The organism is Acidovorax sp. A1169, from assembly GCF_030704685.1.
GTDB lineage: Bacteria > Pseudomonadota > Gammaproteobacteria > Burkholderiales > Burkholderiaceae_C > Acidovorax.
The window spans coordinates 1-111,640 of the sequence record NZ_JAUZDX010000018.1; the positions used below are offsets into that span (position 1 = coordinate 1).

A 111,640-nucleotide genomic window follows, 5' to 3' on the forward strand; every position below is an offset into this window, starting at 1 on the left:
GCACAGGCACAAAGCTCGCGCAGCACACCATCCGGCACGAAAAAATGGCCGCGATCAGCGGCCACTCTTCAGAACCCAAAACCCATCATCACTTAGGCAGCAGAACCTTGTCCACCACATGAATCACCCCATTGGACTGGTACACATCCGCAATCGTCACATTCGCCATACCACCCTTTTCATCGGTCAGCGAAATGGTCTTGCCACTGGCCTTGGCCGTGAGCGTGCCCCCCGCCACCGTCTTGATGCTGGCCATGCCCTTGCCATCGGCAATCATCTTCGACAAGGCCGCCGCATCCCACTTTCCGGCCACCACGTGGTAGGTCAGCACGGTGGTCAAAGTGGCCTTGTTCTCGGGCTTGAGCAGCGTGTCTACCGTGCCGGCAGGCAGGGCTGCAAACGCGGCGTTGGTGGGTGCGAACACGGTGAACGGGCCTGGGCCCTTCAGGGTATCGACCAGGCCGGCGGCCTTGACTGCAGCCACCAGCGTGGTGTGGTCCTTGGAGTTCACGGCGTTGTCGATGATGTCCTTGCTGGCCAGCATGGGGGCGCCGCCCACCATCACATCGGCAGCCAGGGAGGGGATGGCTGCGGCAGCCAGGGCTGCGGCGATACCGATGGACGCGAGGCGGGCATTGAAACGGATGGTCATGAAAATCTCCTGAAGTCGATTGATGAACTGACTGACTGTCTTTGACCGCATGAGAAATGCCACGCGGCTATCAATCAATACGGCGCCCGCAACACATCGGATTCAACCGCAGAAAAAATGGCCAAAAAAAATCGCCCCCAGCGCTGGCCGGGGGCGATTGATCTGTAGGGTCCGGGCTGTGCCGAACCCTGCCATGCGCGGCTAGATGGTGCGGCCGAAGGGCCCGTCCGATCCCACTTGCACCAGGTTCTTGTCCGTCGCCAGCGGCTTGGGGTTCTTCTTGGCGGGCTTGGCTGGCACTTCCTCGGCCACGCAGTCGGCGTAGTAGCGCACGTGGCCGCTCTCGTCCTCGACCTCCACCAGGCCGTGGATGTCGGTCTCGAAGCCCGGGCACAGCTTGGCGAATTCGCGGGCGAACTTGAGGTAGTCCACGATCTTCTTGTTGAACACTTCGCCGGGGATCAACAGCGGAATGCCCGGTGGGTATGGCGTGACCAGGCCCACGGTGATGCGGCCTTCGAGCTGGTCGATCTCCACGCGCTCGGTTTTGCGGTGCGCGATGTGCGCGTAGGCATCCGAAGGCTTCATGGCGGGCGTGAGGTCCGACAAATACATCTCGGTGGTCAGGCGCGCGATGTCGTACTTGGCGTACATCTCGTGCACATGCTGGCACAGGTCCTGCAGGCCCATGCGCTCGTAGCGTTTGTGCTGCTGGCAGAACTCGGGAAGGATGCGCCACATGGGCTGGTTCTTCTCGTAGTCGTCCTTGAACTGCTGCAGCGCGGTGAGCAGCGTGTTCCAGCGGCCCTTGGTGATGCCGATGGTGAACATCACGAAGAAGCTGTACAGGCCGGTCTTCTCGACCACCACGCCGTGCTCGGCCAGGTACTTGGTGACGATGGACGCGGGGATGCCAGTCTTGTCGAACTTGCCGTCCAGGTTCAGGCCCGGCGTGACGATGGTCGACTTGATCGGGTCCAGCATGTTGAAGCCGTCGGCCAGCTGGCCAAAGCCGTGCCACTTGGCGCCGGCCTTCTTGCTCTTGCTGTCGCTGCGGATGATCCAGTCCTCGGCACGGCCCATGCCCTCTTCCACGAGCTTGTCGGGGCCCCAGACCTTGAACCACCAGTCCTTCTTGCCGAAGTCGTTTTCGATCTGGCGCATGGCGCGGCGGAAGTCAAGAGCCTCCAGGATGCTTTCCTCCACCAGCGCGGTGCCGCCGGGCGGCTCCATCATGGCGGCGGCCACATCGCAGCTGGCGATGATGCTGTACTGCGGGCTGGTGCTGGTGTGCATCAGGTAGGCCTCGTTGAAGAGGTGGCGGTCCAGCTTGGTGGTCTGCGAGTCCTGCACCAGCACGTGGCTGGCCTGGCTGATGCCGGCCAGCAGCTTGTGGATGGACTGCGTTGCGTAGGTCACCGAGTGCTTGGGGCGCATGCGCTTCTTGCCCATGGCGTGGTAGGTGCCATAGAACGGGTGGAAGGCCGCGTGCGGCAGCCAGGCCTCGTCGAAGTGCAGGTTGTCCACATAGCCATCAAGCATGCCCTTGATGGTCTCGGTGTTGTAGAGCACGCCGTCGTAGGTGGACTGCGTGAGCGTGAGCACGCGCGGCTTGACCTTGGCAGCGTCCACGCCCTTGAGCAAGGGGTTGGCCTTGATCTTGGCCTGGATGGCCGCCGGCTCGAACTCGCTTTGCGGAATGGGCCCGATGATGCCGAAGTGGTTGCGCGTGGGCTTCATGAACACCGGGATGGCCCCGGTCATGATGATGCTGTGCAGGATGGACTTGTGGCAGTTGCGGTCCACCACCACCACGTCGCCCGGGGCCACCGTGTGGTGCCACACCATCTTGTTGGAGGTGCTGGTGCCGTTGGTCACGAAGAAGCAGTGGTCGGCATTGAAGATGCGCGCGGCATTGCGCTCGCTCTCGCCGATGGCGCCGTTGTGGTCCAGCAGCTGGCCGAGCTCTTCCACCGCATTGCACACGTCGGCGCGCAGCATGTTCTCGCCATAGAACTGGTGGTACATCTGGCCCACCGGGCTTTTCAGGAAGGCCACGCCGCCCGAATGGCCGGGGCAGTGCCAGCTGTACGAGCCGTCTTCGGCGTAGTCGAGCAGCGCCTTGAAGAACGGCGGCTGCACGCCCTCCAGGTAGCTCTTGGCCTCGCGGATGATGTGGCGCGCCACGAATTCGGGGGTGTCCTCGAACATGTGGATGAAGCCGTGCAGCTCGCGCAGGATGTCGTTGGGCAGGTGGCGGCTGGTCTTGGTCTCGCCGTGCACGTAGATCGGCACTTCGGTGTTCTTGCGGCGAACTTCACCGATGAAGCTGCGCAGGCTCAGCACGATGGGGTCGAGCCCCTCGCCCACCGTGAACTCCTCATCGTCGATGGAGAGGATGAACGCACTGGCGCGGCTTTGCTGCTGCGCGAACTGCGACAGGTCGCCATAGCTGGTGACCCCCACCACCTCGAAGCCCTCGGCCTCGATGGCTTGCGCCAAGGCGCGAATGCCCAGACCCGAGGTGTTCTCGGAACGATAGTCCTCATCGATGATGATGATGGGAAAACGAAACTTCATGCGCAGCCTCCGTGAAACCGTGCCCTGCCGGCCAAAAAACGAAATAGGCGCGAAGTGTAAGGAATAACGAAGTCAGGCCTTTGACCTGGGGTTCTTTTGACCCAGAATGTGGTGGATTAAGAACAGACACACAGGCTGTTCAGAATCCGAAGAACTCACAACACAGGAGGAGGTACACATGGACGAATCCACCATCTGGTGGCTGTTGGCAGGGGGTGTGGTGGTGGCAGAGCTCATCACCGGGACCTTCTATCTGCTGATGCTGGTCATAGGGCTGGTCGCGGGCGCCATCGCCGCCCACATGGGCCTGGGCATGCCGCTGCAGATCGTGGCTGCCGCCGTGGTCGGCATCGGTGCCGTTCTGGCCTTGCACCAAAGCAAGCGCCGGCGCCCGGGCGATCCATCCGCAAGGGCCGACCGCAGCGTGAACCTGGACGTGGGCGAAACCTTGATGATCGAGAGCTGGAACCTCGATGGCACCAGTTTCGTGAAATACCGCGGCGCTACCTGGACCGCCATCCACCGCCCCGGCGTTACCCCTTCTACCGGCATGCACCGCGTTTCGGAACTGGTGGGGAACCGCCTGCTCGTGGACCCCCTCTGAGCACCGCCGCGCGTGGCCCCGTCTCACATGCCCAGCCGTGGCGCCACCTGCCCTTGTGGACCCAACCTTAGATTTGCTGAACCAACAAAGGCTTCTTCATGAACAACAATACCGTCATCGCCATAGTCATCTTCGTGATCTTCGTGGTCTTCGTGATCCGCTCGGTCAAGGTCGTGCCCCAGCAGAACGCCTGGGTCAAGGAACGCCTGGGCAAGTACGCAGGCACGCTCACACCCGGCCTGAACTTTCTGATCCCCTTCGTGGAAAAGGTGGCCTACAAGCACAGCCTCAAGGAAATCCCGCTCGACGTGCCCAGCCAGGTCTGTATCACGCGCGACAACACGCAGCTGCAGGTGGACGGCATACTGTACTTCCAGGTGACCGACCCGATGCGTGCCAGCTACGGCTCGTCCAACTACATCATGGCCGTGACGCAACTGGCCCAGACCTCGCTGCGCTCGGTGATCGGCAAGCTCGAATTGGACAAGACCTTCGAAGAGCGCGACATCATCAACGCCCAGGTGGTCCAGGCCATCGACGAGGCGGCCCTGAACTGGGGCGTGAAGGTGCTGCGCTATGAGATCAAGGACCTGACGCCTCCGGCCGAAATCCTGCGCTCCATGCAGGCCCAGATCACTGCCGAGCGCGAAAAGCGCGCGCTGATCGCCGCCTCCGAAGGCCGGCGCCAGGAGCAGATCAACATCGCCACCGGCGAGCGCGAGGCCTTCATCGCCCGTTCCGAGGGCGAGAAACAGGCCCAGATCAACAACGCCCAGGGGGAGGCCGCAGCCATCATGGCCGTGGCCGAAGCCACGGCCCAGGCCATCGAGCGCGTGGCTGCGGCCATCCGCCAGCCCGGCGGCGAGCAGGCCGTGCAGCTCAAGGTCGCCGAAAAGGCCGTCGAGGCCTACGGCAAGGTGGCCGCCGACGCCACCACCACCCTCATCGTGCCCAGCAACATGACCGAGGTCTCAGCCCTGATCGGCTCGGCGATGAAGATGGTGCAGACTACGCAAAGAACCCTGTGACACCACGCTCCGCATGACGGAGCGGGCAGGCAGCGGAGCGTTTTTTTGCTCCGCTCTGCCGCAACTTCGAAAAGCAGCCAAAACCTGTGGCTATAATCGAGGGCTTCGGAGAGGTGGATGAGCGGTTTAAGTCGCACGCCTGGAAAGCGTGTGTGGGCTAATCCCCACCGCGGGTTCGAATCCCGCCCTCTCCGCCAAAGATACAACCCCAAGTGGCTCACGCTGCTTGGGGTTTTTTCTTGGCTGTGCGGCCCAGGTCAAATCTGCTGCGCCTCGCAACCCTGCAAAAGGACTGCGGCCGAAATCCACTGCCCTTCCTGCGGCGTCCAGTCGCTCGGCGTCAGCGTATTAGCTCCGAACACCACGGGTAGCGCTACAGGCGCCGGGCAACCCAGCGACCAACTCAAAGAGGTTCTGTAGACGGGGGCGCCCATCACCTCTGCGGTACCTACCGGACCGATGGGGCCAATGTAGAGATAGGACTCCGGGGCCTGCTGCGCCGAAGGCGAAGGGGAGATCAATACCCCACCCCGTTCATCCAGCTGCTCCAGAAAATGCTGCTTGTCCCGATCACTGCCCATGGCATCGAGGATCTGTTGAAAAGGTCGCACATGCAGCATGAATCCGCCCAGGCCGACAGCCATACGGCCCCCCTCCCTGTAACCATCTCGGTTCGCACCGAACAACACATCCATGAAGGTGAACAACTCGCCCTGCCCCACCGCCTGGATGAACCCGTCGACAGGGTCTGGAGAAGGCAGGATCGAATCGATCTCGCACTCCACGAGCGCACCGTCTCAAATGAAAGGGTAGATGGATTGCAAGGTGAGGTGATCGCCATCCGAACGCAGCCACAGCGCAACAGAAAAAAGGTCCAGGTCCAAGGTCATCAGCGCCGCCTCGACCGAGCCATCCATCGAGCGGTGGTGGCTGCGCACACCCGTGACGTCGAACTCCTTGAGGCGCTCCATGGCATGAAAAGCCAAGGCCCTGTCATCACTCAAACTCCTCCAGAGATCTCCCAACATGCCAACACATCCCTTCTAGTTGTACTGGTACGCTGAAGACGTGCCATCAGCCGCACAAATGCCACCCAGACGCACCGAACGCATCCGCCTGCGGCGGGGGATCGGCGTGAACTGCCTGCGACGGTACGATACCCTACCTTGCAACGGAATTCGCACCGCGCGCCCACGCATCCGGGGACACCACGCTTGAAGCCATCGACCACCAAGCACCAGGCCTTGTCCCTCCCCAGGGCGACAAAGGAGCCGCACCGCGGTCCCAGATTGCTCCAGACCAGGCGCAAGGTCTTGACCACTGCGCACAGCGCGAGACGATGCCCATTGCCAGGGAGCATTCCATCCCATGAGCCTGCGCCGCGCCATCGCCCTGATCGTGCTGCTGCTCGACGCCTGGTTTTTCGGGCTTAGCACGCTGAGCATCCTGCTGCTTGCCTTGGCACCGCTGGACCTCGTACAGGAGAGTCGGATGCGCCATGGATGCGGGCGCGCTTCTGTTCCAGGGTGGCGGCGGTGGCGCGGTGCGCTGTACCGCATCGCCTCGCCCGCCATGTACCGCACGCTGGGCCTGTGCCTGCCGGTGCACCTGCCCACCACCAACGCCAAGCGCCCGATCTGCCGGCTGATCGGCGAGGTGATCTGCGAGCTGAGCACAAATGGGCAATGGCAAGGGACGCGCCTGCCCCCAGGCCCGAAAGCCTGAACTTCGCCCCCGGATCGAGAAGTAGTTAACACACCAGCGCGGCCGAAGGCTTGTTGCCCGGGCCCTTCAGACCTAACCTTGGCGCACCTGGAATAGATCCAAAGCCAAGCCGGCACTCCAGGAGTCAAGTGCGTGAGCTGCGGCAGGCACCCAAGCATCCCCAGCCCTTCCTGCCCTTCCAACTGGAGTAGTCCGATGAAGCATTTCTGCCTCTTGGCCATCACCGCGGCGATCGCGGCCCACAGCCCGCTCGCAAGCGCGCAGGCAATCCTCAACCTGAACGATGGCGCGTTGCGCATCCCCAGCCTGACGGTGGGAGCCGATGTCTATACCAACGTGGTGCTGCGCTACGGCGCAGACGGGCGGTTCGGCCTGGAAGCAGCCACGCCCCCTGCCGGCAACCCGGGTGGTGGTGGTGGCGGCGCAGCACAGACCCTCCAACTGGCCTATGCGCCCCAGCCGAACACCCAGTACTGGTACAACGCTCAGGGCCGGGTCGTCGCCACCTGCTCCAACCTGCCCCAGGCGGCCATCACCCTCAAGATCCCGGCCGGTGCCACGGCCCAGGCCAAGGTGCCGCTGGTGATCAGCCTGGCGGGCTGGGCTCCCAATGGCAATCCGCCGGCGCCCGTGCCGCAGGACCCGGCCGGGCTGGACCAGTTCAGTGCTGCCCGCATGGCGGCCGCCACCTTCGAGTACCGCGGGTGCGACAACTGGAGCAGCCCGCTGATTGCCCGCACCAACGTGAACGAGACCTTCGACATCGCCAGTTCTGACTTCGGGCTGGGCCTGGCGGCGATCAAGGCCGCCGTCGCCGAGCGCAACCTGCCCATCGACACCAGTCGCATCGTCGTGGCCGGCACCTCGTTCTCGAGCAACCTGATCTTCTCGGTGGCCACCAAGCACCGGCTGCAAGGCGCCATCGCGCTCGCCGGGGGCTGCGACTACAACTGCAACGCCACCGGCACCACCTACGAGCAGCCCAATGATTTCCGGGTCAACGGTGCCGCCATCCGGGTCGCAGCGGTCTCGGGCAGCGCCGACCAGCTGTTCCCGCCTGTCGGTCTGGGCAGCTCAGGCTATGGTGCCTCCGGCGCCAGGGCCCGCATCCTGACGGCCATCCCCGACGGGGCCAGGAAGCCCGCTGCGTTCTACACCTACGTCGCACAGGGCGCAGGCCATGAGGTCAATGAGGCGATGTGGGCCAAGGCGCGCACGTTTGCGCAGTGCATGACCAGTGTGCGCCCGGCGGGTGACTGCGCGGCGGACAACCGCTGAGTCGGGGCGCCAGGCCTCAGTGCTGCAGCGCGCTGCGGCGCTCGTGCTTGGCCTGGTGCATGGCCTCGTCCGCGTGGCGGATGGCCGCATCGGCCGTGTTCTGCCCGGGGTCGGAGCAGACCACGCCCACACTGGCCCCCGGATACTCCAGCGTTCGCTGGCCAGCCAGCGGAATGCGGCACACCGTCGCCTGCTGCAGGCGCTGGCGCAGGCTGTGGATGGCCTCGCCGGCGTCCTGCTCGCGCTGCGGGCCCGGGCCGACGAACACGAACTCATCCCCGCCGAACCGGCTCAGAAAGTCGCTTTCGCGCATGGCAGCGCGCAATTGGCTGGCAATGGCGCACAGCAAGGCGTCGCCCGCCTCGTGGCCGTGTGTATCGTTGACCTGCTTGAAGCCGTCGAGGTCGAGAAAAGCCACCATCACCATGCTGCCTGAGCGCCGTGAGCGCGCCTGCAGCCGTTCCAGCTCTTCGAACAAGGCGCGGCGGTTGGGCACGCCGGTGAGGGGGTCCAGCAAGGCCATGGTGGACAGCAATTCGTTCTTGCGCTGCAGCTCCTCCAGCAGTTGCTCGCGCTCGACCTGCTGGGCAATGAGGCCGGCGAACAGCTGCAGGATTTTCTCGGTCTCGGGAGTGAGCTCGGTGCGCTCGGCACTGGCTGCGCACAGCGTGCCATAGACCGCGCCGTCGGACAGCCGCACCGGCATGCTCACATAGGTCTGGATGCCCAGGGCGGCCGCAGCCTCCGAGTCGCCCCAGCAGCCCTGCACGTCGGCCGTGAACATGCGGCCCTCCTTCAGGGCCCGGTAGCACAGGGTGTCGCCCCAGGGCACCGTCAGGCCCTCGGGTATCTCCATCTTGCGGGTGTTGCGCGAGTACAGAACGTGCTGCAGCGCGCGCTGGAAATCGATGGTGGTCAGGTAGGTGGATTCCAGCTGCGTGACCTTCTCCAGCATCTCCAGCAACGGCCGGGTCAGCTCTTCAAGTGTCTTGGCCTGGACGACGGAGTCGGAGAGTCGGGCGAGAAGCGGGTCCATGGCAGCAGCAACTATGGGGTACACGGTTGGCATGTCAGTCCACCTGCGGACGCAGAACATGCTGGCAATGTACGCCAATTGTGGCAGTTAATTTATTGCCACACGAAGAAATGTGGGTTAGAGCCGCGTTTTGCTATTGGACTGCAGCTGCAGCCTCTACGCAGGCCTGCATCTGCCCGATGGGCATGCGGGTCTCGCGCAAGCGCAGCGGGAATCCGATCCATTCCATGTCCGAGGCCACATAGCGGCGCTGGAGTGCACTCTAAGTCAAGGGGTTTGAAGCGCACCTATCATCGCCCTACTTGCCGCTGCACCAGCGGGCAACAAACCCCCCAAGGAATCCCATGAAAAGCCATATGGCCCCCGTTGATCTGGCCAAGGCCTACCGCCTTCTGAACCACGGCCCCACGGTGCTGGTGTCGGCACGCCACGCCGAGGTGGACAACGTGATGTCCGCCGCCTGGGCCTGCGCGCTCGACTTTGCGCCACCCAAACTCACGGTGGTGATCGACAAGGCCACGCGCACACGCGGGCTGGTCGAGGCCAGCGGCAGCTTCGTCATCCAGGTGCCCACCGCCGCGCAGATGCAGCTCACGCACGACGTGGGCAACACCACCCTGCACCAGGACAAGGACAAGCTGCGCCACCACGGCGTGGAGTTGTTCGGCATCGAGGGGCACGACCTGCCCTTCGTCGCGGGTTGCTCGGCCTGGCTGGCCTGCCGGCTCATCCCCGAGCCGCACAACCAGCAGGCCTACGACCTCTTCATCGGCGAGGTGGTGGGCGCCTGGGCCGACAGGCGCGTGTTTGCCAACGGCCACTGGCACTTCGAGACCGCTGGGCCCGAGTGGCGCAGCCTGCACTATGTGGCCGGCGGGCAGTTCTATGCGATCGGTGAGTCGCTGGTGGCAAAGACGGCCAGCAAGGCCTGAGAGGCTGAGAGTCTTTCGTCCACGCCCGCCTTGCACGCCAAAACACACCGGCTCGTCGAAAGCAAATGCTCGCCATAGCCCGAGCTATGGCTGTGCTTTGCGCCTAGCTTGGCAGCGATTTCGGCAGATTTCCTTCTTCAACGAACTTCCAACTCAGGACACTAGATCCGAGGCGTTTTGACGCGCCCCTCGGACACGGCCAAAAAACTCCCAGCCTCTGAAATCGGCGCTCCATGGCACACATCACTTCTGCTGCAACAGCGCACCGGCCACAGCGCCGCCAGGCACCCGCACCTGCGGCAGGCAATCGGGGTACTCGCGCTGGATGAAGGTCACCAGTGCCTCGCGCACGCGGCAGCGCAGGTCGAACGCCAGGCCCGAGGAGCGGGCCGAGACCAGCACGCGGATCTGGATGGTGCGGTCCGTCGCCTCGGTCAGCTGCAGCACGCTCACGCGCCGGTCCCACTCGGGCGCGGTGTCGAGCACGCGCTTCAATTCCTCACGCAGGGGGTCGAGCGGCAGAGCATAGTCGGCGTGGAGGAACACCGTGCCCAGGATCTCGGAGCTGGTGCGCGTCCAGTTCTGGAACGGGTGCTCGATGAACCACTGCAGCGGGATGATCAGGCGCCTTTCGTCCCAGATCTTGAGCACCACGTAGGTGCCGGTGATCTCTTCCACGCGGCCCCATTCGCCTTCGATGATGAGCACGTCGTCGATGCGAAACGGCTGGGCCAGCGCAATCTGCAGGCCCGCGATCATGTTGCTGAACACCGGCCGCGCGGCGATACCCGCGACGATGCCCACCACGCCGGCCGATGCCAGCAGGCTCGCACCCACCTGGCGCGCACCGGGAAAGGTCATGAGCATCATTGCCAGGCCGGCCATCACCACCGCCGTCATGGCGGTGCGCGAGAGGACGCGCGCCTGGGTGGCGATGCGGCGCGCCGTGAGGTTGTCCTCCACATCGGCCGGGTGCTTGGCGATCACCCCGTCGGCCAGCCCGCCGATGGCCGCGATCAGCAGCCAGCAGGTGCCGGCGATGACGGCCAGCCCGTTGAAGTGCCGCACCGTGGCGATGTGGCGCAGGTCATCGCTGGCCACCTGCCACACCAGCTGCAGCGCGATCAGCGGCAGCAGCAATCGCACCACCGGCACGCAGGAATCGAACACCGCGCGCAGCACGGGCACATGGCCCGTGGCCCGCCGAAGCACCACGGTGGCGATGCGGTGCACGATGCCCGCCAGTACGATGGCAGCCACGGCCACCACGCCGGTGTGGGTCCAGGAGGTGGGGTCGAACCAGCCCATCACACTCATGCGGATGCGGCGGGGTGTATACCCCGCGTCAGCAAGGCATGGCGCCTGGGCTTTCGGGTATCGGGCATGGGCGGCTCCGCAAACAGTAGAGCCGCCATTGTCGAAAATTGCTGCACAGCAGCATGTCAGCCAATGCCGACAATGCTCCATCGAGCCGGATGTGGTTGGCCTTGATCAGCTGCACCGTGGCCTGTGCCTCGCGGCCTACTACCGCAGCAGCATGTTCTCGCTGCGCCCGGCAACAACGCACTGTCTGCGGCTCCCCGCCCAGTTCTCCGACTGGATGCAAATCGTATGACACCGCCTACTGGGTGATGCGCGCTATCGCCGCATGCAGCATCTGCGGCGTGCAGGGCTTGGGCAGGACCTCGAAGCCCAGGTGGTGGATGTGGTCGAGCTGCTCGGCGTAGCCGGTCATCAAAAGCAGCTTCTGCGCAGGCCATGTGCCACGGATGTGCGTGGCAAGGGCCACGCCGTCGATCTCGCCGGGCATCACCACGTCCGACAGCACCAGATCGGGCCGTTCGCCCTGCTCCAGCAGCGCACGGGCCTTGGCTGCGCGGTCCACCCGCGTCACGCGGCAGCCCAGCGATTCGAGGATGGGCACCAGGGAGGCGGCCACCTCGTCGTTGTCTTCCACCACCAGCAGGGTCTTGCCCAGCGGGGCCAGCGACGGAGCAGGGCCCGCATCCTCGCTTGCCGCCTGCGGCACCGTGCTCGGGAAGTACAGGCGAATGCGGGTGCCGACCCCCTCCTCGCTGGCAATATCGGCCCGCCCGCCCATGCGCTGGCACATGCCATACACCTGGCTGAGCCCCAGGCCTGTGCCCTCGCCCACGGGCTTGGTGGTGAAGAAGGGCTCGAACACCTTGCTGAGCAGCTCCGGCGGGATGCCGCTGCCCGTGTCGACCACCTCGATGAGGACCATGGCGGGGGTACCAGGGCCGGCCTCACTCTCGGTGGCATCGCGCGCGCTGATCAGCAGGCTGCCCCCCTGGGGCATGGCATCCCGCGCGTTGATGGAGAGGTTGAGCAGCGCCAGCTCCAGCTCCGCCAGGTCCAGCACCACCGGGGCGGTGGCGGGGTCCACCTGCACATCCAGCTGGACCTGGCTGCCCAACACGGGGGTGATCAGGTCCTTGATCGGAGGCAGCTTGTCCTGTAGCACCACATGCTCGGCCACCAGAGGCTGGCGGCGCGAGAAGGCCAGCAGCTGGCGCGTGAGGTTGGTGGCCGACTTGACGGCCCGGGCGATGGAGTCGAGCTGGCGCGTACCCGCGTCGGGTACCGTGCGCTTGAGCAGGTGCAGGTTGTTGCTGATGACCATCAGCGCGTTGTTGAAATCATGCGCCACGCCGCCCGTGAGCCGGCCCAGGGCTTCGAGCTTTTGCGCCTGCAGCAAGGCCTCTTCGGCACGGCGGCGGGTGACGATCTCCTTTTCCAGGCTTTCCATGGTCGAGAGCGCGGTGCGGGCATTGCGCAGTGCCATGCGGGCCGCAATGAACAGCGCGGCCACGGGCAGCGCGCCCAGGGCGAACAAGGCGCCCAGTTGGCGCAGCACCTGGTCGCGCAGCGCGGTCAGGTTCATGCCCGTGCCCACAAACAGGGGGTAGCTGCCCACCTTGCGGTAGGCGATGATCCGGTCCTGCCGGTCCACCGACGAAATGCCGCGCATCTGGGCAGCCACTTCGCCCCTGAGCAGGCGTTCCATCACCGGGCTGCTGGGTGCCAGCCGGTCGGGTGCATTGGCGACAAGGGGCCAGCGCGTGTAGATGGCGCCGTCCTCGCGGAACAGGTTCACCGCCAGGCCTGGCTCGTCAGCCACCAGGTCGCTGTAGAAGTCCTGGAAATACCCGGCGAGCAGGCTGACGTTGACGACACCCCCGAACTGGCCATTGTGATCCTCGTAGCCGATGCTGATGTCGACGATCTTCTCCTGCGTGGTCCGGGTGACCATCGGGGCAGAGACATAGCGCTGGCCCGGCGGCTGCAGGCGGTGGAACTGGAAGTAGTCGCGGTCAGACACCTCGAACACCGGTACCTGCGCAAACCGGCTGCTGGCGATGGGCTTGCCCTCAGCATCGATGATCCAGATGGACTGGATCTGCGGCTGGTCCTTGACCCGGGCGAGCAAGGCCGCATGCAGGTCGGTGGCATGGATGCGCAGCTCCTGCGGGCTCCTGCCGCTGACCATGGCCAGGACCCGGTCCTGCAACGCCTCGGACGCGGCCATGACCTTGGAGGCATGCTCATGCGCCACCCTGAGCGAGCGGCTCACGCGCAGCTCGGCCTCCTCGCGCGCATCCACGTAGCCCACGGCCCCGAACACCAGGTAGATGAACAGGGGCACGGCCACGCTCAGCAGGACCAGCAGCCGAAGCCACTTCACCGAGGCCCGGGCTCTGGACTGGTTGTCTTCACGCGCCACCGGTGGTTCCCATGTCGTTGTTGCCAGGATTGGCTGCCAGTTATTGTTCGGGGCCAGGCACGCGCAAGCCGGCGGCCACCTCAAAGTATCAACGAATTTGCGCAGAATTGCCTGCCTTGGCGCGCAGGTGCCGCCAACTTGCGGGGGCGTGGCAGGAGCGTGGCACGCACGCGACACTGCCCGCCCATGCTCAACCCACGCCGAGGGCCTGGGCCAGATAGGGCGCCGTGCGGCTGCCCTTTGCCGCCGCCACGGTGGCAGGGCTGCCCTGCGCCACGATGCGGCCGCCCTCCTCGCCCGCGCCGGGCCCGATGTCGATCACCCAGTCGCAGGCCGCCACCACGCGCATCTCGTGCTCGACCACCACCACCGTGTTGCCTGCGGCCACCAGGCCATCGAGCTGGGCGAGCAGGCGGTCGACGTCGGCCGGGTGCAGGCCGGTGGTGGGCTCGTCCAATACGTAGAGTGTGCCGCCGCGCTGAGTGGGCCGCTGCAGCTCGGTGGCCAGCTTGATGCGCTGGGCTTCACCGCCGCTCAGCTCGGTTGCGGGCTGGCCCAGGCGCAGTTAACCGAGGCCGATATCGCGCAGCACCGCCAGGGGGCGCAGCACCTGGGGTTCGCCGGCAAAGGCGTCGCAGGCGGCATCCACCGTGAGGCCCAGCACGTCGGCAATCGACAGGCCGTTCCACTCTATCTCCAGCGTGGCCGCGTTGTAGCGCGCGCCGTGGCAGGTGGGGCATGGCGCGTACACGCTGGGCATGAAGAGCAGCTCCACGCTCACGAAGCCCTCACCCTCGCAGGTGGCGCAGCGGCCCTTGGCCACGTTGAATGAAAAGCGCCCCGCGTCGTAGCGCCGCTTGCGCGCGGCCGGCGTGGCGGCAAAGAGCTTGCGCACCCCTTCGAACAAGCCCGTGTAGGTGGCCAGGTTGGAGCGCGGCGTGCGGCCGATGGGTTTCTGGTCCACCTGCACCAGGCGCCGGATGTGCTCGCTACCGGCCGCGATGCGCCCGGCCACCGGGGTGGCCAGCAGCGCGGCGTCGCCCGCCGGGGCCTCGCCATCGTCGGGCATCGCGCCGGCCGTGTCCTCCTCGTCGGCCAGCACCGGGCGGCCCAGGTGCGCCGACACCAGCTCCAGCAGGGCCTGGCTCACCAGGCTGGACTTGCCCGAGCCCGAGACACCGGTCACCGCTGTCATGCACGCCAGGGGAAAGGCGGCATCGAGTCCGTGGAGGTTGTTGCGCGTGATGCCTTCGAGCCGCAGCCAGCCCTGGGCCTGGCGCGGAGTGCGCTGCACCACGGCACGGGCTGCATCGCCGAACAGGTAATGCCGCGTCTGCGACCGTTTCACCTGGGCCAGGCCGGCCGGCGGGCCGCTGTAGAGCACCTCGCCGCCATGCTCGCCCGCAGCCGGCCCTACGTCCACCAGCCAGTCGGCGCGGCGCATGGTGGCCACGTCGTGCTCCACCACGAAGATCGAGTTGCCCGCGGCCTTCAGGCCCTGCAGCGCCGACAGCAGCGCCTCGCCATCGGCGGGGTGCAGGCCGGCCGAGGGCTCGTCGAGCACATAGACCACGCCGAACAGCTGCGACGAGAGCTGCGAGGCCAGGCGCAGGCGCTGCAGCTCGCCCGGCGAGAGCGTGGGCGTGCTGCGGTCAAGCGACAGGTAGCCCAGGCCCAGGTCGATCAGGGCCAGCACGCGCTTGCGCAGGTCGCTGGCCAGGCGCTGGGCGGCAATCACCTTTTCTTCGGACAGCCAGTGCGTGCGGTGCACATCGGGCGCGGCGGCGTGGGCCGCAGGGCGCTTGCTCCGGGTGCGGCCTGCGGGCGCATCGGGCGTGGGGTCGCCCTCCCCCAGCCGCCCTTCGGCCGCAGGCCGCAGCAATTCGGCCAGCGCGGTGAGCGGCAGTTGCGACAGGCTGCCGATGTCGCGCCCGGCAAAGGTGACCGACAGCGCCTCGCTCTTGAGCCGCTTGCCCTGGCACACCGGGCACAGCGTGCCCACCATGTACTGGGCCACGCGCTTTTTCATGAGCGCGCTCTGGCTGTGGGCAAAGGTGTGCAGCACATGGCGGCGCGCGCCGGTGAAGGTGCCCATGTAGCTCGGGGTGAGCTTGCGTTTCATCGCATCTTTCACCTCGTCGATGCTGAAACCCGCGTACACCGGCACGGTGGGCTGCTCATCGGTGAAGAGAATCCAGTCGCGCAGCTTCTTGGGCAGCTTGCGCCAGGGCACGTCCACGTCGTGGCCCAGGGTGGTGAGGATGTCGCGCAGGTTCTGCCCCTGCCAGGCCAGGGGCCAGGCGGCCACCGCGCGCTCGCGGATGGTCAGCGAATCGTCGGGCACCATCGATTGCTCCGTCACTTCGTACACCCGGCCCTGGCCATGGCAGTGCGGGCAGGCGCCCTGCGGGGTGTTGGGCGAAAAATCCTCGGCGTAGAGCATGGCCTGCCCATCGGGGTAGCGGCCGGCGCGCGAATACAGCATGCGCAGCGGGCTCGATATCGCCGTGACGCTGCCCACCGACGAGCGCGTGCTGGGCGTGCCGCGCTGCTGCTGCAAGGCCACGGCGGGTGGCAGGCCGTCGATGCTGTCCACCTGCGGCACGCCGGCCTGCACGATGAGGCGCCGCGCATAGGGCGCCACCGATTCCAGGTAGCGCCGCTGGGCCTCGGCGAACAATGTGCCGAAGGCCAGGGACGACTTGCCCGAGCCCGAAACGCCGGTGAACACCACCAGCGCGTCGCGCGGTATGTCCACGTCCACATCTTTCAGGTTGTGCTCGCGGGCGCCGCGCACGCGGACCATGCCGTGCGACGGGGATGTAGAAGCTGGATCAGGGTAGGCAGGAGGCATCGGGGCGAAGGCGCGAGGTCGGGAAATCGGGAAATCGGGGTATCGGGGCAACCATCCTAACGGGGACCGCCCTGCCCTCTTGCGGTGCTGCCCGTTCAGCATCTGCGCCCTGCCCCCTTCGTCCCGAAGTTCATGGCTCAGCGCACGGCGGCACCTTTGAGTTCCTTCAACAACAGCACCACCTGGTTGGAAGCATGGCGGCAACTGCTGCCCAGCACCCTGAGGGCCTGCTGCCGGTCACCTGCCTGGAACAAGGTGACCACCGCAGCTGCCTGCTGATGAAAGTATTGGTGCCTTGCCACCAGCATGGCAAAAACCGTGTGCTGCCCGTAACGCGCGTGCCCGGTTCCAAACAGCCAGCGGCCCAGGTCACACCGATGGTCCTGGCAGATCAGCTCCGGGCGCATGACCTCGGACGTGCGGCAGTGGACCATGTCCTCCAGCCGGGCGCGCCAGCGCTCGTGGATGGCGATGTATGCGTCGATGTCCATCTCCAGAGCGAAGTGGTCGGCAACCTCGTCGTCCAGGACGAGTTCGCTGGCGTTGTCATCCGGGTCCCATGCTGCTTCAGGGTTGGATCGGACTCGCTCACGGACCCTGAGCAACCGAGTGAAAAATCCCATCTTCATTCCTCTTTTTTCCGCCAAAGAGCGGCCATCCCCATACGTTGTCAATGCGTGCCTGCCGGATCAGCCCCAGATCGGCGGCGACGCATGGATGGTGAATGAAGCGGCTATCGAAATCCATAACCCAAATGATCTAGTTCCGCTGTCCCTCGCAAGGCAAACTGGATTCAGCCCCCCACCTCCCCGTGCAGATCAAGTGCGTTGTCCGTCGCGGCGCCGCGGGCCGTGTTGTCGAAGATGCACCAAACGCTGCCCGCCTCACGCGCTGCTGTCTGCAGCCGCTGCGCGAGGACTTTGATCAGTGCGGCGTCGTAGGCCGAGTAATACACGCGGGGCGAGCCGTGCAGACGGCAATAGACCAGCCCGGGCCAGCCACCGGGCGCCCGCCCGTGCTCGTGCAGCACCGGGTCGGCCAGCACACGCGCGGCCCTCCAGTGGGCCAGCAGAGCATCTCCCTCGGGCGTGAACCAGCTGGCATGGCGCGGCTCGACAGCGATGCCGCCCTCGGCATGCAGGCGCCGCAGGCTGCCAAAGAAACCGTCGGCCACCGCCATGTCGCACGACAGGCTGGGCGGCAGTTGGACCAGCAGGCAGCCCAGGCGGGCACCCAGGCCCTGCACCTGGTGCACAAAGGCCTGGAGCAAGGGCTCGGTGTCCTTCAGCCGCGCCGTGTGGGTGATGCTGCGCGGCAGCTTGGCGCAAAAGCGGAAGGCCGGTGGCGTGGCCGCCGCCCAGCCTTCGTACGTGGAGCGCTGGTGCGGCCGGTAGAACGACGAGTTGATCTCGACGGCTGGCAGGTGCTGCGCATAGCGCGCGAGGTGCGTGCCGGTGGGGTCTGCCTTGGCAAAGCGGTGCTGGCTGGCACGCGGCAATCCCCAGCCGGCAGTGCCGATCAGCAGGGGCGCAGCGCCATGGCGGCCAAGGCAAGCCTGGGCGCCTTCGATCATCCCTGCGGTCGTCAGCATGGGGCCACGGACGCGCGGGGCCTTTGCGTGTGGGCGCGGCCGGATGCGTAGGGGCGCCATGCATGCAAGGGTTGGGCCAGGCGGTCCGCCAGCACCTTCAGCACGGCCGGGTTCCAGGGCATCCCGCAATGGCTGCCCTCGATTTCGATGGATTCTGAGCGCCCGCCGCGCTTCATGTCCCTGCACGCCTGCCAGGCGACGACGCCATCGCTCCTGCTGTAGATCGACGTGGTGGGCACCGGCGGGGCCGTGTGCAGCCTGTCCAGCAACGCCGGGTCGTCGGGTGGCATGCTGCCGTTGAGCAGCCGGTACACCAGACCGACGTTGGTGTGTTTGGCGGCGCCCGCAACCGGCGTGCCGATGGTGATCACCTGACGCACGCGCGGGCGCAGCCGCTTGGCCACTTCGCGTGCGTAGATGCCGCCCAGGCTCCAGCCGACCAGGCTGATCGGAGCGGCATGGTCTGCGGTCCGCGCCTGCACGTCCTGCGCCAGGGTGTCGAGCCAGGCATCGACCTCGCCCTTGGGGCCGGTATTTAGCCCCTGCCCCCAATCGAAGCAGCGATAGCCCAGGCGCTCGCAGAAGGATTGCAGCGGACGCATGACGGTCGCGTTGGTGGCCAGGCCGGGGAACACCACGACGGCATGTTGATCGCCCTTGGGCATGGAGGCTTCCCTCATCACCGTATGGCCCGCAAACTCCAATGCGGCGCGCACGGGCTCCAGCGCAAGCAGGGCGCAGGAAGGACGGCGAATGAACGAGGAAGACGGTGACATGGCGGCTCCGATGGGTCTGGCCCCCATGGTGGGGCCATCTGCCACCGTGCGATGAACCATTTCGCCCCCACCTGGGGTCGGAGCAGTCTTACGCTTGCAGGAGGTGACCAACGCTCCCGGCTACGTCTCAAGCAAGGATGGCGATGGACTTTGTCCACCGAAGTCTCGCGCTTGCCGGTACACTGGGCGATTACCCCACCAGGCGCCCCCTATGGCTTCGCATGTCGAGAACGATCCGGTCCGCGAGTACGAGACCGTGCTGAACACCGAAGGTCCCGCAGGCCTGCAGTTTCTCAACGCCAGGGTTCCCCACCGGTACTCCGCAGTCTATCGGCTCGACAAGGGCGTGCTGCACAACCTGTACGTGTTCGACAAACAGGCCGAGGTGGTGCCCGAGTTTCTTGAGGCCGTGCCGCTGCAGGACAGTTTTTGCCAGTTCGTGCTGCGCGAAGGCCTGTTCAGAACCGTGGGAACGGCGCAGGATTCGCGCCTGGACGGCCACAAGTACCAGGGCGCCATCGGCTCCTACCATGGCCTGCCCATCACGGACAACTTTGGCGAGCTCTTTGGCACCATCTGCCACTTCGACACCGAACCCCTGTCCATGGCCGACCAGGAATTCGACCTGTTCAGGCAGGCCGCGAAGATACTGCCCAGGTACCTCCACAAGGCCCCCGTCCGGCTGGACTGATCAGGCGCAGGTCACCCCTGCACCTGCGACCTTCCACTCATGAACGGTTGAGGAACATCCTGGTGGCCAGCAGGCCCACTGGCGTCCAGTGCAGGGCCGGCGACATGGCCTGAACCAGCAAGTCGCGCTTTTCGGCCGTGCCGAGCGTGGGGTAGCGCTGCTCGAAAATTTCCAGGTCCGTGTCCAGCCCCGCCGCAGCGGGCTCGGACCGCCCACCCTTGGCGGCCTTGAGCCGCTCGGCCACGCGAAAGCTCATCTGCCGCTTGCCCGTACCGGGCGTGGCGCCTGTCTCGAAGGGTGCCCCGTCGCCACTGGCCGGGCCGCGGATCCAGTCGTGGATCACCTGCAGTTCGTAGGGCGAGAAAACGCCGAACATCTCTGCACGCTCACCTTGCAGCAGGTGCCAGAAGCGGCTGTCGGTCACCGGTTGGTTGCGCTTGATCCAGCCGGCTTGCTCCAGTGCGGCCAGAAACTGCGGCAGGTCGTCGGCACTGGAGAGCCAGTCGTTCACACTGCGACCCGCCACCTTGCAGAAGTCGGAGTGCGCGCCATGTCCCGACGGCGCCTTGCGCGCCAGGATGGCGACCACCTCGCTGTCGATGTCGAAACCGCTGATCACGTCCAGTGTGCTGACGCCCACGTTGCCCAGCTTGGCGCCGGCACGCACCCGGCGCCAGTAGTCCCCACCATCGTCGATGCGCGGCGCGGCCTCCAGCGCCGCCACACAGGCGCGCTTGGCATGCCCGGTGTCGGCATTGTCGACCGTGACGTGCAGAGTGAAGTAGTAGGGGTCGATGCCCAATTCGTTGAGCTCGAAGGAGGTGATGAGCAGGTGCAGGGGCAACTGCTCATATCCCAGGTTGAAGCCCACAATCTCGGGCAAAAACTCCTGTGCATTCCAGCCCAGCGCCACCTGCACCAGCCCTTGCTGGTACAGCGCGTCGGGCAGGTCGTCGACCGGGTCGAGCCCGTAGTTGGCCAGCAGAGCGCGGTAGAGCTTCACATGGTTCTTGTCGGCCAGGCCATCCCCCAGTTCTTCCACATAGGTGGTGACCAAGTCGGACAGGCGGGAGTTGTCGGCATGTGCGCACAGACCATACAGCCAGAAGCCATCGACCAGCTTGGTGGGCGCCACATTGCGCAGAAAGTACAGGGCATGCGCGCGGTTCGTGAAATAGCGGCGCGGCGCGCCGGCCTTGCGCTCGTCCAGATAGACCTGGTACTGGCGGTGCACCTTCTGGATATTGGCCTCCATCCAGGCCGTCAGGTCGGCGGGGTTCTCAGGGAGATCGTCCGCGTGCGCAGCCACGTCCTGCAGGGTGCGGCGCAGAAAATCGGCTGCTGCTTCACGCTCCGGCAGCGTCGGAATGTGGTTGGCCAGACGGTCATAGAGAGGCGCATGGAGCGCAGCCGGGGCGGATGCCATGGGGGCGAGAGGGGCGATGGTCGGTTCGGAACGGAGGCGTTCCTGCAGATGGAGGTACATGGCGTGTTATGGGTAGGTATGCCCACAAGGGTGGGCCATCCCCGCCTCCGCCACCATCGGGCCAGCGCTCCGATCCGCGTGGGCGGCCTCCTACGGCCGGCCTCTGGTGCCTACAAATAGCCCCACCGGTGCAGGTTGCCAAGGGCCTCGTGCGACACCCGCACACCGATGTCTTCGCGGTAGCGCAGGTTGGGCACGTAGACCTTGCGCGCCAACGCCAGCGCGCTGGCGCGGGCCGCCTCCACGGTGGGCGCGCAGCCGGTGGCCACGCCCACATAGCCGCTGGTGCCACTGGTGATGAGCGCGCCCTGGCGCAGCTCCACCTCGGCAAAGGCGATGGCCGCGCGTTCTGCCATCGACAGGCCCTCGTCCAGGATCACGGGAATGCCCTTGGAGATTTCCTCGTATCCCTGGGTGTAGGGGAACGGCGGCACCGTCAATACGATGCCCACCGCAAAATCCGGCACCGTCTCGAAATGGGTGGCCGACCGGTGCAGCATCTTCTGGAAGATGGTTTCCCACGGCTCCCGGTGCAGGCGCTCGCAGATGGCGTAGCCGGGGTAGCCGAAGCGGCTGGTGAACTCCAGCGGCCACAGCCCGTCAGCATTGGCCATCAGGTTCACGTTGACGTAGCCGCAGTAGCCGCCATCGCGCAGCACGCCTGCCAGGGGCTTGAGCACCTGGTCTCGCAGCCTGCCGCTGCCGGCGTAGCGGACCACTGTGCCCATCTCGCCCGTGAGCTCACCAAGCTCTCCGGGGAAGAAGCGCTTGTGCTCGAAGTCGATGCACGCGGTTTCCAGGAAATCCATGCCGTTGAAATACCCGCCGACACCGATCTCGATGCCATCGATGTACTCCATGAGCACGAAGTCCGGGGACGGTAAAGGTGCCTCGTGCGCGCTGTAGAAATGGAGCAGCGCGGCCAGGTCGCTGCTGTCGCCCTTCTGCGCGATGTAGTTGCGCGTGCGCGGGCTGTTGGCGCCGTTGAACTTGAGCACATAGCGCTGCCTTCGCGAGGCGATGAAGTCCGAGGCCTCACGGTAGCTGGTGAACGAGTGGCTGGCCGCGGTGCAGAGGCCCGCCTCGCGCAGCACGGCCTGGCCATACTCGCGCTCGGCCTCCAGCCGGTCGCCCAGGGCGCTGCCGCCGATGACCTGAAAGCCGTCCCTGCGCAACGCATCCTGCTGAGCGCCCTGGTCCGCCGTCTCGAAGAGGATCAGGCCCTCGGGCCCTGCCTCCCTGATCCAGCCCAGCTCCCTTTGCCAATCATGGGTGCGCGTGAGCATGCCGGCAAACACACCGTGGCTGGCCGGGTCGCGCACGAACACCCGCACCTGGTGGCCGCGTGCCTGCATGCCGCCGTACATGGCAGCCAGGTCGTTGCTGCCACCGATGCCCAGGATCCTCACGCCGCCGGCCTTTGCACCACGAGCCCGATGGCGGCGATGCGGTCCACCCTTGCGTACTCCGGCCGGTCGAGTTCTTCGCCAAAGACATCGGGGTCGATCTCGCGGCGCGTGAACGCGCAGCCCGTGCGCGCCGCAATGCTGGCGGCCCATTCGGAAAACGGGTCTACCCCCTGTACCACGGCGCTGCCGGTGTAGAGGATCAGGCGGCCGCCAGGCCTGAGGTGGGCGATGGATTGCTCCAGGATGCGCTGCGACAGCCCTTCGCCGTAGTCGCCGCCGCCATGCCGGTACGTGCGCCGCTCTGCGTCGACCAGGTACGGAGGGTTGGAGACGATCAGATCGAAGTCGCCCGCGACTCCCTGGTACAGGTCGGACTGCACGAAAGTGCAGGACGCCATCTGCGCAAGGCGGGCATTGGCCTGGGCCAGCGCCAAGGCCTTGGGATTGATGTCTGCCAGCACCAGTTCATGGACGCTGTCCCCTGCGGCACGCGCCGCCGCGATCCCGCCCGGGCCGCCGCCGCAGCCCATGTCCAGCACGCGGCTCGCCGACCCGAGGGGGTTTGCGGCCAGCTCCGAGTCGATCAGGGCGGCGAAGCGGTAGGTATCAGGGCCAAAGAAGACCGCGTCTTCCGCTGCGGTGGGAAAGCCAGAATGGGCATAAATGTCATCGCCCAGGCTGCTGTAACGCACCGCGCTTGTGTACAGGCCATGCTCCAGCACGGTGATGAGTTGCGCGGAATGCAGTTCCTTCAACAGCGGCGGTGACAGCAGCGTGCCATGGAACGGCAGGTTCCAGCCAAAGGCATCCCGCAGGTCGCGCGCGGGCAGGTCACCCCGGTTGCGAAACACCCGCTGGTGCGTCAATGGCGTCACCGTGGTGAATGCGTAGCCTTCGCTCTGGAGGTAGTTGCCCAATTCGACCAGCGCGGCGATGCATTGTTCGTCCATGGCGTGGTCAGCCTCCCCGGTACGGGTACAGACCCGCGCCGATGAAGGACACGGCCTGGGCGGCACTCGGCAATGGCTGGAACATGGGGACCTCCAGAAACAGAGAGAGCATCTGCATGGAACGGCACCCATCGGCGCCGTACGTTCACCGGGAGCAGGCCGCACTCACTGAATCAGATTGTTCTTGAGCGCGTAGTAGGTCAGGTCGCTGTTCGAGTCGAGGTGCAGCTTTTCCATCAGGCGGGTGCGGTAGGTGCTCACCGTCTTCACGCTCAGCGACAGGTCTTCGGCAATGTCGCCGACGTTGGCGCCCTGGGCGAGCTTAAGGAACACCTGGAACTCGCGCTCCGACAGGTGTTCGTGGGCAGGCCGCTCGCCTGGGCGGTTGAGCTGCTGGGCCAGCAGCTCCGCCACGGTGGGCGTGAGGTAGCGCTTGCCCAGCGCGATGACGCGGATCGCCTCGACGATGTCGGCGGGCTTGCAATCCTTGTTGAGGTAGCCGCTGGCCCCCTGGCGGATGAGGTTGATGGCGTAGTGCTCCTCGGGGTAGCCGCTGAGGATGAGGATGCCCATGTCCGGCGCCTTGGCGCGCAGCATGGACATGGCATCGAGCCCGCTCTGCCCGGGCATGGCCAGGTCCATCACCAGCACGTCGATGTCATGCTCGCGGATGAGGTCGATGGCCTCGCGCCCGTTGGAGGCTTCGCCCTCCACCCGCAGATCCACATGGTCGGCCAGGAACTGGCGCAGGCCTGCACGAACAATTTTGTGGTCATCCACGATGCCGATCTTGATCATTGCGTCTTCTTCTTTGGTTAATGAAAAACTGGTGTAAGTACCGTCAATTCCTGGCCGCATCCTTGGGCGCATACGCCAGCAGGCGCATCGCCCCCGACAGGGACACGGCCGCCGCCGCATAGCCGTCCCAGGGGGCATTGCCCTGGCGCAGGCGCTCGCCCACGGTGCGTACCGTCCAGTGCGCGCCGCTAGTGAGCTGGCCCAGTTCGGACCAGGCCACCGGCACCGAGATGCCCATGCCCTCGCGCGAGCGCGCAGACCAGGCGCTCACCGTGGTGGCCCCGCGCCCGTTGCGCAGGTAGTCCACGAAAATCTTGCCCACCCGGTTGCGCGGGCCGCTCTTGGCGACAAAGCGCGGCGGGATGGTCTCGGCCAGGTGCTGCACCACGGCTTGCGAGAAGCCCTTGACCGCGTCCCAGCCCTGCAGCCGCTTGAGCGGCACGACCACGTGCAGGCCCTTGCCGCCGCTGGTCTTGAGAAAGGCCGGCAGGTGCAGCTCCTGCAGCATCACCTGCACCAGTTGGGCGGCCTCCAGCACGTTGTCCCACGGCACGCCCTCGCCCGGGTCGAGGTCGAAGGTCATGCGGTCGGGCCGCTCGATGCGGTCCTTGCGTGCGTTCCAGGTGTGGAACTCCAGCACGTTCATCTGTGCGGCCGACAGCAGGCCCTCGGGCCGGGCCACTTCGAGCAGCGGCGCATGGCCTTCGTCGAGCGCGGGGTCGAGCAGCGTGACGCCGTCCATGGCCCCCTTGTCCAGGTGCTTCTGGAAGAACAGCTCGCCGCCCACGCCATCGGGCGCGCGCACCAGCGAGACGGGACGGCCCTTGAGGTGTTCCATCATCAGCGGGGCCACGGTGGCGTAGTAGCGCACCAGTTCGATCTTGGTGATGCCGGTGGAAGGATCGATCACGCGGTCGGGGTGCGAGATGCGCAGCGAGTCGGGCAGTGCCTCGGATGCCTTGGCCACACCAGCCTTGCGGGCCGGTTTCTTCTTTTTGTCGATGGCTTCCATGGCCTGCGGCTTCTCCTGCACGATGGCCTTGGCCGGCTTGTCCGCGCGCAGGCCGTGGAATACGGAGTGCCGGATGCGCCCTTCCTTGGTCCATTCGGCAAACGACACCTCGGCAATCAGGCGCGGCTTGACCCAGTGGGCCTTTCTGCCGACGGCGGTGCCCTCGGGGAACGGGCTCTTGGCGGTGCTCAGCGTGGTGAGCCTGGTGTGCAGCTCTTGCAGCGCGCGCTCGGTGAAACCCGTGCCCACATTGCCCGCGTAGCGCAGCGCGCCATCGTCGCCATGCACGCCGAGCAGCAGCGAGCCGATGCCGGTGCGCGAGCCCTGCGGGTCGGTGTAGCCGCAGACCACGAACTCCTGGCGGTGGCTGCACTTGAGCTTGATCCAGTCGGCATTGCGCCGCGAGGCATAGGCCGCCGACTTGCGCTTGCCGATCACGCCCTCGAAGCCCAGGTGGCAGGCCGAGGACACGAGGTCGGAAGGTTTGGCCTCGAAGCTTTCGCTGAAGCGCACGCGGTCGTTGGCCCCCTGCGCCACCAGGGCGCGCAGCATCTCGCGGCGCTCCACCACGGGCAGGCCACGCAGGTCGTGCCCATCGGCATAGGGTAGATCAAATGCGTAGTACACCAGGTCCTTGGCCACGCTGGCGTCAAAGGCGTTCTGCAGGGCCTGGAAGTCGGGCGTGCCATGGGCGTCCAGGGCCACCACCTCGCCATCGAGCCAGCCCGACTGCATCGGCAGCTCGCCGATGGCCTTGACCAGTTGGGGCATGCGGTGCGTCCAGTCGTTGCCGTTGCGCGTGAACAGGCGCACCGAGCGCTTGTGCACCCGGGCCAGCAGGCGGTAGCCGTCGAACTTGAGCTCCCAAAGCCAGTCCGTGGTGTCGGTCGGCGGCTTGTCCACCAGCGTGGCCAGCTGCGGTGCCAGGGTGTCGGGCAGCGGCACCTTGGCCAGTTTGGCGGCTTTGGCCTGCACCACGGCGGCGGCAATGCCTGCGGGCCGGGGCGGCGCCACGGGCGCCAGCGAGACCACGCTGTCGGGCATTTCCTCCACCACGCTGAACCCGGCAGCCGGCCGTTCGAAATCGTCGTGCTCCTTGATCAGCAGCCACGGGGGCTGCCGTTCATCGCTTTTGCCACCCTTGCCGTGCATGCGCACCAGCGTCCAATGGCCCTTGAGCTTGTGGCCATGCAGTTCGAACTTGAGCTTGCCCTTGCGGTAGCCCTCGGCGGCATCGCCCACGGGCACCCAGTAGCCCCTATCCCAGACGATGACCTTGCCGGCGCCGTACTGCTTGGGGGGTATCTGGCCCTCGAACGTGTTGTACGAGATGGGGTGGTCTTCCACCTGCACGGCCATGCGCTTGTCGGCCGGGTCCAGGCTCGGGCCCTTGGGCACGGCCCAGCTCTTCATGCTGCCGCCCAGCTCCAGGCGCAGGTCGTAGTGCAGGCGGCTGGCCCAGTGCTTCTGGATCACGTACTGCAGCGCCTCCCCACCCGGCGCCCCGCCCTCGGCCGGCTCGGGCGTGATGGCAAAGTTGCGCTTTTGCTTGTACAGGGCGAGGGAGTCGGCCATGGGGTGGGCTTTCGCCATCTCTTTCGCCATACCTCAGGCCGCCCGGCGCGCCGGGGTCTTCTTGGCGGGAGCCTTCTTCGCCGGGGCCTTGGCGGCGGTGGCCTTTTTTGCAGGCAGCTTCTTCGCCGCAGACTTCTTCGCCGCGGGCAAGGGCGTGATCGATGCGGGCTTGCCCTTGGCTTTGGGCTGTACCGCAGCTGTCTTGCCGCCCTTGCCCTCCAGGCTGCGCTTGAGCAGCGCGGTCAGATCCAGCACGTCGGCGCCGGCGGGGGCGCTTTCCTTGCCACTGTCGACCTTGACCACGGCAGCGGTTTCGCCCGAAGCCACCTTGGTCTCCACGAGCTTGTGGATCTCCTGCGCGAAGGAGTTGCGAAAGCTGTCGGCATCCCAGGCCTGCGTCATATCCTCGATAAGTTGCAGCGCCATGTCCATTTCGGCCGGCTTGATGCCGGCGGCCTTGGCATCGAGCGGAGGCAGGTTCAGCTGCTCGAACGAACGGATCTCGCCACCCCAGCGCAGCAGGTTCAGCACCAGCGCGCGCCCACAGGGGATCAGCACCGCCAGGTGCTGCTTGGACTGGATGACCACCTTGGCCACGCCCACCTTGTTGCTTTGGCGCAGGGCCTCGCGCAGCAGCGCATAGACCTTCTCGCCGCGCTTGAGCGGGGCCGTGTAGTAGGGCCGCTCCAGGTAGACGAAGGGGATCTCGTCGGCATCGAGAAAGGTCTCGATTTCGATGGTCTGCGTGATCTTGGGGTAGGCGGCCGCGATCTCTTCGGGCGTGAGCACCACGTAGTGCCCGTCCTCGTACTCGATGCCCTTGACGATGTCGGCCGTGGCGATCTCCTTGCCCGTGACCTTGTTCACGCGCTTGTAGCCCACGGGCTCCATGGAGCGCTTGTCCAGCCAGTCGAAGTCGATGCCCGAGCTTACCGTGGCCGAGTACAGCCCCACGGGAATGTGCACCAGGCCAAAGCTGATGGCCCCCTTCCACATGGTGCGGGTGGAAGTGGGTGCCTTGCCTGCGTCCTCTTTGTCCTGGGCCATCGCAATGCCCCTCAGCGGGCGTGGCTCAGGTACTCGCGCACCTTGTCGGCCGAGTTTCCGACGGCCGCCACGGCCTCGCGCAGCTGCGCCTCGGTAACGCCCAGGCTGTTGGTCCAGTCGCGCACTTCGTAGTGCTCGGCGAGGCTGATGAAATGGCGGTCTTGGGCGGTCTTGCTGTGGTCGTCGCTCATGGCGTGGTTCCTTCTCAGAGGGTGCTCTGGAAAGTAACACCCGCCTCGGGACGGCCTTGTAGGACAGCAGCCGATCCACCCCCCGGCGAAATGCCCGGCCTGGGCGTCAGGGGGTCTGCAGGCGTATGTTCAGGTGCGGCCCGGCCGTCAGGTCGAAGACATCGGCCCGGGCCAGATCGGGGCAGTGGTGGAACTGCGCTTCGACAAAGTCTGCCGTGAGCTGGCTGGCAACGGCTTCGAGCAAGGCCTGGGCAGTGGGCAGCCCGCCGTCCGCGACTCCGTTGCCCTCCAGCATATAGCTGTAGCGGCCCTGCCGGTGCGTGACGAGCGCCAACGCGATCAGGTGGCCTTCGGTATCGCCCGCATAGACACGGCCTCCGGGGAAAAAGAGGGTGTAGCAGCGCACTTTCTGCAGCTGGTCCTGACCGGGCGGGTGGGCGATGGTGACCTCCGATGAGATGGGCGGATGGCAAATCAGCGCTGGCTGCCACGGCAGCTGGCCTGGCAAATTCTGCGGCCTGAACCGCATGTGCGCAAGGGTCAGGGCCCGCCGCGCAGCGCAATCCGGCCGCGTCCTACAGAGCCATGCCTGCGGATTTCCTACGATGTTTACGTCCCGTCACGTTCGCCGTGGCCTGTGCCTGCAGGGAAATTGCAGGTCCAGTGCCGGAGGGTTTCCACTCCAGCCCACTCCATCCATCTACTCCTTGATCGCGCACCGATGGCAGCTACCAGACAAAAGAAGAATGCTCCTGCTGAAACGTCCGCAGGCATTGCGAAGTCGCCCACCGGCATTGCCGGTCTCGATGAGATCACCGAGGGCGGACTGCCCGCCGGCCGCCCTACCCTGGTGTGCGGCGCAGCGGGCTGTGGCAAGACCATGCTGGCGGCGGAATTCCTCGTCAAGGGCGCCACGGAGTATGCAGAGCCTGGCGTCTTCATGATGTTCGAGGAGTCCACCGAGGAGCTGGTCGAGAACATGCGCTCGCTGGGGTTTGACCTCGACCAGTTGCAGCAGCAAAAGAAGCTGGCCCTGGACTTCGTGCGCGTGGAGCGCAGCGAGATCGAGGAAACCGGCGAGTACGACCTGGAGGGCCTGTTCATCCGCCTGGGCTACGCCATCGATTCGATCGGCGCCAAGCGCGTGGTGCTGGACACCGTGGAGGCATTGTTTGCGGGCGTGCCCAACCACGCCATCCTGCGCGCCGAGTTGCGCCGCCTGTTCCGCTGGCTCAAGGACAAGGGCGTCACCGCCATCATCACCGCCGAGCGCGGCGAAAGCGCCTTCACCCGCTATGGGCTGGAGGAGTACGTGGCCGACTGCGTGATATTGCTGGACCACCGCATCGAAGACCAGGTCTCCACCCGGCGCCTGCGCGTGGTGAAGTACCGCGGCTCGGCCCATGGCACCAACGAGTACCCGTTTTTGATCGGCAGGCACGGCATCTCGGTGCTGCCCATCACCTCGCTGGCGCTCAACCACCAAGCCTCGCGCGAGCGCATGTCCACCGGCATCGGCGGGCTCGATGAAATGCTAGGTGGCCAGGGGATCTACCGTGGCAGCAGCCTGCTGGTGTCGGGCGCGCCCGGCACGGGCAAGAGCAGCATGGCCGCCAGCTTCGTCGATGCGGCCTGCGCGCGCGGGGAGAGGGCTATCCTCTTCACCTACGAAGAGTCCGAGAGCCAGCTGCTGCGCAACATGGAGTCCATCGGCCTGCACCTGCGCCGCTGGGTGGACAAGGGCCTACTCAAGATCGAATCCACCCGCCCCACCCTGCAGGGGCTGGAGCAGCACCTGGCCCATGTGTACGACCTGGTGCGCGACTTCCATCCGCAAGTGGTGGCGGTGGACCCCATCAGCAACCTGACCTCGCAGAAAGATGATTCGGGCCTCAAGCTCACGCTGATGCGGCTCATCGACTTCCTCAAGACCGAGGGCACGACGGCGCTGCTCACCAGCCTCACGGTCGATGCGGCGCCATTCCCGGTGGCCACGTCGGAAGTAGGCGTGTCTTCTCTCATGGACAGCTGGCTGTTGCTGGCCAACGTGGCCGTCAACGGCGAGCGCACGCGCACGCTGCAGGTGCTCAAGTCGCGCGGCATGCCGCACTCCAACCAGGTGCGCGAATTCGTCTTCTCCGACACGGGCGTGGACCTGGTGGACGTGTACCTCTATGGCGACCAGGTGCTCACCGGCACCGCTCGCATAGCGCACGAGGCGCAGGTGCTGGCCGCCAACGACCTGCGCGGGCGCGACCACGAGCGCCGCCTGCGCGACCTGGCCAACCGCCGCAAGGCGCTGGATGCGCAGATCGCAGCGCTGAATGCGCAGGCGCTGGAGCGGGCCGGAGAGGTGGAGTTCGCTATCGAGCGCGAGACCATGGAGGCCCTGGGCGCGCAGGAGCGCGCCCGCAGCATTGCGGTCAAGCGCGCCACCGGCGGCAAGGCAGCGTCCCAACCCGCATCGCCCAAAGGATGATCGATATGGCAACCCCTTCCACCCTGCGCGAAAGGCCCATCGCCGAGCCGCTCAAACCCGAGTGGCAGCTCAAGCTCTACGTGGCTGGCTCCACCCCCCGCTCCAATGCCGCGCTGGAAAACCTCAAGCGCCTGTGCGAGACGCACCTGGCCGGGCGCTACAGCATTGAAGTCGTGGACCTGCTGCTCAACCCGCAACTGGCGGCGGGCGACCAGATCCTGGCCGTACCCACCCTGGTGCGCAAGTTCCCCGAGCCGATCCGCAAGATCATCGGCGACCTGTCGAACGAGGAACGTGTACTCGTCGGGCTCGATGTGAAGCCCCTCGTTTGAACCCCATGGCACCTACCGAAACCCGCCATGCCCAGCACGAACAGCCCGCCGAGGTTTCGCAGCCCAACGACTACCGGCTCTACGTGAGCATGGCCTCGCCGATCTCGCTGCGTGCCATTGCCAATGCGCGCCGCATCCTGCAGGAAGCGTATCCCGGCACGCACCTGCTCACGGTGCTGAACATCGCCGAGCATGTGGATCTGGCGCGTGCCGACCAGATCATCGTCTCGCCCACCTTGCTGCGCCTGGCGCCGCTGCCGCAGCGCCGCTTCATCGGCGACCTGTCGGACCTGAACCGCTTGCGCAGGGCCTTCGGCATACTGCCGGCGCAGGGGGCCGCATGACAGCGGACGGATTCGACCCCACCCCGAGCCTGGCAGGAGAAACCGCCCTTGCCGCCGAGAACGCCTCGCTCAGGCTGCGGCTGCAGGAGCTGGAAGAAACGCTGCATGCCATCCACACCGGCGATGTGGATGCCCTTGTCGTCAACAACGCCATCTATACGCTGGAGAGCGCGCATGCGGCCACCGACCAGCTGCGCCAGGACGTGCTGGGCCAGATGGAGGATGCCGTCTTCGCCTTCGACCAGGATGGGCTGGTGATGTACATCAACGCCGCCGCAGAACGGCTCTATGGCGTGCGGTCCTCCGATGTGCTGGGGCAGCCCCGGCAGTTCATCTTCACCGAGATGCCTGGCATGGGCGAACCGGATGTGCCATCTGCCGCCCCTGGCGCGCTGGCGACCCTCGGCACCCTGCACCGCCTGAACGATGGCCGGTTGATCGATGTCGAGGCCGTGGTCTCGCCCCTGCTCGGCCCGCTGGGCCGGCCCCTGGGTTCGCTGGCCGTGGTGCGCGACATCACCCAGCGCCGGCGCGCGGAGCACTGGCGCAACCTGCTGGCGCGCCTGCCGGAGCGGCTGCGCGAGGTGGGCGACCTGCCGGGCATGGCGCAGGAAGCTGCACGCCTTCTGGGCGAGACACTGCGCCTGGCGCGCGTGTGCTACGGCACCATCGACGACACTGGAGAACTGTGCACCATCGACCAGGACTGGTGCATTCACGGCCTGGCCACGCTGGCTGGCACCTGGCGCATGCACGACCTGGGCTCCTGCGCCGATGGTCTTTGGCACGGAGAACCCCTGGTGGTTGCCGACACCGGGGCCGACCCAGACCGCTACCCAGAGGGCACGCTTGACACGCAGGGCGTGCGCGCCCTGCTGAGCGTGCCGCTGATCGAGCAGGGCAAGCTCGTGGCCATCCTGTTCCTGCACCATGCGGACGCGCGCCACTGGACAGCCGATGAAATCGACTTCGTGCGCGAGTTTGCCGAGCGCATCCGCTCTGTTTCGGAGCGGGTGCGCAGCGCCAATGCCCTGGCGCTCAGCGAGGCGCGGCTGCGCGATGTGAATGAAAACCTGGAAGCCACCGTGGCAGCACGCACGGGCGAGTTGATGGCGGTGGAAGAAGCGCTGCGCCAGTCGCAGAAGATGGAGGCCGTGGGCCAGCTCACTGGCGGTATCGCGCACGATTTCAACAATCTGCTGGGCGCCGTGAGCGCCAGCCTGCAGGTGCTCAAGGTGCGCATGCGCCAGGGCAAGCTCGACCAGGCCGAGCGCTATATCGGCATGGGCCAGGACTCGGTCAAGCGCGCTGCGGCATTGACCCAGCGCCTGCTGGCCTTTGCCCGGCGCCAGACCCTGGACCCCAGGGCCACCGACCTCAACCGCCTGGTGGCCGGGCTCGAAGAGCTGGTGCGCCGCACCGTGGGGCCGGACGTGCAGGTCGAGTGCACGGCCGCCGAGGGCCTGTGGACCACCCGGGTGGACCCTTCGCAACTGGAAAACTCGCTGCTCAACCTGTGCATCAACGCGCGCGACGCCATGCTGCCCGGCGGCGGACACCTGGCCATAGCCACCGCCAACATCGCAGCCACGGACAGCGTGCTGCGCAGCCTGGGCCTGCCTGCGGCAGACTACGTGTGCCTCTCGGTCACCGACACCGGCTCGGGCATGCCGGCCGAGCTGATCGAGCAGATCTTCGACCCCTTCTTCACCACCAAGCCCACCGGCCAGGGCACGGGCCTGGGCCTGTCGATGGTGTATGGCTTCGTGCGCCAGTCGGGCGGCCACGTGCGCGTGCAGTCCGAAGTCGGCGTGGGCACCACCATGCGCCTGTACCTGCCGCGCCATGATGGCCAGGTGCTGGAAGACGCGGCCGATGGCCCTGCCGACACCGTGCAGCAGGGCGAGGGCGAGACCATTCTGGTGGTGGAGGACGAAAGCACCATCCGCACGCTGACCGTGGAGGTGCTCAAGGACGCCGGCTACGTGGTGGTCGAGGCCCACGACGGCCCGAGCGCCCTGCGCACCCTGCAAGCCATGCGCCGCGTGGACCTGCTGATCACCGACGTGGGCCTGCCCGGCGGCCTCAACGGCCGCCAGGTGGCGGATGCGGCTCGCCAGGACCGGCCTGAATTGAAAGTGCTGTTCATCACCGGCTTTGCCCAGAACGCTGCCGTGGGCAATGGCCTGCTCGATGCCGGCATGGAGGTCATGACCAAGCCCTTCGAGCTTACGGTCCTGGCCAGGAAGGTGCGCGACATGATGGACGGGCAGACCGACCGCACGCGGCCCGCCATGTCTCAGTGAACCCGATGATCCGGCGCCGTCTGCAGCGGGGCGATGGCACTCAGCTCGGTTTCTGATCGTCTCCGTCTTCGGTCTTGAGCAGGCCGCGGATGTTCATGGCCGCCAGGCAGACCTGCAGCGCGATCAACGCGATGGCGTGGGAGTACAGGCCCCAGGCCACCCACAGCACATTGCTGGCCAGGAACACCCAGAACCCGGTGTTGCGGCGCGAGGGCGCGTTCGACCCCACCAGCCAGGCCGCCAGCACCGATGCCGCAAATGCGGGCCACTGCGCCCAGTCCAGCCAATCGTTCATGGGGTGGTCACCTTGTGCCGGTTAGAGAATGGCGGGCAGCACGGCCAGTGCGCCGCCCAGCTGCAGCAGCGTGGCGCCAAAGCCTTCCGGTGCACGGAACTGCTTGCGCGCGCTGGTCGTCACGCGGGTGGTTGCCGTCCAGGCGATGGACAGGCCACGTTCCTGCAGCCGATGGACCAGAGCAACGTCCTCACCGGTGACCAGGGGCTCAAAGCCACCCACCTCCCTGTAGGCCTGAGCCGTGACACCGAGGTTGGCTCCGTGGATGTGGCGGTGGCCATCACAGTCCCGGTACAGCGCATCGAACTGCTCGCGCACCCCGTCGCCATGTGCTCCCCAGTCGCGCACCTGCACCGTGCCGCACACTGCATCGGCCTGGTGGCACAGCTGCTGTGCAATCCAATTAGGCGCAACCTCGCTGTCGGCATCCGTAAAGGCCAGCCAGCGCGCGCCGGCGGCCAGTGCCAGCTGGGCGCCGATGGCGCGGGCCGCGCCTACATTGCGTGCCTGGCAGACCACGGTGCGCACACCCAGCCCGGCTGCGATGTCCTGCGTTGCGTCGCTGCAATCGTCCAGCACCACGATCAGGAGCACGCGCTCGCCGCCAGATCGGGGCACGACGAGGCTGCGGTGAGTGATTGAAGGCAGGCCGCGATGTGGTCTTCTTCGTTGTGCGCGGGGACGATGACGGCAATCATGTCCGGCCTCTGGCTCGCGAAATCCGGAGCAACATGACGGCGGCACCGCAGATCATTCAGAGGAATCGGGCGAGCCGGCAGTTGCCAGCGTTGTGTCTGGCGCCGCGTGTGCCTGGACCTGTGCACCCTTGCTTCGCCAAAAACCAGGATCCATGCTGTTGGCCAGCACCATTGCCAGCACCACCAGGGCGGTCGCCACTTCCGCATACAGCAGGCCACGGCTTTCCCATGGAGACACGGGTTGTGGGAACTCGCCGGCAGGGCCGTGGACAGTGCGAGCAGGCGGAGTTTGGGTGGTCACGGAATGCTCCTGGTAGTAGGTAGCCAAAAGTAATCGTTGGCAGGCTTGGGGCTTGTCGGACAGCATCCCAAAGCAGTGTCGTGCCACCGCAAATCTCCCAGTGGAGTGTTCCCGAAACTGCCGGCGAAGGAACCGGGCATTCGTCCCACAGCACAGCCCGCCAGGTGCCGACCAGGCCCTGCTCGCATACCCACCAGAGTAGGAAGATCTCCAAATAAGGCCTCCTGCATGTCCGTCCCCAATGTCCGCCAGATCGTTCCCAACCCGGTTGTCACGGTTTCCGCGCTCTCCCAGGCCTTGCCGGCGCTAGCGGCGTTGCCGGTTGCGGCCCAGTTGCGGCAACTGGTGGGCATGGGCCTGGCCCGGTTACCGCAGCCGGGCAAGGGCAACACTTTGCAGCGCTGGCAGGCGCTCAGCCGTGTAGCGCAGCACAGCCTTTCGCTGGCCAAGCTTTACGAGGGGCATACGGATGCGCTGGCCATCCAGCATGAACTGGGTCACGCCCCCATTCAGACGAACGCTACATGGGCCGTCTGGGCCGCCGAAGGGGCGGGGCAGATGGTACGGATCAGCCCCTCAGGCAACGGCCGGCAGGTCACGCTGTCCGGCACCAAGGCCTGGTGCTCCGGAGCGCAGGGCGTGAGCCACGCCCTGCTCACCGCCTGGCTCGAAGGGCAGGACCAGAGCCAGCTGGTGGCGGTGGATCTGTCACACCCCAGCATTCACATGAACACCGACGCCTGGCAGGCTGTGGGAATGGCCGACACCCTGAGCGCGGAAGTCGCTTTCGATGGCACGCCCGCCACCCTGGTGGGAGACCCTGGCGACTACCTGCAACGGCCCGGTTTCTGGCACGGGGGCGCGGGCATCGCTGCCTGTTGGCATGGCGGCACGCTGGCCGTGGCCGAGGCGCTGTACCAAGGCATGCGGGCGGCCTCACCCGAGCACTCGGCGTTTGCGTCCCGCTGCGCAGCATTCGGCAAGGTGGACAGGGTGCTCGCGGGCCTTGCGGCCCTGTTGCGCGAGAGCGCCGACTGGATCGATGCACATCCGCATGCAGACGCCATGGCCGTGGCCCTGCGTCTGCGCCAAGCCGCCGAGGCAGGCGCCCATTGCGTGCTGGAGGAAACCGGGCGCGCGCTGGGCGCCACGCCCTACTGCCGCGACGCCGCCTTTGCCCGCGCGGCGGCAGACCTGCCGGTCTTCATTCGGCAGAGTCATGGCGCGCGCGACGACGCGGCCCTGGCAAACGCCGTGCTGGCGCAGGAGCACTACCCATGGGCACTGTGAGCCCTGCCGCCACGGTGGATGGGCTGGACCCGGCCACCCGCTTCATCAGCGCTCCGCGCGCTGCCTCGCGGTTCTGGGAGTCCTGGCTACGGGAACAAGGTATTCCGCGCGTGCCCGCCAGGCGGTTGGTGGGCCAACACCAGCGCCTTGTGGTGGTAGCGCCGCACCCCGACGACGAGATTCTGGCCTGCGGCGCCCTGCTCTGTGCCCACCTGGCGCAGGGCGGCACCTGCCTGCTGGTGGCGGTCACCGACGGCGAGGCCGGCACGGCAGGGACTCCCGGACACGATGCGGTGGCCCTGGCCAGTCAGCGCAGGCAGGAAAGCGCAGCCGGGCTACAGCGCCTGGGAGTGCCCACCGAGCCAGCCGTCGTGCGGCTCGGTCTGCCTGATGGGGTTTTGCAAGATCGTGCTGAAGAAGTGCGAGCCCAGGTGGCGGCCCTGGTCCGGCCCGGGGATGTGGTGCTCACCACCTGGCGCCGCGACGGGCACCCGGACCACGAAGCCTGTGGCCACGCCTGCGCTGCGGTATGCGACGCCAGCGCGGTCACCCTGCTCGAAGCGCCCGTATGGATGTGGCACTGGGCCGAGCCCTGGGACACTCAGGTGGATTGGACCCGGCTCACGGGTGTGGGTGTGGACAACGACACCGTAGCCCGCAAACTCCATGCACTGGCCGCGCACCGCTCTCAGCTCACGTCCCGCTCCCCTACCCTGCCTCCGGTGCTGGATTCCGCCCTCATCGAGCGCGCCGGTTGGGACACCGAATACTTCTTCACACCATGACTGGACCCGCACCGCAAAACCTGTTCGATCCCCTGTTCGCCCGGGGACCCGATCCCTGGCATTTCGAGAGCAGTTGGTACGAGGCGCGCAAGCGCGACATGCTGATGGCCAGCCTGCCACGCCCGCGCTATGCATCGGCGTTTGAGCCTGGCTGTGCGAGCGGCTTTATCTCGGAGCACCTGGCGCAGCGTTGCGACCGGCTGCTGGCCTGGGACGGGGCACAACGTGCGGTCGACTATGCGGCCCAAAGACTTCGGCCCTATGCGCACGCTCAGGCAGCGCACGGCTGGGTACCGGACCATTGGCCTGAGGGCCACTTCGACCTTATCGTGCTCAGCGAACTGCTGTACTACCTGAAGGAAGACGGCATCGAGCGCCTGGCGCAACGCTGCCGCACCACTCTGCTCGCTACTGGGTCAGAAGCCACCGTAGTCGCTTGCCATTGGCTCCAGCCGTTCAAGGACTTTCCGCTGGGCGGGGCCCGCGTGCACGAAATCTTGCACCAGCACTTGCAGATTCCGCGCGTGGCGCAGTGGCGTGACGCAGACTTTGGCCTGGAAATATGGACCAGCAACCCGCTGAGCGTGGCCCAGCGCGAAGGGCGCAGGGCCTGAGAAGCATTCAGGCCAGCGCCTGGAGCAACAGGTGCGGCTGCAATGGCTTTCCCATGTGCTGGTCGAAACCTGCAGCAAGTGCGCGGTCACGGTCCTGTGGGCGTGCAAAGGCCGTGAGCGCAATGGCGCGCAGGCGCGGATGGCCCGCGGCAGCCTCCATCTCCCGGACCTTGGCGATCAGGTCATGGCCGTCGCGCCCGGGCAGACCAATGTCGCTCACGAACAGGTCGGGCCAGGCCTTGTCGAACTGGGCGATGGCAGTCTCGTAGCTGTCTGCGACGCGCACGATCGCGCCTTCGTCGGACAGCACGATGCTCAGCATTTCGCTGGTGTCGGCGTTGTCGTCCACCACCAGGATGTCCTTGCCCTGGAGCAGGCGGACTTCCTTGGTGTGGGGAAACGCTTGCTCACCTTCGCTGGATGCGCTTGGCTCCTCATAGGCCACCATCAGGCGGGCCGTCATGGAGGTGCCTTTGCCAGCCCCTTCGCTGAACGCCGAAATGCTGCCCTGGTGCAGTTCCACCAGGTGCTTCACGATGGAAAGGCCCAGACCCAGTCCGCCATGCGCCCGGTTGCCGGGGGTACCGCTTTGCGTGAAGCGCTCGAACAGGAAGGGCAGAAATCCATCGGGAATGCCCACTCCATGGTCCTTGACGACCAGCGTCAGCACATCACCATCGCGCAGCAGCCGCAGGTCGACCGTGCCTCCCGTCTCGGAGAACTTGATCGCGTTGGTCACCAGGTTCCACACGATCTGCTGGAACCGCGTCACATCCAGCCAAGCAGGCTCGTCGGTGTCGTCAGCCTGCACCGACAGCACGATGTTCTTGGCCTGGGCCAGATCGCGCAGCGCATCCAGCGAAACGCGGGTCAGCTCCATCGGGTGGGCCCACTCGCGGTGCAGGCGCAGCTTGCCCGATGCAATGCGCGAGACATCCAGAATGTCGGAAATGATGCGCCCCTGCGCCTTGGCGCCGCGCTCTATGGAATCGATGCCGCGCTTGAGCATATCGGCACTGCAGTTGGGGCGCTTGAGCATGTGCACCCACCCGGTGATCAGCGTGAGGGGGGTGCGCAGTTCGTGCGACAGCACGGCCACGAAATCATCCTTGGTGCGGCTGTGCCGCTCTGCCAGCACGCGCGCGGCCTGTTCGCGCTCCAGGAGTGCCTCGCGACGGCGTTCGAAATCGATCCGTTCGGACAGGTCGGATGCAATGCCGATGCGCACTCCGGGCTCCACGTGGCTGGACATGCTCCAGTCCAGCAGCATCTGCTGCCCATCGCCCCGCACCATCGGAAACTCGCCCTTCCAGGCGATGTCTTCGGAGCTCTCCAGGCGGGCTTTCACGAAGTCCTTCCATGACTCGGGCACCAGCTCGGCCACCGCCATGCCGATCAACTCACCCTGCGGCCTCTGGATCAGCGCTTCGGCGGCAGGGTTCACATCTGCAAAGCACCCCGCAGAGTCGATCAGCATCATGGCCACAGGCGCCTGCCCATAGATGGCGCGGAACCGGCTTTCGCTGCGCCGCAGCTCTTCTTCGGCGGTGCGCGCCCGTATCAAGGCCTGCAAGGTGGCCACCATCAGGGGCGGCTCGGCCGGGTGCACCATGTACGCGTCGGCCCCCGCATTCAGGCCGGCCACCTTGTGCTCGCTCTTCACATAGGTGGCGGACAGATGGATGATGGGGGTCAGCGCCGTGCGCATGTCCGCACGCAGGACCCGGCAGACGTCGAAGCCGTCCATGTCCGGCAGGTTCACGTCCAGAACCACTGCCGATATGTTCTGCTTGGCCGCTTCAATGGCTGCGCCCCCCGTGGCAACCTCATGGGTTTGAAAACCCGCGGCACGGATGACACGCGCAGTGGAGTAGCGCGTGACGGGGTTGTCATCCACCACCAGAACGGTGTGCAGGCTCCGGTCAAGTGTCGGCAAAATCATTCCAGAATGGGGCATGGCTCACACAGAGGCAGTGGCTTCGGCCGGCAGCAGCTGTGCGGGCACGATGACCGAAAAGACGGAGCCTTCGCCCACCACACTTGTCACCTCGATGGATCCGCCCAGCAAAGAGGCTAGTTGCTTGGAAAGTGCCAGGCCCAGCCCCGTGCCGCGCAGCCGCTTTTGTATGGGGGCATCCACCTGGGTGAAGTCATTGAAAAGGGCTGGAATATGCTCCTGCGCGATGCCGATGCCGGTGTCGGAGACGGAAAAGCGGACCATGTCGCCCGCTTCGCGGACCGCTGAGACCCGCACTTCACCATGCGCCGTGAACTTGAGGGCGTTGGAGATGAAATTGCGCAGGATCTGCGACAGCTTGCGGTCATCGGTGTACAGCCTTGGCAGGCCTTCTGCCTCCTCGAAAACGAGGCTGAGTTCATCGTTGTCCAAAATTGGCTTGAACATGCCCCGCAACGCGGTGAACAGGTCCATCATCTCGAACCACTCGGGGGAGATGTCCACCCGGCCAGCTTCGATCTTGGCCAGGTCCAGCAGGTCATCCACCATGTTGGAAAACTCCTGGCAGGTCATCTGGATGAACTCCACCTGGCGCTCCTGCTCCGGGGTGAGCGGGCCATCCACGTGATCAAGCAACAGCCGGGCAATGCTGAGCGTCGCCCCGATGGGCGTGCGGAACTCATGGCTCATGTACGAAAGAAAGCGGCTCTTGAGCTGCGTGGCATGCTTGAGTTGCTCGGCCTGCTCATCGAGCTCGGCGTAGAGCGCCACCACCCCTCGGTTGGTCTCCTCCAGTTCGGCGCGCAGCGCCTGAACTTCGGCGCGGCATTGCTCCAGCTCGGCCTGGGTCGCTTCGCTCACGGTCATTCTCCCTGTTTCACCACCACCACGGTGGCATCGTCCCGGCCCCGCGTGTGCTGCCAAAGCAAGGCGGCCGCAATCAATGCGGGATCGCGCTGCAGCAGCGGCACCAGACTATCCGCTTTCCACCTCGATGCAATGCCATCGCTGTGCACCACCGTCACGGCGTGTGCGGGTACTTCAATGCTGGCCACGTCGGGCCTGCGGACCTGCACACCCACGGTGCCATGCTGCGTCATCAAGGACCTGTCCGACACCCCTGAAATGACCCGCCCCATGACATTGCCAGCGCCGGCATATTGCAGGCCTGATGCGTTGTCCATCTGCAGGACGAGGAGCGCTGCCCCTCGCGTGGTCTGCAACCCGGCATGCGCATCGTTTAACAGGGCCTGAAGGGAGGCAAAAGGGTTGCTCTCAAAGACGTCCAGCGCAGCGTTGGCCGCCACCGCGGCATGCGGTCCATGGCCCAGGCCATCAGCGACCACCAGAGATACCTTGCCGCCGTCGAAGGCAACGGCCCAGGCATCGCCGCAGACCGTTTCACCAGGGGCGGCCAAGCTCACCGCACCCAGCCTGGGCGGTGCCAATGGCCGCTGCGCAGCGGGCCGAACGCGCGCCAGGCACAAGGTGCCCTCGCCGCTCGAATGGATGCTGAAATCGTTGGCCAGGCGGCGTATCGCCCCCAGGCCGGTGCCCGGGGACCCGGAGCCGGTGGAGACCCCGTCCTGGATGGCGCGCTGCACGTCGGCGATGCCAGGGCCCCGGTCCAGTGCAATGACTTCCACCTCCAGCGCTGCGTTCTTGATGGCGATCCACAACTCGCCCTGCACGGCATGGCGCAGCAGGTTGGTGCCCAGTTCGGTCACGACCAGCGACAGGCGCCCCGCGTCCACCTCGGACCAATCCCAGTCCTGCACCGCACGGGCGCAATAGCGCCGCGCCTCGCCCACACAGGTCGCGTCCGTGATACGGAACGGACGGTGGATCCAGCTACGGATCACTTCCATTTGGTGATGCTCACACGCGTTCCACGTCCCGGGGCGGAGTCGATCTCGAAATCACTGACCAGCCGTTTGCTGCCGGGCAGGCCCAGGCCCATGCCTGAACCGGAGGTCCAGCCGTCGGTCATGGCCAGCTTCAAATCCGCGATGCCGGGGCCCTGGTCTTCAAAATGCAGGACCAGGCCCATGCGCGGGGCGTTTTCCAGCACCTCCCAGCGCATGCGCCCTCCTCCTCCGTGGATGAGGGTGTTGCGCGAAAGCTCACTGGCCGCAGTGATCATCTTGGTCTGCTCGACCAGCGACAGTTTCAGGAGCTGGCACAGCGCGCGCACTGTCTGGCGACTGGCCACGACGTGCTGCTCGGACTCCAGCGGAAGGGTGCCAACGCGCTCAACCGACAAGGCCGCTCTCCTCGCGAGCCCGGCGCAGCACGTCCAGCCCCCGCTCCACATTCAGCGCGGTTCTCACGCCGTCCAGCGACAGGCCCAACTCAACCAGGGTGATGGCCACCGCTGGCTGCATGCCTACGACCACAGTGGTGGCCGACAGGATGCGTGCAATGCCGGAAATGCTGGCCAGCATGCGGCCCACGAAGGAGTCCACGATCTCCAGCGCCGAGATGTCGATCATCACGCCGCTGGCGCCGGTCTTGGCAATGCGTTCGGCCAGGTCGTCCTGCAGGGCCAGCGCAGTCTGGTCGAGCATGTCCACCTGGATCGTGACCAGCAGGGTGGAGCCCATGCGCAAGATTGGTATGCGTTCCATAGGTATTGCTGCCTGCTCAGGCTTGGCGCGTCACGCGCCAACCGGTGCGCTGCAATGCCAGCGACAGGGCGTCGGCCAGGCTGGCCTTGGTGGTGATGCCCTGCAGGTCGATGCCCAGGTGCACGATGGTCTGCGCGATCTGGGGCCGGATGCCGCTGATGATGCAGTCTGCCCCCATCAGGCGAATGGCCGTCACGGTCTTGAGCAGATGCTGGGCCACCAAGGTGTCCACGGTCGGCACGCCGGTGATGTCGATGATCGCCAGCTCGGAGCCGGTCTCCACGATCTTCTGCAGCAAGGTCTCCATGACGATCTGGGTGCGGTTGCTGTCCAGGGTACCGATCATGGGCACAGCCAGAACACCCTCCCACAGCTTGACGACGGGGGTGGACAGCTCCAGCAGCTCTTCCTGCTGGCGGTTGATGATCTCCTCGCGGGCATGCTGGAACGTGGTGGCCGTGAACTGCGCCATGCTGTCCACCAGCTTGGTCAGGCCCCAGAACACAGACATCAGTTGCGCACTGTCGCCCCCCGCCGCCCGCGTCTGCAGCGCGCTGAGCAAGGGCTTCTTGAGCGCCAGAACGAACACGCTGGTGTCACCCGCAGTCTGCCCTTGCGCCGCACGCGAGCGTGACAGGGCAGAAAGCACCTGCTGCAGCGGCGACCAGCGGGGGTCGCGGAAGGATTCGGCGTCGGCCCCCGCCTGCAACGACGCGCCAAATGCAGCGACGACCTCCGTGGCGTCTGCCGTGGCGGACTTCGCCAGATCGGGGTTGCTGGTGCGGGCCTCGGCGATCCAGTCCTGTATCAGTACCGCACTGTGGGCGGCTTGCAGTGCGTCAAGGATGTACGTAGTCAGGTTATTCATGAAATCTCATCGGTTGGATCCGTGTGCGCGAGGCCTGGATGCCCCCTGCGTCTGCGTTGCGGGTAATAAATTGTAGAACGAGGGTACAGCCTAAAACAGCGTCAGCACGCGGCCCGCGTTGGCATTGCGGCCCTGTCCTACGACAACTGGCAGCGATAGCATCCTGAGCGCGTCGAAACTCACTCCTCGGAATCCGGGCGGGCGCCCAGCATCTGCCTGAGCTTGCGCGCCAGGTCTTCGCGTGCGTAGGGTTTGCTCAGCAGGGCTACCCCCGCATCGAGCCGCCCGCCATGGACGATGGAGTTCTCGGTGTAGCCCGAGGTGAACAGCACCTCGATGTTTGGCTGCACCAGCCGCGCCTTGCGCGCGAGATCGGGGCTGCGCAGCGGGCCGGGCATGACCACGTCGGTGAACAGCAGGTCGATCTGCACGCCGCTCTCCACCACCGCCAGGGCGCTTTGCGCATCGGGCGCCTTGAGGACCTTGTAGCCCATGTCGGTGAGCAGCTCGACCACGGTTTCGCGTACCTGGGCGTCGTCTTCCACCACAAGGATGGTTTCGCTGCCGCCTTCGGCCTCCACCAGCGGCAGGGGGCCGCTCGAGAGTTCTGCCTCTACCGACCGGGGCAGATAGAGCTTGACGGTGGTGCCGTGGCCCACCTCGCTGTAGATCTTGATGTGGCCACCGCTTTGCTTGACGAAGCCGTACACCATCGACAGGCCCAGCCCGGTGCCATGGCCTTCTGGTTTGGTGGTGAAGAAGGGCTCGAACACCTTCTTCACGATGTCCTCGCTCATGCCGCAACCGGTGTCGGACACGGCGATCATCACGTACTGGCCTGCCGTGACTTCGCCATGGGTCAGCGCATAGATGTCGTCCAGGCTGGCGTTGCCGGCCTCGATGGTCAGGCGGCCATGGCCCTGCATGGCGTCGCGGGCGTTGATGGCCAGGTTGAGCAGCGTGTTCTCCAGAAAGCTGCTGTCGGCCAGGGTGTTCCACAGGCCGCCGGCCACCACAGTCTCCAGCTCGATCGCCTCGCCCAAGGCGCGGCGCAGCATGTCGTTGAGGTCGCGCAGCAGGCGTCCCACGTTGAGCACCACGGGCGAAAGCGGCTGCTTGCGCGCGAAGGCCAGCAGGTGCGATGCCAGCTTGGCGCCGCGCGCCACGCCGTCGAGCGCGCCGTTGATGCGGCGCAGCGCCGCCTCGTCCTTGGCCAGGGTCTTGCGCAGCAGGTGCAGGTTGCCCGAGATGATCTGCAGCACATTGTTGAAGTCGTGGGCCACGCCCCCGGTGAGCTGCCCCACGCTTTCCATCTTCTGCGACTGGTGCAGCGCGGCCTCGGTGCGGCGCAGCGCCTCCTCGGCAGCGCGGTCGTCGGTCACGTCACGGCCCACGGCGTGGATCACGCCGGCCTCCGGCACGGCGGTCCACATGAGCACGCGGTAACTGCCATCCTTGCAGCGGTAGCGGTTGTCGAAGCGAAAGGTGGTCACCCCGCGCGCCAGGCCGCTCATCTCGTCGAGGGTGGCAGTCTGGTCGTCGGGGTGCACCAGGTCCATGAAGCTGCGGCCCAGCAGTTCGCTGGTCTGCCAACCCAGCAGGCGGGTCCACGCGGGGTTCACCGATAGCACCGTGGCCTCGAAGTCGGACACCAGCATCACGTCGGTGGACAGGCGCCACATGCGGTCGCGCTCGGCCGTGCGCTCGGCCACTGTACGCTCCAGATTTTCGTTGAGGTGGGCCAGCGCCAGGGCGGCAGCCCTTTGTTCCTCGATGTCGGTGTTGGTGCCCACCCAGCGCACCACACTGCCGGCGTCGTTGCGCAGCGGCACGGCGCGCGCCAGATGCCAGCGGTAGGTCCCATCGGCGCGGCGCAGTCGAAATTCCGTTTCGTAGCCCACGCCGCTGGCCAGTGCCTGGGCCCACTTCTCACCGGCCTGGGGCAGGTCGTCAGGATGCACGATGCTGGCCCAGCCGGCGCCCAGCAGTGCGGCAGGCGACAGCCCGCTGTACTCGGGCACCTTGTCGTTGAGCCAGTCGAGCAGGCCGTCCGGTCCGGCCGCCCACACCTGGTTGGGCATGGCCTGCGCAAACACCTGGAACTGCGCCTCGCGGCGACTGGCCTCTTCCTCGGCCAGAACCCGCGGCGTCGCGTCGGAGCCCTGCACGAAGATGCCAGCCACCCGGCCCTGCGCGTCGCGCAGCGGGTGGTACAACACATCGATATAGCGCCTTTCGTAAGCGCCGTCGGGTTGGCGCTGCAGCGTGGCGGGCAGCGCCGTGCCGAAGAACGGCTCACCCTTGCCGTACACCTGGTCGAGCAGTTCGAAGAAGCCCTGCCCCGCAACCTCCGGCAGGGCCTGGCGCACCGGCTTACCCAGCACCTCGCGGTGGCCCACCAGTTGCATGTATGCAGGGTTGGCCAGCTCGAACACATGGTCCGGCCCATGCAGCAGGGCCATGAAGCCCGGCGCCTGCTCGAACATGCTGCCCAGGCGCTCGCGCTCGCCCTGCACGCGCTTTTCGGCCTTGACCTTGGCAGTCGTCTCGGTAAGGATGGCCATCACCCCTACCGGCTGCCCTTGCCCATCGGGGATGGGCGAATAGTCCAGGTCCAGGTACACCTCTTCAGGCACGCCGTTGCGGTGCAGCACCAGGAACCGGTCGCGAAAGCTCAGTGTGCCGCCCGCCAGGCATTCGGTGATCACCCGGTCGTTGAAGGGCTCGGCCTCGGGCCAGGCCTGGCGTGCGGGCATGCCCAGTATCTCGGGATGGCGTGCGCCGGCGATGGCGGCATAGCCATCGTTGTAGAGCAGGATGCCTTCGTGCCCCCACATCATCGCCATGGGCACGGGCGATTGCAGCATCAGGTCCACCGCCACGCGGACGATGGGCGGCCAGGCATCCTGGGGCCCCAGTGCCGTGGCAGACCAGTCGCATCGGGCAAAGGCCTGGCGTACCGGGGTGATGGGCTCAACAGGCGTGGAAAGAGGTGGGGCGCTGTACATACACAGTGGGTTGCAAGGGGCCAAAAACGCATGCAGGTGCACGGTGCCGAGATCAAGTTCCAGGCGACATCCTGGCGATACCGCAGAGAGACTGCTGCGGGATTCTCACATGGTTCAGGCCTGGGCCACCCTGTTTCGGCCCGCCTCCTTGGCCGAATACAGTGCCGCATCGGCCCGGGCATACAGGCTGCTGGCAGTTTCCCCGTCCTGCAGGGTGACGGCCCCGATGCTGATGGTCACGCCGCCGTGCGCCCCGGGTGGAGCCTGGGCAACCGCCAGACGCACGCGCTCTGCCACCTCGAGAGCGCCCTGTGCGCCCGTGTTCGGCAGCAGTACGGCGAACTCTTCTCCTCCCACACGGGCAACGATATCGATGACCCGGGCACCCGCGCTCAGTACCTGGCCGATCATCTGCAGCACCTGGTCACCGGCATCGTGGCCCAGGCGGTCGTTGATGCGCTTGAAGTGGTCCACGTCCAGCATCAGCAGGCTCAGCGGCGAATGGTGGCGCTCGACGATGGCCAGCTCCAGCGCCAGGCTGTGGTCGAAGGCGCGCCGGTTGCGCAGGCCGGTGAGCGAGTCCGTCGTGGCAAGTTCGGCCAGGGCTCGGTTCAGTTCGTCCACCCGCTGCAATTGCTCCAGCAGCCGCCGGTTGAGCGCGTCCGATTCGCGCACCGCCTTGCGCAGCTGGATTTCACGCATTGCCGAATGGGCCAGCTCGACCAGGACCTCGACGTCGGTCTCTGTCCATTGCCTGGGCTCAAAGTCCACCGCGCAGAAACTGCCCAGCACCTGCCCCTGGGCAGTCACCAGAGGAATGCCTGCATAGGCACGCACCCCCAGAGATTTAACGGTAGGAACGTCGCAGAACACCGCCATTTGCGTGACATCCGCGAGCACCAACGGCCCGTCAGACACCATGGCGTAGTGGCAAAACGAACGCCCCTCCAACTGGCGCGCGGTGTTCAGCGGCTCGCCCAGGCCAAAGGCGCTTTTGTAGAAGTCCCGGCTGGAGTCCAGCAGCGAAACTAAGGTCACGGGCGCCCCCGTGAGCTTGGCTGCCAGGCGGGTCAGCCGGTCAAAGCTCTCTTCGGGCGGGGTGTCCAACAGGCCGGTGTCCCGGACCGCCGCAACACGGCCTGGATCCATCAGCGCCGCCAGGATGCTGGCTTCGCCTGCGGGAACGGGAGACGGTGTTTCCATGGGATGCAGCAACTTGTAACTGTGCCGGGACGTTACACGATCACCCGAAGCGGCGCCCGCTGGGCCGCAAAGCCCCTGAACACCCTCGAAGTCACTCGGTCATCCTTCCCCGGCGCGCAATGGCGAGCGGACTCGCGGGGTATTCGACCCACGCCCAACGGCGCAGCCCAGGGCTGACACACTCGACACCTCGGAGGCAAACATGTTGATACAACTGATCTACGCGAGCCGCACCTCGCGCGTTCTGGGGCCTGCAGATGTCAAGGACATCCTGGCCGCATCGCAGCGCAACAACACCCGTGCCGGCATCACAGGCGCGCTGTGCCTGAACAACGGCATCTTTCTGCAATTGCTCGAAGGCGACCGCGCGGCGGTGAACGCGCTGTACCACCGCCTGCTCAAGGATGGCCGCCACCGCGACACGGCGATCCTGGACCTGAGCGAAATCCCGTACCGCCGCTTCGCGGGCTGGTCCATGGGGCTGATTGCATCGCTTGAAACCAACCGGCAGTTGTTCCTCAAATACTCGGGCACTGCGGATTTCGACCCTTACACCATGGGCGCGTCGAGCCTGCGCAGCTTCTTTGAAGAGATCCTGCAGAACGTGCGCTGGCTGGAGTAGCTGGGGTGCGGCACGGCAGGACGACGGACTGACTGAGCGGCATGGCGGGTTCATTCGCACCTTCTCAGCCCTGCGCCCAAGAAAGGCTTGCGCCAGGCCGCGTTGCCCGAGGCTGAGCGATCTTTTCAAGAACAAGGCCGCCGGCTCGAAACGGATTTGTCCTCGCGCGCGCTGGCCTCGGTGCGCAATACCTGCTAGCCTGCCCAGTGCGCACTTGGACATCCAAGCCCCTGCAATCTACTGTGCACCAGGCTCACAAAGGGAATGAGCCACTCGCCAAGCTTTTACTAGCAAGTAAATAGCTTATACCAATCGGTCATTTTGTGACCGCATGGTAATATGATGTCGAAATGTAAATTCATGCGCCACGGACATGCAGTCCCAATGCTGGTTTTTCCATTGGCTTTCACCGTCCAACCCCCTTCACAGGAAGACTTCAATGCATACATGGAAAATCAGCCACAGGCTGATGGCAGGCTTCGGTCTGGTCATCTTGGCCTTGCTGGGAATGTCGATTTACAGCGTGATCATCGCGCGAGGAATTGACAGCGCACTGACCGCCAACGCCACCCAAAACGCGGCCATCCAACGCGTGGCCATCAACTTTCGGGGCTCGGCCCATGACCGATCCATTGCCGTGCGCGACGTGGTGCTGGCCCCCAGCGAGGAAGCGCGAAAAAAGGAGATCGAGTCCATCGCCCGGCTGGCAGATTTCTATGCAAAGTCGGCCGGCCAGCTGGATGCGGTACTCAAAGCTGCCAGCCAGGTTCCACCCGAAGTTGGGCCCATGGTGCAGGCACTCAAGGACATAGAGGCACGCACCGTGGCCACCACTGTCAAAGTCGTGGCTTTGATGCAGGGTGGTGACCGCGCCGGTGCAGAGGCCTTGCTCTGGGCTGAAGCGAAGCCGCAGTACGAACAGTGGCTGGCAGCCGCCAACAAGCTGATCGACTACGAGGAAGCCCGCATCATCAAGAACAGCAACACAGCCAACCAGGATGCTAGCCAGTTCACCGGCGTGATGCTGTCCATCACCTTGCTGGCCGTGCTGATCAGCGTGGCAGCCACGGTGATGGTCTCGCGCAGCATCGGCCGCGAGTTGGGGGCAGAGCCTGGCGAAGTGCGGGCAATCGTGCAATCCATTGAACAGGGCAACCTCACGGTACCTGTGCACGTCATCCCTGGAGATACCACCAGCGTGATGGTGGCGGTAAGGGACATGCAGCAGCGTTTCCATGAACTGGTGTCGGCAGTGCGCGACAACATTCAGGAACTGCGCGTCACCAGCGACAACATCAGCAGCGGCAACCAGAACCTGGGCAACCGGACCGAACAAGCCGCCAGCAGCCTGGAACAAACCGCTGCCAGCATGGAAGAACTCACCGCCACCGTGCGCCAGAGTGCCGACTCGGCTCGCCAAGCCAACCAGTTGGCCACGATGGCAGCCGGCACCGCCACCAAGGGCGGCGAGGTCATGCAGCAGGTGGTCAGCACCATGCAGGACATCCACCAGAGCAGCAAGAAGATCGCCGACATCATTGGGGTGATCGATGGCATCGCGTTCCAGACCAACATTCTGGCACTCAATGCGGCGGTCGAAGCCGCTCGGGCAGGCGAACAGGGGCGCGGCTTCGCCGTGGTGGCATCTGAAGTACGCAGTCTGGCCCAGCGCAGTGCCGCTGCAGCCAAGGAGATCAAGTCATTGATCCAGAGCAGCGTCGAGAAGGTGGATTCAGGCACCCAACTGGTGACCAACGCAGGCGTGACGATGGATGAGATTGTCCAGGGCGTTCAGCGCGTCAACGGCATCATTGGAGAGATCAGCACCGCGGCCGGAGAGCAAAGCGATGGCATTTCCCAGGTGAACGTGGCGGTTACGCAGTTGGACCAGATGACACAGCAAAACGGTGCTCTGGTAGGCGAGAGCACCACGGCCGCAGAGAATCTGCGTGAGCAAGCCCGGCGTCTGGCCGAGCTCGTGGCGGTGTTCCAGGTCGCTGGCGGTGACGCCGCAGGCAACTCGGGCGCCTACGGCCCACAAAGCGCACCCAGTACCAGGCAGTCAGCGTACCGACCCCGTCTTGGGAGGTGACGTGAAGGAGGCTTGGGACGGGAAAAATCTCCCCGCCCAAGCCTTCATGGAAATAAAGAATATAAATTTGCAATTTAATAAAAAATGGCAATATAATCTGTGCTGTTGCAGTGAATGCTCTTGACGAAAGCTCACACCGCAACGCTCGCCGGATGGCTCCCCGCCCTCGGCTTGCGCCTTTTGCGACCTCTGTCGCCCGTGTTGGTCTGTAGAGCTACAGCCAACCGCGTTTGTTGATGCTCACGCAGGCTTAAGGGCCTGTGATCCTGACTGAATCAGATTTCAAAAACCGCCATTTCCATGGGCAAGTTCGTCGTATCGCCCGCGACACACCAGACCGACTGCGGCAACTTCCGCGCCTCATTTTCGGTCCATCGATCCCAGGGCAACGGCAGCTACTGCCGCGTGTTCCGCTTCGACAAAGCCTTTGCCTCGCGCGAAGCCGCCCGGCTCTATGCCGTCACCCAGGGCTGGCTGCAAACGTGCATGCCGCACCCTCCCACGTGCTGATGCTCTGCTGACCGCAGACGCCATCCACCCCCTCCCGTTGCGGCCGGCTTCCGGCCAGCACACCCCTCTCCCCAACGGTGCGTCACTCGTTGCGCGCCTTCACTCCGAAAGGCTCTTCTCATGAGCAGCAAAATCTATGTGGGCAACCTGCCCTACTCCGTGACCGACTCGACCCTGGAAAGCAATTTCTCCGAGTTCGGCGCCGTCACCTCGGCCAAGGTCATGATGGACCGTGAAACCGGCCGCTCCAAGGGCTTCGGCTTTGTGGAAATGGCATCTGCCGAAGTCGCCCAGGCAGCCATCACCGGTCTGCACGGCATGTCCGTCGACGGTCGCTCCATCGTCGTGAACCTGGCGCGCCCTCGCGAAGAGCGCAGCGGTGGCTCCGGTGGCTACAGCGCCGGTGGCTACACCTCGGGCAACCGCCAGGAAACCGGCTACGGCACGGGCGGCTACGGCGGCGGCCGCTACTGATCCAGTAGCTCTCTGCGAGAAACCGGCTCTTTCGAGCCGGTTTTTTTTCGTCCCGACTTTCGTCGATGGACCTCCAGACAGTGCCCGGGGCAGCAACAAAAATCCCCTCTTGAAACCTCTAGAGGAGGCTCTATTTCTGCAATCGAACCGGCGGGGGCGGTCTCCGACCGGTGTCATTCAACCCAACGGAGGACACACCATGTATGTATCGTTGTTGAGTCAACCGGCCAGCCTGTTCGGTCAATTCGAGCGGCTTCGCCGCGAACTGGATGATGTTTTCGGTGCACCGGGGCTGCCCAGCAGCATCCGCTCGGTCAACGCGGGCACGCTGCCGGCGATCAATGTGGGGCGCACCCCCACCAGCGTGGAGGTGTATGCCTTTGCGCCGGGGCTGGACGCCTCGAAGATCGACGTGAGCCTGGACCGGGGCGTGCTGCGCATTACCGGCGAGCGCGCTTCCGGCATCCCCGCGGCCGACCCCAAGGTGCAGGTGTATGCCAGCGAGCGCAGCGTGGGCTCGTTCACGCGCACGGTGTCCTTGCCGGACGACGTGGACCCGGCCCAGGTGAATGCCAGCTACCGCGACGGGGTGCTGCAGGTCAGCATTGCGCGGCGTGAGTCGGCCCAGCCCAAGCGCATCACCGTGCAATGACCCGCATCGTATCCCCAGGAGAACCATCATGAGCGCACAGAAACAAGTGGCCACCACCTCTTCGCCTGCATCCACTTCGGCGGCGGCCGACCGGGAACCTCAGCGCGCACTGCTGCCTGCCGTGGACGTGTTTGAGGACAGCGGCGGCATCACGCTGCTGGCCGACATGCCCGGCGTGCCCAAGGAGCAGCTGGAGCTGAAGGTCGATGGCGAATCGCTGCTGATCGAAGGCAGCGTTCGACCCCACGCAGCCGACGGCCTGGAGGCCATCTACGCCGAGCTGCGGGTGCCGCGCTACCGCCGCAGCTTCACGCTCAGCCGCGAGCTGGACACGGCCCGCATCGAGGCCAGCCTGAAGGACGGCGTGCTGTGCCTGCGCGTCCCCAAGCAGGCCCATGCGCAGCCGCGCAGGATCGCCGTGACGGCAGGTTGAGGGCGCGGCCGACGCAGCTTGCAATGACAGTCATGTTCAGAAAGGAGGAAACGTGAACCCCGTGGCAGAACAACCCGGACAAGGGGCTCGACAGGCCGGCAGTTCGCTGTGGCCAGCATGGAGCAAACTCGCCAACCGGGCCGCAAGCGCCCTTGCGCGCCTGTGGCCCGCGCTTGCCCCAACCGGCCGGCGCGGGCCGCTCAGCGGAGTGCCGCGCCTGAGGGGATGGGCCTTCACGACGGCGCACATCTTCGATGGCCCCAGCAAGGTGGTCGTGCGCGTCGAAGCCCCCGGCATGCGCCGTGAGGACTTGCGCATCAAGCTCCATGGCCATGTGCTCACCGTGTGGGGCGAAAAGCGCATCCACCAGGCCGGCGCGGTGGGCCGCTGGCACATCACGCGGTATGCCTGTGGCCCTTTGCGCCGCGACCTGTCGCTTGCGGCGGCGGTGGATGCCTGCAACAGCAAGGCCAGCTACCGCGACGGGGTGCTGCGCATTGAGCTGCCCAAGTCCGACGCGGTACGGGGCGGCACCATCGCATTGCACCTGGCCTGACAGCCTGCGCTGCCCTCGCAGCACGACGATCCGCCCGGCTTCGTCCGGGCGATTTTCATGGCACCGCCGCTCAATGGCGTGGTGCAGGCTTGCGCTTTTCAGTGCAGCTGGCGCCCGTCTCCCTGGGCGCCGGCTCGCTCGGGCGAGCGCAAGCCCGCTTCAAGGAGTGAGGACGTGCGCTGCACCCGCCGCAGTGCCTCGCGCGCGAGGAGATAGGCGTCGGTCTGCAGCTGCGACAGGTAGCGCATCGATGAACCGCTGCGCCGGCCCGCACCACGGGTGGCACGGCCTGCTCCCGAAGAGGGAGATGGGGAATGCGAATTCATGGTCAAACTCCTTTCTTGGCAGGCTCCTGGTGCTCGTGGCAGGGGTGGCGCGAAGCCGGAGAAATGATAGGAAATCGCCGCCGAAATTTCAAGACCGGGCGCCGAACAGGGAGGCGTCCACCTGGGCGATGGAGCGGAAGGCCGGCCGGGCGAAAAGATAGCCCTGCATCAGGTGGATGCCCGCATCGCGCAGAAAATCGCGCTCCGCGGGCGTCTCGATGCCCTCGGCAACCACCTGGATGTCCATGTCCTTGCACAGGGACACCAGGCTGCGCACGATGGCCTGGCGCGCACGGTTGGCGTCCACGTTGCGGATCAGGTCCATGTCGATCTTGATGATGTCGGGCTGGAAGTCGGACAGCAGCTTCATCCCCGCATACCCGGCCCCGAAGTCATCGATGGCTGTCTTGAACCCGCAGCGCTTGTACTCGCGCAAGATGGATGCGAACCAGGGCCCGTCCTGCACGCGCTCGCCCTCCGTCACCTCGAAGATGATCTGGTCGAGCGGAAAGTGGTGGATGCGGGCTGCTTCCAGCGTCGTGCGGATGCACACCTCGGGCTTGTAGATGGCGTTGGGCAAAAAGTTGATGGAGACCGGCTCGCGTATGCCCAGCTCGCTCGCCCCCTTGATGGCCTTGACACGGCAGGCCTGGTCGAAGCGGTAGCGGTTGCCGTCGTTGACCTGGGACAGCACGGTCATGGCGCCCTCGCCCGCAGGCCCGCGCACCAGGGCCTCGTGCGCGAACACCGCGCGACGCTGCAGATCCACGATGGGCTGGTAGGCATAGTCGAACTGAAACCCCAGCTTCTCCCCTTTGCCGCAGTCCTCGCAATCCTGCCGCGTGCCTTCCAGCGGGATGAAATCGATGGGAAAGCCAGGGTTCACGTGGGGTAGGGGCAGCGCTTGCATGGCTACAGTTTAAGGGCCATGAAAAGATGGTGCCACACCGGGTTTTTGCCATGGGACACGCAAGCCGGCAGTACGGCTTGTGGCCAGCACGTTGATCCTGGCGCTGCAGCAAGCGGCGCGCCGCAGTCTGCGTGCGATTGCTGGTGTTCCTACGCCCGCTGCGAGGCTGCGCCTACATGGTCCCCGCGCCCGCCGCCCAATGATCAAGGCCCCCACTATCTACGGAGCCCACGATGCCCGCTACCACCCCAACCCGCCGCGAGAAAGATGCCTGCGACCTGCTCGACGCCGACCACAAGGCCGTCAAAAAGATGTTCAAGGAGTTCGAGGAGCTCATGGAATCGAAGGCCCGCGCTGCCAAGCAAAAGCGCCTGGACCTGGCCATGCAGATTTGCAAGGAACTGACCGTGCACGCCCAGATCGAGGAAGAGATTTTTTACCCCGCCGTGCGCGCCGCCATCAAGGAAACCGACCTGCTGGCCGAAGCCGAGGTGGAGCACCAGACCGCCAAGGACCTGATCGCGCAGATCAAGGCCGCCACCGAGGTGGACGAGCAGTTCGACGCCAAGGTCATCGTGCTGGGCGAGTACATCGACCACCACGTGAAGGAGGAGCGCAACGAGATGTTCCCCAAGGCCCGCGCGGCCAAAAAGCTCGATCTGGTGTCCATGCGCGATGCGCTTAAGGCCCGAAAGGCCGAGCTGATGGAAGCTGAGCTCGCGCCCGCGTGAGCGCAGTCTGAGGGCCTTCGGGCCCCTTGATCGGGGCGTCGCGCCCCGCCTCGCGCCACCTGCCTCGGCTGCTCAGCTACCCCTTTACCAGAGTCCGTGGATGCGCCTGATACTGACCTACCCGGAAGATGCCAAAAGCCAGGAAATGGCCGATGCCGCAGTCGCTGCTGCGCGCACGGTGTGCGACGAGGCCCAAGAACATCCGTACATGGCGTGGCGCGACCACTCCATGGTGAACTCCGGGCTGCTTATCCCAGGATGGGCTTTCTCAGACACGGAGATCCGCGCGGCGCAGGTCTGGGCCGATGCGCTGGATGCCGCGCAGGAGTACCTGACCGTGCCCGAGTACTGCAGCGTGGAAATCGAAGTCGAATTCGAGCCTGGAGATGCCGTGCCCGGTGACCTGCCCGGTCCCGACCGCCGGTTGCTGCGCGAGTGCTGGTACTGGCGCATGCGCGCCATTGCAGCAAAACGGACGTAAGCGCTGTTGTCTGCAGCCGGGCCACTGCAGACCGAAGCCCGATTCCCCCATCCATTTGCGCACACCATGATCACCGCTTTGTACGTTGGCGGCCCTCTCGACGGGCAGACCCGGCAGTTGCCCGACTGCCCAGTATCCGCACCCAAGGCACTGCGCCAGGCGGCGCAGGCGCCTACCGGTTGATGGGCCGGTACGTCGAGGGGCGGATCGTGATCTTTTTCCTGCACACGCAGTGGCCGCTCTCTCGGGAAGACACCCTGCGGCAATGGACCTTGCGGTTTCGCCAGCATTTCGTCCCGCTGGTATTTCCCCCACCTACCGAGTGACCGGCCAAGGCCACAAGCGGCGCGCGCCACAATACCGATGGCCGTGGCGCACGCGCTGCTTTCTGCCACCGATCCATTTCACGACGGCAGCGCGCGCCGCAAACAGCCCCCCGACCGCGGCGACCAGGGCGATGCGCGTGGCCAGCGGCAGGTCCTCACCATCGCCGCCCCGCCGAGCAGCGCCCCCGGCCGGGTCGCCAGGCCACCCCACAGGCTGGGGTGGCACTTCAGGCACGGGATCCTCGCTCTTCACCGGGGTTTCGGGTGCCTGGGTCTTGGGCGCATCGCGGTGCGAGCCGTATTCGGTGGCATACACCTTGGTGAACTCGGCGCCCAGCAAGAAGATCTGCGCCGCGTAGTACACCCAGATCAGGATGATGGCGATGGAGCCGGCCGCAGCATAGGTGGAGCTGATGCCGGCCTTGCCCACGTACAGCCCGATCAGCACCTTGCCCAGCTCGAATAGCGCCGCCGTCACGGCGGCTCCCACCCACACATCGCTCCAGGCGATGCGGGTGGAGGGCATGAGCTTGAAGATCATGGCAAACAGCAGGGTCTCCACCACCACCGAGAGCGCCATGTTGAGCACCTGCAGCACGATCTCCCAGCCCGGCAGCAGCGCCGAGAACCAGGTGCCCAGCGCCGCCACCGCCGCACTCACGGCCAGCGATGCCATGAGCAGGAAGGCCAGCCCCAGTATCAGCCCGAAGGAGAGAAAGCGCGCCCGCAGCAGGCCCCACAGGCCGCTGGGCTTGGCCTTCTCGGGCACATGCCAGATGCGGTCGAGCGCGCTCTGGATCTCGGCGAACACCGTGGTCGCGCCAATGACCAGGAAGACGATGCTGATGCCGCTGGCGACCAGGCCCTCGGCCGGCTCCCGGGCGCTGCTGACCAGGCCCTGGATGGCAGCCGCGCCATCGCTGCCCACCAAGCCCGATATCTGGCCCTGCAGCGCGCCGCGCACGGCCTCCTCGCCAAACACGTAGCCCGCGATGGCGATCACGATGACCAGCAGCGGCGCAATCGAAAAAGCCGTGTAGTAGGAGATGGCGGCCCCCATGCTGGGGGCGTAGTCGTCCACCCAGGCCATGGCGGTCTTTTTGCAGATGTCGAACAGGGTGGAGAGTTTCATGGCGGGCAGGGGCAGTGTCTGGGCCATTTGTACCTGCGGACAAGCCCCCTGCGTGTAGGCCATGGCGCCTGGCGCAACGCCAGAGCCTGTTCGGCGTGCGGGTAGCGGAGAACCTGCACGCGATCTCACGTGTGTCGTGCAGCAGCCTTGTATGCAGCGCGCGCGAAAAGCTTGTGCTCCTACAGACGCCACCGGAGCGCCGGCATAAATTGGACCCTTTGCCCTCAAGGAGAACCCGCATGACAACCGTATCCGACGTGATGACCCGTGGCGTGCGCAGCCTGGCGCCTACCGACAGCGTGGTGCTGGCGGCCCAGGCCATGGAAGAGCTCAACGTGGGGGCCATCCCCGTATGCGAAGGTGATCGGCTGGTGGGCATGGTGACCGACCGCGACATCGTGTTGCGCTCGGTGGCGCAGGACCGCAATGCCGGGACCACGCAGCTCAAGGACGTGATGAGCAGCGACGTGGAATCGACCAGCGAGGGGGAATCGATCGATGCCGCGCTGCAGCAGATGTCGCGCGCACAGATCCGCCGCCTGCCGGTGCTGGACGGCGACCAGCGCCTGGTGGGCATTCTTTCGCTGGGCGACGTGGCGGTGAAGGAACGCGGTGAGGCCCTGGACGTGGCCGCTTCCCTGTCCGACATTTCAGCACCGGCCCAGCCGGACCGCTCGGGACAATCCGAGGCCAGTGGCCCTGCGGGCGGAGGCGCGGCCGTTCGCTGAACGCGCTGCCCGAACCGCATCGAAGGCGCCGTTTAATCCACCTGCCGCACCCCGCGGCACGCCGGGAAGGTGGAGCAGCCCCAGAATGAGTTCCCCGCGTTGTTGCCGGTGCGCGCGATGCGGCGAACCATTCCGCAGCCGCACTTGGGGCAGCCTGGCTGGGCGCTCGCAGAGGCATCGGCCGGGGCGACTGCGGCGGCCTGCCCCGATGGCACGGACGGGGGTGCCGGCGGTTCGTGGTGCACCCCGCCATGGGCGGCAATGACCGCCGCCACCGCCGACCGGGATTGCTGCGCCTGCTGGAGCATGGCCAGCAGGCGCGGCCCGTCCACCAGTTGCAGGTTGCGCCCCTGGGTGAAGAGCCTCGCGTCGTTGGTGAAGCGCCCCGATGTCACCACGAAGCCGCCCGTGGCCCCCCGCGCGGCCATCACGCCGTAGAGTTCGCGCACCGTCTCCACGCCCACCTTGAAGGCCTTCCAGTGCTTGCACTGCACGAAGAACTTCTCTCCGCCCCGGGTCAGCACCAGGTCCACCCCGCCGTCGGGCCCACCACCGCCCGTCTCGGTCACCTGAAAGCCCTGCAGCCGGTAGGCCTCGCCCACCAGCATCTCGAACTCGGCCCAGGACATGCCGTCGATGGTGCTGGCCGCGGGGGCCTGCGCCACCTCGTCCACCAGGGCCCGGCGCTGCCGGCGCCGCCAGCCAGACAGGGCCGCGCCCGCCAGGCAGACCATGGGCACCACGTACTGGCCCACCATGGCCAGCCCGCCGAGCAGCGCACCCTGTACCATCGCGCCGATCTGGCCGGGCTTGACCGGCGCCGGCTGGCTGAACGACGCGGCCAGCGGACTGAGCACCAGGTAGAACACCACCGCCAGCCCCAGGCCGGCCCACCAGGGCAGCAGGGCAACGAGGTCCATCATGTCCTCCAGGGGGCTGGTTTTCTTGTGCCGTGCTGCCATGGTGGTTCCCTCCCGGTTGTTGGGTGTTGCTCGCATTATTCGAAACAGGGGGTGCTTGGCTAGTTTTGAATTGCACGGCGCTGGCGGCAGGTCCTGTGCCACTATTTCTCTTGACGCCCCGAGCGCGCCCCCAGACCATCGCGCACTTGCAGCACGCCCACCGAACGCACCCGGTGACCGCCCGCAGCGGCTGCACCACCGGGAGCGCAACCCACATGCCTGGCCAACAGCGCGCGGGTGAACCCGCGCCGCCGCTCGCTGGCCTACGGGCTAGGAGGCTGTCGGACTTGGAGCGCCGATAGCGAAAATCGGCCTCAGCGAGGACAGTTTTTGCCGGATTTGCAGCCCCATAGCATGGTGCAGGCGCAGATGGTGCTCGACGTGCAGCCGCTGGGCGACGGCCGGGTGGAGGCGGTGATCCCGTTTGACAGCTACACCGTGGACGGCCGGGGCACGCAAAGCCGGCACGCCCCGGCGTGCGCGGGCAGTTGCGGTTCGTGATATCGGCCTGGAACACACAGGTGCGTGGCAATAAACATGGCGGCGTTTTGAGCCGCCCGTGGTAGAAGTTCAGGCAGATCACTACCTCTTCCCGGAACCGCCCGGTTCTGTCAGCGCTGTCTTACAGCGCGGAGCATGACGAGCGGTTTTTTTGGGGGACGTGGCATGCGTCTCCGGGGGCAGAGACCTGGCAACCCGACCTGGAGGCTCACATGAAGTGCCCCCCTACCCTGCTGACCGAGAAGGCTCGGCTGCAGGCCCTGGCAGACCATGGCCTCGAAGGCGAGCAGGCGCTGCCCAGCCTGGACCCGGTGGTGCGCATCGCGGCACGCATGTTCGGCATGCCCGTGTCGGCCGTGAACATGATCGGCAGCGACCATGTGTTCTTCGCCGCCAACGTGGGCGCAGGGACCATGGACATGGGCCGCGACGTGTCCTTCTGCGCCCACGCCATCACCCAAAACGGGGTGATGGTGGTGCCCGATACCCTGCAGGACGAGCGCTTTCACGACAACCCCCTGGTCACCGGGCCGTCCAACGTGCGCTTTTACGCCGGCGTGCCCCTGCTCTCGCCCGAGGGCCATGCCATGGGCGCGCTGTGCGTGCTCGATGACCGCCCCCACGACGACTTCAGCGCAGAAGACCAGGAGCGCCTGCGCGAGCTGGCGCGCATGGCCTCCGACCGGCTGGAGCTGCACCGCATCGAGACCTCGTCCGAGCGCACGCGGCCCTCGTTCGACGAGTACGCAGGCAACTCCACCACGCCGGTGGTCTGGTTCGACGAGCAGCGGCGCGTCGTGGCCATCAACACCGCCGCCGCAGCGCTGCACGGCTACCACCCGGCCGAATGCGTGGGCCAGCCGCTGGACCTGCTGCTGGCCGAGCAGGAGCATGCCACCTTGCGCGAGGGGATTGCGCGCGCGGTAGCGGCGGCCTCGATGCAGGACCTGCAGATCCCCACCGAAGTGTGCGGGCGGCGCAAGGACTGCACGCATTTCCTCTTGGGGATTGCGCTGTTCATCTGGCGCCACAACGGGCGCCTGCGCTTCGAGGCGGTGCTCAAGGACCTGACGGCCCAGCGGCGCGAAGAGGATGAGCTGCGCCGCCAGGCCAGCAGCGACCCACTGACCGGGCTGGCCAACCGCACCTGCTTCTACCGCCGCGTGCAGGAGGCCCTGCTCAGCCCTTCGCCGGATGTTACTGCCGCCGTGCTGATGCTGGACCTTGACGGTTTCAGGGACGTGAACGACACGCTGGGCCACGCCGTGGGCGACGGCATCCTGCAGGATGTGGCGCGGCGCCTGGCACGGCTGGCGGGCCATGCGCTGTTCGAGGCCCACCTGAGCCGCGGGGCCATCGCCGCGCGGCTGGGGGGCGACGAATTCGCCCTGCTGCTGCCCGGCGTGGGCGATGCCGGTGCCGCCAACCAGTTCGCCCAGCGCGCCATCAGCGCCATCCACCAACCCATTGCCATCGCAGGGCACGAGGTGCGCGTGGGTGCCAGTTGCGGTGTCTCCGTCGCGCCCCTGCAGGCCCACGAGGCACTGGAACTGGTCGGCAACGCCGACCTGGCCCTGTCGCAGGCCAAGACCGAGGGGCGCGGGCGCAGCTTCGTCTTCGTGCCTGCCCTGCGCATGGCGGCGGTGGCCCGGCGCCTGTACGGCATGGAGCTCGACCGCGCGGTGGACAAGGGCGAGCTGGTGCTGTTCTACCAGCCCCAGGTGCACCTGGAAGATGGCTCGCTCTCGGGCGCCGAGGCACTGATACGCTGGCAGCACCCACAGCGCGGCCTGCTGGCGCCCTCTGCCTTTCTGCCCGCGCTGGAGGGCGGCCCCCTGGCCGCCAGCGTGGGCTCGTGGATCCTGGACGAGGCCTGCGCGCAGGCGGCCTACTGGCGGCGCAACGGCGCCCCTGCCCTGCGCATGGGCGTGAACCTGTTCGGCGTGCAGTTCCGCGTGGGCGACCTGGCCACCGAGGTCATGGACACCCTGGCGCGCCACGGCCTGCCACCCGATGCGCTGGAGCTGGAGATCACCGAGAACATCGTGCTCGACCACGACGACGTGGTGCCCGGCATGCTGCGCCGCCTGCGCGACCAGGGCGTGGGCATCGCCTTCGACGACTTCGGCACCGGCTATGCATCGCTGAGCCTGCTCACCAGCTACCCACTCACGCGCATCAAGATCGACCGCGCCTTCGTGCAGGGCATGCTGGAGTCGCGGCGCGAGGCCTCGGTGGTGCGCGCCATCTTGGACATGGCGCGCAGTTTCGACCTCAAGACCATTGCCGAAGGCGTGGAGACCGAGGCGCAGCGCGAGCGCCTGCGCAGCGAGCACTGCGGCGAGGCCCAGGGCTATCTCTTCGCCCGGCCCATGTCGGTGCAGCAGTTCGGCGAAGCGTATGGGCTGGGGGCCATGCGCAAGGCAACGGCTTGAAGTGCCCCCCCTGAGTCGCTTCGCGCCTCGGTGCGTCCGCCAGAGGCGGCCGCTGTTCGAGGGAACTATTTGGCTCGAAGGCAACTTCGTGCGGCTGCTGTCTCAGTGAGACTGCCGCAGGCGCTTTGATACATCGCGTCGCACCAGCTCGCGTCGCCGACCGGCTGCACAGACAGCACTCGCAACCAGGAGATTTTCATGATGAGCGCCAGCCCATACACAGGACCCAAAGAGGTTCACTACATGAATCGCCCCGGGGCGATTCAGTCCGGCAGATGCCGGGAGGCCAGGGTCATCCAACGTGGATTGGCCGCTACAGCAGCACGATGTCGTACTGCTCCTGCCCCATCGCGCTTTCGGACTGCAGCGAAATCGGCTTGCCGATGAAGTCCGACAGGCCCGCCAGATGCTGGCTTTCCTCGTCGAGGAACAGCTCCACAACGCGCGCCGAGGCGACCACGCGGAACTCGCGCGGGTTGAACTGGCGTGCCTCGCGCAGTATCTCGCGCAGGATGTCGTAGCACACGCTGCGCGCGGTCTTCACGCTGCCCTTGCCCTGGCAGGCCTCGCAGGGCTCGCACAGCATGTGGGCCAGGGATTCGCGGGTGCGCTTGCGCGTCATCTCCACCAGGCCCAGCTGCGAGAAACCGCCGGCCATGGTCTTCACGCGGTCGCGCCCGAGCTGCTTCTTGAACTCGGAGAGCACAGCCTCCTGGTGGCCGCCCTGCACCATGTCGATGAAGTCCACGATGATGATGCCGCCCAGGTTGCGCAGGCGCAGCTGGCGGGCGATGGCCTGGGCGGCCTCCAGGTTGGTCTTGAAGATGGTGTCGTCGAAGTTGCGCGCACCCACATAGCCGCCGGTGTTCACGTCGATGGTGGTGAGCGCCTCGGTCTGGTCGACGATGAGGTAGCCGCCCGATTTGAGATCCACGCGCCGGCCCAGGGCCTTGGCCACCTCTTCGTCGATGGAGTACAGGTCGAAGATGGGGCGCTCGCCCTTGTAGTGCTGCAGCTTGGGCGCGGCGGCCGGCATGAACTCCTGCCCGAAGGCGCGCAGGCGCTGGTACTGCTCGAGCGAGTCGAGGCGGATGGTCTGCGTGTGGTCGCCCACCAGGTCGCGCAGCACGCGCTGCAGCAGGTCGAGGTCCTGGTGCAGCAGCGACATGGGCGGTAGCCGCAGCGATGCGTCCTTGATGCGCGCCCAGGTCTTGCGCAGGTAGGCGATGTCCTCGGCCAACTCGGCGTCGGTCGAATCCTCGCCATTGGTGCGCAGGATGAAGCCGCCGCCACCACCCGTGGCTTTGTCGCCCACCATGGCCTGCAGGCGGGCACGCAAGGCATCGCGCTCGGCCGAGGGGATCTTCTGCGACACGCCGACATGGTCGTCCTGCGGCAAAAAGACCAGCAGGCGCCCGGCAATGCTGATCTGCGTGGACAGGCGCGCGCCCTTGGTTCCAATGGGGTCCTTGATGACCTGCACCATGAGCGACTGCCCCTCGAACACCTGCTTTTCGATGGGCACCTGCGGCTCGCCCTTGCGCGCGAACGCTGGCGGCTCGCCATCAGGCTGGCGCTGCCAGACGTCGGCCACGTGCAGAAAGGCGGCGCGCTCCAGGCCGATGTCGATGAAGGCCGACTGCATGCCCGGCAGCACGCGCGAGACCTTGCCCAGGTAGACGTTGCCCACCAGGCCGCGCTCCAGCGTGCGCTCGATGTGCAGCTCCTGCACCGCGCCGTGCTCCACGATGGCCACGCGGGTCTCCTGCGGCGACCAGTTGATGAGGATGTCTTGTTGCATGGTCGGTCAGTGGTTCTTGTTCTTCAAACGGGGAACCCGGCTGCACGCAGCAGCTGCGCCGTCTCGTACATGGGCAGGCCCATGATGCCCGAATAGCTGCCGCTCAGTTGGGGAATGAAGGCCGCCGCGCGGCCCTGCACGCCATAGGCACCGGCCTTGCCCAGGGGTTCGCCGGTGTTCACGTAGTCATCGACCTGCTGCGGCGTGAGCGCCGCGAAGGTGACGCGCGAGACCGACAGCGCCGCCACGCGCCGCGTGCCCATCTGCAGCGCCACGGCCGTGAGCACGCGGTGCGTGCGCCCCGCCAGCTCTGTCAGCATGCGCCCGGCATGCGCGGCATCGTCGGGCTTGCCGTAGATGGCGCGGCCCAGGGCCACCGTGGTGTCGGAGCACAGGATGGGCGCCTCGGGCAGGCCCCGGCGCGCGCGGCGCGCCATGGCCGCATCGAGCTTGAGGCCGGTGACGCGCTGCACGTAGGCCGTAGGCACCTCGCCAGGGTGAACTTCCTCGATGGCCTCGGCATCCTCGCCCATGTCGCCGTCCACATTGGGCACCAGCAGTTCATGGCGCACGCCCAGCTGGTCAAGCAATTGGCGGCGGCGGGGGCTTTGGGAGGCGAGGTAGATGAAGTCCGGCATGGTGGATGAAGGATAACCAAGAACGCGCAGTAGAACCGCGAATTCCTATCATTCCTTGCTACGCAATCGGTAGCAAATCACGCCCGGGACATCATTCCCGGTGGTAGGGGTGGCCCGCATTCACGGACCAGGCACGGTACAGCTGCTCGATGAGCAACACGCGCACCATGGCGTGCGGCAGCGTCAGGTCGGACAGGCGGATGCGCTCGTGCGCGGCCTGGCGAAAGCCCGGGTCGAGCCCGTCGGGCCCGCCGATGACCAGGGCCACGTCGTCCCCGCCCAGCTGCCAGCCCTTGAGCCGCTCGGCCAGGGCCTTGGTGGTGAGGTTGGTGCCGCGCTCGTCGAGCGCGACCACGCGGGTGCCCCGGGGAATGGCGGCCTCGATGCGCTCACGCTCGGCGGCGTACAGCGTTTCGATGGTCTTGGAGCCGCGCGGCTCGGTCTTCACCGCCTTGAGCTCGACCTTGATCTCGAACGGGAAGCGCTTGGCATAGTCCTCGTAGGCGGTCTGCGCCCAGTCGGGCACACGCTGGCCCACGGCCACGATCAGCAGTTTCATGGCAATTCAGGCGCCAGGAGATTGTTGCGGGAGCCGGGCCGAAGCCCTGCTCCATCGCCTCACTTGCGGCCGGGCGCCCTCTTGGCTGGGGCCTTGGCCGCCGGCCGTGCACCACCGCGCGAAGCGGGCTTGGCAGCCTCGGCATTGGCCTTGCTGCGCGGCACCGATGGCTTGACCACGATGGTCTTGATCGGTGCCTTGGTGGCGGCGGGCTTCTTGGCTGCAGGACTGGTCTTCGCTGCGGTCTTGCCTGGTGCGGCCTTGGCGGCAGCGCCGGACTTCGCGGGGGCGCGGCTCGGTGCCTTGGCGGGCGCCTTGGCTGCTGGCTTGGCCGCAGCCGGTGCGGGCCTGGCTGCCGACTTGGCGGCGGGGCGCGCTGCCGACTTGGCAGGTGCTGCAGACTTCTTGGCCGCAGGGCGTGCCGAAGTACCGCTCTTGGCGGCCGACTTGGCATCCGACTTCGCGGCCTTCTGGGCCGACTTCTTCTCGGCCAGTTCGGTGGCTGCCGACGATGCCGGCTTGGCCGCGCCGAGCTTCAGGCGCACAGGTATTTCGCCCCAGAGCTCTTCCAGGCGGTAGTACTGGCGGATGGCGGGCTGCATGATGTGCGCCACGGCGGCGCCGCAGTCCACGATGATCCATTCGCCGTTGTCTTCGCCTTCGATGCGCGGCTTGGAAAAGCCGGCTTCCTTCACCGCGTCGCGCACGCTGGCGGCCAGCGCCTTGGTCTGGCGGTTGGAGGTACCCGATGCCACGATGACCCGTTCAAACAGCGGCGAGAGATGCTCGGTGTTGAAGACCTGGATGTCTTGCGCCTTGACGTCTTCCAGGCCATCGACGATGGCGCGCTGGAGTTTGGTGACGTCTTTCTTGGCGGCGGTTTCCGATTTGGTGGATGTGGTCATCAGGCGGTGATTTATGAGGAATGGAATCAATATAGCGCGCAACGGGGCGTGCAGCCAGTGGGCTGGGCCTTGGGTGTTGCGCGGCGGCGCTCAGGCGAGAAAGGGCGTTGGAGCCCTTCGCTGCTGGCGCCGAAAGCGCGTGCAGCTATTGAAATTATAGCTTTTTGCAGACAACGGTCGTTTCAGGGCGTATCCACAAGCCAATCGCGCCGCACCAGGAAGCGCTCGGCCAGCGCCGCTTCGGCCGAATCGGCGCCCTCCTGGCGCTGGTACGACCACGACACCAGCGGCGGCATGGACAGCAGGATGGACTCGGTGCGCCCACCCGATTGCAGGCCGAAATGCGTGCCCCGGTCCCACACCAGGTTGAACTCCACATAGCGGCCACGGCGGTAGAGCTGGAACGCGCGCTCGCGCTCGCCATGGGGCATGCCCTGGCGCTTTTCGACGATGGGCAAATAGGCGGACAGAAAGGCATCGCCCACCGATTGCGTCATGGCCAGGCTCTGGTCGAACCCCAGCTCCGAGAAATCGTCGAAGAACACCCCGCCCACGCCGCGCTGCTCGTTGCGGTGCTTGAGGAAGAAGTATTCGTCGCACCACTGCTTGAAGCGCGGGTACTTGTCGTCGCCAAAGGGCTGCAGCGCATCGCGGCAGGTGCGGTGAAAGTGCACCGCATCGTCCTCGAAGCCGTAGTACGGCGTGAGGTCCATGCCCCCGCCGAACCAGCAGGTGGGCGCCTGCCCGGGGTGGCCTGCGGCGATCATGCGCACGTTCATGTGCACCGTGGGCACATAGGGGTTGCGCGGATGGAACACCAGCGACACGCCCATGGCCTCGAACGGCGCACCCGCCAGCTCGGGCCGGTGCTGCGTGGCCGATGGCGGCAAGAGCGGCCCGCGCACATGCGAAAAGCCGCAGCCTGCGCGCTCGAACACGCGCCCGCCTTCGAGGATGCGCGTCACGCCATCGCCCTGCAGCGCCTCACCGGGCGCCTTGCGCCAGGCATCGGCCAGAAAGCGGGCCCCGCCCTCGCCTTCCACGGCCTCCAGGGCGTCTGTGATGCGCAGCTGCAGCCCCCGCAGGTAGCTGCGCACGCGCTCCACCGTGGCGGCGGTGTTCAGGGAGTCAACCGACATCAGCCTTTGAGGGCGCGAAAGCCGATGTCACGGCGGTATTGCGCGCCGTCGAAGTGGATGTTGCGCGCCACGTCGTAGGCGCGCTGCTGCGCCTGCTTGACGCTGTCGGCCAGCACCGTCACGCACAGCACGCGGCCGCCCGTGACGCTGACCACGCCGTCCTTCAAGTCCGTGCCCGCATGAAAGGCCACGGCGTCGTCCGCATCGGCCGGCAGGCCGGTGATGGTGTCGCCCTTGCGCGGGTTCTCGGGGTAGCCGTGGGCGGCCATCACCACGCCCAGCGCGGTGCGGCGGTCCCACTGCAGCTCGATCTGGTCGAGCTTGCCGTCCACGCCGGCACCCAGCACGTCGGCCAGGTCGCTTTTCAGGCGCATCAAAATGGGCTGGGTCTCGGGGTCGCCCATGCGGCAGTTGAATTCGAGCGTCTTGGGCTGGCCCTTGGCGTCGATCATCAGCCCGGCATAGAGGAAACCGGTGTAGGGGATGCCATCCTTTTCCATGCCACGGATGGTGGGCAGGATGATCTCGCGCATGGCGCGGGCATGCACGTCGGCCGTGACCACGGGCGCGGGCGAATACGCGCCCATGCCGCCGGTGTTGGGGCCTTCGTCGCCGTCCTTGAGGCGCTTGTGGTCCTGGCTGGTGGCCAGGGCCAGCACGTTCTTGCCATCGCACAGCACGATGAAGGAGGCTTCTTCGCCTTCGAGGAAGGCTTCGATCACCACGCGGGCGCCCCCCTCGTTGTGGGTCACGCCGTACTTGTTGTCCACCAGCATGAAATCGACAGCATCGTGCGCCTCTTTCAGCGTCATGGCCACGACCACGCCCTTGCCGGCCGCCAGGCCGTCGGCCTTGATGACGATGGGCGCGCCCAGGCGGTCCACGAAGGCATGGGCCGCCACCGGGTCGGTGAAGGTGTCGTAGTCCGCCGTGGGGATGCCATGGCGGCGCATGAAGGCCTTGGAGAAGGCCTTGGAGCTTTCGAGCTGTGCGGCCGCCTGCGTGGGGCCGAACACGCGCAGACCATGCGCGCGGAATTCGTCGACCACGCCAGCGGCCAGAGGCGCCTCGGGGCCCACCACGCTAAGGCTGATCTTCTCGGCCTGAGCCCAGATGCGCAGCTCGCGCACGTCGGTGATTGCCACGTTCTCCAGCTTGGAGTTCAGGGCCGTGCCGCCGTTGCCTGGCGCCACGAACACCTTGGTGACCTTGGGAGATTGGCTGAGCTTCCAGGCCATTGCGTGTTCACGGCCGCCGCCACCAATTACAAGAACCTTCATACCAGCCTATTAGAACCTGTCTGCAACCGGCCAAACGGCTGTTACAGGGACAGTGTTGTGAATTCAATCGTGGCAGCGTTTCAGAGCGCAGCGTTGTGGTAGATCTCCTGGGCATCGTCCAGGTCTTCCAGGACATCGAGCAATTTTTGCATCCGCACGGCGTCTTCGCCCTCCAGCTCGATGGTGTTTTCAGCGCGCATGGTGACCTCGGACACCTCGGGCGTCAGGCCTGCGGCCTCCAGGGCGTTCTTCACGGCCTCAAAGTCGGCCGGCGCGGTCAGCACCTCGATGGCGCCGTCCCCATCGGTCAGCACGTCCTCGGCGCCGGCGTCGAGCGCCACTTCCATGACCTTGTCCTCGTCGGTGCCCGGCGCAAAGATCAGCTGGCCGCAGTGCTTGAACTGGAACACCACCGAACCCTCGGTGCCCATGCTGCCACCGTGCTTGCTGAAGGCATGGCGCACCTCGGCCACCGTGCGCACGCGGTTGTCGGTCATGGTGTCGATCATGATGGCCACGCCACCGATGCCATAGCCTTCGTAGCGGATTTCCTCGTAGGTCAGGCCCTCGGCGTTGCCGGTGGCCTTGTCGATGTTGTATTTGATGCGGTCGGCCGGCATGTTGGCCGCCTTGGCCTTGTCCACCGCCAGGCGCAGGCGGGGGTTGGCAGACAGGTCCCCGCCGCCCGAACGGGCCGCCACGGTGATTTCGCGAATGATGCGGGTCCAGATCTTGCCGCGTTTTTCATCCTGCCGCCCCTTGCGGTGCTGGATATTCGCCCATTTGCTGTGTCCTGCCACGGGAAGTCCTTTTGTATTGATTTAATCTACTGAGCGCGATTTTACTTTTTGCCCGACCCGCATCCCCGAGGAAACCCCAAATGGCTGACCCACTTCTGATTGCCAAGCACGACACCACCGAATGCCATCTGCTACCGGGCCTGGCCAACCGCCACGGGCTCATCACGGGTGCCACAGGCACCGGCAAGACGGTGACACTGCAGACTCTGGCCGAGAATTTCTCGCGCATCGGGGTGCCGGTGTTCATGGCCGACGTCAAGGGCGACCTCACCGGGGCCAGCCAGCCCGGCAAGATCGGCGAGAAGCTGTCCGCCACGCTCAAGGAGCGTGGGCTGGACCTGCCCGCCCCCCTGGCTTGCCCCACCACGCTCTGGGACGTGTTCGGCGAGCAGGGCCACCCGGTGCGCGCCACGGTGTCGGACATGGGGCCGCTGCTGCTGGGGCGCATGCTCAACCTCAATGAGACGCAATTGGGCGTGCTCAACCTCGTGTTCAAGATAGCCGACGACAACGGCATGCTGCTGCTGGACCTCAAGGACCTGCGCGCCATGCTGCAGTATGTGGGCGACAACGGCAAGGAATTCACGACCGAGTACGGCAACGTGAGTGCGGCCAGTGTGGGCGCCATCCAGCGCGGGCTGCTGCAGATCGAGCAGCAGGGCGGCACGCAGTTCTTCGGCGAGCCCATGCTCAACATCCAGGACTTCATGCAGACCGTCGATGGCCAGGGCGTGGTCAACATCCTGGCGGCCGACAAGCTCATGAATTCGCCGCGCCTGTACGCCACCTTCCTCTTGTGGATGCTGTCCGAGCTGTTCGAGCAGTTGCCCGAGATCGGCGACCCCGAGCAGCCCAAGCTGGTGTTCTTCTTCGACGAGGCCCACCTCTTGTTCAACGAGGCGCCCAAGGTGCTGGTCGAGCGCATCGAGCTGGTGGTGCGCCTGGTGCGCTCCAAAGGCGTGGGCGTGTACTTCGTGACGCAGAACCCGCTCGATATCCCCGACACGGTGCTGGCCCAACTGGGCAACCGCGTGCAGCATGCGCTGCGCGCCTTCACGCCGCGCGACCAGAAGGCCGTGAAGGCCACGGCCACCACCATGCGGCAAAAGCCGGGCCTGGATATCGAAACCGCCATCACCGAACTGGCCGTGGGCGAGGCGCTGATCAGTTTTCTCGACGCCAAGGGCCGCCCCAGCGTGACCGAGCGCGTCTTTGTGCTGCCGCCGGGCAGCCAGCTGGGCCCCATCACGCCGCAGCAGCGCCAGGCGCTGATGGCCAGCTCGCTCGTGGCCGGCGTGTACGAAAAGGTGGTGGACCGCGAATCGGCCTATGAAAAGCTCAAGGGCCGCACTGCAGACGCTACGGCACAGGCGACGCCCGCAGGCAAGGGCTCGGTGGCGGCGCCTGCAGAAGAAGGCGGAGGCCTGCTGGGCGGCCTGAACGATGTGCTGTTCGGCTCCACCGGCCCGCGCGGCGGCAAGCGCGACGGCCTGGCGCAGACCATGGCCAAGTCGGCGGTGCGCACCATGGGCACCTCGCTGGGCAAAGAAATCCTGCGTGGCGTGCTTGGCAGCGTCTTCGGTGGAAGGAAAAGGTAACCCCCTGAGTCGCTTCGCGCCTTCCCCCTTGAAGGGGGACGCCCCCAGCGCAAGCGCTGGATACGCCGCCTTCGCGGCGGGGCGGCCCTTGCGCGGGGGCACTGGCCTAGGTCACGCCAGTTTCAATCGGGTGAAACCTGGCAACGGATCGATAAAAGCCATCCCATAGTCTCGAAAAAGAGGTAAAACCCCGGAAAACAGACACATAACAAAGGGGGAAACCGATGGGCAAGATCGACAGGCTGCTGGTGCGCTACGGCGGCAACGTGGTGCAACTGGCCATTGCCATCTGGGCACTGGCTTTCGTGGCCGCCTTCGCGGGGCTGCTGCGGCCCAACTGGCGCTGGGCCATCTACCTCGTTTGCACCGTGGCGGTCACCGCCATCGTCGTGCAGTGGACGCGCACGGTGCGTGAGCGCTATATCCGCGAGGCGCGCCTGCCCGCCTACTTGAAGCGCAAGCTGCGCGAGACCTACCCGCACCTCAGCCAGAAGGACTGCGAACTCGTGGAGCGCGGGCTGCGCCAGTTCTTCATGGCCTGCATGCGCAGCCGCAAGCAGTTCGTGGCCATGCCGTCCAAGGCGGTGGATGCGCTCTGGCACGACTTCATCCTGCACACGCAGGCCTACAAGACCTGGTGCCACAACGCGCTGGGCTTCTTTTTGCACCACACCCCTGCCGAGGCGCTGGGCGCGAAGGCCAGGAACAACGACGGCCTGCGCCGCGCCTGGTTCTGGGCCTGCAAGGAGGAGGCCATCAACCCCAAGGCCCCCAGCCGGCTGCCGCTGCTGTTTGCACTGGACTCCAAGATGGCGATTGCCGGCGGCTTCACCTACGTGCCCGACTGCAGCGACATCCTGCGCAAGAGCGGTGCTGGCGGCGATGGCAGCGGCACCTACTGCGGCACCAGCTTTTCCGACGGCAGCCACAGCGGCAGCTCGGACGATTTTGGTGGGGCCGACCATTCCAGCAGCAGCAGCGACAGTTCCAGCGACGGCGGGGGTGGTTGCGGCGGCGGGGGCGGTGATTGAGGGCGTGCGGGTTCTGACCCGGAACTGACGGCACCCGGGATGCCAATATCCGTTGCGGACCACGGCAATAACCACACCCCTACAATGGACAGCTTGTCAACTTCAAGGGAGCCCTTTGCTCCCTGTCTATGGAAATCGCAATACTGTTCGCCCTCATCCTTTTGAATGGGCTGTTCGCCATGTCAGAGATCGCTCTGGTCACGGCTCGCAAGGCCCGGCTGCAAAAGATGATTGATGAGGGCGATAGCGGCGCAGCCGCCGCCGTGAAACTGGGCGAAGACCCCACCCGCTTCCTCTCCACCATCCAGATCGGCATCACGTCGATCGGCGTGCTCAACGGTATCGTGGGCGAGGCCGCTCTGGCGGCCCCCCTGGCCGCCTGGCTGGCGTCACTGGGTGTACCCCCTCCCTACGGCGGCTACGCCGCCACCGGCCTGGTGGTGGTGCTGATCACCTACTTCTCCATCGTCGTGGGCGAACTGGTGCCCAAGCGCATCGGCCAGTCCCACCCCGAAACCTTTGCGCGCCTGGTCTCGCGGCCCATCAACTTCCTGGCACTGGCGACCAAGCCTTTCGTCATCCTGCTGTCCACCTCCACGCGCACGCTGCTGCGCCTGCTCGGAGTGAAGGAAACCAGCGGCAGCCCGGTGACCGAGGAAGAGATCCACGCCATGCTGGTCGAGGGCACGACGGCCGGCGTGATCGAATCGCACGAGCACACCATGGTGCGCAACGTGTTCCGCCTGGACGACCGCCAGATCGGCTCGCTCATGGTGCCGCGCGGCGACGTGGTCTGCCTGGATCTGGACCTGTCCTTCGAAGAAAACCTGCAGCGCATCGAGGAGTCGGACCACGCCCGCTTCCCCGTGGTGCGCGGCGGCATGGACAATATCCGCGGCGTGCTCAATGCGCGCCAGTGGCTCTCGCGCACCATCCGCGACAAGGCACACGGCCTGACCGACCAGCCGCTGCAGACGGCGCTGTACGTGCCCGAGACCATCACCGGCATGGAGCTCCTGGACAATTTCCGCCTGTCGGACGTGCACATGGCCTTCGTGATCGACGAGTACGGCGAGGTGCAGGGCATCGTCACGCTGCAGGACCTGATCGAGGCCATCACCGGCGAGTTCCAGCCGCGCGACCCCGAGACCTCGTGGGCGCTGCAGCGCGAGGACGGCAGCTGGCTGCTGGACGGCCACATCCCCGTGCCCGAGCTCAAGGACCGGCTCAACCTGGACGCCGTGCCCGAAGAAGAGCGCGGCCGCTACCACACCCTGAGCGGCATGATCATGCTGCTGACCGGCCGCCTGCCCAAGGTGACCGACACCGTGGAATGGGAAGGCTGGAAGCTCGAAGTGGTGGACATGGACGGCAAGACCATCGACAAGATCCTGGCCAGCCGCCTGCCCATGCCCGAACTGGCCAACGCCACGGAAACCACGGACGGCTGAGCCCCCCGCACTGCCCCGTCTGCCACGGGGCGGGCTCGGGCAAAACCCGCGCAGAGTCACCCACGCGACGATGGCGGCGCGGGCGTGCGGCCTACAGTGTTCGCCCATGAACACTGCCGCTTCCACCCTCACCTGCTTTTCCCTGACCACCACCGGCCATGTGGCCCACCTGGTGATGAACCGGCCAGAGGCCATGAACACCATGCACCCGACGTTCTGGCGTGAGCTGGACGCGGTGCTGGTGCACCTGCACCAGGCCGGCGAGGCACGCGCGCTGGTCATCAGCAGCACCGGCCGGCACTTCAGCGCGGGCATGGCGCTGGAGACCTTCGACGGCGCCATCACCATGGACGATCAGAGCCCCGAAGGCCGCGCCGCCATCTTCGACCTGCTGACCGACATGCAGCACACCTTCACCCGGCTCGAAAACCTGCGCATCCCGGTGATCATGGCCATCCACGGCGGCTGCATCGGCGGCGCGGTGGACATGGTGACGGCGGCCTGCATCCGCTATGCCACGGCCGATGCCTTCTTCTGCATCCAGGAGATCAACATCGGCATGGTGGCCGACGTGGGCACCCTGCAGCGCCTGCCCAAGCTGGTGCCCATGGGCGTGGTCAAGGAACTGGCCTACACCGGCCGGCGCATGCCCGCACAGAAGGCACTGGGCTACGGCCTGGTCAACGAGGTCTTCGATACGCAGGAAGCCATGCTGGCGGCCGCGCTGCAGTGTGCGCAGGAGATCGCCAGCAAGCCGCCCGTGGCCATCTGGGGCACCAAGCAGGCCGTAAACTATGCGCGCGACCACTCGGTGGAAGACAGCCTGCGCCAGATGGGCTGGCTGCAGGGCGCCATCTGGAGCAACCGGAATGTGCAGGAATCGGTCGCGGCCATGAAGCAAAAGCGCGCGGGCGACTTCCCTGCCCTCACCCCGCTGCAGCGGTTTTCAGAGCTGGGGTAGGGCCTGCCTCAGCTGCGCTCGCTGCGCGCCATGTGGTGCTCCAGCCGGCGCAGCAAGGTGGTCAGCGCCAGCGTCATGCACCAGTAGGCCAGCGAGATGGCCAGGTAGGGCTCCCAGTAGCGCGCATAGGCGCCTGCCACCGTGCGCGCGGCGTAGGCCATCTCGGCCAGGCCGATGGCCGAGACCAGCGAGGTGTCCTTGAGCAGCGCGATCATGTTGTTGCCCAGCGGCGGCAGCATGCGCCTGAAAGCCTGGGGCAGCACCACGTAGCGCAGCACCTGCAGGGGGGTCAGCCCCAGCGAGCGCCCCGCGTCCGACTGGCCACGCGCGATGGACTGGATGCCAGCGCGGAACACCTCCGAGATGTAGGCCGCCGAGTTCAGCGTGAGCGCAGCGATGCCCGAGATCAGGGCGCCATGCTCCTGCTTGAGCGTGCGCGCCAGATCGCCGTCCACCAGCAGGCCCGACACCGGGTGGATGAACAGCGGCATCACCGCGAAGTGCATGAGCAGAATCTGCACGAACAGCGGCGTGCCGCGGAAAAAGCTCACGTACACCGTGGACGGCCAGCGCAGCAGAAAGCGGCACACCCAGCTCCACGGCGCATGGCGCGCCTGCGCCAGCCGCGCCAGGGCCAGCACCAGGCCCCAGCTGCCACCCAGCAGCACGCAGACCACCGTCATGCACAGGGTCATCCACGCGCCCTTGATGAACAGCTCGCGGTATTCCACCAGGATGTCTGGCCGGAACCAGCCAAACCACAATTCGGGTTGCTCCATGCTTCTCTCCTTCTACCCAGGGCGCGCAGCGCGGCAACCCTTCGTCAGAAAACAAAAAAGCGGCCGCATGGCGGCCGCTGCAAGTGACTCAAGCCAAAACCGGGGCTCAGCGTGCCTTGAAATCCTTGGCGAACCACTTCTTGTAGATCTCGCCGTAGCTGCCATCGGCGCGCACGGCGGCCAGACCGGCGTTGAGCTTGTCCTGCAAGGCCTTGTCGCCCTTCTTGACGACGATGCCGAAACCTTCTTCCGGGAAGGACGGGTCTTCCACCGTCTTGAGCGCTGGATTCTGGCTCACGCGGTAGGCGATCACGCCGTTGTCGCCGATGGCCGCATCCACGCCGCCGCCAGCCAGTTCGGAGATGATGAGCGGCGTGCTCTCGAAGCGGCGGATGTTGGCGTTGGTCTTGCCGAACTCGCGCGAGGCCACGTCGTCGGCGGTGGAAGCGTTCACCACCGCGATCTTCTTGCCCGCCAGGTCCTTGAGCGAGGCCACGGTGCTGCCCTTGGCTACGGCGATGAGCTGGTGGGCTGCGAAGTACGGGGCCGAGAAGTCGTAGCTCTGGCGGCGCTTGTCGTTGATGGTCACGCCCGAGATCACCAGGTCCACGTCGCCATTGTTGAGCGCCGCGAAGATGCCGCTCCATGGCGTGTTCACGACCTTGATCTTGAGGTTCTGGTGCTTGGCGATGGCATTGATGATGTCAATGTCGAAGCCCACGATCTGCTTGTCCTTGTTCTCGAACGCAAACGGCGCATAGGTCGCGCTGGAGGCCACGGTGAGTTCGCGGGCCTGGGCCTGGGCGACCAGGGACACACCGAAAGAGGCGGCCAGGCCGAGGCCCAGGGTGGCAATGCGACGGGAAATGGACATGGTGGGCTCTTGGGGAAAGTCGGGGAAACGGGCAGTATATCCATGCCTCCTGCGAAGACTCGTCAATATTCATAGCGTTCCGCGCCCTGTTTTCGGGCCTTGCACGGCCCCTGCGGCCAAAAGCCGGGCGGTTTTATGATGGGTGGAATAGTTGAGCCCATTCATCCCCGAAAGATTCCACTATGAGCAACGCCAGCCTCCCCCCGCCCACCTACGCGGATGTTGTTTCTGCCGCACAGCGGCTCGCTGGCGTGGCCCATCGCACGCACGTGCTGCGCTCCAACATGGCTGACGCGCTGCTGGGCACCCAGGCGTTCTTCAAGTGCGAGAACCAGCAGCGCACGGGTTCGTTCAAGTTCCGCGGGGCCTACAACACCCTCTCGCGGTTCAGCGACGAACAGCGCGAGCGCGGCGTGTTGGCCTTCTCTGCCGGCAACCACGCGCAGGCCATCGCGCTGTCGGCCCGGCTGCTGGACATGCCCGCCCTGATCGTGATGCCCGAGGACGCTCCCGCCACCAAGATGGCGGCCACGCGCGAGTATGGCGCCCAGGTCGTCACCTACGACCGCTACACCGAGGACCGCGAGGCCATCAGCCAGAGACTGGCCGAGGAGCGCGGCATGACGCTGGTGCCGCCCTTCGATCACCCGCACGTGATCGCCGGCGAGGGCACGGCCGCCAAGGAATTCCTGGAAGAAGTTCCCGACCTCGACTACCTCTTCGTCTGCGTGGGCGGCGGCGGCCTGCTCGCCGGCAGCCTGCTGGCCGCCGAAGCCCTGGCGCCGAACTGCCGCGTGGTGGGCGTGGAGCCCGAGGCCGGCAACGACGGCCAGCAATCGCTGCGCAGCGGACAGCTGGTCCAGATCCCCACGCCACACACGATTGCCGATGGCGCACAGGCCCGCTCGCTCGGGCAGATCCCCTTTCCCATCATCCAGCGCCTGGCGGAAGACATCGTCACCGCCACCGACGAGCAACTGGTCGAGGCCATGCGCTTCTTTGCCGAGCGCATGAAGCTGGTGGTGGAGCCCACGGGTGCCCTGGCCTTCGCGGGTGCCCGGCACGGCAGCGTGGACGTGCATGGCGCGCGCGTGGGCATCCTCATCAGCGGGGGGAATGTGGACATGGCGCGCTATGCGCGCTTTCTGGCAGACTAGGCGCGACCCAAAAACAATCGAGCACTACGCCATGAGCACCAACGTCACCGTCATCAAGCACCCCCTCGTCCAGCACAAGCTCACGCTGATGCGCAAGAAGGACGCCAGCACCAACAGCTTTCGCCGCCTGCTGGGCGAGCTGAGCACGCTCATGGCCTACGAGGTCACGCGCGACATGCCGCTGCAGGACATCGAGATCGAGACCCCGCTGGAAACCATGACCGGCCAGGTGATCGACGGCAAGAAGCTGGTGCTGGTCTCCATCCTGCGCGCGGGCAACGGCTTTCTCGATGGCATGCTCAATGTGGTGCCCGGCGCCCGCGTGGGCCACATCGGTCTGTACCGCGACCCGGCCACCCTGCAGCCGGTGGAGTATTACTTCAAGATGCCGTCCGAGATGGACGAGCGCGACATCATCGTGGTCGACCCCATGCTGGCCACCGGCAACTCGGCCGCCGCCTGCGTCGACCGGCTCAAGAAGCTCAACCCGCGCTCCATCAAGTTCGTGTGCCTGCTGGCCGCCCCCGAAGGCGTGGCCACGCTGCAGAAGGCGCACCCCGACGTGCCGATCTTCACCGCCGCCATCGACCGCGAGCTCAACGACCACGGCTATATCCTGCCGGGCCTGGGCGATGCCGGCGACCGAATCTTTGGCACCAAATAAGCGCGCGCCAGACCGAACAGCCGCCGCAGGGACCAAGTCCTTGGGCGGCTTTTTTACGCCCCAAGCCGGTGCGAATTTTTACCAACTGGTGGCTTTCTTCTGGCAGACTCCATGCCAGCGCCTGCCATCCATTGGCGCAATAATTGCTTGAGACAACGCCAGATCCGATCGCCCGTCCTCCATCCGAAGAAGGAATCACCCCATGACCTCACGCCGCATCTTCACCGGCCACCTGCTCTCCACCTCCCTGGCACTGTCGGCCATGATCGGGCTGGCGCCCGGTGCCGCCATGGCACAGGCCAAGACCAAGGTGGCGGCGATCTACACGGTGCCCTATGAGCAGCAGTGGGTGAGCCGCATCCACAAGGCGCTCAAGGCAGCCGAGGCACGCGGCGAGATCGAGTACAAGTCCAGCGAGAACGTGACCAACGCCGACTACGAGCGCGTGATGCGCGAGTACGCCACCGGCGGCAACCAGCTTATCGTGGGCGAGGCCTTCGCGGTGGAAGCCGCCGCCCGCAAGGTGGCCAAGGACTTCCCCAAGACTTCCTTCCTGCTCGGCTCCTCGGGCAAGCCGCAGGCGCCCAACTTCAGCGTGTTCGACAACTACATCCAGGAGCCGGCCTACCTGTCGGGTATGGTGGCTGGCGGCATGACCAAGAGCAACAAGATCGGCATGGTCGGCGGCTTCCCCATCCCCGAGGTGAACCGCCTGATGCACGCCTTCATGGCCGGCGCCAAGGAAGTCAATCCCAAGGTGGAGTTCACCATCAGCTTCATCAACAGCTGGTTCGACCCACCAAAGGCCAAGGAAGCCACCTTCGCCATGATCGACAAGGGCGCCGACGTGCTCTACGCCGAACGCTTCGGCGTGAGCGATGCGGCCAAGGAAAAGGGCAAGCTGGCCATCGGCAACGTGATCAACACGCAGGACAAGTACCCCGACACGGTGGTCGCCTCCGCCCTGTGGCACATGGAGCCCAGCATCGACCGCGCGCTCAAGCTGGTCAAGGAAGGCAAGTTCACGCCCGAGGACTACGGCCCGTACTCGATGATGAAGCACAAGGGCTCGGAACTCGCGCCCCTGGGCACCTTCGAGAAGAAGGTGCCGGCCGACATCGTGGCCAAGGTCAAGGCCAAGGAGGCCGACATCCTGGCCGGCAAGTTCACCGTGAAGGTGGACGACAGCCAGCCCAAGTCCACGGCCAAGTAAGCAAGGCAAGTTGTTGGCGCGCGACTCAAGAATCCTGGGCACGCTTTTCATTGCACTGGGCGCCATTGGCATAGTCGTTGGCGCCTGGGCTTTGTTGAGCGGAACCCCGTTCATGCAACAGGGATCGGGCTGCAAAGCCATCTGTGGCCTCACCATGCTTACGGTTCAATTCCTGGGACTGCCAGCTGGCGCCTTGGTGGGCGGGGTGCTGTGGCTTGCAGTGGGCGTTGCGTTCTCGCTGGGTGGGTACCGCGTCCTGCACATGCGCTGACCGACTCGCAGCGCGCGCTTGGAACAACTCAGGCGCTTCAAACGTGCAGAAGATGCTCTCAATGCGCTTATTCTTGTCTTGCTGAACAGGATACATCGCCATGCAAGTACGACACCGCTCACATGCCTCTCTCAGGACATTGGCCCACCAATGCTCGCGCTTTCTGGGCGCGATGGCGATTGCCGCAGTCCTGACGGGCTGCGCGGCCGTCCCGCCGGACAAGGCGGTCCGAATCGACGCCACACCGCGCATCGCCGTCATCTCAGCCTTTGCCCCCGAGCTCACCGTGCTGCTGCCCCAGGTGCAGCAGCCCGTCAGGCACAGCGTGAACGGCGTGGAGTTCACCACCGGCACGCTGCAGGGCAAGCCCGTGGTGGTGTTCCTCTCGGGCATCAGCATGACCAATGCGGCCATGAACACGCAACTGGTGCTGGACCGCTTCAACGTGAGCCACATCGTTTTCTCCGGCATTGCCGGCGGGGTGAACCCGGGCCTGCACATCGGCGACGTGACCGTGCCTGCGCGCTGGGGCCAGTACATGGAGTGGCTCATGGCGCGCGAAGACCAGCCCGGCAAGTACACGGCCCCGGGCTGGATGCGGGCCGAGCTGACCCTGCCCGCCTTCGGCATGATGCATCCGCGCCCGGTGGAGGTGCGTTCGGCTGCCAATCCGAAACTCACGCAGAAATTCTGGTTCGAGGCCGACCCACGCATGCTGGCCGTGGCCCATGGCCTGGCCGCCGTGCCCCTCGCCCACTGCCACGCCAGCCACTGCCTGAAGGAGCGCCCGCGCATGGTGGTGGGCGGCAATGGCGTGTCGGGCCAGGCCTTCGTGGACAACAAGGCCTTCCGCGAATATGCGTTCAAGACCTTCGAGGCGAATGTGCTCGACATGGAGACCGCCGCCACCGCCATGGTGGCGCACAGCAACGGCGTGCCCTACATCGCCTTTCGCTCGCTGAGCGACCTGGCGGGCGGCGGCGATGGCGCCAACGAGATGGACACCTTCATGCACCTGGCGGCGGCCAACTCGGCCAAGGTGCTGCAGGCCTTCCTGGCCGCCTGGAAGTAGCCCGATCCATGTCCGTGGAGACTGCAGAAACGGTTCTTCGCCTCACCGGCATCACCAAGCGCTTTGGCAAGCTGGTGGCCAATGACGGCATCGGCCTCACACTGGCGCGTGGCGAGGTGCTGGCCCTGCTGGGCGAAAACGGTGCGGGCAAGTCCACGCTGATGTCCATCCTGTTCGGCCACTATGTGGCCGACGAGGGCCACATCGAGGTCTTCGGCCAGCCCCTGCCCCCGGGCCAGCCACGCGCCGCGCTGGCGGCCGGCATTGGCATGGTGCACCAGCACTTCACGCTGGCCGACAACCTCACCGTGCTGGACAACGTGCTGCTGGGCAGCGAGCCGCTGTGGAAACCCTTCTCGCGCCGCAGCGCCGCACGCGAGAAGCTGCTGGCCGTGTCCGCCCGCTTCGGACTGCCGGTACAACCCGAGGCCCGCGTGGGCAGCCTCTCTGTGGGCGAGCGCCAGCGGGTGGAGATCCTCAAGGCGCTGTACCGCGGCGCACGCATCCTCATCCTGGACGAACCCACGGCCGTGCTCACCCCGCAGGAGAGCGAAGCGCTGTTCCACACCCTGTCGCAGATGGTGTCCCAGGGCCTGTCCATCATCTTCATCAGCCACAAGCTCGCTGAGGTGCTGCGCGTATCGCACCGCGTGGCCGTGCTGCGCCAGGGCAGGCTGGTGGCCGAGGCGCCCGCGCAGGGCACCACGCAAGGGCAACTCGCGCAGTGGATGGTGGGCCATGCCATCGAGGCCAGCGCACGCAGGCCCGCCAAAAGCGTGGGCGCGCCGGTATGCTCACTGGCTGATGTATCCACCGCCCCCACCGGGCGCGACCGGCTGCAGGGCGTGTCGCTCACCCTGAATGCGGGCGAGATCGTCGCCATTGCCGGTGTCTCGGGCAATGGCCAGGTGGCACTGGCCGATGTGCTGTGCGGCATGCGCGCCGCCACGGCCGGCCAGGTCACGCTGCTGGGCGCGCCGCTGCAGGCCCGGCCGGCCTGGGTGGTGAACCAGGGTGTGGCCCGAATCCCCGAGGACCGGCATGCCGTGGGCGTGGTGGGCGACCTGCCGGTGTGGGAGAACGCCGTGTCCGAGCGCCTGCGCAGCCACTGGTTCGCCCACCCCTGGTTCCGGGCCTTCTGGGTCAAGCGCTTTGCTGCGCGCCAGCACGCCCAGCGCGTGGCCGAGACCTTCGACGTGCGCGGCGGTGGGCCCGATACCCCGGCCCGCGCGCTCTCGGGCGGCAACATGCAAAAGCTCATCCTGGGCCGCGCCCTGCTGCCGCCCTACGACGCAAGCCAGAGCGCGCCGGCCCCGCGCCTCATCGTGGCGCACCAGCCCACCTGGGGCCTCGATATCGGCGCCGTCACCTTCGTGCAGCAGCAGCTCATCAACGCGCGCGACGGGGGTGCGGCCGTGCTGCTGATCTCGGACGACCTCGATGAAGTACTGGCCCTGGGCGACCGCGTGGCGGTAATGCACGAGGGGCATCTAAGCGAAGCGAAGCCTGCCGATGCCTGGACGCGCGAGGCCATCGGGCTGGCCATGGCCGGCTCTGCCCCCTGACCCTTTCCATCTGCCCATGAGACTCGAAAAACGCAACCACATCTCCCCCGCCGCGTACGTGGCCGCGCCGGTGGGTGCCGTGGTCTTCACCCTGCTCATCAGCGGCCTGCTGGTGCTGTGGGCCGGTGCGCCCGTGGGCCAGACCTATGCGTTGCTAGTCAAAGGCGCGTTCGGCTCGGTCTTTGCGCTGACCGAAACGCTCACACGTGCCACGCCGCTGATCCTGACCGGGCTGGCCGCCGCCGTGGCCTTCCGCGCGCGGCTGTTCAACATCGGGGCCGAGGGGCAGCTCTACGCGGGTGCGCTGGCCGCCGTGGCCGTGGGTGGCCTGCATGGCGGCACGGGGCTGGAGTGGTCGCCTTGGCTGCTGTTCCCCCTCATGATGCTGGCGGCGGCCCTGGCCGGGGCGCTGCTGTTGCTGGGCCCGGCGCTGATGAAATCGCGGCTGGGGGTGGACGAAGTGGTGACCACGCTGCTGCTCAATTTCATCGCCCTGCTGCTGGTCTCTGCCCTGCTCGACGGGCCCATGAAGGACCCGCTCTCCATGGGCTGGCCGCAGAGCGTGGCGCTGCAGGGCGATATGGAACTGTCGAAGCTGGTGGCGCAGACGCGCCTGCACACGGGGCTGCTGTGGGCCATCGGGCTTGCACTCATCCTCTGGGCCATTTTACGGCGCACCGTGCCGGGCTTCGACATCCGCGCAGCAGGCGCCAATGCGCGCGCTGCCGCGTTTGCGGGCGTGCCCATCACCCGCACCGTGGTGCTGGTCGCCCTGCTCTCGGGCGGCCTGGCGGGGCTGGCCGGTGCCATCGAGGTGGCGGGCCGCACGGGCTATGTCACGCTCGACATGTCGCCGGGCTACGGCTACAGCGGCATCGTCATCGCCATGCTGGCCGGGTTGCACCCTTTGGGCGTGATCGCGGCGGGCACCTTCGTAGCCGGCGTGCTCGTGGGCGCCGACAGCATGAGCCGCGCGGTGGGCGTGCCCACCTACATCGCCGACGTGATCGTGGCCACCTCGCTGATCGCGGTGCTGGTGGCGACATTGCTCACGCAATACCGAGTGCGCTGGAAATGACCGAGTTGCTCGACATCCTGGCCAACCCGGCCTTCTGGATCGCCACCCTGCGTGTGGCCACGCCGCTCATCCTGGGCACGCTCGGGGTGCTGCTGTGCGAGCGCGCCGGCGTGCTCAACCTGGGCATCGAAGGCATCATGGTCGCGGGCGCCTTCACGGGCTGGCTCGTGGTGTATGCCGGCTACAGCCTGTGGACCGGGGTGCTGGTGGCGGCGCTCACGGGCGCGGTATTCGGACTCTTGCATGCCTGGCTCACCGTGGGGCTGGCGCTGTCGCAGCATGTCTCGGGCCTGGGCATCACGCTGCTGGCGACGGCGCTCAGCTACTACGGCTACCGCGTGAGCTTCCCCAAGGTGAACACACCGCCCACCATCGAGCCGTTTGCGCCCATGGAATGGCTGGGTGTGCCCATTCTCTCGGCGCAGACGCCGCTCACGCTGCTGGCGCTGGCCCTGGTGCCGCTGCTGGCCTGGGTGCTCATGCGCACGCCGCTGGGCCTGGCCGTGCGCATGGTGGGCGAGAACCCACAGGCCGCCGAAGGCCAGGGCCTGTCGGTGGCAGCCACGCGCACGGGCGCCATCGTGGCGGGCTCGGCGCTGATGGGGGTCGCAGGCTCGTTCCTCACGCTGTCGGCGTTCAACGCCTTTTTCTTCAACATGGTCAACGGGCGCGGCTGGATCTGCGTGGCACTGGTGGTGTTCGCCTCGTGGCGGCCGGGCAAGGCGCTGCTGGGCGCCCTGCTGTTCGCCTTTTTCGATGCGCTGCAGCTGCGCCTGCAGCAGGCGGGCGATGCCTGGCTGCCCTACCAGGTCTACCTGATGCTGCCTTACCTGCTGTCCATCCTGGCGCTGGTGCTGGTGGCGCGCAAGGCGGCCTACCCGCAGGCGCTGATGAAGCCCTACCGCAAGGGCGAGCGGTGACCGGGGCCCGATGGCTGGCCACGCTGGCACTGGTCTGCAGCGCGCCCGCCCATGCCCTGGGCATGGATGTGCCCTACGAGCGCTTTGCCACCGCCGATGCGGTGGACTGGGTGCAGGTCTGCGGCCAATGGCCCACGCGCAAGAACCAGGGCGTCTACCGCATCGTGCATGGCACGCAGCACGCGCAGTCCTTCCTGTACCTGCAGTGGATGCAGCGAGACGACAACGGCACCTTGCAGGCAGTGCACACCCAGAGCATTCCCGAGCTCAACAACGACCATGCGGAGATCACCCTGACCCGCATCGCCTGCCGCAGCACGCGCACCGGCATCCGCATCACCGCGCAGGCCCGCTCGGGGCATGAAGACAGGCTGCGCAGCATCACCATCGAGGCCGGCCACCGGCCTGGCGTATACCGCTACACGCCCACCCCCAGGCGGTGATGTGATCGAGCACGCCCCACTGGCCCTGCCCTGCGCCGTTCTGGCCCGCTGGCAGCACACCGGCACTGACGACAGCCCCACCACGGTGCTGCCCGATGGCTGCAGCGACCTCATCCTGCACATCGATGCCAAGGGCGCATGCGGCTGGCATATCTCCCCGTTGGGCAGTACGGCCCTGCAGGTGCCCGGCCATGCGGGCGAGCTGTGGCTGGGCTACCGCCTGCAGCCGGGTGTGAGCATCCGGCACACCGCGGTGCTGTCCGCCGCGCAGGCCCTGTGGCAGCAGGCGCAGGCGCGTGCACGCGCCAGCGCTGCATACCCGTGCATCGATGCGACGCTGGAAACTGCGGTCCTGGAGGCCATCGACACCCATGTGCACCTGGACTTGCGTGCCCAGGAGGCCCTGCACACGCTGGCCCATGCCCCATCCGTGGGCCACGCCGCCAAGGCGCTCGGCGTATCGGAACGCAGCCTGGAGCGCATGGCCCTGCAGGCCACGGGCCAGCCGCCGCGCTTTTGGCGGGCGCTGGCCCGCGTTCGCCGCGCGGCCCAGACACTGGGCACCCATGCGCCCTTGGTCGCCATTGCAGCAGACCATGGCTATGCCGACCAGGCCCATTTCAGCCGCGAATGCCTGCGCTGGCTGGGCGCCACACCCATGCGGCTGCGCCAGTCCCCGGCGCTGCTGGCCACGGTAGCGCAGGCGGGCTATGGGTAATCAATCCGCAGGCGGCGGCCCCATGAGCGTACACAGTTCCACCAGCGCATCGTTGATGTCGGCCACATAGGCCACCGTCTGGCCCCAGGGCATCTGCTCGGGCGCCTGTACCAGGCGGGCTCCGGCGGCCACGGCACGCTCCACTGCAGCAGCCACGTCCGCTGTGGTGAATGCGATCTCGAAGCTCGGTGCGCTGGCCGATGCGCGCTGCGGGTTCTTGCCCAGCTCGGTCATCAGGCGCAGCGATGAGAAGGCCAGCGCTGTGGCACCCGTGTCCAGCTCGCCATAGTCGCCGGCCTCGTGCACGAAGCGGCGCTTGAGGCCAAAGGCGGCCTCGTAGAAGGCAATGGTGCGGGGCACGTCTTCGACGTAGAGAATGGTGTAGCCAAATTGCATGGAAGAATTCCTTCAAGAAGAACGGTCTTGGGACAAGCTTAGGGGCGCCCAGGCCCCCGGTCTTGAACAAACCCGACAAATCCGCACCAGCACATGGGCCCTGCCGCCAACGGCAACCTGAAGCACCCTCTACACTGGCACATACCGCCCCCACTCACCATCACCCGCCCATGCTCGACCTGCTCATCCTCAACGCCACCCTGCCGGACGGCCGCAGCAACATGTCCGTGGCCGTGCAGGACGGGCGCATCACCGAAGTGACCGAAGGCCTGCAGGCACCGGCACACGAGACGGTGGACGCCGGCGGCCTGCTGCTGAGCCCGCCCTTCGTGGACGCGCATTTCCACATGGATTCGACACTCAGCTACGGCCAGCCGCGCGTGAACCAGAGCGGCACCCTGCTCGAAGGCATTGCGCTGTGGGGCGAACTCAAGCCGCAGCTCACGCACGAAGCCATCGTGCAGCGCGCGCTGCAGTACTGCGACTGGGCCGTGGCCCAGGGGCTGCTGGCCATCCGCTCGCATGTGGACACCAGCGACGCTAGCCTGCTGCCGGTGCGTGCGCTGCTCGACGTGAAGCAGCGCGTGGCGCCCTACCTCAATCTGCAGCTGGTGGCCTTTCCGCAGGACGGCGTGCTGCGCTCGCCGGGCGGGCTCGACAACCTCAAACGCGCGCTGGACCTCGGCGTGGACGTGGTGGGCGGCATCCCCCACTTCGAGCGCACCATGGCCCAGGGGGCCGAGAGCGTGAGGATTCTGTGCGAACTGGCCGCCAGCCTGGGCAAGCGCGTCGACATGCACTGCGACGAGTCGGACGACCCGCTTTCGCGCCATGTGGAGACCCTGGCGCACGAGACCCACCGCCTGGGCCTGCACGGCCGCGCGGCGGGCTCGCACCTCACGTCGATGCACAGCATGGACAACTACTACGTGAGCAAGCTCATCCCGCTGATGGCCGAGGCGCAGCTGGGCGTGGTGGCCAACCCGCTGATCAACATCACGCTGCAGGGCCGCCACGACACCTACCCCAAGCGCCGCGGCATGACGCGCGTGCCCGAGCTGATGGCCGCTGGCCTCACCGTGGCCTTTGGGCACGACTGCGTGATGGACCCCTGGTACGGCGGCGGCAGCGCCGACATGCTCGAAGCCGCCCACATGGGCCTGCACGTGGCCCAGATGACCAGCCAGGCGGCGATGCGCCAGTGCTTCGAGGCGGTGACCACCAATCCCGCAAAACTGCTGGGCCTGGAAAGCTATGGAATTGCAGCAGGCTGCCATGCCGACTTCGTGCTGCTGCATGCGCGCAACCCGGTCGAGGCTATCCGCCTGCGGTCCGCCCGCCTGGCGGTGTACCGGCGCGGCAAGAAGATCGCGAGCAGCCCCGCACCCGTCGCTGCGCTGGACCTGCCCGGCAGGCCGAGCAGCGTGGGGTTTCTGGCGGATTGATCAGTGCGCTGGGCCTGCCAGGCTGAGCGTGACCACCCCGGCCACCACCAGAGCGAGCCCGGCGAGCCGCATGCCCGAGAGCGGCTCACCAAACAGCGCAACCCCCAGCAGCGCCGTCAACGCCAGTCCGCTGCCTGCCCACACCGCATAGGTGGTGCCCATGCCGATGTGCTTCATGGCCAGTGACATCCACCACACCGCCAGCACGTAGCAGACCCCAGCAGCCACCGAAGGCGCCACGCGGGACAAGCCATCCGATTGCCTGAGCGCCACGGTACCAGCCACTTCAGAGGTGACACTGGCCGCCAGCAACAGCCAGGCCAGGGGTTTTGCTTCCAACAGATACGCCAACGCCATATGCACTCCATATGCCCGCCAGCCGCTTGTACCGAGCGGAGCGAACAGACAGACGACAGGAAAGCGGTACCCGAAAGGAATCGGCAATGAGTCTACACGGCTTCGCGCAGGTGCCTGTTACAGGGGGCCGTGGCCGGTCCCCCGCAGTGCCACGGATGCTCAGAGAGCGGGCACGGCATTCGCTGCCGCCACCGCCCTCTCGGGCGCCTGCACCACCTCCACCCGGTTGCGCCCGCGCTTCTTGGCCAGGTACATGGCCTCATCGGCACGTTGCAGTGCCGCATCAGGCGTGTCACCTGAAGTGCACAGGGTGACTCCGATGCTCACCGTCAGTGCAATCGGCCCCCGGGCTGTGGGCATCGGCTGTGCGGCGACCATGGCGCACAGGCGCTCGGCCACGGTGCGGGCACCCTCGTAGCCGGCGTTGGGCAGCACGATGGCGAACTCTTCTCCCCCCAGGCGGCCCAGCACGTCTTCACGGCGCAGGCAGCGGTTGGCCAGCAGCACAAAGTGGCGCAGCACCTCGTCGCCGCACTGGTGGCCCCAGGTGTCGTTGACCTTCTTGAAGTGGTCCAGGTCGATCACCAGCACGGGCAGCCCACCCCCGCCGGTGCGCTGGGCATTGCTCATGGCCTTGTCCAGCAGGGTCAGAAAGGCGCGGCGGTTGAACACATTGGTCAACGGGTCCACCTCGGCCAGGTGCCGCAGTTCGCTGGTGATGAATTCATTGGCCAGCATCAGCGTGCCAAAGGCCAGCAGCACCAGCGCCACCAAAGACTCCAGCACCACGAATTGCGAGATCTGTGCTACCAGCGCTGCATTCAACGGCTCCTCAGCAGGGCCTGCGCCCAAAGTGAACAGCAAGGGCCGCAGCAGCAGGAACAGGCCATGCGCTCCCGCCGTCACGGCAAACATGTAGCGTGCGGGCACCTGCCCCATTACCCCCTGAGCCAGCGTGCGCGCCGTCAGCAGGAAGAACACCCCTGCACCCAGCCCCGCAAAGACGAAGCGCATGCCCAGGTGGGGCCGCACCAGCGTGAAATAAACCGAGAGCAGCACCAGCGCCCCGATGGCCACCGCCGCGTAGGCATGCGACACGGGGCGACGCCCCATGTACACACGGGCCCCTAACAGGCAAAGGTAGGCTGCCAGCGAGACCGCTCCCTGCGAAAACACCACCGACACTACCTCGGGCAGCTGCCCGCGCGCCAAGAGGCTCGTGCTGAACACGAAGGCACACAGAAAGGACAGCATCCACAGCTTCAGGCCCGGAATATTCCTGTTGAAATGCCACATCGCAAACAGCACGGCGGTGACCAGTGCAGACAGGATGGCAGCGAGGATGACGAGTGTGGGGCTGTGCACTGAGGGTTGGAAGCTAGCGGATGGCGGGCGCGCGCGTGGGGCGAGGAACAATCAGTGCTGAAATGGCGATGGGCTCCAATGTTACTCTTGCGACATGACCGGTGGCTGACTGAGTTGCTGCGGGTTTTGCTGAAAACAAACACATGTGCCCGACCGCTTCCAGGGAAATGGCTGCGCACCACGGCCCCCCGCACGGGCTGCCAAGCACCTGCAACCATGATCACATCCCAGTACGTCAGCCGCATCACCCTGCGCCGCGACAAGGTCGAATCGTTCGAGCAGTACCCGTTTTCGCTGCCCGTCTTGCGCCACCTTGAGCAGATCGACCTGCACCCGCGCGTCAGTTTCTTCGTGGGTGAAAACGGCTCGGGCAAATCGACGCTGCTCGAAGCCATCGCGGTCTCCCTGGGGTTCAACGCCGAGGGCGGGTCGAAGAACTTCAGCTTCGGCACAAGGCGCTCGCATTCCGAACTGCATGAGTACCTGCGCATCGCCAAAGGTCTGCGCCCTCCGCGAGATGGCTACTTCCTGAGGGCAGAGAGCTTCTTCAACGTGGCGACCGAGATCGAGAAGCTGGACGAAGACCCCTTCGGCGGCCCACCGATCATTGGCGCGTATGGCAACCGCTCATTGCACGAGCAGTCCCACGGTGAATCTTTTCTGGCGCTGATGATGGAACGTTTCCGGGGCCAGGGCCTGTACATCCTGGACGAACCCGAGGCCGCGCTGTCGCCCCAGCGCCAACTAGCCACCCTGGTGCGCATGCGCGACCTGGTGGAGGAGAAATCCCAGTTCATCATCGCCACGCACTCGCCCATCCTCATGGCTTACCCGGACGCCACGATTTTCCACTGCGGCAAGGACGGGATTGAGGAGATCGCCTACCAGGACACCGAGCACTACCGGGTGACCCGCGATTTCCTCATGGACCCGCAGCGCATGCTGGACCAACTGTTCGCCCAGTAGTGCACACCCACAAGGAGACACCCGCCATGTCCACCGATATCGCAGGCGCCCTGCAGAAACTCACGCCCTTCGTGGGCACCTGGCACACCACCGGCACCGTGGTCGCGACCTCGGCGGCCTACAGGGCCACGGACATCTACGAATGGCTGCCGAGCGGGCACTTCCTGGTGCACCGCTGGGATGCACAGATGCCCGATGGCAGGTCGCAAGGCATCGAGATCATTGGCCCCGATGCGCCGGACGGCGCGGATGGCTCGGACGACGCGGCAAGGGGGCACTACACCATGCAGTCGTTCGACAGCACAGGCAAGGCGGACACCATGCGCGCCATCGTGGACGGCAAGCAGGTGGCCTTCGACGGCAACGGAGTCCGCTTTCGCGGCGCATTCAACGGCAACGGAACTGAAATGGCCGGGACATGGTCGCTGCGCGCAGAAGGCAGCAGTCAGGACTGGGAACCGTGGATGACGGTGGTGCTCCGGCGCAGCAATTGATCCGGCCACATCGGACGTGCACCAGTCGCTGACAACCGGTCAGCCCGCCACCACGTTGCACTCCCGGCGCAGCAGCGCCAGGGCATCGTGCATCTGGTAGTCCATGTCGCTCAGCAGCGTGGCCTGCGACTCCTGCACGAAGCTGTTCCACAGGTCCACATAGTCGGCCTGGCGTGCGCCAGGCGCATTGGCGCGGATGAAATCCGCGGCCAGCGCGGGCTGCCAGCCGCTCTTGCGCAGCTTGCGCACCAGGCTGGCGGCGGTCTTTTCGGTCAGCACGGTCTTTTTGGGCGTGCCGGTGGCCAGACACAGGAACAGAGTGAGCAGGCTGGGCTCGTCCTCGTTGCCCTGCACCGTCTTCGCCCAGGTCTTGCTGGCGGGCTGGGGCGCATCGCCCTCCTCGTCCAGGTCGGCCAGGTTGCGGTGGTAGTCGTCCACCTCGGCCAGCGGGTCGTCGAGCAGAAAATAGCGCGCGCGGAAACCGCTGGTGGGCCGCAGCAGGTTGCGCAGCGGGGTGGCAGCGTCGAGCAGCTTGGGCAGGTCGGCCAGCACGGCAGCGCGCTGCGCCTCCACCACGTCCTTCAGGTCCACAGGCAGGCCCGGCGGCAGCGACAGCCTGACCTGGTCGGCCGTGGTCTTCTTCTTGCGGTGGGCGGTGGCGATCTTCTCGAACACCACGGCGTTGGGCCAGTCACCCACCTTGGGGGCCAGGGCCTGCAGCAGCAAGCCGGCGCGGACCACGGCCTCGGCGTCGGCGCCCGACTCTTCGAGCGCATCGTCGTCCAGGTCGTACTGCTCGGCCATCCACCGGGCGGCGCTGATGGCCGCTGCGATCTGGCTGCGGCGCACCAGCTCGGCGCGGTAATCGGCATGGCTGCGCAGGGACCACACGGCCAGCAGCGGCGTTTCGGCATCGGCACAGCCGCCCATGCCGAAGTTGCTGCTCTCGGGCATGGCGATCAGGCGCTTGAGCATGTCCGAGCCGCCCTTGGAGCGCGACAGGAAGGAGTTGTCGCGCAGCGACACCGCCGCCTTCTGCAGGTCGCCCTCCGTGGTGTCCAGCAGGTACAGGCTGATCATGTTGACCATGCGGTCACGGGCCTTTTCCAGCTCCGGGCGCAGGAACTCGCTGCCGAAGTAGCGTGCGATCTGCACCATGCCCTTGGGGGCGTCGGTGTTCATCGCAGCCAACTTCGCCGCGTCGATGATGCCGTGCGCCACGCCGTGGGCCAGGGCCTTTTCAAAGAACGGGCGCGCGTCGTGCAGTTGCAGCGCGTTGGCCGCCGGCGCAGAAGACATTTCGTGCTCGGACATGAAGAAAGTCAGATAGCCGACTCTTCGTCGGATGCGCGCGCAGCAGGCGTCGCCTTGCCGCGGTCGGTCTCGCTGGTCTCGAACTTGCCGTCGTCCTCTTCGGCCGCCTCGTCGCCCTCCTCCAGGCCCAGGTCGAAGGCACGGGCCTTGGCGCGCAGCACCAGCAGGGTTTCGATGAACAGGTCGCGGCACTCATAGCGCAGCAGCCAGGCCATCTGCATCCAGTCGCGGTCGGCCACTTCGTCCTGGTCAATGCGCGGCTGCACATAGCCCGAGGCCAGCAGTTCGTCGTCGGTCAGCGTGGGGCCGTAGTCTTCCACCGCGTCGAAAGTGCCGGTGCGGGCAAAGGCCTCGATGCGGCTCCACTTTTCGGCAAAGTAGTTGGCCAGGGCTTCGCTGCCGCCCTCCAGGTCGCCAATGGCGGTGAGAAAGGCCACGGGGTCGGCATCGTCGCGAAACACCACGGCATTGACCATGTTGCGCAGGTGCGTGTGGGTGAGGTCCTTGTACTGCTTTTCGAGCACCATGGCGCGCGCAAACTGCTCGGGCGTGACCAGCAGGTTGACCACCGAGGCCTTGGAGTCGTCGTACTCGCGCATCACGGCCAGGATGTCCTTGGGCGCGAGCTGGTCGAGCACCACCATCAGGGCGTTGTCGCCATCGGTGTCGGCCAGCTCGGCCAGCGCCGACTCGGCGCCCACGATGTCGCCGGCCGCGATGAGGCTGGTGGTCTTGGTGATCAGGGCCAGGTGGCTATTGCTCATGGCGGTTTTCCTTTAATTTATCCGTTGCGCCATGCGGTACCCGCAGGCCTTTGAAACTGGAGCTCCAAAGGCCAGGGCCGCCGCGCAAGGGCCGCCCCGCCGCGCTGGCGGCGTCCCCCTTTGGGGGGAAGGCGCGAGGCGACTCAGGGGGGGGCTTCATGCTTTTCGGTCAAAGCCTACGTCGGACAGCCAGTTGTCGCTGGCCTCGTCGCGCGAGCGGGCGTTGTGCGGGTCGGCGGCGTCGTCAGCGCTCAGGTTGTCGTAATCGTCGTCGTGCTCGGCGGCGTCTTCGCCATCGCCCTCTTCCTCGGCGTCGGCATGCTGGGCCGCAGGCGCCAGGCGCGAATGCACGTGCAGGTACTCCAGGCCCGCCGCCACGGCCATGAAGCGCTCGCCACCGGGCTCGGCCAATACCGTCTTCGCCAGGCCTGCAGCCCAGGGTTCGAGCAGCACGGCGCCATCGGCCAGGGTGCCCCAGGCCGGCAGGTCGTCAGCGCCCCGGCCGATCAGGCTCTCCAGCGCGGCAGGCCGCGCAAAGCGAAAGCCCTGGTGAAAGACCACAGCCACCATCTCGGGGGCCAGCTCCATCATCTGCACGAGAAAGGCGATTTCGCTGCGCTTTTGCGTGAGCCGCTTGCGCAGCACGTCCTTGCCTTCGGAATCCTGGGTCAGGTCATCGAGCTCGGCCTGGTAGGCCGAACGCAGGTCATAAAAATAAGGAGAGAGTTTCACGAAGGAAGAATGCCTTGGGTATAGGTGTGCCAGATTTCCTGGGCGGTCTGCAGCGGGTCGTCCAGCAGGTTGCGGCGGCGGTTGTCGTCGTAGGCCTGGCGGGCCTCGTCGTCGGACAGCACGTCGTACGCCTTCTGGACCAACTGGAAGCGCTGCGCAGCATCGGGCGCCGGGTTGCGGTCCGGGTGGTAGAAGGCCGCCTTCTGGCGGTAGGCCTTCTTGATGTCGGCGAGCGAGGCGTTGGCCGCCAGCCCGAGGGCAGCATAGTGGTCTGCGGTCATGGATTTGAAGGGTTGCTGCGGCCAGGCGCTGGCCTCGCAGCCACCAGCCTTTTAACCACCCAGGCTCACGTAAACGTTCTGCACGTCGTCGTTGGAGTCGATGGCCGCCAGAAAGGTTTCCACTTCTTCCAGCTGTTCTGCCGTGAGGTTGGCGGGGTTCACCGGGTTCTTGGGCTTGTAGCCCAGCTTGGCCGACAGCACCGTGAAGCCCTGGGCCGGCAGCGCGCGGCTCACCAGATCCAGGTCGGTCGGGTCGGTCCAGAAGGTGGTGGTGCCTTCTTCGTCGCCGGCTTCAAAGTCCTGCGCACCGGCCTCGATGGCGGCCAGTTCGGGGTCGGCACCGGCGCTGGCGGGCTCGGCTTCGATCATGCCCACGTGGTTGAAGTCCCAGGCCACCGAGCCGGAGGTACCCAGTTGGCCCTTGCGGAACAGCACGCGCATCTCGGGCGCAGTGCGGTTGACGTTGTCGGTCAGGCACTCGACCATCACGGCCACTTGGTGCGGGGCAAAGCCCTCATAGATCACGTGTTCGTAGTTGACCGCGTCGGCGCCCGTGCCCGAGCCCTTCTTGATGGCGCGCTCCAGCGTTTCCTTGGGCATGGAGACCTTGCGGGCCTGCTCGACCACGAGCCGCAGGCGTGCATTGCCGGCCGGGTCGGCACCGCCGCGCGCAGCGACCATGATTTCCTTGACCAGCTTGCCAAACAGCTTGCCCTTGGCATCAGCGACCTGTGCCTTGCCTTTTGCTTTCCACTGCGCGCCCATGTTGGATCTCTTCCTAGGTGGTGTATTGGTTGTTGGCGCGCCAGGGCGCCCAAATGGAGGTCAAGGGCTGGGATCGGGGGCCGCAGGGCGTTGTAAAAAAGCCGCAGGGCACAACCCAGCCGAACCCTGTAGGGTACCACTGTCACACCATCGGCCCGCAGGTATTTGTGCATGCCCCTGCCGGGGTAATCTCGGAGCCTGCAATCTTCGTGGAGACCGGATGCTCAACACCCTGTGGCTGGGTTTTTTCGTCGTCGCCGCCGTGGCGGCCTTTGCCCAGTGGCTGGTGGGCGGCAATGCGCAGATTTTCGGCGCCATGGTCGAGGCACTGTTCGCCATGGCCAAGCTCTCGGTCGAGGTGATGGTGCTGCTGTTCGGCACGCTCACCCTGTGGCTGGGCTTTTTGCGCATTGCCGAAAAGGCCGGCATCGTCGACGCCCTCGCCCGCTGGCTGGCGCCGCTGTTCGCCAAGCTGATGCCCGAGGTGCCGCGCGGCCACCCGTCGCTGGGGCTGATCACGCTGAACTTTGCCGCCAACGCGCTGGGGCTGGACAACGCGGCCACGCCCATGGGCCTGAAAGCCATGCGCTCGCTGCAAGAGCTCAACCCCCGGCCCGACACCGCCACCAACGCGCAGATTCTGTTCCTGGTGCTCAATGCGTCGTCGCTCACCTTGCTACCGGTCACCATCTTCATGTACCGCATGCAGCAGGGCGCGCCCGACCCGACGCTGGTGTTTCTGCCCATCCTGCTGGCCACCTCCGTCTCCACCCTGGTCGGGCTCGTGACCGTGGCGGTGGTGCAGCGACTGCCGCTGTGGCACCCGGTGGTGCTGGCCTACCTGCTGCCCGTGGCGCTGCTGCTGGGCGGCTTCATGGCCTTGCTGACCACGCTGAGCGCGGCGGCGCTGGCCAGCCTGTCGTCGCTGCTGGGCAACCTCACGCTGTTCACGCTGGTGGTGATGTTCGTGGTGCTGGGCGCCTGGCGCAAGGTGGCCGTGTACGAGGCCTTCATCGAGGGTGCGCGCGAGGGCTTCGACGTGGCAAAGGGCCTGCTGCCCTACCTGGTGGCCATGCTGAGCGCGGTGGGCGTGTTCCGCGCCTCGGGCGCGCTGGGCTATGTGCTCGACGCGATCCGCTGGTGCGTGGAAGCGGTCGGCGCCGACACGCGCTTTGTGGACGCCCTGCCCACGGCCCTGGTCAAGCCCTTCTCGGGCAGCGCCGCGCGCGCGATGCTCATCGAGACCATGCAGACCCAGGGCGTGGACAGCTTTGCCGCCCGCGCGGCCGCCATCATCCAGGGTAGCACCGAGACCACCTTCTATGTGCTGGCGGTGTACTTTGGCGCGGTGGGCATACAGCGTGCGCGGCATGCGGTGGCCTGTGCGCTGCTGGCGGAGCTGGCCGGCGTGATCGCAGCGATTGCTGTCTGCTACTGGTTTTTTGGCTAAAGCGCTACTGCCTCCACCCGCCGCTCGCTCCCCGGCGACCGCCCCGACCAGCGCTTGTACGCCCGGCTGAACGCCGCCTCCGACTGGTAGCCCAGGCTGTCGGCCAGTTCGGCCAGGCGCACCTGGCCCTCTTGCAGGCGCGACTGGGCCAGCGCCATGCGCCACAGGGTGAGGTACTGCATCACCGGCATGCCCACAGATGCCGCGAAGCGCGCGGCAAAGGCCGAGCGCGACATGGCCACCGCGCTGGCCAGCGAGGCCAGCGTCCACGGGGTGCCGGGCTGCTCGTGCATGAGCACCAGGGCCGGGCCGAGCTGGGCGTCCTGCAGGGCGCCGAGCCAGCCGGTGCGCGCGCCCGGGTCGTTCTGCAGCCAGGTGCGGATGGCCTGCAGCACCAGTACATCGGCCAGGCGCGTGGCCACGGCCTCGCCACCGGGTTTGAGGTGCTGCACCTCGTCCTGTAGCAGTGCCAGGATGGGCGAGAGCCAGTTCGATGGCCCGAGCGACTGCCCGCTCAGCACGATCTGGCGCGGCAGCGCATGCACCAGGCGGCGCGCCAGCACGTCGTCGAAGCGCACGGCACCACAGACCAGGGAAACCGGAGCAGTGCCCTCCCCATGGCGCATGATTTCGAAGCGGCCACCGAGCTGCACGCGCGGCAGGTCGAAGAAGGCATCGGCCCGTGACGTGGCGGTAGACAGCAGGTCATGCCCCTCGCCGCGCGGCACCAGCGCGAAATCGCCCGCGCGCAGCAGCACGGGCTCGGCCCCCGGCACGCGCAGCCAGCATTCGCCGGCCGTGATGGCATGGAACATCAGGCAGCCCGGGATCGGCGGCAGCGCTATGCCCAGCGGCGGGTGCAGGTAGGAGTAGCAGTAGATCACGCCCGTCATGCGCAACAGGTGCAAGGCCCGGCCCAGTGGGTCGGTGGCGGCAGAAGCGGCTTCAACCTGGATATCCATGCCACATCCTAAGCCGGTCTGGACGAATGATCAATAAACACCGACCTTTCATCATTGGCATGCCTGCCACTCCCCAAGACACTGGACGCCTGTTTGTTCAACAACCCCCTGGAGTTCCACATGTCAGACATCGCCGTAATGGGTGCCACCGGCCACACGGGCAGCGTGATCGCCCGCAATCTCCTTGCCCTGGGCCACCGCGTGTGCGCCATGGGCCGCTCGGCCGAGCGGCTCGACGCCTTGCGCCAGCAGGGTGCGCAGGTGATCGTGGGCGACTGTGCCGACCCGGCCTACCTCACCCGCGCCTTCGAAGGTGCCGACGCCGTCTACGCCATGATGCCCTTCGACCCCACGGCCCCCGGCTTCATGGAACTGCAGCGCGCGCAAGGCCGGGCCATCGCGGAGGCACTGCAGGCAGCCCGCGTGCCCCATGTAGTGGCGCTCAGCAGCCTGGGCGCAGACCAGCCCACTGGCACCGGTGTACTGACCAGCCTGTACGAGCAGGAGCAGCGCCTGCGCACGCTGCAGCAAAGCCATGTGCTGATGCTGCGCCCCGCCATGTTCTTCGAAGGCCTGTTCAACCTGCTGCCCGGCGTGAAGTACGGCGGTAGCCTGGCCGATGCCTTCGCGCCCGGCCTGCCCATCCCCATGATCGCCACGCGCGACATTGCCGACGCCGCCACCGGGGCACTGGACCAGCGCGGCTGGACCGGCCACAGCGTGCGTGAGCTGCTGGGGCCCGGGGACCTGAGCCACGAGCAGCTCGCCGCCTTCGTGGGCGGGATGATCGGCCAGCCGGCGCTGGTCTACCAGCAACTGCCCTATGACGACGCCGCCCAGGGCATGGCCCAGGCCGGCATCGCACCCGACCTGGCCCAGTTGCTCGCGGAGATGGCACGCGGCATCAACGAAGGGCGCGTGCGCTCGGTGGAGGGTCGCAATGCGCGCAATTCCACCGCCACCCCACTCCAGTCGCTGGCCCCGGCACTCAAGGAAGCATACGAGGCCCTGCCCTAGAAAGAAAGAGAAGGCTGTCACCCATATACCGCCTTCCCCCCCCAATGCGACGATGCGCTGGCGCCGCGTATGCAACTGGCGCTACCCGAGCCAGTGCCCCCGTGCAAGGGCCGCCCCGCCGCACCGGGGGCGTCCCCCTCCCCGCATTGCGCAGCAATGCGAGAGAGAGGGGGAAGGCGCGAAGCGACTCAGGGGGTGCTTCATTTCATCAGCCCAAGGCCGTGTCCAGCACCATCATGATGACAAAGCCCAGCATCAGCCCGCCGGTCGCCCAGGCTTCGTGGCCCTTGCGGTGGGATTCAGGGATGATCTCGTGGCTGATCACGAACAGCATGGCGCCGGCGGCAAAGCCCAGGCCCCAGGGCAGGAGGCTTGCCGAGTAGCTGACCACGGCAGCACCCATCACCGCGCCGATGGGCTCCACCAGGCCCGAGGCCATGCCCAGCCCCACGGCCAGCCAGCGCTTGTAGCCGGCGGCCAGCAGCGCCACGGCCACCACCAGGCCCTCGGGCACATCCTGGATGGCGATGCCCGTGGCCAGGGCGCCGGCCCGCATGGTGTCGCCGCTCGCATAGCCCACGCCGATGGCCAGGCCCTCGGGCAGGTTGTGCAGGGCAATGGCGAACACGAAGAGCCAGGTACGCCGCAAGGTGCGCGAGGTCTGGCCCTCCACGCCCTTGATGAAGTGCTCGTGCGGCAGCAGGCGCTCCATCAGCAGCAGCACCAGCGCACCCAGCAAAATGGCAGCGCCCATGGTGCCACCCGCCTCCCAGGCCCCTGCCCCGGCGGCGCGCGAGGCATGGATGCCCGGGATGATGAGCGAGAACGAGCAGGCCGCGAGCATCACCCCGGCGCCAAAGCCGAACATCGTGTCCTGCGTGCGCTCGGAGATGCGCTGCGACAGCATCACCGGCAAGGTGCCCAGGGCCGTGGCCAGGGCGGCAGCGCTGCCGCCCAGCAGTGCCGACAGTACCACCGGCTGGCCCGCGATCCACTGCCAGATCTGCCAGGTGCCGACCACGCCCCCGGTCACCACGATGGCCAGCCCGATCCACTGGCGCCAGTGCAAAGGCTGGCGGGGCGTCTCGGTCAGGCGGCTGGGCAGCGCGGCGTTGTCGGGTGATGGCGAGGGAACGGGCATGGTGTCGGCTCCGGAAGGCATCTGTTCAGGGTGCGAGGCACAGCAGTGCGGATCGATTCAGCCGCGCGCCAGGGCGTAGCGGCGTGCCACCTCGGCCCAGTCCACCACGTTATAGAACGCCGCGATGTACTCGGGGCGGCGATTTTGGTACTGCAGGTAGTAGGCGTGTTCCCACACGTCCAGGCCCAGGATGGGGGTGTTGCCCGACAGCAGGCCGGCCATCAGCGGGCTGTCCTGGTTGCCCGAGCTCTCCACCACCAGCTTGCCGGCACTGGTCACCGACAGCCAGGCCCAGCCGCTGCCAAAGCGCGTGAGCGCCGCCTTGGTGAAGGCGTCCTTGAACGCATCGAAGCCGCCCAGCTCGGTGGCAATGGCCGCCGCCAGCTCGCCCTGCGGCTGGCCGCCGCCCGTGGGGGACATCACGGCCCAGAACAGGCTGTGGTTGGCATGGCCGCCGCCGTTGTTGCGCACGGGGCCCTGCAGGTTCTCGGGCAGTTGCACCAGGCCGGCCACCAGCTCATCGATCGGCAGGCCGGCATGGGGCGTGCCTTCCAGCGCTGCGTTCAGGTTGTTGATGTAGGTCTGGTGGTGCTTGGTGTGGTGGATCTCCATCGTGCGGGCATCGATGTGGGGTTCCAGCGCATCGTAGGCATAGGGCAAAGCGGGCAGCGAATAGGGCATGGGTTCCTTTCAGGGTGGGGAGAAGAAGAAAAAACTCAGTGGGCCGCGCCCTGCAGCACGCCCGAAGCAGCGGCCAGCACGGCGGTGATGTCGGGGTGCGCGCCATGCGCCTGCACATGGCGCACCAAGGCGGCGTGGGTTTCACGGCTGTGGCGCCACGCGGCCTGCTGCAACGCAGTGCCCCGGCTGCCATCGGCCATCAGGCCCAGCAGCGTGGCGTGTACGCTGCACAGCAGCTGCTCACACGCCTCCAGTGCGCCCGCCTCGACCTGCAGGTCAGCGAGGTTCAGGTGCGAGACCACCAGGGCGGCAATGCAGTCGTCCTCGCGGCCGGCCGGGGGGTCCTGGGCGATGCGCAAGGCAATGACCAGCGCCTGCTGCTTGTAGGCCAGCGCCATCACGGGCTGGTCCATGCGCAGGGCGGCATTGGCGCGCTGCAGCGTGCGCTCCCAATGGGCCAGCGTGGCGGGCTCGGGCGCCAGGGCGTCCCGGGCAGCGGCTGCGGTGGAAGAAATGGATGCGGTACGCGGGCCCATGGCAATGCTCCTGGTGGGAGCCTTTTGCGGTGGACGGGGCGTAGCGTACTCAGGCAATTAAAATGATATGCATTCTCATTCGTATTGTCTAGTGAGGGGGTTTGTGGCGGGCCCGCTTCTCGGAATGTGGCAATGGCGTGCTGCGCCCGTTGTAAATTGTCCACCCATGGCATAGATCGGGCACCATGCAATCACTGGTTTCCAATCTCCATCGCTACCAAGCCATTTTGTTCGACATGAACGAAACGTTCATGTTCGGTGGCGGCCGCCTGGGCCCGAGGCTGTGTGAAAACGCGCTTTACGCCCTTGACTTGCCAGCCGAATCAAAAATCGACCGCTCAGATCGGCCTACAACGCACGATGTCGATGCGAGCAATGGTTGAAGTACCCCCGCGAAATTCGTCTATCGACGTTTTCACACAACCTCGGCCGATAGCGGAAGTCTAGTGTCCTGTCCCGTACATAAATGCCAATAAAACCGCGTCTTTCACGCCAGGGCCGCGTTGCAAATCCTCGCGATAGCTACGGCTATCGTGAGGATTTGCGCCTTGCCCTGGCGCGAAATCCGTCGGCTTTATTTTTGGCATCTATTTGCGGGACAGAACACTAGCCCACAGCCCCACTGTTCCTGCACGATGGTTGAGCCGGCCATCTGCCGCTCTCTGCTCACGGTGCCGAACTCTGTGTCCACTGTGCGGAGCTGGCTGTCCAGGAGAGCCGAAACACACACCTCTCAGCTTTGCTTCATTGATAGCTGTCGCTGAAGCGATACTCAAAAAAAACGGCTTCGCTGAACAACTCTGTCGGTGCGCACACGCACAGGCAGTCCGCACAAAGCGATCTGCCTTGCTGCTAAGGCCGATGCAATCTTGAGCTGTCAATTTTCGGTCGGCGGCAACACTTCCATCGACATCACGGTTGCCGGCGCGGACGCCGAATGGCCCAGATTTCTTCCAATGTGCCGATTGCGGGGTGACCACCCAACGACTGCTTGGAACTCTCACCAGCGCTACGTTGGGGGGAGACAACCAATGGCCAATGCGGGATTGGCATCGGATCAATCCGGCACCGGCTCCCACATTTTGACTTTCGAGGCAGCCCCCCGGCTGCATAAGTCAAACTGTCTGTGCAGCCTAAGAACGTGTTACTTCATATGCTTGTCGAGAAACGCCCGGATGACTGGGCCGATTTCTTCCCCATGGGTTTCAAGCGCCAGGTGGCCAGTGTCATAGAAGCGCACATCGGCGTTCGGGATGTCTCGTTTCCAGGCTTCAGCACCTGCCGGCAGAAAGAACGGATCGTTCTTGCCCCAGACCGCCAGCAATGGTGGCTGGTGCTTTCGGAAGTAGGTCTGGAATTCAGGGTACTTGGCCACGTTGGAGGCATAGTCCAGCAGCAGGTCCAGCTGTATCGCGGCATTGCCAGGGCGCGCGACAAGCATGCTCTCCAGCGCGATGGCGTCGGGAGCGACCAGGCTCTCATCGCGGACGCCTTCGAGGTACTGCCACTTGATGGAGCCTGGCGTGGGGAAGTCGTGCAGCGCTTCGCGGTTGGCCTTCGTCGGCTCCTTCCAATACTTCTGAATGGGCGCCCATCCTTGTCCCAGGCCCTCTTCGTAGGCGTTGCCATTCTGGGAAACGATAGCCCTAACGCGTGAAGGGTGGGCCACTGCCATGCGCCACCCCACCGGCGCGCCGTAGTCAAAGACCTGCATCGCATAGCGATCGAGTTTGAGCTGCTCCGTGAACTGCGTCATGGTCTTGGCGAGCTGATCGAACGTGTAGTCGTACTTTCCCCGCTCGGGTGCCTCCGTAAAGCCAAAGCCCGGCAGGTCCGGTGCGATGACGTGGTACTTGTCCGCGAGCTTCGGAATGAGGTCGCGGTACATGAACGAGGAAGCAGCGAAGCCGTGCAGCAGCAGCACCGTCGGGGCATTGCGGTTGCCCGCCTCGCGATAGAACACCTTCACCTCACCGACCTGCTCGAACCGATGGTGCACCTGTAGGTCTGCTGCCTGTGCTCCACAGGCCAGCGCTATTGCTGCCAGGCCCACGGCGGCGTTCGAATTGTGAGAAGTCATGATGCGATTCCTTTGTAACCTGTAAAAAGAGAACTTAGAGGTTACATAAAATTCATGTAACTGGTCAAGTAGTTTTTTATAAGTTACATTGACGGCATGCCAGAAAGTCCTTCCAGCCAGCCATGCCCCCTGTTCGTGGGCGACAACCTTGCACTCGACTTCATCAATACGCAGTACGGGGTGGGGGCTTCATACCGTGAGTGCTTTGTCGACGACGCCAGCGTGGTGGCGTGGCTGAAACTGGCCCAGGTCCTGCCTGACGATTTCCATGGTGCGCCAAGGGGGCTGCTGAAACTCGCACTGGAACTGCGTGCGAGCGCCCAGTCAATGTTGAACGCAGCCAAGTCGGACGGAGAAGCCGCCGTGGATGTGGTGAACCTGGTGTTGGAAGCGGGCCGCGTTGCGAAGGAACTGGAGTGGGATGGCGCCAGCAAGTCCTTCCGGGTGGTGACACAGCGTCGGCATGACGATGCTGCAAGCCTGCTCGAGCCTGTCGCTCAAGGGCTCGTGGGGCTACTGACAGACACGCAACTTGAACTGGTGCGGCAGTGTGAGGCCCATGACTGCACGCTGTTTTTCCACGATCTGACAAAGTCACGCCGCCGGCGCTGGTGCAGCATGGCTGCATGCGGGAACCGCATGAAAGTAGCAGCCTTCCGCGCCCGAAAGAAGGCAGAGTAATCCTCCACGCAATGTAGACCCGTCGCGAGGCCTATGCCTGCGCCAGCCAGGGCCGGATCGAAGCGGACCTGAACCAGCGCATCGAAACCATCCTGCGTGCGCGGAACAACCCTTTCAACTGACCGGAGGTAGCGAGGGCTGGCAGGTGGTCTGGTGGCAGGGTACGGCCGGTTCCCCGCCGGCCCAAAAAGGGCCAGTATCGGACGGAGCTCCACCACCCGCCCTGCCTGCCGCACCCATCAAACGCTTCTACGTCGTTGCCTCGGTCCCCCTGCTGCTGGCGGCGTTGATTCCCATTGCGGCCTCGCTCTACCTGGCGCAGCGCAAGGCCCGGGATGACCAAGTCACCTCCCTGACCTCGCTGGCGGACGAGGTGCTGCGCCGGGGCATCGCCTCGCGCCAGCAACTGGTGGCGGCGCAGAAGCTGGGGCTGGACCTGATCGCCCAGGGCGTGGAAACCCAGTTCCAGGCCGACTTCCTGCGCGAGCGCGGGGTGCGCCATGCGCAGGGCTGGCTGTTTGCCAAGGCCATGCCGCTGGCCGAACTGCTGGCGGGGCTCAAGGCCCAGGCGGGTCGATAGACCGGCTCAGGCGCCTTTTCCCCTCTTTTCCGCTGGCGGCAGCACGCTGACGCACACCCGCTGCAGGGCGGCGATGGCCGCATCGCGTGCGCCCGGGTGCCCATCGACCGGGTGGCGTGCCAGCCATCTGGCCAATTCGTTGATGGCGCCGTTCAGGGCGGAGGCGCAGGCATCCACCTCCAGGGCCGCCAGCCCCGTGGGTGCCAGGATCTCCGCGACCACGGCATGCAGCTGCTGGTAGCCATGGCGCCCGTCGAGCTCCGCCCAGGCTTGGGCGCCGAGCACCGAGGGGCCGTCGATCAACAGCACCTGGCGCGGGCCAGGGTGGGAGACGGCATCGATCCAGGCCAGGGCGCCTGCTAGGAGCTGGTCCGCAGGAGCGGCCTGGCCATCGGCCGCCGCGCTGATGGCGGTGCTGAGGTCGGCATGCACGGCCTCGCACACCGCAACGAACAGATCCTTCTTGTCGCGAAAGTGGTGGTACAGCGCGCCCCGCGTGAGGCCCGTGGCCACCAGCAGGGCCTCGGTCGAGGTGGCGGCATAGCCGTCCCGCTCGAACAAGGCGCGCGCCGCTGCGATGAGCCGGGTGCGTGATTGGGCGCCCTGCTCCAGCCGCCGGTTGCCCGCAGCGGGGGTGGGAATAGGCTTTCCTATTGACATACAGACTGTACGTATCTATATTTTATCGAACATACAGACAGTATGTACCCAGTGTTCATTGGATGCAACAGGAGCCCCCATGCCAACCACCTCCCCTGCCACCCTTTCGCAACTGACCTCGGCCTACCCCCTGGTCACCACCGGCACCGTGCAGGCCTCGCGCGATTTCTTCGTGCAGCACCTGGGCTTCGAGGTGGTGTTCGAGGCCTCGTGGTTCGTGCTGCTGTCGCGCGGCAGCACCGAAGGCGGCTCCACGTCCATCGCCTTCATGGCGCCCGACCACCCCTCGCGCCCGCCGGGCCCCGAGGTCTTCAGCGGCCAGGGCCTGTTGCTGACCCTACAGGTGGAAGATGCCCGCCGCGAAGAGGCCCGCCTGCGTGCGGCCGGCGTGGAGATCGCCTACGCCGTGCAGCACGAGCCCTGGGGCCAGGTGCGCTTTCAGGTGCGCGACCCTTCGGGCCTGGTGCTCGACATCGTGGAGCAGGCCGAGCCCGCGCCTGGCTTCTGGGATGCCTACGTGAAGTGACATCACGGGCACCCGCCGCCCCGCCCGCGGCCAGTCCGGTCAGTTGCCGTCCGGCCCTTCGGGCGCAAACACCTGCCCGGCCACCATGTCCCATTCGGCAATCTGCTCGTTGGCGGCGATCAGCCGGCCCACCAGCAGCTTGATGAAGGCCTTGTCAAAGCGCGACTGCAGGTCTTCGGAGGCCTCGCGCAGCGCGGGGTTGCGGATCTTGAGCACCAGCACCTCGGTCTCGGCCACGGCGGTGGCGGTGCGCTGGCGGTTGTCGGGGCGCAGGTAGGTCATCTCGCCCAGGGTCACGCCCGCGCTCAGGGTGCTCAGGGTCCAGCCCTGGCGGCTCACGGTCACCTGGCCCTCGATGAGGATGCAGAACGAGTCGCCGGGCTGGCCCTCGCGCATGAGCACGGTGCCCTGCTCCAGCCGGCGCCAGTTGCCCAGGCGCATCAGCTCCCACAGCGCCACGTCGTGGAAATCGGCAAAAAAGGGCAGCTCGCGCAGGCGCCCGAAGCGCTCGGCCTCGGTGTCCTGCGAGCGCTGGCGCGGCAGGTCGCGGTGGGCGTCGAGCAGCGCCTGGGCAAAGTCGCCCCAGGTGGCAAAGCGGTCGGCCGGCTTCTTGGCCATGGCGCGCAGCAGCACCGCGTCCACATGCCCTGGCAGCGAGGCGCGCAGCAGGCTCGGGGGCGTGGGCTCTTCGTGGCTGATCTTGTAGAGCGTGGCGAAGTCGGTCTCGCCGTCGAACGGGCGGCGGCCCGTGAGCAACTCATACACCACGATGGCCAGCGAGAACATGTCGCTGTGGTGGGTCAGGTCTTCCTCGCGCACCTGCTCGGGCGACATGTAGGACGGCGAGCCCACCATGCCCGAGAGCTGCGTGGCATCGCTGCGCAGCGACAGCGCGGCGCCGAAGTCGGTGAGCTTGACCTCGCCGTTGGCGGCCAGCATCAGGTTGGCGGGCTTGATGTCGCGGTGTACCAGGCCTTCGCGGTAGGCGTATTCGAGCGCATTGCAGCACTTGAAGGCGATGTCCAGCACCTGGGGCACGGGCAGCAGCGCATCGGCCCGGGCATGGGCCGCCAGGGGCTGGCCGTCCACGTATTCGAGCACCAGGTAGGGCTGCGCGGCGTCCTCGTCGGCATCGAGCAAGCGCACGATGTGGGGGTGCTTGAGCCGGCCGGACATGGCCGCCTCGTTGCGCAGCAGGCGGCGGTAGCGCTCAGCCTGGTCGGGCTGGGCCAGCAGGTGGGCGTGCATCTGCTTGATGGCCACGCGCTTGCCGCGGAACCCGTCGAGCCCCAGGTACACGATGCCGCTGGCACCGCGCCCGAGCTCGCGCTCGATGCGGTACTTGCCGATGGTGGCGGGAATGGTGGTGGGGGTAGCGGTCATGGGCATCCGGGTGGCGATGCCCTCATTGTGGCAAAACCAGCGGCCCGCAACCACGCCCTGGGCTCCAAGGCGGGCATTTCGCACGCAAGCGACTGCCATGTGTGCAGGGCTGTGCCACCTGCGTTGTTCCGTTGTGGAACAACGGGTGTGCCATGGCACACCGGCATGGCGCGCCAGCCGCTGCCGGCACACGCCCGCCGATGGGGACGCAAGCCGCATGGGGATTGGGTTGGTGCGCCTTCGCTGACCACCGCACCCTGCCCCGCGTGCCGCTGGCACGGGCATTGCGCTCTGCAGGGGGTACAGGCACCGGCAACGGCACCTGGCACATCCCAACCACCGCAGGAGACAAGCACATGAACATGGCAGAAATCGCGAGCCTCGGCATCGCCAACCCCTACAAGAAACAATACGGCAACTACATCGGCGGCCAGTGGGTGGCCCCCATCGACGGGCAGTATTTCGAGAACAGCTCGCCCATCAACGGCCAGGTGTTCACCGCCATCCCGCGCTCCAACGACAAGGACATCAACGCCGCGCTGGACGCCGCGCACAAGGCCAAGACCGTCTGGGGCAAGACCTCGACCACGGACCGCGCCAATATCCTGCTGAAAATCGCCGACCGCATGGAGGCCAACCTGCTGACCATCGCAGTGGCCGAGACCATCGACAACGGCAAGCCGCTGCGCGAGACCATGGCGGCCGACATTCCGCTGGCCATTGACCACTTCCGCTATTTCGCGGGCTGCATCCGTGCGCAGGAAGGCGGCATCAGCGAGATCGACCACGACACCATGGCCTACCATTTCCACGAGCCGCTGGGCGTGGTGGGGCAGATCATTCCCTGGAACTTCCCGATCCTGATGGCGGTGTGGAAGCTGGCCCCGGCCCTGGCCGCCGGCAACTGTGTGGTCTTGAAGCCCGCCGAGCAGACGCCCGCCTCCATCCTGGTGCTGCTGGAGATCGTTGGCGACCTGCTGCCGCCCGGCGTGCTCAACGTGGTCAACGGCTTCGGCCTGGAAGCCGGCAAGCCCCTGGCCAGCAGCCCGCGCATCGCCAAGATCGCCTTCACGGGCGAGACGACGACGGGTCGGCTGATCATGCAGTACGCCAGCCAGAACATCATCCCGGTGACGCTGGAGTTGGGCGGCAAGAGCCCCAACGTGTTCTTCGAGGACGTGATGGACGCCGACGACGGCTTCTTCGACAAGGCGCTGGAAGGCTTTGCCATGTTCGCGCTGAACCAGGGCGAGGTCTGCACCTGCCCGAGTCGCGCGCTGATCCAGGAATCGATCTACGAACGCTTCATGGAGCGGGCGCTCAAGCGCGTGGCCGCCATCAAGCAGGGCCACCCGCTGGATAAGGGCACCATGATCGGCGCGCAGGCCTCCCAGGAGCAGCTCGAAAAAATCCTCTCCTACCTGGACCTGGGCAAGCAGGAGGGCGCGCAGTGCCTGATCGGCGGCGAGCGCAATCACCTCGAAGGCGACCTGGCCGGCGGCTACTACATCAAGCCCACCGTGTTCAAGGGCCACAACAAGATGCGCATCTTCCAGGAAGAAATCTTCGGCCCCGTGCTGTCGGTCACCACCTTCAAGACCGAGGAAGAAGCGCTGGAGATCGCCAACGACACGCTGTACGGCCTGGGCGCAGGGGTGTGGAGCCGCGACGGCGGCCGCGCCTTCCGCATGGGCCGGGGCATACAGGCCGGGCGCGTGTGGACCAACTGCTACCACCAGTACCCGGCCCATGCGGCCTTCGGCGGCTACAAGCAGTCGGGCATCGGCCGCGAGAACCACAAGATGATGCTGGACCATTACCAGCAGACCAAGAACCTGCTGGTGAGCTACACGCAGGCGCCCCTGGGCTTCTTCTGAGCCCGCCCAGCATGGCCGATACCCTGGCCCCTGTATCCCATGAGGCCACCCGGCAAGGCCATGGCACGGACCCACCGGTCCGCGTCACGGCCACGCTCGCGGCCCTGGAACTGATCGCACGGCTGCACGCGCAGCATGGCCCGCTGATGTTCCACCAGTCGGGCGGCTGCTGCGACGGCAGCGCACCCATGTGCTTTGCCCGCGGCGAGTTCATGGTGGGCGATTCTGACGTGCAACTCGGCCACATCGGCGGCGAACCCTTCTACATGAGCCGCCCGCAGTTCGCGGTGTGGGAGCATACGCAGCTGACCATCGACGTGGTGCCCGGCGGGGGCGGCATGTTCTCGCTGGAGCGGCCCACGGGCCTGCGCTTTCTGATCCGCTCGCGGCTGTTCAGCGATGAAGAGACGGCGCTGCTGAAACTGCACCCGGTGGCCTGAGCCCTGGCCACGCCTTCGAGGTCTACCGGCGGTATGCTTGCGCAAAGACCTTCCGAAGGAGACCCCTGTGACCGCACATGCCACCACGTTCCGCGGGCTGCACGCCAATGGCACCCTGCTGCGCCTGCCCAATGCCTGGGACGCTGCCAGCGCCAGGCTCTTCGAGAGCCTGGGGGCCACGGCCATCGCCACGACCAGCGCGGGCGTGGCCTGGTCGCAGGGGTACCCTGACGGCTACGCCATGCCCGTCGAGGTGGTGCTGGCGTATGCCAAGAACCTGGTGCGGGTGCTGCATGTGCCGCTGTCCGTGGACATGGAAGACGGCTATTCGGACGACCCGGCACAGGTGGCGGACCTGGCTGCGCGGCTGGCCGAAGTGGGCGTTGCCGGCATCAACCTGGAAGACGGGCGCAAACCTGCTGTGCTACTCGCACGCAAGGCCGAGGCGATTCGGGAGCGGCTGGCCAAGGACGGGCTGGACCTGTTCATCAACGCACGCACGGATGTCGTGCTGGCACGGCTGGTCGATGAGGGCAGCCAGGTCGAAGAAGCGATCACGCGCGGCCATCTGTACCGCAGCGCGGGCGTGGATGGCCTGTTCGTGCCCGGGCTGGCCGATGCGGCGCAGATCCAGGCCGTCGTGGCCGGTGTCGACCTGCCGCTGAACCTGATGGCCTGTGGCCGCCTGGCCAACGCCACGCAGCTGCAGGCCCTGGGGGTGAAGCGGCTCAGCGCGGGCTCCGGCATCCCGCAGGTGCTGTGGGGCCATGCCGCGAAGCTGGCGACGGACTTTCTGCAAGGGGGTGAGTCGGACAAGCTGCAGGGGCAGATCCCCTACGGGCAGATGCAGAACCTGTTCAACTGACCCCGAAAGGCCCGCGCCGCCGCGAAGCCGCGCGCTTCAGCCCGCCGCCTGGGCGCGCAGGTGCCGGTACACCGTATTGCGCGACACGCCCAGCGCACGCGCCACGGCTGAGACATTGCCGCCCTGCGCGGCCAGGGCCTGCGCGATGGCGGCCGCAGTGATGGCCTGCAGAGGCTGCGCGGCGGTTGCGGGAGCGGCTGCGAGCGCTGCAACCTCTTCGCATTCCTCCAGAAAATCCTCGGGCAGGTGTTCGCGCCGGATGGCGGTATCGCCCTCGGCCATCAGCGCCGCCGTGCGCAGCACGTTGGTCAGCTGGCGCAGGTTGCCGGGCCAGGCGCAGCGCGCGAACAGGTCCATCACCTCGGGGCACAAGGGCAGCGGCGGCGCAGCGGACTCCGTGCCCGATTGCAGCACGCGCTGCACGATGGCCGCCAGGTCGCTGCGCTCGCGCAGCGCGGGCAGGCGCACCACCAGGCCGTTCAAGCGGTAGTACAGGTCCTGGCGAAAGCGGCCCTCGGCCATCATCGCGCGCAGGTTGCGGTGGGTGGCGCAGACCACCTGGATGTCCACCTCGACCTGGCGCGTGCCGCCCAGCGGGGCCACGCTGCGCTCCTGCAGCACGCGCAGCAGGCGGGCCTGCAGTGCCAGCGGCATGTCACCGATCTCGTCGAGGAACAGCGTGCCACCATGGGCCTGCACGATCTTGCCAGGGCTGCCCTTGCGCCGCGCGCCGGTGAAGGCGCCCTCCTCGTAGCCGAACAGCTCGGATTCGATCAGCGACTCGGGGATGGACGCGCAGTTGACCGCCACGAACGGCGCCTGCCGCCGTGGCCCGTCGTGGTGGATGGCCCGCGCCAGCAGCTCCTTGCCGGTGCCGGTCTCGCCCAGGATCAAGGTGGCGATGTCACGGCCCAGCAGCTTGGTGACACGGTCAATGGCCAGGGCCAACGCCGCGTCGCCGGTGTTGAGGTAGCGCAGGCCCGAGAGCCCTGCCGAACGCGCAGGCCGCACCTGGACGGGGGCCCTGGCCGGCTCGGTTGCACCACCGGCCCACAGCCGCTCGGCCTGCGGCCGCACTTCGGGCCGGGCCATCACCGCCACGCCGCCGGGCAGGCGCAGCGTGAGCAGCGTGCCGGGTGCCCGGCGGCCATGGTCGAGCACGCTCGCCATGTCCACCCCGAACAGCGAGGCAAAGGTATGGGCCTGCAGCGCACTGTGCGACAGGCCCAGCTGGAACTGCCCGCTACGGTTGGCCGATAGAAAGCGCCCGTCGGCGCTGAAGGCCACGAGCCCCTCCACCAGCGTGCCCAGAAACTCGGGCCGCGCGTGGAAGCGCAGGCGCACCGCGTCCTCGTGCACCTGATTCCAGAGGTGGTTTTCCACCATCTGGGCGGACATGCGCACCAGCGCCATAGTGTGCTTGCTCTGGCTGCGGTGGTCGCCGCTGACATCGAGCGCGCCCAAGGCCCTGCCCTGGGGGTCCAGGATGGGCACGCATGAGCAGGTGAGGAACTGGTTGGCGCGCAGGTAGTGCTGGCCCGCATGCACCTGCACGGCCTGGCCCATGGCCAGCGCGGTACCGATGGCATTCGTGCCCTTGCGCTCCTCGGTCCAGACGCCGCCAGGACGCAGGGCCACGCGGTCGGCCCGGGCCACGAAATCATCGTCGCCCAGCGCGTGCAGGATCACGCCTTCGGGGTCGGTGAGCAGCACCATGCTGTGGGTGCCGGCGATCTGGTGGTACAGCGTCTCCATCACCGGCAGCGCATGGTCGGCCAGCACCTGGTTACGCTGCAGCGTGGCTTGCAGATCGGCGCCAGCCAGGGGCATCACGTCCATCACGTCCTGCGCGCGCAGCCCGTAGGCTGCCGAGCGGGCATGGGCGTGTGGTATCAGGTCCTGCGGTGGAATCGCCAGCAAGGGGCTGGCGAGCCCTCCTGCAGACGCGGCAGCATGCTCCAGATGCATAGGTTTGTCTCCTTGCGGCCGTGGCAGTTTGCACCGCCCGGCAATCCGGAGAACCTTAGCACGCCTACCTTGGCGCCAGCTTGCACGCGCCAGCCGGCACCAGGGTTTTCAGGCCAATGCCTGTTCGAAGTCCGCCAGCAGGTCTTCGATCTCCTCCAACCCCACGGACAGGCGGATCATGCCGTCGCCAATGCCCATGTTGACGCGCACGGCGGGGCCCGCCTCCCAGAAGATGGTGTGCGCCACGGGGATGATCAGCGTGCGCGTGTCGGCCAGGCCCGTGGCCTTGATCGGCAGTTGCAAGCGGTTGCAAAAAGACAGGCATTGGTCGGCATCGCGCAGCTCGAAGGCCAGCAGCCATGAGCCGGCCTTGAAATGCTTGCGCGCGATCGCGTGCTGCGGGTGCGATTCGAGCATCGGGTAGTGCACGCGGGCGATGGCGGGGTGCTTTTCCAGCCACTGGGCCAGTTGCAGCGCGGTGGCGCTGGTGCGGTCCATGCGCAGGGCCAGGGTCTCGGCGCCCAGTGCCAACTGGTGCGCAGCCTGCGACGATAGCATGCCGCCCATATCGCGCAGGCCCTTCTTGCGCACCTGCTGCAGGCCCCAGCCCTTGGCGTCGCCCTTGCGGTAGGGGGCAAAGATGTTGGGGTAGCGACTCCAGTCGAACAAACCGGTGTCGGTAACCGCGCCGCCCAAGGCATCGCCCAGGCCGCCGATGCTCTTGGTCAGCGAGTTGATGATGAGCCCTGCCCCCACAGTGACAGGGCGAAACAGGTAGGGCGATGCCACGGTGTTGTCCACCACGTAGAGCAGGCCGCGCTCCTTGCACAGGGTGCCGATGGCTTCGAGGTCGGGGATCTGCGTGCCGGGGTTGGCAATCGTCTCCACGAACACCATGCGCGTGTTGGGGCGCACGGCGGCGGCCACCTGGGCGGCGTCGGTCACGTCCACCACGGTCACTTCCACACCCAGGTCGGCCAGGGTGCCAAACACGCTGTTGGTGTTGCCGAAGACGAACTTGCTGGCCAGCAGATGGTCGCCCGCCTTGAGCAGGGTGAGAAACACCGCGCACACGGCCGCCATGCCGGTCGAGAACACGATGGAGCCCTGGCCACGCTCCATCTGCGTGACCTTGGCTTCGAGCGCCGCTGTGGTGGGCGTGCCCTGGCGGGCGTAGTTGAACCCGCCCTTGATCGTGCCCTGGAACACGCCGATCAGGTCTTCCACCTTCTCGTAGCCGTACTGCACCGACGTGTGGATGGGTTGGTGCACCGCGCCGTGCTCGGTGCCGGCCAGGCGGTCGGCATGCACGATCTCGGTGGTGAACTGGCGGGTGGGCTTGTCGTTGCTGCTGCTCATGGGAATGCGGGCCTGCTCGGCAGGCGTGAAAAAAGGAAGGTTCTCAGCGCTCGGGCGCGATGTGTTCGGCGTAATCGTACAAGGCGCCCAGGATGTCCTGGGTGCGGTCGTCGTCGGCGGTCTCGGAGAGGTTGTCGATCTCGGTGAACAGCTGCTCCACCGTGCGGGCGCCCCCGGCGCCATCGAACAGGCAGGCCGCGCGGTGCGCCTCCCAGCGCTCCTGCTCCTCGGGCGACAGCGTGGCGGGGAAGTTGCGGGCGCGGTAGCGCCACAGCAGTTCCTTGAGGCGCGGGTCGTCGAACGAGGGGCGCGTGCGGGCCAGCTTCTCACCGCTCATGGCGCGCATGTCGTTGAGCTGGCGGCGGTCGCCGTTGCCCACGAAGCCGCCGTACAGGTCCTGGTCCACGTCGGGCGTGGGCTCTTCGGGCCTGGCGAACACCTGGGGCCAGATGCCGCTCATGTCGGGCAGCACGCGGGCAATCTCGGCGTGCTGGGCGGCCTGGGCCAGGTCCATGTTCCAGTGCCGGGCGCGCTCGGCCGTGAGCGTGTTCACGTTGCCCACCACCATGGGCGACTTGTTCAGGTGGATGGTCTTGATGGGCAGGCGCGTGACGCCCTCGGGCAGGTCGGCCGCGCGCGAGAACATGCGCAGGCGGATTTCTTCCACGCCCATGCTGGCCAGCGGCGTCGGGTCGTGCGC

Annotated in this window: 109 protein-coding genes, 1 tRNA gene and 2 pseudogenes (1 of these 112 cut by a window edge); 51 read left to right on the top strand and 61 right to left on the bottom strand. The window is 66.3% G+C overall.

Features of this window, described 5'->3' with window-relative positions; translation table 11 throughout:
* Window positions 1-88 precede the first annotated feature (88 nt).
* Window positions 89-652 carry a fasciclin domain-containing protein gene (locus QYL93_RS23850; RefSeq protein WP_305745985.1) on the bottom strand — a complete coding sequence of 188 codons (564 nt, stop codon included), beginning with the start codon at window positions 650-652 and terminating at the stop codon, window positions 89-91.
* 201 nt (window positions 653-853) lie between these two features.
* Entirely contained in the window at window positions 854-3,232 is a 2,379-nt protein-coding gene (locus tag QYL93_RS23855) for an arginine/lysine/ornithine decarboxylase (RefSeq protein ID WP_305745986.1), read from the bottom strand.
* 178 nt (window positions 3,233-3,410) lie between these two features.
* Here QYL93_RS23855 and QYL93_RS23860 point away from each other — a divergent pair, with 178 nt between their 5' ends.
* The 3 genes from QYL93_RS23860 to QYL93_RS23870 all read left to right on the top strand — a co-directional run bounded on the left by QYL93_RS23860 (window position 3,411) and on the right by QYL93_RS23870 (window position 5,061).
* Window positions 3,411-3,836, top strand: a complete 426-nt coding sequence (locus tag QYL93_RS23860; protein ID WP_305745987.1) for an NfeD family protein — start codon at window positions 3,411-3,413, stop codon at window positions 3,834-3,836.
* A 98-nt stretch (window positions 3,837-3,934) separates the two neighbouring features.
* Window positions 3,935-4,864: an SPFH domain-containing protein gene (locus QYL93_RS23865; protein WP_305745988.1), complete on the top strand. Its 930-nt coding sequence runs from the start codon at window positions 3,935-3,937 to the stop codon at window positions 4,862-4,864.
* Between the two features lie 107 nt (window positions 4,865-4,971).
* Window positions 4,972-5,061, top strand: a tRNA-Ser gene (locus tag QYL93_RS23870).
* A 60-nt stretch (window positions 5,062-5,121) separates the two neighbouring features.
* On the opposite strand, the gene QYL93_RS23875 is transcribed toward QYL93_RS23870, so the two are convergent.
* Together QYL93_RS23875 and QYL93_RS23880 are read right to left on the bottom strand one after the other, a co-directional pair.
* Window positions 5,122-5,649, bottom strand: coding sequence for a hypothetical protein (locus QYL93_RS23875; RefSeq protein WP_305745989.1), 528 nt, complete (start codon window positions 5,647-5,649; stop codon window positions 5,122-5,124).
* Between the two features lie 12 nt (window positions 5,650-5,661).
* The gene (locus QYL93_RS23880) at window positions 5,662-5,835 is read right to left on the bottom strand and encodes a hypothetical protein (protein WP_305745990.1); all 174 of its coding nucleotides are present in this window, start codon (window positions 5,833-5,835) and stop codon (window positions 5,662-5,664) included.
* Between the two features lie 397 nt (window positions 5,836-6,232).
* On the opposite strand from QYL93_RS23880, the gene QYL93_RS23885 reads away from it, so the two are divergent.
* Both QYL93_RS23885 and QYL93_RS23890 read left to right on the top strand, forming a co-directional pair.
* A complete protein-coding gene (locus QYL93_RS23885; protein WP_305745991.1) occupies window positions 6,233-6,589 on the top strand; it encodes a hypothetical protein in 357 nt (118 codons plus the stop codon).
* Window positions 6,590-6,784: 195 nt separating this feature from the next.
* A complete protein-coding gene (locus QYL93_RS23890; protein ID WP_305745992.1) occupies window positions 6,785-7,867 on the top strand; it encodes a hypothetical protein in 1,083 nt (360 codons plus the stop codon).
* A 16-nt stretch (window positions 7,868-7,883) separates the two neighbouring features.
* Here QYL93_RS23890 and QYL93_RS23895 read toward each other — a convergent pair whose 3' ends face one another.
* Window positions 7,884-8,903 (bottom strand): sensor domain-containing diguanylate cyclase, encoded by a 1,020-nt coding sequence (locus QYL93_RS23895; RefSeq protein ID WP_305745993.1) that lies wholly within the window; start codon window positions 8,901-8,903, stop codon window positions 7,884-7,886.
* A 344-nt stretch (window positions 8,904-9,247) separates the two neighbouring features.
* Between QYL93_RS23895 and QYL93_RS23900 the strand changes: the two genes are divergently transcribed.
* Window positions 9,248-9,835 carry a flavin reductase family protein gene (locus QYL93_RS23900; RefSeq protein WP_305745994.1) on the top strand — a complete coding sequence of 196 codons (588 nt, stop codon included), beginning with the start codon at window positions 9,248-9,250 and terminating at the stop codon, window positions 9,833-9,835.
* A gap of 243 nt (window positions 9,836-10,078) precedes the next feature.
* Here QYL93_RS23900 and QYL93_RS23905 read toward each other — a convergent pair whose 3' ends face one another.
* The 6 genes and pseudogenes from QYL93_RS23905 to QYL93_RS23930 all read right to left on the bottom strand — a co-directional run bounded on the left by QYL93_RS23905 (window position 10,079) and on the right by QYL93_RS23930 (window position 18,801).
* On the bottom strand, window positions 10,079-11,152 hold the full coding sequence (locus QYL93_RS23905) for a mechanosensitive ion channel family protein (RefSeq protein WP_370877030.1): 1,074 nt from the start codon (window positions 11,150-11,152) through the stop codon (window positions 10,079-10,081).
* A 304-nt stretch (window positions 11,153-11,456) separates the two neighbouring features.
* Complete coding sequence (locus tag QYL93_RS23910; protein WP_305745995.1) at window positions 11,457-13,580, bottom strand: hybrid sensor histidine kinase/response regulator; 2,124 nt, start codon at window positions 13,578-13,580, stop codon at window positions 11,457-11,459.
* Window positions 13,581-13,770: 190 nt separating this feature from the next.
* Window positions 13,771-16,434, bottom strand: a pseudogene (locus tag QYL93_RS23915) (excinuclease ABC subunit A).
* A 137-nt stretch (window positions 16,435-16,571) separates the two neighbouring features.
* Window positions 16,572-17,057 carry a CZB domain-containing protein gene (locus QYL93_RS23920; RefSeq protein ID WP_305745996.1) on the bottom strand — a complete coding sequence of 162 codons (486 nt, stop codon included), beginning with the start codon at window positions 17,055-17,057 and terminating at the stop codon, window positions 16,572-16,574.
* A 170-nt stretch (window positions 17,058-17,227) separates the two neighbouring features.
* The gene (locus QYL93_RS23925; protein ID WP_305745997.1) at window positions 17,228-18,025 is read right to left on the bottom strand and encodes a DUF72 domain-containing protein; all 798 of its coding nucleotides are present in this window, start codon (window positions 18,023-18,025) and stop codon (window positions 17,228-17,230) included.
* Window positions 18,019-18,801, bottom strand: a complete 783-nt coding sequence (locus tag QYL93_RS23930) for a triacylglycerol lipase (protein ID WP_305745998.1) — start codon at window positions 18,799-18,801, stop codon at window positions 18,019-18,021. Before QYL93_RS23930 ends, QYL93_RS23925 begins: the two co-directional genes overlap by 7 nt.
* Window positions 18,802-19,012: 211 nt before the next feature.
* Between QYL93_RS23930 and QYL93_RS23935 the strand changes: the two genes are divergently transcribed.
* Entirely contained in the window at window positions 19,013-19,492 is a 480-nt protein-coding gene (locus QYL93_RS23935; RefSeq protein WP_305745999.1) for a guanylate cyclase, read from the top strand.
* 37 nt (window positions 19,493-19,529) lie between these two features.
* On the opposite strand, the gene QYL93_RS23940 is transcribed toward QYL93_RS23935, so the two are convergent.
* The 8 genes from QYL93_RS23940 to QYL93_RS23975 form a co-directional block, all read right to left on the bottom strand.
* Window positions 19,530-20,918 (bottom strand): iron-containing redox enzyme family protein, encoded by a 1,389-nt coding sequence (locus QYL93_RS23940; protein ID WP_305746000.1) that lies wholly within the window; start codon window positions 20,916-20,918, stop codon window positions 19,530-19,532.
* A 170-nt stretch (window positions 20,919-21,088) separates the two neighbouring features.
* Window positions 21,089-22,387, bottom strand: coding sequence for a phosphoribosylamine--glycine ligase (locus tag QYL93_RS23945; protein WP_305746001.1), 1,299 nt, complete (start codon window positions 22,385-22,387; stop codon window positions 21,089-21,091).
* Window positions 22,384-23,337 carry a class I SAM-dependent methyltransferase gene (locus QYL93_RS23950; RefSeq protein WP_305746002.1) on the bottom strand — a complete coding sequence of 318 codons (954 nt, stop codon included), beginning with the start codon at window positions 23,335-23,337 and terminating at the stop codon, window positions 22,384-22,386. The genes QYL93_RS23945 and QYL93_RS23950 overlap by 4 nt, the downstream gene beginning before the upstream one ends.
* A gap of 165 nt (window positions 23,338-23,502) precedes the next feature.
* Window positions 23,503-24,135, bottom strand: a complete 633-nt coding sequence (locus QYL93_RS23955; protein WP_305746003.1) for a response regulator transcription factor — start codon at window positions 24,133-24,135, stop codon at window positions 23,503-23,505.
* Window positions 24,136-24,178: 43 nt separating this feature from the next.
* Window positions 24,179-26,722 carry a DNA ligase D gene (ligD, locus tag QYL93_RS23960; protein WP_305746004.1) on the bottom strand — a complete coding sequence of 848 codons (2,544 nt, stop codon included), beginning with the start codon at window positions 26,720-26,722 and terminating at the stop codon, window positions 24,179-24,181.
* Between the two features lie 33 nt (window positions 26,723-26,755).
* Window positions 26,756-27,769, bottom strand: coding sequence for a Ku protein (locus QYL93_RS23965; protein ID WP_305746005.1), 1,014 nt, complete (start codon window positions 27,767-27,769; stop codon window positions 26,756-26,758).
* An 11-nt stretch (window positions 27,770-27,780) separates the two neighbouring features.
* Window positions 27,781-27,960, bottom strand: coding sequence for a DUF3606 domain-containing protein (locus QYL93_RS23970; RefSeq protein ID WP_179680100.1), 180 nt, complete (start codon window positions 27,958-27,960; stop codon window positions 27,781-27,783).
* A gap of 106 nt (window positions 27,961-28,066) precedes the next feature.
* A complete protein-coding gene (locus QYL93_RS23975) occupies window positions 28,067-28,366 on the bottom strand; it encodes a hypothetical protein (protein WP_305746006.1) in 300 nt (99 codons plus the stop codon).
* Between the two features lie 315 nt (window positions 28,367-28,681).
* On the opposite strand from QYL93_RS23975, the gene kaiC reads away from it, so the two are divergent.
* From kaiC to QYL93_RS23995, 4 genes are read left to right on the top strand one after another with little or no spacing between them, the layout of a single operon-like run.
* Window positions 28,682-30,439 carry a circadian clock protein KaiC gene (gene kaiC, locus QYL93_RS23980; RefSeq protein ID WP_305746007.1) on the top strand — a complete coding sequence of 586 codons (1,758 nt, stop codon included), beginning with the start codon at window positions 28,682-28,684 and terminating at the stop codon, window positions 30,437-30,439.
* A gap of 5 nt (window positions 30,440-30,444) precedes the next feature.
* Window positions 30,445-30,771 carry a circadian clock KaiB family protein gene (locus tag QYL93_RS23985; protein ID WP_305746008.1) on the top strand — a complete coding sequence of 109 codons (327 nt, stop codon included), beginning with the start codon at window positions 30,445-30,447 and terminating at the stop codon, window positions 30,769-30,771.
* Between the two features lie 5 nt (window positions 30,772-30,776).
* The gene (locus tag QYL93_RS23990) at window positions 30,777-31,115 is read left to right on the top strand and encodes a circadian clock KaiB family protein (RefSeq protein ID WP_057202897.1); all 339 of its coding nucleotides are present in this window, start codon (window positions 30,777-30,779) and stop codon (window positions 31,113-31,115) included.
* A complete protein-coding gene (locus tag QYL93_RS23995) occupies window positions 31,112-33,421 on the top strand; it encodes an ATP-binding protein (protein ID WP_305746009.1) in 2,310 nt (769 codons plus the stop codon). Before QYL93_RS23990 ends, QYL93_RS23995 begins: the two co-directional genes overlap by 4 nt.
* Before the next feature lie 40 nt (window positions 33,422-33,461).
* Here QYL93_RS23995 and QYL93_RS24000 read toward each other — a convergent pair whose 3' ends face one another.
* The 3 genes and pseudogenes from QYL93_RS24000 to QYL93_RS24010 form a co-directional block, all read right to left on the bottom strand.
* Window positions 33,462-33,716: a hypothetical protein gene (locus tag QYL93_RS24000; protein ID WP_305746010.1), complete on the bottom strand. Its 255-nt coding sequence runs from the start codon at window positions 33,714-33,716 to the stop codon at window positions 33,462-33,464.
* Between the two features lie 21 nt (window positions 33,717-33,737).
* Window positions 33,738-34,414: pseudogene (locus QYL93_RS24005) on the bottom strand (glycosyltransferase family 2 protein).
* A gap of 52 nt (window positions 34,415-34,466) precedes the next feature.
* Window positions 34,467-34,715 carry a hypothetical protein gene (locus QYL93_RS24010; protein ID WP_305746011.1) on the bottom strand — a complete coding sequence of 83 codons (249 nt, stop codon included), beginning with the start codon at window positions 34,713-34,715 and terminating at the stop codon, window positions 34,467-34,469.
* Window positions 34,716-34,943: 228 nt separating this feature from the next.
* Between QYL93_RS24010 and QYL93_RS24015 the strand changes: the two genes are divergently transcribed.
* Genes QYL93_RS24015 through QYL93_RS24025 form a run of 3 tightly spaced genes read left to right on the top strand, consistent with a single transcriptional unit; the run spans window position 34,944 to window position 37,404 of the window.
* On the top strand, window positions 34,944-36,005 hold the full coding sequence (locus QYL93_RS24015; protein WP_305746012.1) for an acyl-CoA dehydrogenase: 1,062 nt from the start codon (window positions 34,944-34,946) through the stop codon (window positions 36,003-36,005).
* Entirely contained in the window at window positions 35,993-36,790 is a 798-nt protein-coding gene (locus tag QYL93_RS24020; protein ID WP_305746013.1) for a PIG-L deacetylase family protein, read from the top strand. The genes QYL93_RS24015 and QYL93_RS24020 overlap by 13 nt, the downstream gene beginning before the upstream one ends.
* On the top strand, window positions 36,787-37,404 hold the full coding sequence (locus QYL93_RS24025) for an SAM-dependent methyltransferase (protein WP_305746014.1): 618 nt from the start codon (window positions 36,787-36,789) through the stop codon (window positions 37,402-37,404). Before QYL93_RS24020 ends, QYL93_RS24025 begins: the two co-directional genes overlap by 4 nt.
* Before the next feature lie 7 nt (window positions 37,405-37,411).
* Here the strand turns inward: QYL93_RS24025 and QYL93_RS24030 are convergent, their stop codons facing one another.
* The 8 genes from QYL93_RS24030 to QYL93_RS24065 form a co-directional block, all read right to left on the bottom strand.
* Window positions 37,412-39,346 (bottom strand): response regulator, encoded by a 1,935-nt coding sequence (locus tag QYL93_RS24030; RefSeq protein WP_370877032.1) that lies wholly within the window; start codon window positions 39,344-39,346, stop codon window positions 37,412-37,414.
* 18 nt (window positions 39,347-39,364) lie between these two features.
* Complete coding sequence (locus QYL93_RS24035; protein WP_370877031.1) at window positions 39,365-40,228, bottom strand: sensor histidine kinase; 864 nt, start codon at window positions 40,226-40,228, stop codon at window positions 39,365-39,367.
* Window positions 40,225-41,229 (bottom strand): ATP-binding protein, encoded by a 1,005-nt coding sequence (locus tag QYL93_RS24040; RefSeq protein ID WP_305746017.1) that lies wholly within the window; start codon window positions 41,227-41,229, stop codon window positions 40,225-40,227. Before QYL93_RS24040 ends, QYL93_RS24035 begins: the two co-directional genes overlap by 4 nt.
* Window positions 41,220-41,624: an anti-sigma regulatory factor gene (locus tag QYL93_RS24045; protein ID WP_305746018.1), complete on the bottom strand. Its 405-nt coding sequence runs from the start codon at window positions 41,622-41,624 to the stop codon at window positions 41,220-41,222. The genes QYL93_RS24040 and QYL93_RS24045 overlap by 10 nt, the downstream gene beginning before the upstream one ends.
* A complete protein-coding gene (locus tag QYL93_RS24050) occupies window positions 41,614-41,988 on the bottom strand; it encodes an STAS domain-containing protein (RefSeq protein ID WP_305746019.1) in 375 nt (124 codons plus the stop codon). Before QYL93_RS24050 ends, QYL93_RS24045 begins: the two co-directional genes overlap by 11 nt.
* Before the next feature lie 16 nt (window positions 41,989-42,004).
* Entirely contained in the window at window positions 42,005-42,856 is an 852-nt protein-coding gene (locus tag QYL93_RS24055; protein ID WP_305746020.1) for an STAS domain-containing protein, read from the bottom strand.
* 179 nt (window positions 42,857-43,035) lie between these two features.
* The gene (locus QYL93_RS24060) at window positions 43,036-45,864 is read right to left on the bottom strand and encodes a hybrid sensor histidine kinase/response regulator (RefSeq protein ID WP_305746021.1); all 2,829 of its coding nucleotides are present in this window, start codon (window positions 45,862-45,864) and stop codon (window positions 43,036-43,038) included.
* A 114-nt stretch (window positions 45,865-45,978) separates the two neighbouring features.
* Window positions 45,979-47,067: a sensor domain-containing diguanylate cyclase gene (locus tag QYL93_RS24065; RefSeq protein ID WP_305746022.1), complete on the bottom strand. Its 1,089-nt coding sequence runs from the start codon at window positions 47,065-47,067 to the stop codon at window positions 45,979-45,981.
* A gap of 202 nt (window positions 47,068-47,269) precedes the next feature.
* On the opposite strand from QYL93_RS24065, the gene QYL93_RS24070 reads away from it, so the two are divergent.
* The 7 genes from QYL93_RS24070 to QYL93_RS24100 all read left to right on the top strand — a co-directional run bounded on the left by QYL93_RS24070 (window position 47,270) and on the right by QYL93_RS24100 (window position 52,406).
* Window positions 47,270-47,689 carry a BLUF domain-containing protein gene (locus QYL93_RS24070; protein ID WP_305746023.1) on the top strand — a complete coding sequence of 140 codons (420 nt, stop codon included), beginning with the start codon at window positions 47,270-47,272 and terminating at the stop codon, window positions 47,687-47,689.
* A 439-nt stretch (window positions 47,690-48,128) separates the two neighbouring features.
* Complete coding sequence (locus tag QYL93_RS24075; RefSeq protein ID WP_305746024.1) at window positions 48,129-49,781, top strand: methyl-accepting chemotaxis protein; 1,653 nt, start codon at window positions 48,129-48,131, stop codon at window positions 49,779-49,781.
* Between the two features lie 300 nt (window positions 49,782-50,081).
* Window positions 50,082-50,291 (top strand): hypothetical protein, encoded by a 210-nt coding sequence (locus tag QYL93_RS24080; RefSeq protein WP_305746025.1) that lies wholly within the window; start codon window positions 50,082-50,084, stop codon window positions 50,289-50,291.
* A 120-nt stretch (window positions 50,292-50,411) separates the two neighbouring features.
* Window positions 50,412-50,765 (top strand): RNA-binding protein, encoded by a 354-nt coding sequence (locus QYL93_RS24085; RefSeq protein WP_305746026.1) that lies wholly within the window; start codon window positions 50,412-50,414, stop codon window positions 50,763-50,765.
* Window positions 50,766-50,964: 199 nt separating this feature from the next.
* Window positions 50,965-51,417, top strand: a complete 453-nt coding sequence (locus tag QYL93_RS24090) for an Hsp20/alpha crystallin family protein (RefSeq protein WP_305746027.1) — start codon at window positions 50,965-50,967, stop codon at window positions 51,415-51,417.
* A gap of 28 nt (window positions 51,418-51,445) precedes the next feature.
* Complete coding sequence (locus QYL93_RS24095; RefSeq protein WP_305746028.1) at window positions 51,446-51,850, top strand: Hsp20/alpha crystallin family protein; 405 nt, start codon at window positions 51,446-51,448, stop codon at window positions 51,848-51,850.
* Window positions 51,851-51,902: 52 nt separating this feature from the next.
* Window positions 51,903-52,406: an Hsp20/alpha crystallin family protein gene (locus QYL93_RS24100; protein WP_305746029.1), complete on the top strand. Its 504-nt coding sequence runs from the start codon at window positions 51,903-51,905 to the stop codon at window positions 52,404-52,406.
* A 98-nt stretch (window positions 52,407-52,504) separates the two neighbouring features.
* On the opposite strand, the gene QYL93_RS24105 is transcribed toward QYL93_RS24100, so the two are convergent.
* Together QYL93_RS24105 and QYL93_RS24110 are read right to left on the bottom strand one after the other, a co-directional pair.
* Complete coding sequence (locus tag QYL93_RS24105; protein WP_305746030.1) at window positions 52,505-52,732, bottom strand: hypothetical protein; 228 nt, start codon at window positions 52,730-52,732, stop codon at window positions 52,505-52,507.
* 88 nt (window positions 52,733-52,820) lie between these two features.
* Window positions 52,821-53,642 carry an EAL domain-containing protein gene (locus QYL93_RS24110; protein WP_305746031.1) on the bottom strand — a complete coding sequence of 274 codons (822 nt, stop codon included), beginning with the start codon at window positions 53,640-53,642 and terminating at the stop codon, window positions 52,821-52,823.
* A 233-nt stretch (window positions 53,643-53,875) separates the two neighbouring features.
* Here QYL93_RS24110 and QYL93_RS24115 point away from each other — a divergent pair, with 233 nt between their 5' ends.
* Window positions 53,876-54,373, top strand: a complete 498-nt coding sequence (locus tag QYL93_RS24115) for a hemerythrin domain-containing protein (protein ID WP_305746032.1) — start codon at window positions 53,876-53,878, stop codon at window positions 54,371-54,373.
* A gap of 100 nt (window positions 54,374-54,473) precedes the next feature.
* Window positions 54,474-54,854, top strand: coding sequence for a hypothetical protein (locus QYL93_RS24120; protein WP_305746033.1), 381 nt, complete (start codon window positions 54,474-54,476; stop codon window positions 54,852-54,854).
* A gap of 315 nt (window positions 54,855-55,169) precedes the next feature.
* Here QYL93_RS24120 and QYL93_RS24125 read toward each other — a convergent pair whose 3' ends face one another.
* A complete protein-coding gene (locus QYL93_RS24125) occupies window positions 55,170-56,312 on the bottom strand; it encodes a YihY/virulence factor BrkB family protein (RefSeq protein WP_305746034.1) in 1,143 nt (380 codons plus the stop codon).
* A gap of 239 nt (window positions 56,313-56,551) precedes the next feature.
* On the opposite strand from QYL93_RS24125, the gene QYL93_RS24130 reads away from it, so the two are divergent.
* Window positions 56,552-57,040: a CBS domain-containing protein gene (locus tag QYL93_RS24130; protein WP_305746035.1), complete on the top strand. Its 489-nt coding sequence runs from the start codon at window positions 56,552-56,554 to the stop codon at window positions 57,038-57,040.
* Between the two features lie 32 nt (window positions 57,041-57,072).
* Here the strand turns inward: QYL93_RS24130 and QYL93_RS24135 are convergent, their stop codons facing one another.
* Entirely contained in the window at window positions 57,073-58,002 is a 930-nt protein-coding gene (locus tag QYL93_RS24135; RefSeq protein WP_305746036.1) for a restriction endonuclease, read from the bottom strand.
* A gap of 354 nt (window positions 58,003-58,356) precedes the next feature.
* On the opposite strand from QYL93_RS24135, the gene QYL93_RS24140 reads away from it, so the two are divergent.
* Together QYL93_RS24140 and QYL93_RS24145 are read left to right on the top strand one after the other, a co-directional pair.
* Window positions 58,357-58,503 carry a hypothetical protein gene (locus tag QYL93_RS24140; protein ID WP_305746037.1) on the top strand — a complete coding sequence of 49 codons (147 nt, stop codon included), beginning with the start codon at window positions 58,357-58,359 and terminating at the stop codon, window positions 58,501-58,503.
* 212 nt (window positions 58,504-58,715) lie between these two features.
* Window positions 58,716-60,938, top strand: coding sequence for a bifunctional diguanylate cyclase/phosphodiesterase (locus QYL93_RS24145; RefSeq protein WP_305746038.1), 2,223 nt, complete (start codon window positions 58,716-58,718; stop codon window positions 60,936-60,938).
* Between the two features lie 313 nt (window positions 60,939-61,251).
* Here the strand turns inward: QYL93_RS24145 and rng are convergent, their stop codons facing one another.
* The 7 genes from rng to QYL93_RS24180 all read right to left on the bottom strand — a co-directional run bounded on the left by rng (window position 61,252) and on the right by QYL93_RS24180 (window position 68,060).
* Window positions 61,252-62,739 (bottom strand): ribonuclease G, encoded by a 1,488-nt coding sequence (rng, locus tag QYL93_RS24150; protein WP_305746039.1) that lies wholly within the window; start codon window positions 62,737-62,739, stop codon window positions 61,252-61,254.
* A 23-nt stretch (window positions 62,740-62,762) separates the two neighbouring features.
* Window positions 62,763-63,377: a nucleoside triphosphate pyrophosphatase gene (locus QYL93_RS24155; protein WP_057203174.1), complete on the bottom strand. Its 615-nt coding sequence runs from the start codon at window positions 63,375-63,377 to the stop codon at window positions 62,763-62,765.
* 91 nt (window positions 63,378-63,468) lie between these two features.
* Window positions 63,469-63,936, bottom strand: a complete 468-nt coding sequence (gene rlmH / locus QYL93_RS24160) for a 23S rRNA (pseudouridine(1915)-N(3))-methyltransferase RlmH (protein ID WP_305746040.1) — start codon at window positions 63,934-63,936, stop codon at window positions 63,469-63,471.
* A 59-nt stretch (window positions 63,937-63,995) separates the two neighbouring features.
* Entirely contained in the window at window positions 63,996-64,841 is an 846-nt protein-coding gene (gene rsfS, locus QYL93_RS24165) for a ribosome silencing factor (protein WP_305746041.1), read from the bottom strand.
* 182 nt (window positions 64,842-65,023) lie between these two features.
* Complete coding sequence (hemF, locus tag QYL93_RS24170; RefSeq protein WP_305746042.1) at window positions 65,024-65,980, bottom strand: oxygen-dependent coproporphyrinogen oxidase; 957 nt, start codon at window positions 65,978-65,980, stop codon at window positions 65,024-65,026.
* Complete coding sequence (gene purD / locus QYL93_RS24175) at window positions 65,980-67,260, bottom strand: phosphoribosylamine--glycine ligase (RefSeq protein WP_305746043.1); 1,281 nt, start codon at window positions 67,258-67,260, stop codon at window positions 65,980-65,982. The genes hemF and purD overlap by 1 nt, the downstream gene beginning before the upstream one ends.
* 80 nt (window positions 67,261-67,340) lie before the next feature.
* Complete coding sequence (locus tag QYL93_RS24180; protein ID WP_305746044.1) at window positions 67,341-68,060, bottom strand: YebC/PmpR family DNA-binding transcriptional regulator; 720 nt, start codon at window positions 68,058-68,060, stop codon at window positions 67,341-67,343.
* An 80-nt stretch (window positions 68,061-68,140) separates the two neighbouring features.
* Here QYL93_RS24180 and QYL93_RS24185 point away from each other — a divergent pair, with 80 nt between their 5' ends.
* The 4 genes from QYL93_RS24185 (at window position 68,141) to QYL93_RS24200 (ending at window position 73,101) form a co-directional block, all read left to right on the top strand.
* Window positions 68,141-69,658: a helicase HerA-like C-terminal domain-containing protein gene (locus QYL93_RS24185; protein ID WP_305746045.1), complete on the top strand. Its 1,518-nt coding sequence runs from the start codon at window positions 68,141-68,143 to the stop codon at window positions 69,656-69,658.
* Window positions 69,659-69,882: 224 nt separating this feature from the next.
* Window positions 69,883-70,689, top strand: coding sequence for a hypothetical protein (locus QYL93_RS24190; protein WP_305746046.1), 807 nt, complete (start codon window positions 69,883-69,885; stop codon window positions 70,687-70,689).
* Window positions 70,690-70,817: 128 nt separating this feature from the next.
* The gene (locus tag QYL93_RS24195) at window positions 70,818-72,140 is read left to right on the top strand and encodes a hemolysin family protein (RefSeq protein ID WP_305746047.1); all 1,323 of its coding nucleotides are present in this window, start codon (window positions 70,818-70,820) and stop codon (window positions 72,138-72,140) included.
* 106 nt (window positions 72,141-72,246) lie between these two features.
* Window positions 72,247-73,101 (top strand): enoyl-CoA hydratase-related protein, encoded by an 855-nt coding sequence (locus QYL93_RS24200; protein ID WP_305746048.1) that lies wholly within the window; start codon window positions 72,247-72,249, stop codon window positions 73,099-73,101.
* Between the two features lie 8 nt (window positions 73,102-73,109).
* Here QYL93_RS24200 and QYL93_RS24205 read toward each other — a convergent pair whose 3' ends face one another.
* Window positions 73,110-73,880 (bottom strand): amino acid ABC transporter permease, encoded by a 771-nt coding sequence (locus tag QYL93_RS24205; RefSeq protein WP_305746049.1) that lies wholly within the window; start codon window positions 73,878-73,880, stop codon window positions 73,110-73,112.
* A gap of 106 nt (window positions 73,881-73,986) precedes the next feature.
* On the bottom strand, window positions 73,987-74,754 hold the full coding sequence (locus tag QYL93_RS24210) for a basic amino acid ABC transporter substrate-binding protein (RefSeq protein ID WP_305746050.1): 768 nt from the start codon (window positions 74,752-74,754) through the stop codon (window positions 73,987-73,989).
* A 182-nt stretch (window positions 74,755-74,936) separates the two neighbouring features.
* On the opposite strand from QYL93_RS24210, the gene QYL93_RS24215 reads away from it, so the two are divergent.
* The 9 genes from QYL93_RS24215 to QYL93_RS24255 all read left to right on the top strand — a co-directional run bounded on the left by QYL93_RS24215 (window position 74,937) and on the right by QYL93_RS24255 (window position 83,855).
* Window positions 74,937-75,911, top strand: a complete 975-nt coding sequence (locus tag QYL93_RS24215) for a threo-3-hydroxy-L-aspartate ammonia-lyase (RefSeq protein WP_305746051.1) — start codon at window positions 74,937-74,939, stop codon at window positions 75,909-75,911.
* A 31-nt stretch (window positions 75,912-75,942) separates the two neighbouring features.
* Complete coding sequence (upp, locus tag QYL93_RS24220) at window positions 75,943-76,575, top strand: uracil phosphoribosyltransferase (protein ID WP_305746052.1); 633 nt, start codon at window positions 75,943-75,945, stop codon at window positions 76,573-76,575.
* Between the two features lie 202 nt (window positions 76,576-76,777).
* On the top strand, window positions 76,778-77,788 hold the full coding sequence (locus QYL93_RS24225; RefSeq protein WP_305746053.1) for a BMP family protein: 1,011 nt from the start codon (window positions 76,778-76,780) through the stop codon (window positions 77,786-77,788).
* 443 nt (window positions 77,789-78,231) lie between these two features.
* Entirely contained in the window at window positions 78,232-79,131 is a 900-nt protein-coding gene (locus tag QYL93_RS24230; protein ID WP_305746119.1) for a 5'-methylthioadenosine/S-adenosylhomocysteine nucleosidase, read from the top strand.
* 8 nt (window positions 79,132-79,139) lie between these two features.
* Window positions 79,140-80,696: an ABC transporter ATP-binding protein gene (locus tag QYL93_RS24235; protein ID WP_305746054.1), complete on the top strand. Its 1,557-nt coding sequence runs from the start codon at window positions 79,140-79,142 to the stop codon at window positions 80,694-80,696.
* Between the two features lie 16 nt (window positions 80,697-80,712).
* The gene (locus QYL93_RS24240) at window positions 80,713-81,774 is read left to right on the top strand and encodes an ABC transporter permease (RefSeq protein ID WP_305746055.1); all 1,062 of its coding nucleotides are present in this window, start codon (window positions 80,713-80,715) and stop codon (window positions 81,772-81,774) included.
* Window positions 81,771-82,694, top strand: a complete 924-nt coding sequence (locus QYL93_RS24245; RefSeq protein ID WP_305746056.1) for an ABC transporter permease — start codon at window positions 81,771-81,773, stop codon at window positions 82,692-82,694. The genes QYL93_RS24240 and QYL93_RS24245 overlap by 4 nt, the downstream gene beginning before the upstream one ends.
* Entirely contained in the window at window positions 82,691-83,137 is a 447-nt protein-coding gene (locus QYL93_RS24250) for a hypothetical protein (RefSeq protein ID WP_305746057.1), read from the top strand. Before QYL93_RS24245 ends, QYL93_RS24250 begins: the two co-directional genes overlap by 4 nt.
* A gap of 1 nt (window position 83,138) precedes the next feature.
* The gene (locus QYL93_RS24255; protein ID WP_305746058.1) at window positions 83,139-83,855 is read left to right on the top strand and encodes a helix-turn-helix domain-containing protein; all 717 of its coding nucleotides are present in this window, start codon (window positions 83,139-83,141) and stop codon (window positions 83,853-83,855) included.
* On the opposite strand, the gene QYL93_RS24260 is transcribed toward QYL93_RS24255, so the two are convergent.
* Window positions 83,856-84,251, bottom strand: coding sequence for a VOC family protein (locus QYL93_RS24260; RefSeq protein WP_305746059.1), 396 nt, complete (start codon window positions 84,249-84,251; stop codon window positions 83,856-83,858).
* A 170-nt stretch (window positions 84,252-84,421) separates the two neighbouring features.
* On the opposite strand from QYL93_RS24260, the gene QYL93_RS24265 reads away from it, so the two are divergent.
* Window positions 84,422-85,696, top strand: coding sequence for an amidohydrolase family protein (locus QYL93_RS24265; RefSeq protein ID WP_305746060.1), 1,275 nt, complete (start codon window positions 84,422-84,424; stop codon window positions 85,694-85,696).
* Here QYL93_RS24265 and QYL93_RS24270 read toward each other — a convergent pair whose 3' ends face one another.
* Window positions 85,697-86,035, bottom strand: a complete 339-nt coding sequence (locus QYL93_RS24270) for a multidrug efflux SMR transporter (protein WP_305746061.1) — start codon at window positions 86,033-86,035, stop codon at window positions 85,697-85,699.
* Between the two features lie 177 nt (window positions 86,036-86,212).
* A complete protein-coding gene (locus QYL93_RS24275; RefSeq protein ID WP_305746062.1) occupies window positions 86,213-87,418 on the bottom strand; it encodes a GGDEF domain-containing protein in 1,206 nt (401 codons plus the stop codon).
* A 216-nt stretch (window positions 87,419-87,634) separates the two neighbouring features.
* Between QYL93_RS24275 and QYL93_RS24280 the strand changes: the two genes are divergently transcribed.
* Both QYL93_RS24280 and QYL93_RS24285 read left to right on the top strand, forming a co-directional pair.
* Window positions 87,635-88,384 carry an AAA family ATPase gene (locus tag QYL93_RS24280; protein ID WP_305746063.1) on the top strand — a complete coding sequence of 250 codons (750 nt, stop codon included), beginning with the start codon at window positions 87,635-87,637 and terminating at the stop codon, window positions 88,382-88,384.
* Between the two features lie 26 nt (window positions 88,385-88,410).
* Window positions 88,411-88,878: a hypothetical protein gene (locus QYL93_RS24285; RefSeq protein ID WP_305746064.1), complete on the top strand. Its 468-nt coding sequence runs from the start codon at window positions 88,411-88,413 to the stop codon at window positions 88,876-88,878.
* Window positions 88,879-88,917: 39 nt separating this feature from the next.
* On the opposite strand, the gene QYL93_RS24290 is transcribed toward QYL93_RS24285, so the two are convergent.
* From QYL93_RS24290 to QYL93_RS24310, 5 genes are all read right to left on the bottom strand, one after another.
* Window positions 88,918-90,192, bottom strand: a complete 1,275-nt coding sequence (locus tag QYL93_RS24290) for a hypothetical protein (RefSeq protein WP_305746065.1) — start codon at window positions 90,190-90,192, stop codon at window positions 88,918-88,920.
* Window positions 90,193-90,200: 8 nt separating this feature from the next.
* Window positions 90,201-90,956, bottom strand: a complete 756-nt coding sequence (locus QYL93_RS24295; protein WP_305746066.1) for a hypothetical protein — start codon at window positions 90,954-90,956, stop codon at window positions 90,201-90,203.
* 156 nt (window positions 90,957-91,112) lie between these two features.
* Entirely contained in the window at window positions 91,113-91,688 is a 576-nt protein-coding gene (locus QYL93_RS24300) for a hypothetical protein (protein ID WP_305746067.1), read from the bottom strand.
* Window positions 91,685-91,969 (bottom strand): DnaJ domain-containing protein, encoded by a 285-nt coding sequence (locus QYL93_RS24305; protein ID WP_057203201.1) that lies wholly within the window; start codon window positions 91,967-91,969, stop codon window positions 91,685-91,687. Before QYL93_RS24305 ends, QYL93_RS24300 begins: the two co-directional genes overlap by 4 nt.
* Window positions 91,970-92,020: 51 nt before the next feature.
* Entirely contained in the window at window positions 92,021-92,734 is a 714-nt protein-coding gene (locus tag QYL93_RS24310; protein WP_057203202.1) for a YebC/PmpR family DNA-binding transcriptional regulator, read from the bottom strand.
* 220 nt (window positions 92,735-92,954) lie between these two features.
* Between QYL93_RS24310 and QYL93_RS24315 the strand changes: the two genes are divergently transcribed.
* Window positions 92,955-94,184 carry a nucleoside recognition domain-containing protein gene (locus QYL93_RS24315; RefSeq protein ID WP_305746068.1) on the top strand — a complete coding sequence of 410 codons (1,230 nt, stop codon included), beginning with the start codon at window positions 92,955-92,957 and terminating at the stop codon, window positions 94,182-94,184.
* On the opposite strand, the gene QYL93_RS24320 is transcribed toward QYL93_RS24315, so the two are convergent.
* Window positions 94,181-95,146, bottom strand: a complete 966-nt coding sequence (locus QYL93_RS24320; RefSeq protein ID WP_305746069.1) for an AraC family transcriptional regulator — start codon at window positions 95,144-95,146, stop codon at window positions 94,181-94,183. The genes QYL93_RS24315 and QYL93_RS24320 overlap by 4 nt on opposite strands.
* Window positions 95,147-95,266: 120 nt before the next feature.
* Here QYL93_RS24320 and QYL93_RS24325 point away from each other — a divergent pair, with 120 nt between their 5' ends.
* The gene (locus QYL93_RS24325) at window positions 95,267-96,163 is read left to right on the top strand and encodes an NAD(P)H-binding protein (RefSeq protein WP_305746070.1); all 897 of its coding nucleotides are present in this window, start codon (window positions 95,267-95,269) and stop codon (window positions 96,161-96,163) included.
* 208 nt (window positions 96,164-96,371) lie between these two features.
* Here QYL93_RS24325 and QYL93_RS24330 read toward each other — a convergent pair whose 3' ends face one another.
* The 3 genes from QYL93_RS24330 to QYL93_RS24340 are packed head-to-tail and all read right to left on the bottom strand — an operon-like array spanning window position 96,372 to window position 98,521.
* The gene (locus QYL93_RS24330) at window positions 96,372-97,304 is read right to left on the bottom strand and encodes a ZIP family metal transporter (RefSeq protein WP_305746071.1); all 933 of its coding nucleotides are present in this window, start codon (window positions 97,302-97,304) and stop codon (window positions 96,372-96,374) included.
* Window positions 97,305-97,361: 57 nt separating this feature from the next.
* Window positions 97,362-97,985, bottom strand: a complete 624-nt coding sequence (locus tag QYL93_RS24335; protein WP_305746072.1) for a superoxide dismutase — start codon at window positions 97,983-97,985, stop codon at window positions 97,362-97,364.
* A gap of 35 nt (window positions 97,986-98,020) precedes the next feature.
* On the bottom strand, window positions 98,021-98,521 hold the full coding sequence (locus tag QYL93_RS24340) for a hypothetical protein (RefSeq protein ID WP_305746073.1): 501 nt from the start codon (window positions 98,519-98,521) through the stop codon (window positions 98,021-98,023).
* A 185-nt stretch (window positions 98,522-98,706) separates the two neighbouring features.
* Between QYL93_RS24340 and QYL93_RS24345 the strand changes: the two genes are divergently transcribed.
* Window positions 98,707-98,904 carry a hypothetical protein gene (locus QYL93_RS24345; RefSeq protein ID WP_305746074.1) on the top strand — a complete coding sequence of 66 codons (198 nt, stop codon included), beginning with the start codon at window positions 98,707-98,709 and terminating at the stop codon, window positions 98,902-98,904.
* A gap of 761 nt (window positions 98,905-99,665) precedes the next feature.
* Here QYL93_RS24345 and QYL93_RS24350 read toward each other — a convergent pair.
* On the bottom strand, window positions 99,666-100,601 hold the full coding sequence (locus QYL93_RS24350) for an alpha/beta fold hydrolase (RefSeq protein ID WP_305746075.1): 936 nt from the start codon (window positions 100,599-100,601) through the stop codon (window positions 99,666-99,668).
* A gap of 96 nt (window positions 100,602-100,697) precedes the next feature.
* Here QYL93_RS24350 and QYL93_RS24355 point away from each other — a divergent pair, with 96 nt between their 5' ends.
* Both QYL93_RS24355 and QYL93_RS24360 read left to right on the top strand, forming a co-directional pair.
* Window positions 100,698-101,282, top strand: a complete 585-nt coding sequence (locus QYL93_RS24355) for an ABATE domain-containing protein (RefSeq protein ID WP_305746076.1) — start codon at window positions 100,698-100,700, stop codon at window positions 101,280-101,282.
* Between the two features lie 286 nt (window positions 101,283-101,568).
* A complete protein-coding gene (locus tag QYL93_RS24360; protein WP_305746077.1) occupies window positions 101,569-101,862 on the top strand; it encodes an EAL domain-containing protein in 294 nt (97 codons plus the stop codon).
* Window positions 101,863-101,868: 6 nt separating this feature from the next.
* Here the strand turns inward: QYL93_RS24360 and QYL93_RS24365 are convergent, their stop codons facing one another.
* A complete protein-coding gene (locus tag QYL93_RS24365) occupies window positions 101,869-102,522 on the bottom strand; it encodes a TetR/AcrR family transcriptional regulator (protein ID WP_305746078.1) in 654 nt (217 codons plus the stop codon).
* Window positions 102,523-102,601: 79 nt separating this feature from the next.
* Between QYL93_RS24365 and QYL93_RS24370 the strand changes: the two genes are divergently transcribed.
* The gene (locus QYL93_RS24370) at window positions 102,602-103,048 is read left to right on the top strand and encodes a VOC family protein (protein WP_305746079.1); all 447 of its coding nucleotides are present in this window, start codon (window positions 102,602-102,604) and stop codon (window positions 103,046-103,048) included.
* A gap of 39 nt (window positions 103,049-103,087) precedes the next feature.
* Here the strand turns inward: QYL93_RS24370 and QYL93_RS24375 are convergent, their stop codons facing one another.
* Window positions 103,088-104,431, bottom strand: a complete 1,344-nt coding sequence (locus QYL93_RS24375; RefSeq protein WP_305746080.1) for a protein kinase — start codon at window positions 104,429-104,431, stop codon at window positions 103,088-103,090.
* Window positions 104,432-104,787: 356 nt separating this feature from the next.
* Here QYL93_RS24375 and adh point away from each other — a divergent pair, with 356 nt between their 5' ends.
* The 3 genes from adh (at window position 104,788) to QYL93_RS24390 (ending at window position 107,613) form a co-directional block, all read left to right on the top strand.
* Window positions 104,788-106,308, top strand: coding sequence for an aldehyde dehydrogenase (adh, locus tag QYL93_RS24380; RefSeq protein WP_305746081.1), 1,521 nt, complete (start codon window positions 104,788-104,790; stop codon window positions 106,306-106,308).
* A gap of 11 nt (window positions 106,309-106,319) precedes the next feature.
* Window positions 106,320-106,748 (top strand): DUF779 domain-containing protein, encoded by a 429-nt coding sequence (locus tag QYL93_RS24385; protein ID WP_305746082.1) that lies wholly within the window; start codon window positions 106,320-106,322, stop codon window positions 106,746-106,748.
* Between the two features lie 67 nt (window positions 106,749-106,815).
* A complete protein-coding gene (locus QYL93_RS24390; RefSeq protein WP_305746083.1) occupies window positions 106,816-107,613 on the top strand; it encodes an isocitrate lyase/phosphoenolpyruvate mutase family protein in 798 nt (265 codons plus the stop codon).
* Between the two features lie 36 nt (window positions 107,614-107,649).
* Here the strand turns inward: QYL93_RS24390 and QYL93_RS24395 are convergent, their stop codons facing one another.
* The 3 genes from QYL93_RS24395 to sbcB all read right to left on the bottom strand — a co-directional run.
* On the bottom strand, window positions 107,650-109,581 hold the full coding sequence (locus tag QYL93_RS24395) for a sigma-54-dependent Fis family transcriptional regulator (RefSeq protein ID WP_305746084.1): 1,932 nt from the start codon (window positions 109,579-109,581) through the stop codon (window positions 107,650-107,652).
* 108 nt (window positions 109,582-109,689) lie between these two features.
* Window positions 109,690-110,940 carry a cystathionine gamma-synthase family protein gene (locus QYL93_RS24400; protein WP_305746085.1) on the bottom strand — a complete coding sequence of 417 codons (1,251 nt, stop codon included), beginning with the start codon at window positions 110,938-110,940 and terminating at the stop codon, window positions 109,690-109,692.
* A gap of 43 nt (window positions 110,941-110,983) precedes the next feature.
* Window positions 110,984-111,640 carry the 3' portion of an exodeoxyribonuclease I gene (sbcB, locus tag QYL93_RS24405; protein ID WP_305746086.1) on the bottom strand. The gene runs 783 nt beyond the window's last position, so only the last 657 of its 1,440 coding nucleotides appear in the window; its start codon lies off the right edge, out of view — the gene reads right to left on this strand; its stop codon occupies window positions 110,984-110,986.

Coding starts and splice junctions, on each gene's coding strand:
- QYL93_RS24355 (WP_305746076.1), top strand. CDS start 100,698: ATGCCAGAAAGTCCTTCCAGCCAGCCATGCCCCCTGTTCGTGGGCGAC.
- QYL93_RS24225 (WP_305746053.1), top strand. CDS start 76,778: ATGACCTCACGCCGCATCTTCACCGGCCACCTGCTCTCCACCTCCCTG.
- rng (WP_305746039.1), bottom strand. CDS start 62,739: ATGCAACAAGACATCCTCATCAACTGGTCGCCGCAGGAGACCCGCGTG.
- QYL93_RS24115 (WP_305746032.1), top strand. CDS start 53,876: ATGCCCGCTACCACCCCAACCCGCCGCGAGAAAGATGCCTGCGACCTG.
- QYL93_RS24130 (WP_305746035.1), top strand. CDS start 56,552: ATGACAACCGTATCCGACGTGATGACCCGTGGCGTGCGCAGCCTGGCG.
- purD (WP_305746043.1), bottom strand. CDS start 67,260: ATGAAGGTTCTTGTAATTGGTGGCGGCGGCCGTGAACACGCAATGGCC.
- QYL93_RS24015 (WP_305746012.1), top strand. CDS start 34,944: ATGTCCGTCCCCAATGTCCGCCAGATCGTTCCCAACCCGGTTGTCACG.
- hemF (WP_305746042.1), bottom strand. CDS start 65,980: ATGTCGGTTGACTCCCTGAACACCGCCGCCACGGTGGAGCGCGTGCGC.
- QYL93_RS24030 (WP_370877032.1), bottom strand. CDS start 39,346: ATGATTTTGCCGACACTTGACCGGAGCCTGCACACCGTTCTGGTGGTG.
- QYL93_RS23925 (WP_305745997.1), bottom strand. CDS start 18,025: ATGCTGACGACCGCAGGGATGATCGAAGGCGCCCAGGCTTGCCTTGGC.
- QYL93_RS24205 (WP_305746049.1), bottom strand. CDS start 73,880: ATGGAGCAACCCGAATTGTGGTTTGGCTGGTTCCGGCCAGACATCCTG.
- QYL93_RS23865 (WP_305745988.1), top strand. CDS start 3,935: ATGAACAACAATACCGTCATCGCCATAGTCATCTTCGTGATCTTCGTG.
- QYL93_RS24135 (WP_305746036.1), bottom strand. CDS start 58,002: ATGGCAGCACGGCACAAGAAAACCAGCCCCCTGGAGGACATGATGGAC.
- rlmH (WP_305746040.1), bottom strand. CDS start 63,936: ATGAAACTGCTGATCGTGGCCGTGGGCCAGCGTGTGCCCGACTGGGCG.
- QYL93_RS24040 (WP_305746017.1), bottom strand. CDS start 41,229: ATGGAAGTGATCCGTAGCTGGATCCACCGTCCGTTCCGTATCACGGAC.
- QYL93_RS23890 (WP_305745992.1), top strand. CDS start 6,785: ATGAAGCATTTCTGCCTCTTGGCCATCACCGCGGCGATCGCGGCCCAC.
- QYL93_RS23850 (WP_305745985.1), bottom strand. CDS start 652: ATGACCATCCGTTTCAATGCCCGCCTCGCGTCCATCGGTATCGCCGCA.
- QYL93_RS24330 (WP_305746071.1), bottom strand. CDS start 97,304: ATGCCCGTTCCCTCGCCATCACCCGACAACGCCGCGCTGCCCAGCCGC.
- QYL93_RS24075 (WP_305746024.1), top strand. CDS start 48,129: ATGCATACATGGAAAATCAGCCACAGGCTGATGGCAGGCTTCGGTCTG.
- upp (WP_305746052.1), top strand. CDS start 75,943: ATGAGCACCAACGTCACCGTCATCAAGCACCCCCTCGTCCAGCACAAG.
- QYL93_RS23900 (WP_305745994.1), top strand. CDS start 9,248: ATGAAAAGCCATATGGCCCCCGTTGATCTGGCCAAGGCCTACCGCCTT.
- kaiC (WP_305746007.1), top strand. CDS start 28,682: ATGGCAGCTACCAGACAAAAGAAGAATGCTCCTGCTGAAACGTCCGCA.
- QYL93_RS24345 (WP_305746074.1), top strand. CDS start 98,707: ATGCAATCACTGGTTTCCAATCTCCATCGCTACCAAGCCATTTTGTTC.
- QYL93_RS24145 (WP_305746038.1), top strand. CDS start 58,716: ATGAAGTGCCCCCCTACCCTGCTGACCGAGAAGGCTCGGCTGCAGGCC.
- QYL93_RS24025 (WP_305746014.1), top strand. CDS start 36,787: ATGACTGGACCCGCACCGCAAAACCTGTTCGATCCCCTGTTCGCCCGG.
- QYL93_RS24315 (WP_305746068.1), top strand. CDS start 92,955: ATGCTCAACACCCTGTGGCTGGGTTTTTTCGTCGTCGCCGCCGTGGCG.
- QYL93_RS24105 (WP_305746030.1), bottom strand. CDS start 52,732: ATGAATTCGCATTCCCCATCTCCCTCTTCGGGAGCAGGCCGTGCCACC.
- QYL93_RS24240 (WP_305746055.1), top strand. CDS start 80,713: ATGAGACTCGAAAAACGCAACCACATCTCCCCCGCCGCGTACGTGGCC.
- QYL93_RS23990 (WP_057202897.1), top strand. CDS start 30,777: ATGGCACCTACCGAAACCCGCCATGCCCAGCACGAACAGCCCGCCGAG.
- QYL93_RS23955 (WP_305746003.1), bottom strand. CDS start 24,135: ATGATCAAGATCGGCATCGTGGATGACCACAAAATTGTTCGTGCAGGC.
- ligD (WP_305746004.1), bottom strand. CDS start 26,722: ATGGCCGACTCCCTCGCCCTGTACAAGCAAAAGCGCAACTTTGCCATC.
- QYL93_RS24365 (WP_305746078.1), bottom strand. CDS start 102,522: ATGTCAATAGGAAAGCCTATTCCCACCCCCGCTGCGGGCAACCGGCGG.
- QYL93_RS24095 (WP_305746028.1), top strand. CDS start 51,446: ATGAGCGCACAGAAACAAGTGGCCACCACCTCTTCGCCTGCATCCACT.
- adh (WP_305746081.1), top strand. CDS start 104,788: ATGAACATGGCAGAAATCGCGAGCCTCGGCATCGCCAACCCCTACAAG.
- QYL93_RS23860 (WP_305745987.1), top strand. CDS start 3,411: ATGGACGAATCCACCATCTGGTGGCTGTTGGCAGGGGGTGTGGTGGTG.
- QYL93_RS24050 (WP_305746019.1), bottom strand. CDS start 41,988: ATGGAACGCATACCAATCTTGCGCATGGGCTCCACCCTGCTGGTCACG.
- QYL93_RS24090 (WP_305746027.1), top strand. CDS start 50,965: ATGTATGTATCGTTGTTGAGTCAACCGGCCAGCCTGTTCGGTCAATTC.
- QYL93_RS24280 (WP_305746063.1), top strand. CDS start 87,635: ATGATCACATCCCAGTACGTCAGCCGCATCACCCTGCGCCGCGACAAG.
- QYL93_RS24285 (WP_305746064.1), top strand. CDS start 88,411: ATGTCCACCGATATCGCAGGCGCCCTGCAGAAACTCACGCCCTTCGTG.
- QYL93_RS24310 (WP_057203202.1), bottom strand. CDS start 92,734: ATGGGCGCGCAGTGGAAAGCAAAAGGCAAGGCACAGGTCGCTGATGCC.
- QYL93_RS24295 (WP_305746066.1), bottom strand. CDS start 90,956: ATGAGCAATAGCCACCTGGCCCTGATCACCAAGACCACCAGCCTCATC.
- QYL93_RS23940 (WP_305746000.1), bottom strand. CDS start 20,918: ATGGCATCCGCCCCGGCTGCGCTCCATGCGCCTCTCTATGACCGTCTG.
- QYL93_RS23895 (WP_305745993.1), bottom strand. CDS start 8,903: ATGGACCCGCTTCTCGCCCGACTCTCCGACTCCGTCGTCCAGGCCAAG.
- QYL93_RS23965 (WP_305746005.1), bottom strand. CDS start 27,769: ATGGCCCAGGACAAAGAGGACGCAGGCAAGGCACCCACTTCCACCCGC.
- QYL93_RS24055 (WP_305746020.1), bottom strand. CDS start 42,856: ATGAATAACCTGACTACGTACATCCTTGACGCACTGCAAGCCGCCCAC.
- QYL93_RS24305 (WP_057203201.1), bottom strand. CDS start 91,969: ATGACCGCAGACCACTATGCTGCCCTCGGGCTGGCGGCCAACGCCTCG.
- QYL93_RS24215 (WP_305746051.1), top strand. CDS start 74,937: ATGAGCAACGCCAGCCTCCCCCCGCCCACCTACGCGGATGTTGTTTCT.
- QYL93_RS24020 (WP_305746013.1), top strand. CDS start 35,993: ATGGGCACTGTGAGCCCTGCCGCCACGGTGGATGGGCTGGACCCGGCC.
- QYL93_RS24085 (WP_305746026.1), top strand. CDS start 50,412: ATGAGCAGCAAAATCTATGTGGGCAACCTGCCCTACTCCGTGACCGAC.
- rsfS (WP_305746041.1), bottom strand. CDS start 64,841: ATGACCACATCCACCAAATCGGAAACCGCCGCCAAGAAAGACGTCACC.
- QYL93_RS24395 (WP_305746084.1), bottom strand. CDS start 109,581: ATGCATCTGGAGCATGCTGCCGCGTCTGCAGGAGGGCTCGCCAGCCCC.
- QYL93_RS24190 (WP_305746046.1), top strand. CDS start 69,883: ATGGGCAAGATCGACAGGCTGCTGGTGCGCTACGGCGGCAACGTGGTG.
- QYL93_RS24070 (WP_305746023.1), top strand. CDS start 47,270: ATGTTGATACAACTGATCTACGCGAGCCGCACCTCGCGCGTTCTGGGG.
- QYL93_RS23920 (WP_305745996.1), bottom strand. CDS start 17,057: ATGGGATTTTTCACTCGGTTGCTCAGGGTCCGTGAGCGAGTCCGATCC.
- QYL93_RS23855 (WP_305745986.1), bottom strand. CDS start 3,232: ATGAAGTTTCGTTTTCCCATCATCATCATCGATGAGGACTATCGTTCC.
- QYL93_RS24080 (WP_305746025.1), top strand. CDS start 50,082: ATGGGCAAGTTCGTCGTATCGCCCGCGACACACCAGACCGACTGCGGC.
- QYL93_RS24350 (WP_305746075.1), bottom strand. CDS start 100,601: ATGACTTCTCACAATTCGAACGCCGCCGTGGGCCTGGCAGCAATAGCG.
- QYL93_RS24325 (WP_305746070.1), top strand. CDS start 95,267: ATGTCAGACATCGCCGTAATGGGTGCCACCGGCCACACGGGCAGCGTG.
- QYL93_RS24320 (WP_305746069.1), bottom strand. CDS start 95,146: ATGGATATCCAGGTTGAAGCCGCTTCTGCCGCCACCGACCCACTGGGC.
- QYL93_RS23970 (WP_179680100.1), bottom strand. CDS start 27,960: ATGAGCGACGACCACAGCAAGACCGCCCAAGACCGCCATTTCATCAGC.
- QYL93_RS23950 (WP_305746002.1), bottom strand. CDS start 23,337: ATGGACGAACAATGCATCGCCGCGCTGGTCGAATTGGGCAACTACCTC.
- QYL93_RS24195 (WP_305746047.1), top strand. CDS start 70,818: ATGGAAATCGCAATACTGTTCGCCCTCATCCTTTTGAATGGGCTGTTC.
- QYL93_RS24120 (WP_305746033.1), top strand. CDS start 54,474: ATGCGCCTGATACTGACCTACCCGGAAGATGCCAAAAGCCAGGAAATG.
- QYL93_RS23935 (WP_305745999.1), top strand. CDS start 19,013: ATGGCTTCGCATGTCGAGAACGATCCGGTCCGCGAGTACGAGACCGTG.
- QYL93_RS23880 (WP_305745990.1), bottom strand. CDS start 5,835: ATGGAGCGCCTCAAGGAGTTCGACGTCACGGGTGTGCGCAGCCACCAC.
- QYL93_RS24110 (WP_305746031.1), bottom strand. CDS start 53,642: ATGCAAGCGCTGCCCCTACCCCACGTGAACCCTGGCTTTCCCATCGAT.
- QYL93_RS24155 (WP_057203174.1), bottom strand. CDS start 63,377: ATGCCGGACTTCATCTACCTCGCCTCCCAAAGCCCCCGCCGCCGCCAA.
- QYL93_RS23995 (WP_305746009.1), top strand. CDS start 31,112: ATGACAGCGGACGGATTCGACCCCACCCCGAGCCTGGCAGGAGAAACC.
- QYL93_RS23905 (WP_370877030.1), bottom strand. CDS start 11,152: ATGAGTGTGATGGGCTGGTTCGACCCCACCTCCTGGACCCACACCGGC.
- QYL93_RS24245 (WP_305746056.1), top strand. CDS start 81,771: ATGACCGAGTTGCTCGACATCCTGGCCAACCCGGCCTTCTGGATCGCC.
- QYL93_RS24335 (WP_305746072.1), bottom strand. CDS start 97,985: ATGCCCTATTCGCTGCCCGCTTTGCCCTATGCCTACGATGCGCTGGAA.
- QYL93_RS23885 (WP_305745991.1), top strand. CDS start 6,233: ATGAGCCTGCGCCGCGCCATCGCCCTGATCGTGCTGCTGCTCGACGCC.
- QYL93_RS24140 (WP_305746037.1), top strand. CDS start 58,357: ATGGTGCAGGCGCAGATGGTGCTCGACGTGCAGCCGCTGGGCGACGGC.
- QYL93_RS24065 (WP_305746022.1), bottom strand. CDS start 47,067: ATGGAAACACCGTCTCCCGTTCCCGCAGGCGAAGCCAGCATCCTGGCG.
- QYL93_RS24370 (WP_305746079.1), top strand. CDS start 102,602: ATGCCAACCACCTCCCCTGCCACCCTTTCGCAACTGACCTCGGCCTAC.
- QYL93_RS24000 (WP_305746010.1), bottom strand. CDS start 33,716: ATGAACGATTGGCTGGACTGGGCGCAGTGGCCCGCATTTGCGGCATCG.
- QYL93_RS24210 (WP_305746050.1), bottom strand. CDS start 74,754: ATGTCCATTTCCCGTCGCATTGCCACCCTGGGCCTCGGCCTGGCCGCC.
- QYL93_RS23930 (WP_305745998.1), bottom strand. CDS start 18,801: ATGTCACCGTCTTCCTCGTTCATTCGCCGTCCTTCCTGCGCCCTGCTT.
- QYL93_RS24185 (WP_305746045.1), top strand. CDS start 68,141: ATGGCTGACCCACTTCTGATTGCCAAGCACGACACCACCGAATGCCAT.
- QYL93_RS24265 (WP_305746060.1), top strand. CDS start 84,422: ATGCTCGACCTGCTCATCCTCAACGCCACCCTGCCGGACGGCCGCAGC.
- QYL93_RS24200 (WP_305746048.1), top strand. CDS start 72,247: ATGAACACTGCCGCTTCCACCCTCACCTGCTTTTCCCTGACCACCACC.
- QYL93_RS24400 (WP_305746085.1), bottom strand. CDS start 110,940: ATGAGCAGCAGCAACGACAAGCCCACCCGCCAGTTCACCACCGAGATC.
- QYL93_RS24260 (WP_305746059.1), bottom strand. CDS start 84,251: ATGCAATTTGGCTACACCATTCTCTACGTCGAAGACGTGCCCCGCACC.
- QYL93_RS24060 (WP_305746021.1), bottom strand. CDS start 45,864: ATGTACAGCGCCCCACCTCTTTCCACGCCTGTTGAGCCCATCACCCCG.
- QYL93_RS24125 (WP_305746034.1), bottom strand. CDS start 56,312: ATGAAACTCTCCACCCTGTTCGACATCTGCAAAAAGACCGCCATGGCC.
- QYL93_RS24290 (WP_305746065.1), bottom strand. CDS start 90,192: ATGTCCGAGCACGAAATGTCTTCTGCGCCGGCGGCCAACGCGCTGCAA.
- QYL93_RS24385 (WP_305746082.1), top strand. CDS start 106,320: ATGGCCGATACCCTGGCCCCTGTATCCCATGAGGCCACCCGGCAAGGC.
- QYL93_RS24035 (WP_370877031.1), bottom strand. CDS start 40,228: ATGACCGTGAGCGAAGCGACCCAGGCCGAGCTGGAGCAATGCCGCGCC.
- QYL93_RS24235 (WP_305746054.1), top strand. CDS start 79,140: ATGTCCGTGGAGACTGCAGAAACGGTTCTTCGCCTCACCGGCATCACC.
- QYL93_RS23985 (WP_305746008.1), top strand. CDS start 30,445: ATGGCAACCCCTTCCACCCTGCGCGAAAGGCCCATCGCCGAGCCGCTC.
- QYL93_RS24230 (WP_305746119.1), top strand. CDS start 78,232: ATGGCGATTGCCGCAGTCCTGACGGGCTGCGCGGCCGTCCCGCCGGAC.
- QYL93_RS24340 (WP_305746073.1), bottom strand. CDS start 98,521: ATGGGCCCGCGTACCGCATCCATTTCTTCCACCGCAGCCGCTGCCCGG.
- QYL93_RS24375 (WP_305746080.1), bottom strand. CDS start 104,431: ATGACCGCTACCCCCACCACCATTCCCGCCACCATCGGCAAGTACCGC.